This is a genomic window from Mycobacterium barrassiae (genome assembly GCF_025822765.1).
GTDB lineage: Bacteria > Actinomycetota > Actinomycetes > Mycobacteriales > Mycobacteriaceae > Mycobacterium > Mycobacterium barrassiae.
Window position 1 is genome coordinate 57,672 of sequence record NZ_JACKUK010000009.1, and the last position, 115,343, is coordinate 173,014.

Sequence of the window (115,343 nt, forward strand, 5' to 3'; positions counted from 1 at the left end):
GGTCCAGCTGCCGATCATGATGCCGCCGACGTGATGGTCGGCCACCACGGCGCGGGCATCGTCGGCGCCGGTCACTCCGACCATCAGAAGCTGGGCCAGCTTGTCGCGGGTGGACATGGTGTTGACGACGGCCTCGGCGTCGCTGCACGACGGCGGAACGGGCGCAGGCGACGGCGGCGCGGGCGACGCCTCGTTCGAGGGCGGCGTCGCCGGCCCGGACAGCCGCGGCTTCACGACCCACACCACGGCGACAGCCAACAGCGCCACGGCGAGCACCACAAACGCGATGGGCATCCAGCGAGACGCTCGCATCCTGCTCAGGACATTCGAGGAACGTGGCATGGGCACGAAGTTACCCGGCGCGTCAGCTTCGATGCCCACGCGTGATCGCAATATGCGAATATCTGCCCATGACCTCCCCGGAAGACCCCGAGGACCGGATCAGGCAGCTCGAGCAGTCGGCCGCCTCCTACGGGGCTGTGGAGCTGGGCGCCGAGCATGCCCGTGAAGGCGTCAACCCGTCGTCTCAGCTCCCGCCGCCGGCCTACAACACGCCGGTGCCGCCGCCACCGCCCGCGTACGGGCCACCCCCACCGCCCTACGGAGGCCCGCCCTCATACGGCGACCTGTACCAGCCGCCGTTCGGCACGCAGTACACCCCGATTCCGAAAAGGGGTGCGCCCGTCGGGTTGATCATCGGCCTGCTGGCGGTCGTCTTCATCGCGATCTTCGGTGGGATCGCGGCGTTCGTGTGGAACATGTCGTCGACGATCGAGGGCGTGGCAGGCGGCGGCGGTTCGGTCGACCGGCCGAACACACCGGCCTATCGCCCGCCGACGATCACGCTGCCCAGCATTCCGGCGATTCCGAGCTTCCCCACGGCGGAGAAGACCCCGACGCGGGGCGGACAGTTCAGCGTTGCGGGCGTCGGCGAGGTCAAGACGATTCCGTGCAACGACGCCGAGATCAGCGTCAGCGGCGTCGACAACACCATCACGCTGACCGGACACTGCCTGAGCGTCACCGTGTCCGGCGTCAACAACAACGTCACCATCGACAGCGTCGACACCATCGGGGCATCCGGATTCGACAACAACGTCACCTATCACTCCGGCGATCCCAAGATCGACGCCAGCGGATCGAACACGGTCTCGCGCGGCTGACTTATCCACAGGCTCGACGCTTCCGGCGGCTGCCCTGGTGGCGCCGCCGTAGGATGCAGTGATGGCCACGTTGGAGGATCTCGAGGCGCGCGTTGCGGCCCTTGAGGCCTCGCAGGCCGACTACCGAGCAGTGCTGTCGGCGGTCAATGCGCTGGGAGCCAATCAGCGGGAGCATTCCCTGCGTTTTGCGTCGGTCGAGACGCGTCTGGGCGCGGTCGAGTCCGGGCTTGCCGACCTCCGACAGGAGATGCGCGCCGGCTTTCGTTCGGTTGACGAACACCTCGCCGAACTCAAGGATCTGGTGATCCGCCGCATCAACGGCACCTAGACATCTCGCGGACATCTCACGGGGAACTGCCCAGCCAAGCACTACTCGATCTGCCAGCCTCCGCGCGACTTTGTCGCTCGAGCTGTGGCCCCCCGTAGTAGTTGAGCGACTTTGTCGCTACGAGGCTGGCACAAAGCCATGTCACCCCGCGCGGCTATGGTCGGGTCATAGGAGAGGAACGACGTGAGTGAACAGACCTCCACGCCCAGATTGACCGGCCAGTTCGCCAAGGCGCTCGTCTACGCCGAGCTCAAGCATCACAACCAGGTCCGCAAGGGCGGTGACATCCCGTATCTCGGCCATCTGCTCTGCGTGGCGGGGTTGGTGATCAACGACGGTGGCTCCGAGGCCCAGGCCATCGCGGCGCTGCTGCATGACACCGTCGAGGACGCCGGCGGGCCGCCGACGCTCGAGGAGATCCGGCGCAACTTCGGCGACGACGTCGCACGCATCGTCGACGAGTGCAGCGACACCGACGTGGTGCCGAAACCGCCGTGGCGCGAACGCAAAACCGCGTACATCCGCCACCTGCAGCAGGTGGGGACGGACACCCTGCTGATCTCGGTGGCCGACAAGCTCGACAACGCCAGGTCGATGCTGCGGGACTACCACGAACACGGCCCCCAGCTGTGGGAGCGCTTCACCGTCAAGGACCCGCGCGACCACCTCTGGTACTACGGCGAACTGCTGGCCGCCTACCGAAGCCGCGGGCTGGACAGCTGGATGGTCGACGAGCTCGGCCGCGTCGTCGACGAGCTCAAGCGACTGGTCGAGGGTGACGACCGCGTCATCCTGGTCTGACGGCGGCACGGCGCCGCTTATGGTGGACGCTGATGGCACTGCACCTGCACCGTGCTGAACGCACTGATCTGCTGGCCGACGGCCTCGGTGCCCTGCTATCGGACCCCCTGCCCGATCCCTTCGCCGAGGAAGTCGTCATCGTGCCCGCCAAGGGCGTCGAGCGATGGCTCAGTCAGCGGCTGTCGCATGTGCTCGGCCGAGGACAGGGCGACGACGGGGTATGCGCCGGGATCTCGTTTCGCAGCCCGCGCTCGCTGATCGCCGAGATCAGCGGCACCGACCGCGACGACCCCTGGTCGCCCGACGCGATGGTGTGGCCGCTGCTCGCCGTCATCGACGACAGCTGCGACGAAGCCTGGTGCACCACGCTGGCCACCCACCTCGGCCACTTCGAATCGGGCGACGAGCGCGAACTGAGGCAGGGCAGGCGCTACGCCGTCGCCCGACGGCTCGCCGGGCTCTTCGCGTCCTACGCCCGCCAGCGGCCGCAGCTGCTCGTCGACTGGGAAAGCGGCACCGACGGCGGCATCGACGCCGACCTGCGGTGGCAGCCGCCGCTCTGGCGGGCGTTGCTGGACCGCGTCGACGCCGATCCGCCCCACATCCGGCACGCGAAAACCATTGCCACGCTGAAGGAGTCCCCGACCGATCTGCCCGAGCGCATTTCTTTGTTCGGTCACACGCGGCTGCCGTCGACCGAAATCGAACTGCTCGACGCCCTGGCCACCCATCACGACCTGCACCTGTGGCTGCCGCATCCCAGCGACGACCTGTGGGCGTCGCTCGCCGGCAACCACGGACCGATCCCCCGCCGCGACGACACCTCGCATCGGCAGGTCCACCACCCGCTGCTCGCGACGCTGGGCCGCGATCTGCGCGAGCTGCAGCGCGCCCTGCCCGCCGATGCGCGCACCGACGAATACCTCGGCAGCGGTGCACATCCCGAGACGCTGCTCGGCTGGTTGCAGTCCGACATCACCGCCAACGCCGTGCGCCCGCAGGGCCGCACCCTCAGCGCCGACGACCGTTCCGTGCAGGTACACAGCTGCCACGGTCCCGCGCGGCAGATCGACGTCCTGCGTGAGGTGCTGCTGGGCCTGCTCGCCGACGACCCCACCCTCGAACCGCGCGACATCCTCGTCATGTGCCCGGACATCGAGACCTATGCCCCGCTGATCGTCGCGGGATTCGGCCTCGGCGACGTCGTCGACGGCGCACATCCGGCGCATCAGCTGCGCGTGAAACTCGCTGATCGTGCACTGACGCAGACGAATCCGCTGCTCGGGGTGGCGTCGCAGCTGCTCACGCTGGCCGGCGGACGCGCCACCGCCAGCGAGGTGCTCAACCTCGCCGAGGCGGGTCCCGTGCGTGCATGCTTCAACTTCAGCGACGACGACCTCGACGCGATCGCCGACTGGGTCCGCGAAGCCAACATCCGGTGGGGCTTCGACCGCGCCCACCGCCACCCGTACGGCGTCGACTTCCTGCAGAACACCTGGCGCTTCGGCCTCGACCGTGTGTTGGCGGGGGTGGCGATGTCCGACGATTCGCATGCGTGGCTGGATACCACGCTTCCGCTCGACGACGTCGGCAGCAACCGCATCGAGCTTGCGGGCCGGCTCGCCGAATACGTCGAACGGCTGCAGACGTGCGTCGAATCGCTCTCCGGCGCACGGCCATTGTCCGAATGGCTCTCCGCGCTGTCCGCCGGGATCGCTCAGTTGACCGCGGTGCCCGACGCCGACCTCTGGCAGTCCAGCCAGGTCGAGCGCGAGTTCAACGACGTCCTCGCCACGGCCGGTCCGCACGCCGACACCCTGATGCGGCTGCCCGACATCAAGGCGCTGCTCGACCGCCATCTCGCCGGTAGGCCGACCCGGGCGAACTTCCGCACTGGCACCCTGACCGTGTGCACGATGGTGCCGATGCGGTCGGTGCCACACCGGGTGGTCTGCCTGGTCGGCCTCGACGACGGGGTGTTCCCGCGGCTCGGGGTGGTCGACGGCGACGACGCGCTGGCCCGCGATCCGATGACCGGTGAGCGCGACATCCGTTCGGAGGACCGGCAATTGCTGCTCGACGCCATCGGCGCGGCGACCGAGAAGCTCGTCATCACCTACACCGGCGCCAACGAGTATTCGGGGCAGCGCAAACCGCCCGCGGTGCCGCTCGTCGAACTGCTCGACACGCTGGACATCACCACGTCGGAGAAGGTTCGCGATCGCGTGCTCGTCGAACATCCGTTGCAGCCCTTCGATGTTCGCAACGTGACACCCGGTGCGCTCGGCATGCCGCCGGGGAAGTCGTTCACGTTCGACCCGACCGCGCTCACCGCGGCCCGAGTCGCCACCGGCCATCGCGAGGAACGCCCGCGCCTCATCGGTCAACCGCTGCCGCCACCGCCACCCGACGACATCGCCCTCGACGACCTGATCGGCTTCTTCAAGGACCCGGTCAAAGGGTTCTTTCGTGCGCTGGACTACACACTGCCATGGGATGTCGAAGCCGTTGAGGACGCGATGCCCGTCGAGATCGACGCCCTGCAGGAGTGGAAGGTCGGCGACCGGATGCTCGACGACATGCTGCGCGGCATGTCGCCCGAGAACGCGCGGGCGGCCGAATGGCGGCGCGGCTCACTGCCGCCCGGCAAGCTGGGCTGGCGAACGGCGACGGACATCTGCGTCAAGGCCGACGCGCTGGCGTCCGCCGCCAAGCGACACCGAACCCAGGAACCGGACGCCTACGACGTCGACATCGACGTGGGCGGTCGACGTGTGACCGGCACCGTGCCGCGGCTGTACGGCGACCGGCTGGTCGCTGTCACGTACTCGAAACTGGACGGACGGCACCTGCTGGAATCGTGGATTCGCCTGGTGGCGTTGACCGCCCAGTATCCGGGCCGGGAGTGGACGGCGGTGTGTATCGGACGCCCCAAGCGGGACGGCCCGCCGAGGGAGCGGCTGCTCGGTCCGCCGGACGGGGCGCTCGAGGTCCTTCGCGATCTCGTCGCGATGTACGACGAGGGGCGCCGCCAGCCGATTCCGTTGCCGCTCAAGACGTCCTACGCATGGGCGGAGACCGAGCACCACCGCGGCGTTCCGATGCGCGAGGCGGGGTGGAGGTGGAAGACGGGTAAGTACCCCGGTGAGGACCAAGAGAAGGCCCACGTCCTCGTATGGGGTCACGGCTATCCGCTTGAGGACCTGGTCGCCGCCGGTCTGCCGGACTACGCGACACGGCTGTGGTCGCCGATACTCTCGGCCGAGAGGGACCCCGACTGATGGAGATGGCCCCCTTCGACCTGCTGGGTCCGTTGCCGGCACCGCGGTCCACGACCGTGCTCGAGGCGAGTGCGGGGACGGGTAAGACGTTTGCGCTCGCGGGCCTGGTGACGCGCTACGTCGCCGAGGGCGTGGCGACGCTCGATGAGATGCTGCTCATCACGTTCGGGCGAGCCGCAAGCCAGGAACTGCGGGAGCGGGTGCGCAGCCAGATCCTCGAGGCGCTGCTGGCGTTCGACGACCCGTCGACCGTCGGCGACAACCAGATCCTCAAGCACCTGCTCGACGGCGATCCCGACGAGCTGGCCGAACGCAAGCTGCGGCTGCGTGACGCGCTGGCCGGCTTCGACGCCGCGACAATCGCCACTACCCATCAGTTCTGCCAGCTGGTGCTGAAATCGCTTGGGGTGGCTGGCGATACCGATGCGGGCGTGCAGCTGGTGGACAGCCTCGACGATGTGGTCGCCGAGATCGTCGATGACCTGTACCTCGCGCACTTCGGCCAGCAGAAAGACGACCCGGCGCTGACCCGCGAGCAGGCGCTCGAGCTCGCACGGGAGGTGGTCGCCAACCCGCACACCGAGTTGCGGCCGCTGGACCCGCTGCCGGGCTTCGAGCCCGCGGTACGCGTCGACTTCGCGAAAGCCGTTTGCGCAGAGCTGGAGAAGCGCAAACGCAAGCTCGGCATCCTGCACTACGACGACCTGCTCTCGCGGCTTGCGAATGCGTTGGAGCCCGCGGATTCCCCGGCGCGGGCCCGCATGCAGCGGCGCTGGTCGATCGTCATGGTCGACGAGTTCCAGGACACGGACCCGGTGCAGTGGCAGGTGATCGACCGCGCGTTCTCCGGCCACTCCACGGTGATCCTGATCGGTGACCCGAAGCAGGCGATCTACGCGTTCCGAGGCGGCGACATCGTCACGTACTTGCATGCCGCCGAGAGTGCGGGCGAACGCCGGACCCTCGGCACCAACTGGCGCAGCGACGGTCCACTCGTCGACAGCCTTCAGGCGGTGATGCGCGACGCGCAGCTCGGCGACCCCAGGATCGTGGTGCGGGAGGTCGCGGCCAACCACAAGGAGCACCGACTCAAGGGGGCTCCGCACAACGACCCGTTCCGGCTGCGCGTCGTGTCCCGAGAGACGTTGCGCACCAGGCCCGATCGCACCATCAATATGGACCGGCTGCGGCCCCATATCAGCGCGGACCTGGCCTCCGACATCGCCGCGCTGCTGTCGAGCGGCGCGACGTTCTGCGACCAGCCGCTGCGGCCGGGTGACATCGCGGTCATCGTCGAAACCCACCGCGACGGGCGGGTGTGCTTCGACGCGCTGGCCGCGGCGGGCATCCCCGCCGTGTACACCGGCGACTCCGACGTGTTCTCGTCGCAGGCGGCCGACGACTGGCTGTGCCTGCTGGAAGCCTTCGACCAACCCCACCGCTCCGGACTGGTGCGCGCGGCGGCGACCACCATGTTTTTCGGTGAGACCGCGGAAACCCTTGCCGCCGAAGGCGAGACGTTGACCGATCGGATCGCCGACATCCTGCGCGAGTGGGCCGACCATGCGCGTGACCGCGGCGTCGCCGCCGTCTTCGAGGCCGCGCAGCTGCGGGGCATGGGCACCCGGGTGCTGTCGTGGGTCGACGGCGAGCGCCACATGACCGATCTGGCGCACCTGACGCAGGTGCTGCACGACACCGCACACCACGAGCACTTCAGCCTGCCCACCCTGCGCGACTGGCTTCGCACACAGCGCGAGGAGCGCAGCGGCGCCGTGGAGCGAAATCGCCGCCTGGACAGCGACGCCGCGGCCGTGCAGGTCATGACGGTGTGGGTGAGCAAGGGCCTGCAGTACCCGGTCGTGTACCTGCCGTTCGCGTTCAACCGCAACATCCAGACCCGCGACGTGGTGCTGTTCCACGACGGCGACACCCGCTGCCTGCACATCGGCGGCGAGCAGAGCCCGGATTACTCGGCGGTCCAGCAGTCGGGCCGTCAGGAGGCGGCCAGCGACGATGTCCGGCTGACCTACGTCGCGCTGACCCGGGCACAGTCCCAGGTGGTCGCCTGGTGGGCGCCCTCATGGGACGAACCCAACGGCGGACTGTCGCGACTGCTGCGCGGCCGCCAACCCGGCGACCCGGTGGTGCCCGACCGCTGCGACCCGCCGAAGATCGACGACGCCGACGCACTGACCGCGCTGCGAGCGTGGGAGACCGTCGGCGGGCCGGTCCTCGAGGAGTCCGTCCTCACCCCGCCCGTCGAGGTCGAATTGCCGCCCACACCAGAGGATCTCGATGTGCGGCACTTCCATCGGCGGATCGACACGTCGTGGCGGCGGACGTCGTACTCCGGGCTGATCCGCGCGGCGGAATCGGTGGGGGTCACCAGCGAGCCGGAGGTGATCGAGCTCGACGACGAGGTCGGCGAGGTGCCGGTCCACGAGGCTTCTGATGTCGGGTCCGACGTGCCCTCGCCGATGGCCGATCTGCCGACCGGCGCGAAGTTCGGCACGCTGGTGCACGCTGTGCTCGAGACCGCCGATCCGTTGGTCGACGATCTCGCGGGCGAGCTGGAGTCGAAGATCCGCGAGCACTCGGTGTGGTGGCCCGTCGACGCCGCGCCCGAGGACCTGGCGGCGGCGATGGTGCCGATGCACGACACCCCGCTCGGCCCGTTGGCGCCCGGCATGACGCTGCGGCAGATCGGTCTGCGAGACCGGCTGCAGGAGATGGAGTTCGAGTTCCCGTTGGCGGGTGGCGACGTGCGGGCCGGTGCCCCGTCGATCACGCTGGCCGACGTCGGCCGGGTGCTGGCGGAGCACCTGCCCTCCGACGATCCCCTGGTCTCGTACGCCGATCGCTTGTCGAGTGGCGCCCTGGGTGCGCAGTCGCTGAAGGGGTACCTGACGGGGTCGTTGGATGTGGTGCTGCGGGTGGACGGTCGATACCTCGTCGTCGACTACAAGACGAACTGGCTCGGTGAGCCGGGGCGGGATTTGACGGCTGCGGACTACGCGCAGCCGAGGTTGGCCGAGGCGATGCTGCATTCGGACTATCCGCTGCAGGCGCTGCTGTATTGCGTTGTGCTGCATCGGTTCCTGCGGTGGCGGCAGCCCGGCTATTCGCCGGAGGCGCATCTCGGCGGGGTGCTGTATCTGTTCATGCGCGGTATGTGTGGTGCTCAGACGCCGGTGGTCGACGGGCATCCGGCAGGAGTGTTCAGTTGGCGTCCACCGGCAGCGCTGATCGTGGCGATGTCGGACCTGCTGGATGCGGGGGTGGCGGCGGCGTGACCCTTCTCGAGGAGTTCGCGGACCTGTTCGAGCCGGCCGATGTGCACGTCGCGCGGCGACTCACCGCTTTGGCGCAGGAGACCGACGAGACCGTCCAATTGGCGATCGCGATCGTGGTGCGGGCGCTGCGCGGCGGCTCGGTGTGCGTGGACCTGCGCTCGATCGCCGATCAGCTCGAAATGCCTGACCTGCCATGGCCGCAGCCCGATGCGTGGCTGGCGGCGGTGCGGGCGAGCCCGCTCGTCACGGGCACGCCGGTGCTGCGGCTGTACGGCGATCTGCTGTACATGGACCGCTACTGGCTCGAAGAGCAGCAGGTGTGCGAGGACGTGCTGACGCTGCTGTCGTCGTCGCTGCCCGGCACGGTGCCGAGTCTGGAGCGGCTGTTCCCCAAGGGCTGGGAGGAGCAGCGGGCGGCGGCGGAAGTCGCTCTGACACAGTCGCTTACGGTGCTGACCGGCGGGCCGGGCACCGGTAAGACGACGACGGTCGCGCGGCTGTTGGCGCTGCTGGCCGAGCAGGCGTCGCTGTCGGGGCGACCGCCGCTGCGTATCGCGTTGGCGGCGCCGACGGGTAAGGCGGCGGCGCGGCTGCTGGAGGCGGTCCAGTTGGAGGTCGACAAGCTCGACGCCGTCGATCGCGATCGGCTGCCGGAGCTGAAGGCGTCGACGCTGCATCGGCTGTTGCGGTCGCGGCCGGACAACTCGTCGCGGTTCAGGCATCACCGGGAGAACCGGCTGCCGCACGACGTCATCGTGGTCGACGAGACGTCGATGGTGTCGCTGACGCTGATGGCGCGACTGCTCGAAGCGCTGCGGCCCGACAGCCGGCTGCTGCTCGTCGGCGATCCGGACCAGCTGGCGTCGGTCGAGGCGGGGGCGGTGCTGGCGGACATGGTCGACGGCCTCGGCGCGGCGCGGATCGCCGAGCTGAAGACGTCACACCGGTTCGGCGTGTCGATCGGCAAACTGGCGTCGGCGATCCGGGTTGGCGACACCGACGAGGTCGTCGCCTTGCTGCGGGCGGGCGGGGAGCACATCGAGTGGCTCGAGACCGACGATCCGGCCGAGCCGTTACGCAAAGTGACTCTCCCCCATGCGTTGCGGCTGCGTGAGGCGGCGATCCTCGGCGACGCGAAGGCCGCGCTGTCGACGCTGGACGAGCATCGGCTGCTGTGCGCACACCGCCGCGGGCCGTACGGGGTGCGGTTCTGGAACCACCAGGTCGAGCGATGGCTGACCGACGCGACCGGCGAGCCGCTGTGGACGCAGTGGTACGCGGGCAGGCCGATCCTGGTGACAGCGAACGACTACGGGCTGGGCCTCTACAACGGCGACACGGGGGTGACGGTGCTGCGCGAGAACGGCCTGCGCGCGGTGGTGGCCGCCGGCGCCGAGCCGCTGGAGTTCGCGACCGGGCGGCTCTCCGAGGTCGACACCATGCATGCGATGACGATCCACAAGTCGCAGGGCAGCCAGGCCGACGAGGTGACCGTTTTGCTGCCACTCGAGGACTCGCGATTGTTGACCCGCGAGCTCTTCTACACCGCGGTGACGCGCGCCAAGGAGCGGATCCGCGTCATCGGGACCGAGGTGTCGGTGCGGGCGGCGGTACAGCGGCGGGCGGTCCGAGCGTCGGGCCTGGCGCAACGACTGCGCGCCTAGTTTTTCTGCGATTTCGGCGTGTTTAGTCTCGCTGAGCGTGACCCAGCACGCCGAAATCGCAGGAAGTCGCACGGGCTCCACCCGCTGTTGCACAACGCAGGTACCGTGGGGCCGTGGCCGAGATCGCCCGCACCCGCACCATCGCGGCTGCCCCACAGGAAGTCTGGAATGTGCTCGCGGACTTCGGCGCCCTCAGCACGTGGGTCGACCGCGCCGACCACTCGAGCATCCTCGTGCACGGCCCCGACGGCGGCCCCATCGGCACCAGCCGACGGGTACAGATGGGCCGCAACACGCTGGTCGAGACCATCGTCGAGTTCGACCCGCCGCACGCCCTCGCCTACGAGATCGATGGGTTACCGAAGCAACTGGGTCGCGTCACCAACCGCTGGACCCTGCGACCACAGGGCGACGAGACGGCGGTCACATTGACCAGCACCGTCGAAATCGGTTCCGGCCCACTGCGACAGCTCGCCGAACGCGGAGTATGCCGCGTGATGGCCCATGAGTCCGACGGCATGCTCGCCGGACTCGCCAAGCGATTGGAGAACTCCCGTGTCTGAGCGCCCCGACATCGTCATCATCATGACCGACGAGGAACGCGCGATCCCTCCCTATGAGTCGCCCGACGTGCTCGCCTGGCGCGGCCGCACGCTGACCGGCCGCAAATGGTTCGACGAACATGGGGTCAGCTTCGGCCGCCACTACACCGGCTCGCTGGCCTGCGTGCCAAGCCGCCCAACGATTTTCACCGGGCAGTACCCCGATCTGCACGGCGTCACGCAGACCGACGGCATCGGCAAGGTGTACAACGACTCCCGCATGCGGTGGCTGCGCCAGGGCGAGGTGCCCACTCTCGGCAACTGGTTCAGCGCCGCCGGATACGACACCCACTACGACGGCAAATGGCACATCTCGCACGCTGACCTCACCGACCCCGCGACCGGCGCCCCGCTGGCGACCAACGACGACGACGGCATCATCGACCATGACGCGGTGCAGCGCTATCTCGACGCTGATCCGCTTGCCCCCTTCGGCTTTTCGGGCTGGGTGGGCCCCGAGCCGCATGGCGCGCTGCTCGCCAACGCCGGCATCCGTCGCGACCCGCTGATCGCCGACCGTGTTGTCGCCTGGCTCAACGACCGCTACGCGCGGCGTCGCGCAGGCGACCAGGAGGCATTGAAACCGTTCCTATTGGTCGCCAGCTTCGTCAACCCGCACGACATTGTGCTCTTCCCCGCGTGGGTACGCCGGAGCCCGGTAAAGCCGTCGCACCTCGACCCGCCTCACGTCCCCGCCGCGCCCACCGCCGACGAGGACCTGTCGACCAAGCCGGCCGCGCAGATCGCGTTCCGCGAGGCGTACTACTCCGGCTACGGCGTCGCACCCGCGGTCGACCGCTCGTACAACGGCAGCGCCCAGCGCTACCGCGACCTCTATTACCGGCTGCACGCCGAGGTCGACTCGCCGATCGACCAGGTACGCCGCGCGGTCACCGAGGGCGGCTCGGACAACGCGGTGCTGGTGCGGACCTCCGATCACGGCGATCTGCTCGGCGCGCACGGCGGCCTGCACCAGAAGTGGTTCAACCTGTACGACGAGGCCACCCGGGTGCCGTTCGTCGTCGCGCGGATCGGTGCGGACGCCACACCGGCGCGCACCGTGACGGCGCCGACGTCGCACGTAGATCTGGTGCCGACGCTGCTTGGCGCCGCCGGCATTGACGTCGCAGAGGCGGCGGCGACGCTGCGGGAGTCGTTCTCCGAGGTGCACGACCTGCCCGGCCGAAACCTGATGCCGGTGGTCGACGGGGCGCCCGCCGACGAGACACGCGCGGTGTACCTGCTGACGCGCGACAACGTCCTCGAGGGCGACACCGGCGCGTCGGGTCTGGCGCGCCGATTGAAGCTGACGACGAATCCGCCTGCGCCGCTGCGCATTCAGGTGCCCGCACACGTCGCCTCCAACTTCGAGGGACTGGTCATGCGGGTCGATGAGGCCGATGGCGGCGAGGGCCACCTGTGGAAGCTGGTGCGCACGTTCGACGACCCGGCGACGTGGACGGAACCCGGGGTGCGGCACCTCGCGGCCAACGGGCTGGGCGGCGAGGCCTACCGCACGTCGCCGCTGGACGATCAGTGGGAGCTCTACGACCTGACCAGCGACCCGACCGAAGCCGTCAACCGGTGGACGGACCCGGCGCTCGACGACCTGCGCAGGCACCTGAGGATGCAGCTGAAACAGGTGCGCACCGACGCCGTCCCCGAGCGGAACAATCCGTGGCCATACGTGTCCCGTCGGCCGGCGACGGGGCCGTCGTTCGCGGCGCAACTGGTCGCCCGGGTGCGGAAACGCGCGCTGCGCAAATAAGTCGACAACCATCGGCGCGCTCCGCAACGCGGCGACGGTTGGCTCGGTACAGTGCGATACGCACGACCTGTCGCTTCGACCGGAGCGATTCCCAAAGCACCTGGCGCATCTGAATCTCTCGCACCGGGTCATCACACGCCGCCCAGGCACAAGGGATTGTCGTGAGTCGATTTACCGAGACCATGTACGGCAACGCTCAGTCGAGTCGGATGGGCATGGTCACCGGGGAGCCCGATGCGCCCGTCCGCCATACCTGGGCGCAGGTGCACGACCGGGCGCGTCGTGTGGCAGGCGGTCTCGCTGCAGCCGGCATCGGACCGGGTGACGCCGTCGCCGTCCTCGCAGGCGCACCAGTCGAGATAGCGCCGACAGCGCAAGGCATTTGGATGCGCGGCGCCAGCGCGACCATGGTGCACCAGCCCACACCCCGCACCGATCTGGTGCGCTGGGCCGAGGAGACCACCACCGTGATCGAGATGATTTCGGCGCGAGCCGTCGTCATCTCCGATCCGTTCATGGCCGCGGCACCGGTGCTGGCCGAACGCGGTATGACGGTGCTGACGATCGAGTCGCTGTTGGCGACCGCGCCCGTCGAGCCGCTCGACACCTTCGATCACGACGTCGCGCTAATGCAGCTGACCTCGGGGTCGACCGGCTCGCCCAAGGCAGTCCAGATCACGCACGCGAACATCGTCGCCAACGCCGAAGCCATGGTCGTCGGCTGCCATTTCCACGTCGACACCGACGTGATCGTGAGCTGGCTGCCCTGTTTCCACGACATGGGCATGACGGGCTACCTGACCGTGCCGATGTATATCGGAGCCGAACTGGTCAAGGTCACGCCGATGGACTTTCTGCGCGATACGTTGTTGTGGCCCAGGCTGATTGACAAGTACAAGGGCACGATGACGGCCGCACCGAACTTCGCCTACAACCTGTTGGCCAAACGGCTGCGCAGGCAGGCCAAGCCCGGAGACTTCGACCTGTCGACGCTGCGCTGGGCGTTGTCGGGCGCCGAGCAGGTCGATCCTCTCGACGTCGAGGACCTCTGCGATGCCGGCGCGCCGTTCGGATTGAAGCCCGAAGCGATCATCCCGGCGTACGGGATGGCCGAGACGACGGTGGCCGTGTCGTTCTCCGAGTGCGGCGGAGGCATGGTGGTCGACGAGGTCGACGCCGATCTGCTGTCGATCCTGCACCGTACCGGCAACCCGGGGGCATACCCGGCGACTGGTGTCACTGGGCAAGCCCCTCGACGGGCTGGAGGTCCGCATCCTCGACGAGGACGGCAGCGAGATGTCGGCGCGCGGCGTCGGCGTCATCGAAGTCCGCGGCGAGCCGGTGACCCGCGGCTACACCACGGTGGCCGGGTTCATCCCCGCGCAGGACGAACGCGGCTGGTACGACACCGGCGACCTCGGCTATCTCACCGAGACCGGCGACGTCGTCGTGTGTGGCCGGCTCAAAGACGTGATCATCATGGCCGGGCGCAACATCTACCCCACCGACATCGAACGCGCTGCCGGCCGGGTCGACGGGGTGCGGCCGGGCTGCGCCGTCGCGGTGCGCCTCGACGCGGGACTGTCGCGCGAGACGTTCGCCGTCGCCGTCGAGTGCAAGGACTACGCGGACCCCACAGAGGTGCGCCGCGTCGAACGACAGGTTGCCCATGAGGTGTTTGCCGAGGTCGACGTGCGGCCGCGCAATGTCGTGGTGCTCGAGCCCGGGATGATCCCCAAGACCCCGTCGGGCAAGCTACGGCGGGCGTATGCGCTTTCGCTCGTGAACTGACCCATGTTTAGGCACTGCGAATAGCAGGGCACTCCCCCGTGTGGTGTAGAACACAGCCGCCAGTGGACGGAGCCGCCATGACCACGGAAAGCTCGGTCAAACCGACCGACGTCGACAAGGCACTTCTCGGAAGCGCGACGTATCGAAGCCTCGGCGAGCAGAAGCTCTCCCCGCAGGAGGAACGGTTCGAGAAAGGTCGACGCACGATCGGCCTGTTCCTCGCTCCCCTGCTGACCATCGCCTTCCTGGTTCTTCCCCTCGACATCCCACGCGAGCAGCAGGTGCTCGGCGCGGTGTTGCTCGGTGTCATCGCACTGTGGATCAGCGAGGCGATCCCGATTCCCGTCGGCGGTCTGCTCGGGGTCGCCGTCGCCGTCTTCCTTGGCGTGGCTCCGGTCGACGACGTTCTCGGGCCGTTCGGCTCGTCGACGATCTTCACGTTCATCGGGGCGTTCATCCTCGCGCAGGCGATGCTCAAACACGGCCTCGCGCGGCGATCCGCGTTCCGCATCCTGTCGCTTCCCGGGGTCGGCCACTCGACCACCGGCGTGATCCTCGCGTTCGGCGCGATCACCTGCATGCTGTCGGCATTCGTGTCCAACACGGCGACCGTGGCGATGCTGCTGCCGACGGCGATCGGCATCCTCGGCGTCGTCGCCAAGCTGCTGCAGAAGCGGGGTGACGTCGAACCCGACTTCGATCCGCAGCGGCTGCGGGTGGGCTCGACGATCATGTTGATGCTGGCTTACGGCGCCAGCGTCGGTGGTCTGCTGACGCCAGTTGGCAGCCCGCCCAACCTGATTGGCCGCGGACTGATCGAGGAGGCCACCGGCGAGCGCATCAGCTTCGGCCAGTGGATGGTGATGGCGGTCCCCATCTGCCTGGTGATGTTCGCGCTGCTGGCGCTCATCCTGCTGCGGCTGAACAAGCCGGAGATCAAGCGCATCGACGGTGTCGCCCAATACGTCGCGGATGAGCGGGAGAAGTTGGGCTCACTGTCGCGCGCCGAGAAGAACACGCTCATCGCCTTCGGCATCACCGTGACGCTGTGGATTCTGCCCGGCATCGTCGCGCTGATCACCGGCACCGAGTCCAGCGCATACGAATTCGTCAGCGATCGCCTCGACGAGGGTGTGGTCGCGGTGTTCGGCGCGGCGCTGCTGTTCCTCCTGCCGACCGAGTGGAAAGACCGAGAGTTCACCCTGCGCTGGAGCGACGCCGCCGAAATCGACTGGGGCACCATCATTCTCTTCGGTACCGGCATCATCTTCGGGTCGCTGATCTCGTCGACCGGTTTGGCCGAGACCATTGGCACGTCCATCAACGACGCGCTGGGCCTGTCGAGCATCGTGCCGATCACGATCTTCGCGGTGATCCTGGCGATCATCGTGTCGGAGACGACGAGTAACACCGCATCGGCCGCGGTGGTGGTACCGATCGTCATCCCGGTAGCGATGGCCGCGGGTGTCAACCCGTTCGTACCCGCGCTGGCGGCGACGTTCGCGGCGTCGTTCGGGTTCATGCTGCCGGTGTCGACGCCGCAGAACGCGATCGTCTACGGATCGGGCGTCGTGAAGATCACGACGATGATCCGATCGGGCATCACCTTCGACATCGCGGGCGCGATCCTGATCATCATCATGTTGCCGTTGATGGTGGGTCTGCTTGGATTGGGCGGATGACGTCTATCGCGGTGATCCCGGGCGACGGGATAGGACCTGAGGTCATCACATCGGCACGTGCGGTGCTTGACGCCGTCGCTGCCAAGCACGGAATCGAGTTGTCCTACACCGACTTCGACTGGTCGTGCGAGCGGTACACCCGCGACGGGTCGATGATGCCCGCCGACGGTATCGAACAGCTGCGGGGCTTCGACGCGATCCTGCTGGGCGCAGTCGGCTGGCCCGGCGTGCCCGACCACGTCTCGCTGTGGGGACTGCTGATCCCGATCCGGCGCGCGTTCCGTCAGTACGTCAACCTGCGCCCGATCAAGGTGTTCGACGGCGTCGAGAGCCCGCTGCGGGCGCCGGGCACCGTCGACTTCGTGGTGGTGCGGGAGAACGTCGAGGGCGAGTACAGCGAGATCGGCGGGCGGCTCAACCGCGGCTTCCCCGACGAGATGGCCGTCCAGGAATCGGTTTTCACCCGCGTCGGCGTCAGCCGCATCGCGGACTATGCGTTCGAGTTGGCCCGGTCGCGACGCGGATACGTCACGTCGGCGACGAAGTCGAACGGCATCGTACACACGCTGCCGTTCTGGGATGAGGTGGTCGCGGAGCGGGCGACCCACTTCCCCGACGTGCGGATGGACAGCGAGCACATCGACGCGCTGGCCGCCAAGTTCGTACTCCAGCCGCAGCGCTTCGACGTGGTGGTGGGGTCAAACCTGTTCGGCGACATCCTTTCTGACCTCGCCGCGGCGGTCGCGGGGTCGATCGGGATCGCGCCGTCAGGCAACCTGGACCCGACGAAGGAATACCCGTCGATGTTCGAGCCGGTACACGGTTCGGCGCCCGACATCGCGGGCCGCGGTATCGCCAATCCGATCGGTGCGGTGTGGTCGGCGGCGATGATGCTCGAACACCTGGGCCATCCAGCTGCTGCGCGTGAGGTACTGGCGGCGATGGAAGCGACGCTGGCCAAACCCGAAACGCGCACCGGCGATCTCGGCGGGACCGCCTCGACGGCCGAGGTGACGGACGCGCTCGTCGCGCAACTCCGCTAAACCCCTGCGATTTGTGTGCGTTCGAGAGCGCTCACCGCTCCTGAACGCACACAAATCACCAGAGAACGGCGATCGCGGCGGCCGCGAAGGACAGCACGCCCACAGTGACGAACAGTGGACGGGCGACGGCCTCACCTGTCTTCTTCTGTCGGGCGCTGCCCATGCCGAGCAGCCCACCGATCACGATGAGGATGACGAGCTTGACGCCGATCTTCGGGTAGTTCAGCTCGATCCCCGCCGGCCACGGCGCGGCGAGCGCCAATCCGGTGAGCAATGAGAGCAGCACGCCGTAGTCCATGATGCGGGTGAAGCGGAACCGTTTGGCGGCCGCTTCGGCGGCCCACGCCCCGAACGTGACGGCGAATCCGACGATGTGCAGCAGTACAACTACGTGACGTAGTAGTTCCATGGGTCGAGGGTACGACAGAAAACGTCTGGGCAACCAGAGGCTGCCCCGACGTTGGCAAGATCCATCGCCAAGTTGTCACTGGATCAGCGGCGCACGCCGCTGTGAATTTGCTGGGAGCCCGTCGGGTTCAGGGCACCCAGGCGAGGATGTCGCGGATCCCGTCGTTGTAGACGACGCTGTTCGGATCGACACCCACGACGTCGAAGTAGAGCTTGCCGCTCGACGTACCGTTCGGCGGCACCGCGTTGCCCTGAATCGCCGTCGGGATGAACACGTTGGTGATCGCCTGGTACCCCTGGCCGTCCTCCGCGCGGGCATGGAAGCGCGGAAGCACCGGATTGGCCCAGTTTCCAAACGCATTCACCGTCAGCGTCGCTTCCCATAGCCGTCCGGCGACCGGGTAGGGAATCGCATCGGTGCTCGGCTGGAGATCGGTGGCCGTGTAGCCGATCAGCGGGCCGCCGGATGCGACGTCATTGATCGTCTGCTCCACGCCGAACTGTTGAATGCTGTCGGTGGCCGTCGCGATCCCAGCCGTCCCGAGCGCGAGGCCGGCGGCGACCGCGGTGGCGCCGGCCAGTTTTGCTAGTCCCTTGATGCTCAATGTAGTTCCCTCCCACGGCGAATTCGAATATTCAACAGTTACCGCATCAGCCCTGGTCAGAAAGCGAAATGCTAAAAATCGCCACGAGTCCTTGCCCGCAATGCGCATAGGGTTGCCCTGTGTATGTCGACGCGATGACCACGCCGCAGCCGTTGCAGTCGATCGGGGACCTCGCCCGTCGCACACAAGAGGCGGGGTTCGCCGGACTGCTGTTCACCGAGACCGGCCGCACCGCCTATCTCAACGTCGCCGTGGCGTCGCAAGCCGCACCGGGTCTCGACCTGTCGACCGGTGTCGCCGTGGCGTTTCCGCGCAGCCCGTTCGTGACGGCGGCGTCGGCGTGGGAACTGCAGGAGGCGACGGGCGGCAGGTTCCGGCTCGGCCTCGGCACACAGGTGCGCACGCATGTGGTGCGGCGTTACAGCGCAGACTTCGAGCATCCCGGTCCACGGCTGCGCGACTACGTGCTCGCCGTCAAAGCGTGCTTCGCGGCGTTCCGCACCGGGAAGCTCGATCACCACGGCGAGTTCTACAACCTCGACTTCATCAGTCCGCAGTGGAGCGCGGGACCGATCGACGCGCCGGACCCCAAGGTCGACATCGCGGCGGTGAACCCATGGATGCTGCGCATGGCGGGCGAAGTGGCCGACGGAGTGCATGTGCATCCGCTCGGCGAGCCGGGCTACATCTCGCGGCATGTGGTCCCGAAAGTGGCTGAGGGGGCGGCGAAATCGGGCCGCTCGGCGTCGGACATCGCGGTGATCGTGCCGGTGATGACGATCGTCGGCGACACTGACGAGGAACGCGATCGCGAACGCGAGCTCGTCCGGGCCAGCATGAGCTTCTACGGCAGCACACCCAACTACGCGTTCATCTGGGACGAGGCCGGGTTCGAGGGGACGACGGCGCGTATCCGCGAGAAGCAGAAGGCCGGCGACTTCAAGGGCATGGCGGCGCAGATCAGCGACGAGCACATCGCGACGTTCGCGACCGAGTCGACGTGGGACGGCCTGGCCGACGCGCTGGTCGCGAAGTACGACGGCATCGCGTCGCGCGTCGTGCTGTACAACGCGCTGGCCGATCCCGAGCGCATCGAGCGCTACGGCGCGGTGGCGCGCAGCATTTCGACTGCTTGAGCGCGCGGCAACAAGCTCGATAACAAGGTGGTCACTGCCCCGCGCGGGAGCACGGATCGCCGCAACGGCGCTGCTAATTTCGCGGCGTGGCTGGAGATCGGGGACGTCGCGCTCAAGTGTTGATGGCCGTCGTGGGGCTGGTGGCCGCCGCATTGACGATGGTTTCGGCGCCGCAGGCATCGGCATATTCGCGCGAGGGCTTGCCCGTCGAGATGCTCAGCGTGCCGTCACCGTCGATGGGCCGCGACATCAAGGTGCAGTTCCAGGGCGGCGGACCGCATGCGGTGTATCTGCTCGACGGTCTTCGCGCGCAGGACGACTTCAACGGCTGGGACATCAACACCGCGGCGTTCGAGTGGTTCTACGAGTCCGGGGTGTCGGTGGTGATGCCCGTCGGCGGGCAGTCGAGCTTCTACAGCGACTGGTACGCCCCGGCGAAAGGCTTCAACGGGACGTTGACCTACAAGTGGGAGACGTTCCTGACCAACGAGCTGCCGACCTGGTTGATGGCGAACCGGCAGCAGGATCCGCGCGGCAATGCCGTTGTAGGACTGTCGATGTCGGGTGGCGCGGCGTTGACGTTGGCCGCGTGGCATCCGCAGCAGTTCTTCTTCGCCGCGTCGCTGTCGGGTTACCTGAACCCGTCGAAGGGGATGTGGCCGACGCTGATCGGGTTCGCGATGATGGACGCCGGCGGCTACCGGGCGGTCGACATGTGGGGCCCGCCGAACAACCCGGCGTGGCAGCGCAACGACCCGATGCTCAACATCAATCGGCTGGTGGCCAATCGCACGGCGCTGTGGATCTACTGCGGCAACGGCGTGTTGAGCGACCTCGATACGGGCGACGGCGGATTCGGGCAGCAGTTCAGCGCCGGGTACCTCGAGAACATCACGCTGGCCACCAACAAGGAGTTCCAGGAGAAGTACCTGGCCGCGGGCGGACGCAACGCGGTGTTCCACTTCCCGCCGAACGGCACGCACAGCTGGGGGTACTGGGGCGCCCAGCTGCAGCAGATGAAGCCGGACATCCTGCGCATCCTCACGCCTCCGCCGCCTCCGCCCGCGCCGGCTCCCCCGCCCCCTGGAGCGCCGCCGGCTGCCCCGGCAGCACCGCCCGCAGCACCTCAGGTCGCCGCGCCGCGGGTTGCACCAGCGGCACCTCGGGTCGCTGTGCCTGCGGCACCCCGCGCTGCGGTGCCAGCGGCGCCGGCGCCCGTGGCGCCCGGGCTGAACCTGGTCCCGACGGGATAGTTACTACCGTTCGCAATTACTAGCCGGGCTTTGCGTCAAGCCGCTGGTAGTCGGCTATTCAGGCCGCGCACAGCCGCATCATGAAAAGTTGCCGAATTCCGGACGCGGCCCATTGACACCCGTGATAATTAGGCGTATGTCTAATACTGTTAGGCGCATGTCTAATAACTGAATTCATCTCGCGTCCGTCCGGGCACGAGCGAAAGTGCACTCGGCCGCCGCGCCTTCGGCCCTGCGCGAGGACAGCAGAGGTGTCTCATGGTCGATGTCGATTACTGCGTAGTGGGTGCCGGATTCGCCGGGCTCACGGCGGCATTGCGGTTGAAGCAGGCGGGCCACTCGGTGGCACTGCTGGAGGCGCGGGACCGGGTCGGGGGCCGCACGTGGACCGAGACCCGCGACGACGGGGTGTGGATCGACCGCGGCGGCGCCTGGATCGGGCCGGGCCAGGACGCGATCTACGCGCTGATGAAAGAGTTCGGCATCCCGAGTTACAAGCAGCCCACCGAAGGCGACGCGATGATGTTCATCGACGGCAAGAAGTACCGCTACAAGGGCACGATTCCGTTCTCGATGAGCCCGTGGGCGGTGGCCAACATCGGGACGGTGTTCCTCGAGTTGACACAGATGTGCAAGCAGATCGACCCGGAGGCGCCGTGGGATGCGCCGAAGGCGAAGAAGTGGGATCAGACCACCTGGGCGGGATGGCTGGACCGCAACACCCTGTCAAAGCCGGCGCGTGAGTTGCTCGAGGCCTCCGTCGCCGGACTGTATACCTCTGCGGCATCAGAGATTTCGCTGCTGTTTGTGCTGTATCAGATGGCCGCGGCGGGCGGGCCGAGTTTTGTGCTCGGGGTGAAGGACGCCGCCGAAGATGAGCGAGTGGTCGGCGGGATGGGCGCGATTCACCGGGCGATCTCCGACGAACTCGGCGATGCGATCCATCTGTCGCAGCCGGTGCGCAGCATCGCGCAGGATGGCGACGGCGTGGAAGTGCGATCCGATGACATGGTGGTGCGGGCCCGGCGGGCGATCGTGGCGGTGCCGGTTTCCATTGCGAGCCAGATCAATTTCGAACCGATGCTGCCGATGGATCGGTCGTTCCTGCACCAGCGGATGCCGTCGGGGGCGGTGTACAAGATCGCGTTGGTCTACGACGAGCCGTGGTGGCGTGCGGAGGGGTTGTCGGGCCAGTCGTTTGCGCCGGGGTCGATGGCCAATCTGACGATCGACGCCAGCACCGATAATCCATCGCCTGCCGTGCTGTGTGTCATCACCGAAGGGCCAGAGGCGCGAAAGATGACCACCCTCAGTGAGGAGGACCGCAAGCAAGGCGTGATCGATGCGGTGGCCGAGAGGTTTGGCGACAAGGCGCGGGCGCTGACGGACTACGTCGAGCAGAACTGGACCATCGAGCGGTATTCGGGCGGCGGGATGATCGCCCACACGCCGCCGGGTGTACTCACCGAGTTCGGACCGGCATTGCGGGAGCCGTGTGGCCGGATCCACTGGGCAGGAACAGAAAGCTCGGCGGTCATGTACGGCTTCATCGACGGCGCGGTCCGCTCGGGTGAGCGCGCCGCCGCCGAGGTGATGGAGCGCGAGGCGATGACGGTCGCCTGACCCGGACCGGCTACGTCAACCGAGTGCGGACGCAATACCCGTGTGCTCGAAATCGTCTCCCTTCCACAGCAACGGTTCGCGTGTGTCGAGTGCCAGCGCGTAGGAGAGACAATCGCCGGCGTTCAGGCCGGCGGGGTGGCCGCTGCCTTTGCCGAAGTCGACGTAGGCCTGACGAGCCAGACGAGCGTGGTGCTCGGTCACTGGGTCGATCACGAACTCGGCCTCTGCAAGTAGCTCGTCGAGGCTGCGGCTGACGACGGGATCCCGGTGGCTGTCAAGAACAATCGAGCAGCGAGGTCGTCCTTCTCCAGCTTGGCGAGCCGCTCACGCACCGCCGTCGCCACCCCTTGGTCTTGGGATTCGCCGGTGATCGCAGCGATCCGCTTGACCGCCTCATCTTTGATGTTGAGTGCCGGTGAGGCGCTGTGGACGGACCGCGGTCTACGTTGGGGCGATGGCCGCCGACCATCTGCCTGCCGAACGCGAGATCGTCCTCACCGACGAGTTCCGTCACGCGTTGGCGCTGCTGGGCGACGGCAAGCACATGTTCCTCACCGGTAAGGCCGGCACCGGTAAGTCGACGTTGATCCGCACCTTCATGGCGAACACCGACCGCAACGTGGTGGTCGTCGCGCCGACGGGCATCGCCGCCCTCAACGTCAACGGCTACACCATTCACCGACTGTTCGGCTTCCGCACCACAACCACCGTCGACGACGTCAACGGTGGCGACTACCGGCCCGGCCGCTTCACCAAGACTCTGTCTTCGCTGCAAACGTTGATCATCGACGAGGCGTCCATGGTCCGCGCCGACATGTTCGACATGATCGCCGGTGCGCTGGAGCGGTTCGGTCCCGCGCCCGGCTCGCCGTTCGGAGGCGTGCAGATCGTGTTGGTCGGCGACCTCTACCAGCTGCCACCGGTGATCCGCGACGGCGAAGCAGCTTACTTCTCAACGGTCTACCCGACTCCGTACTTCTTCTCCGCCCGCAAGTTCAGCCGGGACGACTTTCCCACCGTGTCCCTGACAACGGTGTTCCGACAGCTCGGCGATGACCGGATGACGGCCATCCTCAACGAGATTCGTGAAGGCGTGCTGCTCGGCCACGCTCAGGAGCAACTCAATGCCCGCGCGAATCGGGACTTTGTGCCTCCGGACGACGAATTCTGGTTGACGCTGGCGCCGACCAATCGACTGGTGACAGCGCGCAACCGCCAGCAGCTGGAACGGCTCCCAGGCGACGAGCTGTTGCACAGGGCAAGGGAATCGGGCGACTTGTCCCTCTTCGACAAGCCGATCGAGGACGAACTCCGGTTCAAGGTCGGCGCCCAGGTGATGATGCTCAACAACGATCAGGGTGACCGGTGGGTCAACGGCTCGATCGGACGCGTCATCGGCGTGGATTACGACCGCTACGGCGCGGTCGTCGAAGTCGAATTCGCCGACGGGTCATGTGCCGACGTCGCCCCCTTTACGTGGGAGGCCACTCGACCGGTGGTCGAGGGTGGTTCGTTGCGGCACGAAGTGATCGGGACATTCACACAGCTGCCGTTCAAGCTGGCGTGGGCGATCACGATCCACAAGAGCCAGGGTCAGACACTGGACCGGCTGGTCGTGGACCTCTCCGGCGGCATGTTCTCGACGGGTCAGCTCTACGTGGCGCTGAGCCGGTGCACCTCGCTGGCAGGTCTGGTATTGAAACGCCCTGTCCTGCCGAAGGATCTGAAGACGGACCGGCGCATCGCACGCTTTCTGCGCGACTCGGCCGGGGACGCCGGGTCGCGCCGATATTGCGCGATCGGCATGCTGACTGTCGGCGACGAGGGCCGGATGTCGCGCCCCCGGCCGGTCGAGTTGGCGGTCGCGTTCGATGACGGCACCGGACTGTCGACCTTGATCAACCCGCAGCGCGACCTCGCGGACGCACGGAATACATACGGGATCAGTGTGTCTGACGTACTTCTGGCGCCGACGCTGCGCGAAGCGTGGGCAGTGATCGCACCGATGCTCGCCGGCTGCACACCGGTGGGCGTCGGAGTCGACGAATCGCTGGGGCTGATCGACTTCGAGCTCAAGCGACTGGGATACGTGACGGCGATGCCGCTCGGCGTCGAGCTCGGACGGGTGCCGGTGACGGGCCGTACGGCCTTGGAACGGGCACAGTCAGCCCTGAGGGCGCACACCTCGGTCGACGCCCAGGGTGGCTCGTCGGCGTTCGAGGAACCTGAACCGGCGGAAGCGGTTTCAGGCCTCCTGGTCAGCCGCGATCACTCCGTGAAAACACCGTCGGCCCATCACCTGCCGGCGCTGTCGGCGTTGCTTCGCATCAGCCGTGACGTCGGAGGGGTGCTACTGGGTGGGCTGTCCGCCAACGAGCTCGATGGACGTGACGAGACGACGTGGGATGCTGCGGCTCGACAGTCGGTCGCAGACCAACTCCGGGCGGCGGCGACGCGAACCCTGTTACCCGATGAGGTGGTGGCACGGCTGCACGACGCTTCGGTTCTGCTCGGGGTCGACGTGGCGACCGGGGTGGCAACGGTGGCGCGTCACGACATCGCCACGACGTTGGTGCCGGGTGCTCGGATTTGCTTCACAGGAACGGCTTTAGACGCGGCCGGACAAATCGTTGAACGTGACGAGATGGAGCGGTTGGCCGCATCAGCCGGTCTCACACCGGTGCGGTCAGTGACGAAGACACGCTGCGAGGTGTTGGTCACCGCAGAAGCAGGCACGCAGTCGGGGAAGGCCCGAAAGGCGCAGGAATACGGCAAAGCGGTGTTCACCGCCGAAGAGTTCTTCACCTGGCTGGCGGGCAGGTAACCTATCCTGTTTCGATTGTTTCAATTGAGGCGTAGGCTTGAAGCATGACCGCTGCTGTCGTCCCCCTTGCCAATCAGGTGGCCGCCCGTGCGCAGAAGGACTCGCGATTCGCTCGGGTGCTCGATGCGCTGCTCACGGCGCCGACGGCTCCGCAGGGCACCCTCGAGAAAACGGCGGCACGCAGGCTGAGCGACCAGCGCCGCGCCGCCCTGGTCGAGGACTTCGTCGCCGGGGCGATGCGGACGTCGGAGGTACAGAAGCTGTTGAAGCTGCGCACGCCGCAGGCGGTACATCGGCTGCGCAGCCGCGGCAAATTGATCGGCACTGCGGTCGGCAACCAGACATGGTTTCCTGCTTGGCAATTCGATGGTGGTCGACTGCGCGAAGACCTGCCGCGGATACTCGAGCTGCTGGGGCGTTTCACCGCCGACCCGCTCGCGGCGGACCGGATCATGCGGCTCAAACATGAGGAACTCGGCAACACGTCGATCGCCGAGGCCCTGCGCAAACCCAAGACCGCCGAGAGCGCGTGGCGGATGCTGAACTCGCTCGGTGCCTGAGCTCCCCGCGGGCTACCTCGGCCCGTTCCCCGAAGACAGGCCCGTCGGCCTGCGGCGGCGGTCGATACCGGCCGGCACCGAGATGTGGCGGGCAGACGCGACGCCACCCTCGAAATGGGACTGGGCCGGATTTCCCGAACCGCGCTATCGCTTCGACCCGGCGTCGGGCGCGTTCCGTACCCGCTACGCCGGAGCGACGCTCGTCGGCGCGTTGCGAGAGCGGTACCGGTCGACGGGCCTCGTCATCCCCGCTGATCATCGAACGCATCATCTGGTGCGGCTGGTGGCGTCGTGCAATCTGCGGGTGCTCGACCTGCGTACCGAGAAGAACCTCGACGTGCTGCAGATCGACGATCAGATCAGCACCGGGCAGCACCCGGATATCTGGGCGACCTGTCATCGGCTGGCGGACGCCGTGAGGCGCTGGTGGGCCGATGTCGACGCGATCGTCTACCGGTCCCGCACGACGCCGGAGTCGTCGCTGAACTATGCGTTCTTCGGGGTCGACGGATTCACCGTCGAGAGTTGGCGTCTCGGTAGGCGCAGCGATGTACTGACGGAACTCGTCCTGCACCAAGGTTTTACGGTCAACTGGGATCTCGGCTAGTCACTCGGGGAGCAACTTGGTGCTGCCTGCGACTGGAAGCGTCGTACTAACCTTCTTCGCGAGGCAATTTTCGCGGTCGAAGCCTTGCTCGACGCACCACCCGAGCACGTCGTAGAAGTCGTAGGACCAGAGGCCGACGACGGTTACCCAAAAGTTGCCGCTGTCGAAGGTCGACCAGTCCCCCGACCACAACAGCTTGACGTCCGGATACATGTTCCTCAGCCGTTGGTGCTCGGCCAAGATCGCTTGGTTGTCCCAGGTGATGCCTTTCGCCACCAAACCCACCTTCTTGGAACTGATTTGCGGTATCCACTTGTCGGCAAGCACAGCAGCGACATACGGTCGATCATCTCGCGCCATCGCTTGCAACCGCGCCAGGCTCTGCTGCTCCAAGTTAGGAGTGGGCGTCACGGTGACGGTGCGCGTCGGCGACGATGGCCGTGCAACAGTTGTTTTCGGATCAGGATCCGTCGCACCCACTACGAACTCGATGCCGGACCGAGCCTCCTCTTCCGTGTAGCCCATCTGCCGTTGGCCAACCTGTACCCGGTAGAACTGCGAACCCGCGGGCACTTCACTCACCTTGAACGTCATCAAGCAACCGTCGTCGCTGGTTTTGCTCCCTTGGATCGATCCCTTCGCGAGCAATTTCCCAGCCTCGTCTTCGACGAGTATCGGCGTGTTAGGCCCAATGTCACCGAAATCCCCTGCCCCAGCGCACTTATAGTCTGCGGGTAGCCCCTTTGTCTTCAACGGGTCGCCAGCAAGCACGACCTGCCCAGTGATCGTGAACGGTTCGGTGGGGCGAGTTTCGTCGCCAGGTTGCAGCGCGAAGTAGCCGACTACAGCGATGGCCACCAACACGGCCGTAGCAGCCAGCGCAATACCCACCCGCTTGTGCCTGGCGTTGGCCGGCTTCGCTAATGGTTCAGTCATCAAAGGCATCTGGACCGGTGATGGGTAACCTGCTGGCACCGCAGGAGCCACCATCGTCTCGACGACGTTCGGGCTCAGTACCGTGGCAGCTTCGGGTTCTGCCCCCTGTTCGAGTGCACGGGCGAACTCCATGCACGTCGCATACCGATCGTTCGGATTCTTGGACAAGGCGCGCGTGAGCGCCTCATCAAACCGGCGCAGGTCCGGGCGGGTAACGCCGATCCTCGGCGGCTCCGAGTTGAGATGCTTGCCGATAACCACCGCAGGATTTGAGTGCTGGAATAGGTGCTCGCCCGTCAGCAAGTGATACGCAGTCGCCGCCAACGAGTATTGATCGGCTCTACCGTCGAGGTCGAGCCCCATCAGCTGCTCTGGCGACGCGTACGCGGCCGTGCCGACAGTCATGTTGGTAGCAGTTAAGGCCCCGCTGCCTGTGTCAGAGAGATCACGTGCAACGCCGAAGTCGGCCAACAACACTCGCCGATCAGCCTGGTTGAGGTCGGCGACCAACAAGTTGGCAGGTTTGATGTCGCGGTGCAGCAGATTCATGCCGTGTGCATAGTCGAGTGCTGACGCAGCCGCCCTGACGATGTCGAGCACCATTTCCGGCGGCATCCCGTCTGGATACTCCTCCAGCAGACGGCCAGCGTCGATGCCGTCCACGAAGTCCATCGAGATCCACAGCCGGCCCCTGTACTTACCGCGGTCGTGGATACCGACAATGTGCGGATGCCAGAGCTTTGATGCAAGGTCGGCTTCCCGATTGAACCGCTCCATGTAATCGGGGTCCGACGAGATATCCGACCGCAATACCTTGATCGCGTCGTGCCTGGGTAAGCGAGGGTGCCGGGCGAGGTAGACCTCGCCCATTCCTCCAGCCCCAAGCTGCCGCTCTATCGTGTAGCCAGCAAACTTCGAACCGTTCGCTAACATGTCGAGATGGTACCCAGAAAGGGTTCAGCAATAACCCCTGTTCGCGAGAGGGCCCATCGACTCCATCGAACGATGCAGCGTTCGTCTAGGCCAAATCTGTCACCTTGCAGGCGTGACGGTCACTCGTCCGAGTAGTCGAAACTCAGCCACCGCTGCGGCCGCATCCGGATGACGATCGACGTCTGCCCCAGGTTTTCATCGGTGAACTGGTTGCCCGCCTCCTCGCCGAGGTAGCGGATCGCGACCTGGCGCACCTCGGCGTCCGTCGCGGGGCTGATGTCGGTGACGTCGCCCTCCGCGGTCACGTACCGATACGGCGGCGTCTCGTCCTGCGCGGTGATCGAGAACCGGCCGGCATCGCGAATCAGCCGATGCTTGAGGGTCCCCGACTCCGTCCACAACAGCACCTCGCCTCCCGGCTCGTAGCCGTACCAGATGGGGACGCTGAACGGGGCGCGGTCCGGTCGCTCGACCGCGATCACGCCGACGTGGACGTCGGACAGGAACTTTTCGCGCTCTTCGGTGGTCATCTTGCCCATGCAGGGCGCAACCGTGCCCCGACGGATCGCATTCCCCGCGTCAGTGCAGCGAGACAAGGTCGTGCACGGAGTCATGCGGCAGGTCGCCATCGACCACCGCTGTCACCTCCATGTTCTTCAGCGTGATCGCGCCCTTGTGATTGTCGAGAAATGCGGTATCGGCGGCGTCGCGTCCGGTCGCGATCCGCACCATGGACTGCCGCGGCGCCAGACACGTCGCATCCACCACACGCCACACCCCGTCGACGTACGCCTCGGCGACCGCGTGGAAGTCCATCGGCTCACACCCCGGCGCGTAGACCGCGACCAGACGCGCGGGCACGTTCACCGCGCGCAGCAGCGCGACCACCAGGTGTGCGTAGTCGCGGCACACGCCCTCACCGGCGAGCACAGTGTCCGCCGCCCCGTCGATCGGATCGCTCGATCCCGGCACGTAACTCAGCCGGGTGCCCACCCACGACGACACCTTCTCCAGCAGCGTCTCCGACTCGACGTACTGCTCGAATTCCGTTGCGGCGAAACCGAAGAACTTGTCAGCCTCGGCATAGCGGCTCGGGCGCAGATACGTGATCAAATCGATGTCGCGCACCGGCGCAGGCTCGGCCTGCCCTAGAACCGTCGCCGCATAGGACGCAGTGACAGTGCCCTCGGGCGCCGCGAAGCGATGAATCCGTGTGCCGTGCTCGCCGATGATCTCGTCCGGGGTGATGCGCTTGCCGTTGCAGGTGAACGTGAGCGACTCCGTCACCTGCGCGCCCGGGTGATCGGCGACGGCGATCTGAAACTCGAGCGTGGTCGGCGACGTGACCTCCACCTCGAGCTCCGCGCCGACGTCTCGCTTCAGCCCTGTGGTCGGCATGTCATCCACCGTCTTCGATCGTCGCCAAAGAGCCATCGCACACCGCTTCCGTAGATAGTCAGAATGATCACCGACGGCAGTCTGCTGAACCGTGCACGCGTATCGGAGTCAACCCTAGCGGTGTCAATGAGATTCGGCAGGTCGGCGCGATCACCCGACACCGCGACCGGTCTGCTGCTGCAACTCGTCGATGATCTCCGACGCCTGCGCCTTGGTCAGGTCGTCCGGCACCTCTCGGCCGGCCTCCTGCGCAAGGGTGTTGAGGTAACTGCGCTGTGGTCCGGTCATCGGCTCGTCGCCGGTCACCCAGTCGTCACGGTCCTTCTCGGCATTCTCGGCAGGTGCGTTGCTCATGCCGCCGGGATAACCGTCGCACGCACGTTCGAAACATTGGTTGCTACACGAAGCTGGCGGACTCCTTCTCGACGCGCCGCCACGCCGCCATAAGCACCGCGGTGACGACGCCGATCATCAGCCACATCAACGCCTGGTTCAGCGTCGTGTAGACCCGGAAGTCAGCCAGCACCTCTGCGGGGAAGCCGTCGAGCAGCAGTCCGTCGGGCCCGGCGATCGGCGCGGGGACCTCGTAGAAGCTCGGCAGCACGGTCGCCACGCCCAGCATCACCGCGGCATAACCGCCGGCCGCAAACGCCGACGCCCGCCAGGCACCCCACTGCCGTGCCAACGCCAGCCCGGCCGCCACCGCGATGCAGGCCGCCACAACGGAGAGCGCCGTCATCGTCAGGAACGTCGAACTGCGCACCCCCGTAGTCTCATCCAGTCCGACCGTCGGTGGGTTCGCCGGATACTTCAGCGAAGGCACGAAGGCGATCGCCACAAACATGCCCGCCGACAGCAGTAGCGCCAGTCCGGTGGGATCGGGCGCAAACCCCCGTCGTTCCAACGCCGTTCGCATCACGGTGTGGGCCACCGCGAACAGCACACCCATCACGATGCCGAACACAACGATGCCGACCGCGGCGCCGACGTTCTCTTGCACCGCCCGGGCGAACAACTCATGCCCATGCCCGTGCTCGCCGGTCAACTCCGACTCAACAAGTTCGCGCTGCCCCTCGTAGTCCACGGCGATGCCGATCAACGGCTCGATCATCACTCGACTGAACGCGAACGCCGCCAGGCTGGCGACCGCTCCGGGCACCAGATAGCGGACGGCGGAGGGTATTTCCCCACTTAGTGGCATGGGAACCCCAGCAGGTGACGGGCGTCGTGCAGGAACTCGTGGACGTGGGTGTCGTTGCCGAACACCGACACCGCGCCCTGGTCGTAGCCGACGAAGTAGTAGGCGATCAGCGCGAGCATCGTGATCGCGGTCAGCCGGGCCGCGATCGCGAGTGCTGGTGCGGCGGTTCGAACGTTGATGCGCGGGGCCGCAGCGGCTTTGGCGTTGCTCATGGGACTCCTCAGTGGTCGTGGTCGTGTGCGACAGGCAGAGCGTGGTCGTTGGCGTCGGTCAGCACAGGCGCCGTCAACAGTTCGTGGCGGTCGACGAGCTTCTCCAGCGTCGCGACCCAGTGGTCGTAGTACTCCCAGTCTCCGCGTTCGGATTCGGGCGTGTTCTCCCACTCGCCGATCGTCTCAATGAGCGTCTGCTGGAACTCACTCCACTGGTAGTGCCGGAACTCCGACAGCGCGAGCGCCAACCCGAACGCCCGACGCTGCCATTCGTGGTCGAACTGCGGCGCCGCCTGGTCGGTGGTGCAGGTTGCATGCAGCTTCATGACGCCTGCCCCGCCAGCGCCACCCCGATCATCGACTCGGTGGTCACCAGATCCATCAGCATCTCGTCGGTGAAATCCTCAGTCCCTGCGGGTCGTTCGGGGATGACGAACCACCGCGAGTGGCCGCTGGAGTCCCACACCTTGATCTCGGTGTCGGCGGGCAGCTCCAGGCCGACCTCGGCGAGCACCTTGCGCGGTTCGCGGGCGGCCCGGGCACGGAACGTCGGATCCTTGTACCAATACGGCGGCAGGCCCAGCACCGGCCACGGGAAGCAGGAGCACAGCGTGCAGATCACCAGGTTGTGCACCCCAGGCGTGTTGGCGACAGCCTGCAGGTGCTCACCCTCGGCGCCGGCCATCCCTTCGGGGAAGTCCAGTTCGGCGATGGCGGCGGGCGTGTCGACGACGATCTTCTCCGCGAATTCCGGGTCGGTCCAGGCCCTTACGACGATCTTCTTCCCGTTCAGCGGGGTCATCTCGGTCTCGAAGTAGGCGAGCACCTTGTCCACGGTCTGCGGGGTGATGACGCCCTTCTCGATCAGCAGCGACTCCAGCGCAGCGGCCTTCTTGGCGCTGGCTTCCTCGCGGTCGGGCGGGTAGGCGAACTGTGCTGTCATTCCTTCTCCTCATTGGGTTCCAGGTAGGCCTCGAAAAGCTCGGCGTACAGGCTCAGCGGTCCGTCTTCGGCACGGGGGCCCCAGATCTCGGCGGGGTCGAACGCGACGATGTAGATCGGCATCGGGTCGCCGATGCCGTCGCCGGTGCGGCAGAAGTAGGCGTAGTCACCTTCGAAGACGCGTTCCACCGTGCCGGTGCGCCCACGCAGGTATCCGGGCAAGCGGCTGTGCGCGTCGGCCGGGACGTTGGTGATGCGCACCGTCGCGCCGACGGCGAACTTCGGGTGAGCGACGTCGCGACGGGGGCTGTCACCCAGTTTCAGGTAGGAGATCACCTGGTCGTCGACCGCCGGCTCGCCGGAACCCTCAGGCGCCGACGGTGTTTCGGCGATGCGCTCGGCAAGCTCCTCCTCCGTCACGTAGCCCTTGTCGATGAAGAACTGGGTGATGCCGCCCAGCCACTTCTCGTAGTAGCGGAACTTGAAGTAGTCGAAGGGGTTCATCGCCTCGGCGCCGGTGCGCAGGTCGGCCCACGTCCACTCGTCCTTGAAGGTGGTCGGCACCTCGTCGATGGGATAAGCCGGCAGCGCCGAGCCGAGGTGGTTCGACAGCCCCATCATCGCGACGTGGATGCCGAAGATGCGCTTCTCCCACTCTTCGACGAAGACACGCTTTTCGAACGTGAACTCGGGCAGACCTTCCAGGCCGCCGAGATAGTGCTGGAGTTTCATCAGGCGGGGCTTCCTTCTGTTGACGGGGCGGTTTCGGGCTTCTTCGTCATGACGTTGGCGAGGTACTCCGAGAGCAATCCGAAGGACGCCCCGAGGACGCACGCAACGGCGGCGACCAGGCCCGGGTGGGAGACGGTCGTGACGGTGATGGTGTTGCCGGTGCCCGCGACCGTCGACACGGTCGAGGCGAAGCCGACGACGACGGCCGGGGTGGTAGCCAGCAGCGGTACCCAGGACGCCTGCACCATCACAGCGCTGCCGACACCGACGGCGATGGCGGTGACCAGCAGGCTGCCTCCCATCAGGTGAGCGGCGTAGAGGCTGGCCGACGCGATCACGACGCCGACCAGGTTCGACGACAGCGATCGCACCCATCCGGTGACGCCGCCGCCGACGAAGAAGAACGATGCCCACGTGAGGAACACCACCCAGATGGGTACCGTGATGACTTCGGCGGTGAGCGCGACCGCCAGTCCACCGAGGACGCCTATGCTCAGCGTCAGAGCTGTTCGTGAATCCATGAAATGAGGTTCAGGGCAGTAGGTTTCGCCGAAGTTACACTCAAATTTCTCTGCCCCGCAGGACCGGACACGAATCGCGCAAATCCGGACCTTGGCTCGCCCGCAACGTGGACGTAACAGTCGCGAGCTATCTTGACTCCACTTCAGACGGGGGCACGAAAGGACAGCAGCTGATGTCCGACGGGAGCCGACCCCAACGGCAGCGCAGGACCATCGTGTTCGCGCTCTACGACAAGGTCACGCTGCAGGACGTCGCCGCGCCGCTGGAGATCTTCGCCCGCGCCAACGACTTCGGCGCGCGATACGAGGTGATCCTCGCGTCGGTGGAGGGAAAGCCGGTCAACACAACATCATTCGTCACCCTCAACGTCGACACCTCGCTCGATGAGGTGCCCGACCGGATCGACACATTGATCGTGCCGGGCGGAGTGCCCGCCGATTTCACCTTCACTCCCGGCGAGCACGACATCCCCGAGGAGCAGACGCCCGACGTCGTCGCCTCGGCGTTGGAGATGGTGCGCGAACTGGCGCCGCGGGCACGACGGGTGGCGTCGGTGTGCACGGGCGCGTTCGTGCTCGCCAAGCTGGGACTGCTCGACGGGCGCCGGGCCACCACGCACTGGGCGCACTGCCAGGAGTTGGCGCGGGCCTACCCCGAGATCTCGGTGGACCCGGACTCGTTGTTCGTGCAGGACGGACCGTTCATCACCGGGGCGGGGATCAGCGCCGGGATCGACCTGGGTCTGGCTCTGGTGGAGAGCGACTATGGGCCGGACGTGGCACGGCGGGTCGCGCGGTGGATGGTGGTGTTCCTGCAGCGGCCGGGCGGGCAGGCCCAGTTCAGTGTGTGGACCGAGGCGGCATCGCCGGTGTCGACGGGGCTGCGAGAGATCCTGGACGCCGTCGTCGCCGAACCCGCTGCGGACCATTCGCTCGCGGCGATGGCCGATCGCGCGGCTGTCAGCGAGCGGCATCTGGTGCGGATGTTCCACGACCAGGTCGGGACGACGCCCGCCCGGTTCGTCGAACGGGCGCGCGTCGAGGCCGCCAAGGTGCTGCTGGCGACGGGCGATCACAGTCAGGAAGCGGTGGCGCGACGGGCGGGGTTCGGATCAGCGGACACGATGCGGCGCACGTTCCGCCGCGCGCTGGGCGTCTCCCCTAGCTCGTATCGCAGGCGGTTCCGGACGACGGGCGTGGGAGCGCCGGCGTAGTTCGAGCGAGCATGTCGGACCGCCGATCTAGCGTCGGCCGTGATGAGGTCGAATGCGATGTTGGCGGTGGGTGCGTGCTCGTGCTCGGCCTGTGGACGCGCCGGGGTGGTGCTTCTCGATTGTCGGACCGAGGCGTTGTGTCTGGAGTGCGCGGGTCTCGGTCATCTCGAGTTCTTGCCGCCCGGCGATCCTGCGTTCACGCGGAGGGCGAGAATCGCCAGTCGTCAGTCGGTGGTTGTCATGGGCTGGGTCCGGCGCTTCAGAGGCCCTGAGCGGCTGGGCATTCTGGTGAACCGGCCGCGATCGAACGCGCGGCCAAGGACTATCTCTCCGTAGGCGATCAACGCCCGAAAACGTCTCGGCGGGTCGAGGACCGGAAATTCAGGCTGAGATTCGTCGATGCGATCCGTGAGCAGTTTCCGGGATGCTCCGCTGACCGGGCTGACGCGATCGCGCTGCACGAGGCGGTGCGGACAAGCGGCGAGCTTGGGCAGCGCTACACGCAGCGGTCGTCGGATCCGGAAGCGGTGCGCCTCGCCGTGGCCGCGTCCGTCCGTCATCTCAATACCGAGTACGACGCTCTGCTGGCAGCCGGTGCCGATCGCGAGTCGGCTCACGCCCGAGTACGGGATCGCATCGAGGACATCATGAATGCATGGCGCGACGGTGTCGCACTGCTCGACGATTGACCCGCCATCGCTATCCGCTTTCTGCAGCGAAAGTACGAGTAACCCTCTGTATTTCGTGGATAACGATGGCTGCACCGGGCGCACAGCTGGGAAACTAAGCCCAGGAGCAGGCGCGCCGATTCAGCCCTGCACCGTCGGCCAGAAGAGGTCGAACAACCGCGCCTCCCACCCCGCCGCGACACGCCCCGTACGGGCCCGCTCGGCGATGTGCGCCCCGACGATCGCGTCGATGAGCGTCGCGCCGTCGACGTCGGCGCGGAACGACCCATCCGCTTTCGCCGCGTCGATCACCGACTCCAGATCGGCCCGCTGACGACCGAGGATGCGGCGGAAGATCTTGCTGAACTCGGGGTCGTCGTCGGTCAGCATGGCCGCCAGGCCGCCGAAGCCGATGCCCACTTCGATGGTCTTGACGGCTTCCTGGATGAGCCACCGCAGCCGATCGGGCGCCTTGGCGTCGGCGGCGAGGGGCTCGGGAGTGGCCACGCGCGACAGCGCCGCGGACAGCATGTCGCGGCGATCGCTGTGGCGGCGATAGATCGTGGTTTTCGCGATGCCCGAGCGCGCCGCCGCCGCCTCGACCGTCACCGACCTGGGGCCCTTTGTCCGTAGCAGCGCCAACGTGGCATCGGCGATGCCTTCATCGACGTCCGGACGCTGCGCCATCGTTCCTCCTCCGTCGCCGGGGAATACCGACGGCGGAAAAAAACGCTACACTAGACGTATCGCTACGATACGCGTAGCGTTTTGATAGTTGATGGATGGAGCTGATCGACGTGTTGAAGGCAGTGCGCAACGTATCCACGACGTACGTGGCGTATGTGTGTCTATTGCTGACGTTCGTCGCGCTTGGGACGTTCGTCTACGCATTGGCCGCCGAAAGCGCGGTGGCGGGAATCGTCGGCGCCGCCCTGATCGTGTTGATGACCGCAGCGGTCGTGGGCTTCCGCATCGGAGCCCGCACGCGAGCGGCGTCCAACGACAGCGGCATCGACATCCCCGGTGAGAACATCTGGGCGCGGCCGCTACGACGTGAGCAGATCAGCAGGTACATGCAGAACTACCGCGCGGTGCGCGACAACCATGAGCAAATCCTTCAGGCGGTCGCTGTACCAGCGCCAGCGAATCTGGAGGATCGACGGGCCGCCTGATGATGCGTCAGGCGACGGCGGCGCCGAGCTCGGCGTAGACCGCGGCCTCGAAGCCAAGGATTGTCTCGACCATCTTGCCATCGAAGAACGGCAACAGCTGCGTCCCGATCACGGCGCCGACCCCCGCTTTGCGGTCGATCCAGAAGAAGGTGTTGAACAGACCCGACCAGTCGCCCGAGCCGGCGCTGCGCATGCCCGGCAGATCGATCGAGTAGACGTGGAACCCGAGGCCCCAGCCTTGGGGCACGGGAAGTAGCTCGACCGGATTCGCCAACTCGGAATCCGTCGGTTCCATCTTCGGCGGCAGCGGCACGCCGTTGAGGTGGTCCTGCAGCGCGAGGTCGACGGTCGCCTCGTTGAGGATGCGGGTGCCGTCGAGCTCGCCGCCGTTGACCCACGCGCGCACGAAACGCCCGTAGTCGGCGATCGTCCCGTAGGACCCGTGGCCGGCCGCGTCCCACTCCTGGACGGCGTCCAGGTCGACGGTGGTCGGCGCCAGGCTGCCATCCGGTTGCCGGGAGAGGACCGGGAGCGATCGCGCACGCTGCTCGTCGGTCGGGGTGAACGTCGAGTCCGTCATGTCGAGCGGGCCCCAGACGTGCTCGGCGAGGTAGGCGCCCAGCGTCTGGCCGCTGACGGCCTCGACGACCTGGCCGAGCCAGTCTGTGCTCATGCCGTACTCCCAGGCCGTGCCGGGATCGTGGACCAGCGGCGCGCTGATGCTCTGCTTGCGGCCCGTAAGTACATGCGGCCACCCGTGTTCGGTGCAGTACGTGTACAGCTTTTCGTTGAGGAAGTGGTAGCCGCAGCCGGCCGTGTGGTTCATCAGCTGGCGGACGGTCGCCTGGGTCTTGGGGGCACGCAGGACAGGCTTGCCACCGTCGAAGCCGTCGAGCACCTGGAGCTCGCCGAACTCGGGGACCAGAGACGCCACCGGCGCGTCGAGGTCGATGCGGCCCTGCTCGACGAGCTGCAGCGCCGCGGTGGTCGCGACGGCCTTGGTCATCGACGCGTTGCGGAACATGGAGTCGGGCCGGGCATCCCCGGCTGCGCCCTCGTAAAGGACGCCGTCGCGGCTGACGATCGTGGCGGCGATGCCGTGCAAGGACCCGTCGGCGGTCACGCCGTTCAGTAGGTCGTCGATTCGCTCAAATCCCATGTCACACTCCTCTGCTCACCGGGATCATCGCATGTGTCGTGGTCACGCCGACGCGCTTCGGACGCGACGCCTCACCTGAGCGCGGATGGGTTCCGCGGCGACCATCGTGAAGGGCAGCGCCACCGGGAAATCGTCGCCAAGGGAGCGGATCTCGATGCGGCGGACGATGGTGGCCAGCGCGAGGGTGGCCTCGAGCATCGCGAAGTGATCGCCGATGCAGGTGCGCGGGCCCGCGCTGAACGGAATGTATTGCCAGCGGTCGAGTTTGACGGCATTTTGCGGAGCGAACCGATCCGGGTCGAACCGCACGGGGTCGTCCCACAACTCGGGGTCGCGGTGAATGGCGTACACCCCCACTGTGCACACCGTGCCGGCCTTCACCAGATATCCGTCGACCTCGATGTCGCGAGTGATCAACCGGGGAATCGAGGGAGCCGGCGGGCACAGGCGCAGCGCCTCGTGCAACACCTGGACCGTGTAGGGCAGGCGGGGAACGTCGTCGGGGGTGAGTTCGCCGTCGCCGGTGGCGTCCGTCTCGGCGCGCACCCTGGCCTGCATGTCGGGGTTGCGGCCGAGCGCCCACAGCGCATAGGTCAGGGTCGTCGCGGTGGTGTCGTGCCCAGCCGACATAAACACGACGAGTTCGTCGCGGATCTCGTTGTCGGTCAGGGGGCGGCCGGTGGCCTGGTCGGTGGCGGCGAGCATCGCCCGCACCAGGGGTGCGTCGCGGTCGGGGTCGTCGCGGCAGGCCTGCAATACCTCGATGGCGAGGCTGTGCACGGTGGCGGCCGCGGCGCGCGCTCGCCGCCGCGCAGGGGTGGGCAGCCAGCGGGGCGGTCTGAAGGGACTGGTCACCCGCGAGGTGACATAGCTCAGGGCGGTCCTTAACGGTTCGGCGATGGCCTCGGCGCGCTCGTCGAGATCAATCCCGAGCACCGAACGGCCCAGTGCCCGCATGGTGAGCCTGCGGCTTTCTGCGTCGAGGTCGACGACGGCTTCGTCGGCCCAGCCGGCGGCGACGCCATCGGCGGCCTGAGCCATGTCACCCCCGAAGGCGCGAACGTTCTGCTTGGTGAAGACGGGCTGCAAAGTACGCCGGCGGGGCAGCCACGCCTCGTGCGTGAACGTGAAAAGGCTCGGGCCGAACAGGTAGCGCACCTCGTCGTGGGCGGATGTCCGCTCGGCGGCGCTGCCGGTCTCACCGAGAATGTCGCGGGCCGCCTGAGGTGACGCCGTGACCACCGCCTCCGGGAACAACCATTTCGGGCCGGTCTTCAGGCGGGTCACATAGCCGCCGGCGTCGCGCAGCGTCTCCTGACCAGTGTGAAATGTCTTGACAGCGTTGACCTGCTGACGCAACGACAGCGGATTCCTCGGCACGAGCGGCAGCCCGGCGAGGTCGGCGGACGGAGTTGTGCGGACCACGGCGTCTCCTCTGTCAGACGTCAGCATCCGCCATGGGGCCAGCGATTGTCAGTGACTTTCGGTAATTCGCAACTAGCGAGGCAACAAGCGACGGCGCTCGGTGATTCGAGCACGTGCGTCCGATGGCAAACAGTGGCCGAGGTTGAGCGGCGGATCAAGGTGTGCGAGCACCTCCTTCTCGACATCACCGAGCGCATCACGGTCGTCGAACGGCGCGATGCTGACCATCAAATGATCTGCGATCCAAGCGGATACACGAATGTTGCTCCGACGGTCCAGTCGCCCCTTACCCGCTGGCACAAGGGCAAGCCGGTCGAGCAACAGGGTCGAGATGGTGAGACGGAACGTCGACGACCGTGCGTTTCCGCGGATGTGCTGTCCACCAACTCTCTTGGCGAGGGTGGAGGACGATCCAGCTCCAGAGCGCTTCCTCGTGGCTCCCGTCTGGCCGGCGTAAAGCAAGCTCGACAGAGGCGCCCCGATCTCCTCGCCGAGCACCGCGCACGCTTCGTCGTCTCCCCACCAGGCGTACATGCCCGGCCTCGCCGTCGCCTCACGATGCTGAGGGAACTCCGCCGGAGGAATGGCATGACTTCGGTCGGTCAGCTGACGAACGACCTCTTGCGCCGCAGGCGACAAACTCGTCACATCCACCCTCCTACCAGAAAAGAAGTTGACCGCGCACCAATGCCCTGGGACTCTGTCCTGTTTGCCTTTACCCGACGACCTCAAACGCGATGACTCTGACCCACGACGAACTGACCGATGCCACCGCCGGATCCACCGGCGGCGATGATGCGCGCACCCGACCCATCACGGACGTCACCGCGTGGCTCGACGGCCTCGAGCCAGGTGTCCGTCCCGCGCTGCGTGCGCTCGGCGAGTTATTGGCGGGGGTCGTCGAGCGCGACACTGCGGAAAGCGCAGACAAGTTCACCGCCCGCTGCCTGAGCGTGCCGGATGTTGGACACCTCATCGATGAGGGACGGCAGCTGAATCCGGTGTCTCGGTTGACCATGCCGCTGGCGTTGGCGGAATGGATCGATGCCCACGCTGACGTCTGCGAGATCGGTCCCGGCGAGTACACGTCCCCGCCGAAGTGGACGCAGACCGAGATCGGCGACCGGCAGTACCGTCATCCCCTTTGTCTGCGTGCGTATTTCCCCGCCGGGACGCTGCTCGGCGACACCGGATGCGTCATCCACATCGAGGCTCGCGAAACCGTGATGTACACGGCCGAGGTGAGTGCGTACGTCACGCCCGACCATCAGGCCTCCGCCCGGGCGGTGCTCGACCGACTCGTCGAGCGCGCCAACGAGTTGAACCCCTATCGGGGCCGCGCGGTGCGGGCAAGCCTCGCACACGGACTGAAGTTCACCGTCATCGATCTGCCGTCGGCCGCAACTCGCGGGAACATCATCGTTCCCGACGAAGTGTGGGGCGAGATCGATCTCGGCATCGTCGCTGTGCGCGATCGCCACCACGTCCTCAACGCGCACGGTCTCGGCGCGCGGCGAGGTGTCCTGCTGTGCGGTCCTCCGGGCACGGGCAAGTCGGCGGTGAGTTCGGTGATCGCTCGCGAGGTCCTCGGGGAATTCACCGTCATCTACGTCGAGGCCAAGGCCGGAGCCGAATTGCTCACTGCCGTCGTGGAGGAGGCGCAGCGCCTCGGCGGTCCGGTACTCATCGTGCTGGAGGACGTCGACCTCTGGTGCGGGCAGCGCGAAGCCGGCGGTTCCGGCTTGTCGGAGCTGTTGTACGCGATGGACATCAAGGCCGACGCCCGCATCCTGACACTGGCGTCCACCAACGACGCAGAGGCCTTGGACAAGGCGGCGATCCGAACGGGGCGGTTCGACTCCATCGTCGAGGTCGGCTATCCCAATCACGTTGACGCAGCGCGGATTCTCGCGGCGCTGATCCGCGATATCGACGGCGGTCAGGGCGTCGACACGGCGGCTGTCGCGGCTGCGCTGCCCGAGCGGACCGGTGGCAGCGACATCCGTGAGATCGTTCGCCGTGCCGTGCTGGCGAGCGACGACGGAACCATCAGCACGGCAACGCTGCTGGCGGAGGTGGGCAGCGGACGGTACAAGGCCGAGGTCCCCGCAGGGATGTATCTCTGACGACTATGCGCCTCGGATCAGAACGAGGCCGCGTTCTCCTGATGGAAGTGCCGCCACAGCCGGGCCCCGCCGGACAGCGCGACCAGCACCCCCACCCCGCCGATCACGATGCCGGTGAACAGCGAGATGAACATCGGGTCGATCGACTCGCCTATCGTGCCGGCTCCGAACGAGCCGCCCACCAGGAAGCCCAGCAGCGGCGCCAGCACGGCGACCGCCGTTCCCAGCAGCGCCCGCCACATCCCCGGCGGGGTGGGCTCCAGGACGACCGGGCGGCCGGCGCCCAGGCCGTCGAGATCCTCATCGCCGGTTGCGGTGGCGGCCGGATCGGGTGCTGCGCTAGTCATCGGATCTCACCCTCCTGATGTGTGGGACGGCGTCGCCACCACCGCCCGCGTCGTCTGACGAGTTGACGCGTCCGCCCTCGAGGAACGGGCGCACGATGTCCATCGGGATCGGGAACACGACGGTCGAGTTCTGGTCGGCGCCGAGTTCGAGCAGGGTCTGCAGATAGCGCAGCTGCAGCGACGCCGGGCTCTCGCTGAGTGTCATTGCCGCATCCCGTAATTCCGCTGACGCCTGCAACTCGCCGTGCGCGCTGATCACCTTGGCGCGTCGCTCCCGCTCCGCCTCGGCCTCGCGGGCCATCGCCCGTTGCATCATCTCGGGAATCTCGACGTCCTTGATCTCGACGACCTCGACCTTGATCCCCCACGGTTCGGTCTGGCTCGCGATGGACGCGGCCAGGTCCTCGTTGAGATCGGCGCGGTGGGCCAGCAGCGTGTCGAGGTCGGCGCGTCCTACGACCGAACGCAGGGTGGTCTGGGCGATCTGGGAGGTGGCCACCGCGAAGTTCTCCACCGCCATCACGGATTTGGTGGGGTCGGTCACCCGGAACAGCACGACGGCGTTGACGCGTGCGGTGACGTTGTCGCGGGTGATGACCTCCTGTGGCGGGATGGTCAGCGTCACGGTGCGCAGGTCGACCCGTACGAGCTTGTCGATGCCGGGCAGCACGACGACGACTCCCGGTCCCAGCGGCCCGCGCAACCGGCCCAGCCGGAAAGCCACCCCGCGTTCGTACTCCTTGACGATGCGCAGCGACGCGATCACCACAGCGGCGAGCAGCGCGGTCAGAACAACGACGGCCACAGTCCATGGACCCATCAGCGTGCCTCCCGCCGGTCGGATGCATACGAGCTACGGCGGCGGATCTCAGCCTCGGCCAACCGCTTTCGCTCCTCGATATTGTCGTCGAGCGACTGGAACACCACTCCGGGCGGCACGGCCGGGGTGCGGCGCAGGTGCGACCACAACGGCAGCGACACCACAGCGACCGCGACTGCACACCCCAGCAGAAGCAGCGTCTCGGTCACGGTGTCGGCAGCCAGCGCCATGGCCAGCGGCCAGATGACCGCGATGGCGCTGACGGCGCAGGCGATCCCGCGGTGGAAACGCGCCGCCTCCGACGCGGGCCAGCTGTCGATTGCGCGGCTGACTTCGCGTCCATCGTGGGAGGTGGTACAGGTGTGCTTGACCGGGCAGGCGTTGCACACCGTCGGGCTGCCCCGGTAGCGCATGACCCGGTTGTCGGGATCAAATGACTTGGGCCACAACCACTGATCCTGCGGACACAGCCATGCGTCGTGGTCCTCGTGGTAGACGAACCCGCCGGTCCGGTGCTGTTCCACCTTGGCTGCGGCGCGCCGGGCGAACCTGTCGATGCCGTACGCGATCATGACGAGCACGGCGGAGTAGCCGATCGTCAGCCAGGTCTCGATCATGGGCTGTCCCCGGCGTCGCGGTCGTCGGGCAGACGGCGGTCCGAGGCGTAGCGCGACGTCCCGCCGCCCGTCGCCGCCAGGCCCGTGCGGTCCTCTTCGGCCTCGGCGTGTTCCTCGACGAACAGTGTTTCAGCGGGCAGCGTGTGCGTCGTCGCCTTGATGCCGTATCGCACACCGAGCCAAGCGATCCAGAGGAACGGCAGCACCCCGCCGAGGATGAACAGGAAGTCACCGGGCATGCGCAGCCACTCGAGCACGACGTTGCCGCGCTGGGTGATGTAGCCGAGCGTGCGCGCTTCGTAGTAGCCGTCGTTGACGGAGTGCCACAACTGCAGGACGCCGAGCGGCAGCAGGGTGGCGAACACCATCCACGCCAGGCCGATGTTGAGCGACCAGAAGGACAGCTTGGCCAGTTTGTCCGGCCATCTCTTCGCCGGGATGATGTAACGCAGCGCGAACAGCGCCAGACCGACGGCGAGCATCCCGTAGACGCCCATCATCGCGCCGTGTGCGTGGTTGGCGGTCAGCGCCGTGCCGATCTGGTAGTAGGACACGATCGGCAGGTTGATCAGGAAGCCGAAGATGCCCGCGCCCACGAAGTTCCAGAAGCCCACGGCGACAAGGAACATCACCGCCCAGCGGTGCGGGAACGGCGCGCTGCTGCGCGACTGCTGCCGCGAGCCCAGTTGCAGGAACGTCCACGCCTCGACGGTGAGGAAGGTCAACGGGATGACCTCCATCGCGGAGAAGAACGCGCCGAGGGCCATGTGTTCCACGGGTGTGCCGGAGAAATACAGGTGGTGCATCGTGCCGATCACGCCGCCCACCGAGTAGAGGATGATGTCGAGGAAGATGAGCTGGATGGCGATCCGGCGGCGCACCACACCGAGCATCACGAAGATGTAGGCGACCATCACCGTCGTGAACAGCTCGAGGAAGTCCTCCACCCACAGGTGCACCACCCAGAAGCGCCAGAACTCGGCGACGGTCAGATGGGTCTGGGTGCCGGCAAGCATGCCGACGGCGTAGAACGCGGGGATGGCCAGGCCGGCGTAGAAGAACAGCCACGGCATGTTCAGCTTGCTCTCGGTCTTCAACCGTGACCGGATCGCCCGGTAGATGATCGCCATCCACAGGAACAGCCCGATGACGAGCAGGATCTGCCAGAACCTCGGCAGGTCGAGGTATTCCCACTGCTGGTCGAAGAAGATGGAGCCCTTGGCCCAGTCGACACCGAAGGTGCTCAGCGCCGTGCCCGTCAGGGTGCCGGCGACGACGATGAACAACGCGCCGAGCAGGCCGTAGGTCAGCCACGATTGTCGACGGGGTTCGCGGCCGGAGATGATCGGCGCGAGGAAGATGCCGGCGGCCAGGAAGGACGCCGCGGTCCAGAGCAGCGACAGCTGCACGTGCCAGGTCCGCGCCAGGTTGAACGGTAGGACCTGGGCGAGGTCGAAGCCGAAGAAGTTGCTCAGCTCGGCGCGGTAGTGCTCGATGGCGCCGCCCAGCACCGCCTGAGCAAGGAAGAGTACGGCGACGACGAGGAAGAACCACGCGGTGGCCTTCTGCGACGGTGTGATCTCGACCTCGCCCGGTTGGCGGAAGGCCAGCGACGGCGTTTCGGTTGCGTGCCAACCGATCTTGCGGCTCCACCGACCGTAGAGGGCGAACAACGCGCCGAGCCCGGCCAGCAGGGCGATCAGCGACATCGCCGACCAGACCAGGATGTCGGCGGTCGGGGTGTTGTTCACGCGCTGTTCGGGTGGCCAGTTGTTGGTGTAGGAGTAGGAGTGGCCCGCGCGCTCGGCTGCCGCGGCCCAGGCCGTCCAGCTGAAAAACGCGGTGAGGTCGGTGATTTCCTGCGGATCGGTGATGAGTTGCGGGATCAGCCCGTACTTGGTCGAGTCGGTGCCGAAGACGCCGGCGTAGTAGTCGCGGATCCTGTTGAACGCGGCCACCTGCTCGGCGGTGAACTGCAACGTGGCGGTTTCCTCGTCGAAGCGGTTGGTCCGCATCATCTCGACGAGGTCGGCCGTCGGGTCCGGCGATCCGGAGTCGCGCAGCTGCTGGCCGACGTCGTCGGCGGACAGGCGCAGGTACTCCGCGGTGTAGTCCGGGCCGAGGTAACCGCCATGGCCCATCACCGAGCCGTACTGCTGCAGACCTCGGCGCAGAAAGATCTGCTGGCCCGCGGTGACCTGCTGCTCGGTGAACAGTGTCTGGCCGTCCGGGCCGACCACCCGCTGCGGAAGCGGCATCGAATCCGCGTAGGTTCTGGCAGCCAGGATCCCCATGATCAGGAAGCCGAAGACCATGACCAGGGCAACACCCTGGACCCACCCTTTCGAGATCGCCAGCTCAGCACGCGTCGGAGCCGGCAAAAAGGACTGTTCAGTCATTGCACCCCCCAGTCGAACTGAAACTACGTTCGGAGCGTCTTGATCAACGTAACGAACCTCAGGGCGGAAGTGGTGGAGGTTCTGAAAGTTCACCCCGGCGTACCGCGCTAAATGAAAGCTCGCCAAAGTCTGGGTGACCCGTCTGGTACAGGCCCGGGGCGTAGGGCGAACGCCGGGGTGATCGGTCTGTCGACGTATGCGACCAACATCCTCACACTGCTGGTCGTCGCGACCGGGACCGACTACATGGTCTTCGTGCTCGGCGTAGGACCTACGGGACAAGATCGCCAACTTCGACGACTTCTTCCGGCCGCTGCGCAACTATTTCTATTGGGACCCAAACTGTTACACCATTCCTCCACGGCGTTGCACAGCCGGCGGTGCGGCGCCGCGTTGCGACGGATGGTGGACGACGGTTGGTTCGGCGGCCACGAGGACACCATCGGTATGGAGGTGGAGTTCGATCTGGTCGACCCGTTGGGCCGACGATCCGGTGGAGTTGTTCGACGAGACCGTTCGGGACTTTCCTCCGCTGTTTCCGACAATGGAGGCCGAGGATCCCGACACCGCCCTCGAGGCGGGTTATATTCCGGGTCTGCGCGAAACGGCACCGTGTGGCGCTGGAACCGTCCGGTCTACGACGTGCAGGCCGGGCGCCCGCAGCTGCGCATCGAGAACCGGGTACTGCCCAGCGGGCCGACGCCCGTCGACATGATCGCCAACGCGGCCTACTACTACGGGCTGGTCCGCGCGCTTGCCGACACCGACCCCGCGCCTTGGGAGCAGGTGCCGTTCGCGGTGGCCGAGCGCGACCTGCACCGCGCGGCGCGTGACGGGCTGGAAGCTCAATTATCTTGGCGCGGAGTCGATCACCCGAGCGACCGGCTTACCCTCGAGGTGCTGCTGCCGGCCGCCGCAGCCGGGCTGGACGCCTGGGGTGTGGATCCCGACGACCGCGACCGCTACCTCGGTGTCATCGAAGCCCGGGTCCCGAGCGGCCGCACCGGCGCGGCCTGGCAGATCGACGTGGTGCGCCATCTGCAGGAGCGCGGGCGCGAGCGCGTCGCGGCGCTGCATGAGATGACCCGGCAGTATGTCGAGCACGCCCACACAGGCGCCCCGGTACACGAATGGCCTGTGTCATGACCGGCAGCAGCACCTTTTCGTATGGTGACCGGATGAAGAAGGCGCGAATCGTCCACATCGCCCGGCAGGTCGGGGCCCTGGCTGTCGCGGCGGTGACCGCCGCTTCGACACTCAACGGCTACCGACCGCTGGCACGTAAGGGCTACCCGTCGATCTTTTCGTTCGGCTTCGGTCTGGTGGTGAGCGAGTTCCCGCTGCAGACGCTCGCCAGCCAGCTGGGCGGGCTGGCGTTGACCGCGCGTCGGCTGAGGCGTCCGGTGGCCATCGTCGCCTGGGTGGTGGCCGGCATCTCGGCGATTGGTCTGCTGAACTTCAACCGCGCGGGTCATCAGGCCGGTGCCCCGCTACGTGAAGCGTTGGACAGCGGCCTGGGCACCGATCGACGCACAGACTCGACCGGCCTGTGGCGCCGACCCGCCGGCGCCGGTACCGCCAAGAGCCCGGGCGCTCTGCGGATGATGCGGATCTACCGCGACTACACCCACGACGCCGACATCAGCTACGGCGACTACGGCAGCGCCAATCATCTCGATATCTGGCGGCGTCCCGATCTCGACCCGGCCGGGAAAGCGCCGGTACTCTTCCAGATCCCCGGCGGCGCCTGGATCACAGGCAACAAGCGCGGCCAGGCGCACCCGTTGATGAGCCACCTCGCCGAGCTCGGCTGGGTCTGCGTGGCGGTCAATTACCGGCACAGCCCGCGCAATACGTGGCCCGACCACATCGTCGACGTCAAGCGCGCGCTGGCGTGGGTCAAGACGCACATCGCTGAATACGGCGGCGACCCCGACTTCATCGCGATCACCGGCGGGTCGGCCGGCGGGCATCTGTCGTCGCTGGCCGCGCTGACGCCCAACGATCCGCGGTTCCAGCCGGGCTTCGAGGACGTCAACACCCGGGTGCAGGCCGCGGTCCCGTTCTACGGCGTCTACGACTTCACCCGCTTCGAGGACGCAATGCATCCGTCGATGCCGGAACTGCTCGAGCAGATGGTGATCAAGCAACCGCAGCAGACGAACGTGCAGACGTATGCCGACGCGTCGCCGGTGAACTATGCACGCGCCGACGCTCCGCCGTTCTTCGTCCTGCACGGAACCAACGACTCACTGGTACCCGTCGAACAGGCCAGGGCGTTCGTGGCGAAGCTACGCGACGTCAGCACCCAGCCGGTCGTGTACGCCGAATTGCCGTTCGCCCAACACGCTTTCGACATGTTCGGCTCGGCGCGTGCCACGCACGCTGCAGTCGCGGTGGAACAGTTCCTCGCCGAGATCTATTCGGCGCGAACGTAGCCGTCGCTCCCGGCGTCCGCTTACAGCACCTTGGACAGAAACTCCTGCAGCCGAGGATGTTTGGGGTGGTCGAAGAGTTCCGCTGGCGGGGCATCCTCGACGATCTTGCCGCCGTCCATGAACAGCACGCGTGAGGCAACTTCCCGCGCGAAGCCCATTTCGTGGGTGACGACGACCATCGTCATACCGCCCGCCGCGAGTGCACGCAGGACTTCGAGCACGTCGCCGACCATCTCGGGGTCCAGCGCGCTGGTGGCCTCGTCAAACAACATGATCGACGGGTTCATCGCCAACGCTCGGGCGATCGCGACGCGCTGCTTCTGACCGCCCGACAACGTCGAAGGCTTCACGTGCGCCTTCTCTTTGAGCCCCACCTGATCCAGGAGTTCGAGCGCCTTCTTCTCCGCGGCCGCCTTGTCCATCTTCTTCGTCAGCAGCGGCGCCATGGTGACGTTGTCGATCACCGTCATGTGCGGGAAGAGGTTGAAGTGTTGGAACACCATGCCAATGTGCTGGCGGACCTTGTCGAGGTCGACCTTCTTGTCGGTCAGGTCGTATTCGTCGACAACGACCTTGCCGTCGGTGATGTCCTCCAGTTTGTTCAGGCAACGCAGGAACGTCGACTTGCCCGATCCCGAAGGGCCGATGACGCAGACCACCTCGCCCTTGCTGATCGTCGTGTCGATGCCGGTGAGAACTTCCAAGTCGCCGAAGGACTTCTTGAGTCCCTCGATGCGGATCTTCACGGTGCCTTCGGGTTCGGCGGCCGCGGCCTCCGGGACGAGTTGCGTCATTTGTTGATCCTTTTCTCGAGTCGATCCGAGAGTTTGGTCAGCGCCATGATGACGATGAAGTAGATGATGCCGATGATCAGCCACATCTGGAACGACTGGAAGTTGCGGGCGATGATGATCCGGCCCGTCTGGGTCAGTTCGGCGATGCCAATGACCGACAGGATCGAGGTGTCCTTCAAGGTGATGACGAACTGGTTGATATAGGACGGGATCATCGTTCGGACCGCTTGCGGCAGAATGACTTTGCGCATCGTCGGCAGATATCCGACGCCGAGGCTGCGGGACGCCTCCATCTGACCTTTGTCGACGGACAGGATCCCACCGCGCACGATCTCGGTCATATACGCACCCGCGTTCAGCGAAAGCGTGATGATGCCCGCGGTGAACGCCGACATCTCGAAGCCCAGCGCGGCAGGGATGCCGAAGTAGATGAAGAACGCCTGCACGAGAAGCGGTGTGCCGCGGAAGATGTCGACGAAGGTGGTGCCGATCGCGCGCAGCCAGATCGCCCGGGACACCCGCATCAGCCCGAAGATCACGCCGAGCACCAACGCGCACGCGATCGAGATGATCGTCAGGATGACGGTCATCTTCAGGCCTTCCATCAGCAACGGGAAGGTGCTCTTCAGCAGGCCGAAGAACGAGTTGTCGGTGGTTGCGGCGTCCTCGCCAAGGTAGGTGTCGAGCACTTCCTGGTAGCGGCCCGACTCCTTGAGGTTCTTCAGGCCGGCGTTGAACTTGGACAGGAGTTCGGCGTTGCGGCCCTTGTTGACGGCGAACCCGTAGCTGGCCCCCTTCTCCTTCGGCGTCACAGTTTTCAGGCCGTTGCCCTGGGTGATGCCGTAGGCGAGGACGGGGTAGTCGTCGAAGACGGCGACGGAGTTTCCGGTTTTCACCTCGTCATACATTGATGACGAGTCGGCGAAGTAGACCGTCTCGAAGCCGTACTTGTCCTTGATCGACTCGGCGAACGCGGCGCCTTCGGTGCCGTTCTTCACGGCCACCCGTTCGCCCGCAAGGTCTTCGTAGCCCTTGATGTCGTCGTTGGTCGCCAACACCGCCATCTGGACGCCGGACTCGAAATACGGGTCGGAGAAGTCGAACACCTTCTTGCGTTCGTCGGTGATCGACATGCCCGCGATGACGCCGTCAACCTGGTTGGCTTGCACCGCTTGCAGTGCCGCGTCGAAGCCCAACGGTTTGATGTCGACTTCGAAGCCCTGGTCCTTGGCGATCTCGCGGATGAGGTCCATGTCGATGCCGACGAAATTGCCCTGCTCGTCCTGGAATTCGAACGGGGCGAACGTCGTATCGGTGGCGATGACGTAGGTCTCGTCGTCTTGCGCGTGCGCGTTTGACGGGTTCAGCAGCCCGATGCCGAGCAATGTAATGAGGATCGCCGCAAACAGGACCGCCCATCGATGCGGGCCCCCTCTGTCTCTCACACACTCGACTCGCATCGTTGACCTCCCAGCGTCGGCTGTTCCCGACGCTAATGTTCCGTCGCTTTTCGCGCTGCGGATCCGGAGGGATTGTTTCCGACGCAAGCGAAAGTGAGGCATGCTCGACGCATGAAGAAACGGCACCTCGCGATCGCGGTTGCGGTGGTCTTAGCCGCGACGGCGTGCGACAGCTCCTCCGAGCCGGCAGCAACCTCCGAGGCGACGACGACGACAGCAGCCGCGACCTCGGCTGCGGCCACCACGACGTCGGACGCGCCGACGACCACGGCGGCCGCATCGTCCGCGTGCACCAGGCTCGAGGGAACGGTTGGCGAGGCGGGCCTCTGCACGGTCCACACCGAGACGCCCAACTACACGATCGACATGAGCTTCCCGGTCGACTATCCCGACCAAGAGGCGGTGGGTCAGGTCCTGAGCAGTCGACGCGACGAGTTCATCGCGCTGGTCGAGGAGCCGCCGGTGCGCGACGTACCCAAGGCGCTCGACATCAAGTCGCAGACGTTCCGGTCGGGCACCCCGACCTCGGGCACCGAGAGCCTGGTGTTCGAGATCTACAGCAGCTTCGGCGGCGCCCACCCGGTGACGAGCTACGAAGCCCTCAGTTTCGATCTCGGCAAGAAGGCGCCGATCACGTTGGACACGTTGTTCAAGCCGGGGTCCGACTTCGTCGCCGCGCTCGATCCCCTGGTGCAGGCCGAGCTGACGAAGCAGTTGCCGGGCGCGTCCGTCGGTGACAACCCAGTGGGTGCCGACATGTACCGGAACTTCGCCCTCACCGATGACGCGGTGATCTTCTTCATCAGCCAGGGCCAATGGACGATCTCGGCGGCCGGAGCGCAGAAGGTGTCGATACCGCGCTCCGAACTCGAATCCATCCTGGCCTGACCTGGGTCGATTACTGCCAAAAGACTCAATCCGCCTCGCAGCACGACGACAATGGCGGGTCGGAGGTCTCGCCATGTACCCCAATCAGGTGACTGCTGGTTTCGCCATTGTGGGCGTCGTGGTGTTGGCCTGCGTCAGCTCGGCGGGGATGGACGTGATTGCCGGTGCGTCGCCACCTGTCGTGATCGGTGAGCAGGATTCCCCGACGATCACCGTCGAGCCCGCGCCCTCCGCACCATCATCGGACTTCTCCTCCGGCGACACGGGAGCGTCGTCGTCCACGGATTTGGGTTCAGGCACACCGAGCGTCGACTCAACTGTCGGTGGCCCGGTCGCCGACTTGCCCGCTGGTGCGCCGCCGATCGATCCTGAGGCGGCACCCGTCCAGGGAGGCGGACCGCCCATTCCTGACACCCTTCCGCCTGGCGAGGGTCCGCCTGGACCACCCGGTGGTCCGGCGTCGACCGCCCCGCCGGGGACCCCGCCCGATCCGGAGGCCGGTGATGGCGGTAAACCACCTGATTGCCACCGGTTCTGGTGCCCGCACCCGCCCGTGCCACCCGTGCCGCCCGACCCGCCGGGATGGCCGTGGCCTGATCCGTTCTGGCCGAGCACATCCGATACGTGGGAGCCCGGTACGACGGTGGCCTTGCCGTCGCCGTGCGTACTCCCGCCACCCCCGAATGCACCGTCGTCACAACCGATTCAGTACGGCGGCCAGACGGTTGCGCCTGTCTTCGACGGGGGTTTGCAACAGTGGGGATTCTGGTATCTCGGCAATTGGGTGCCGATGTTCGGACCCGATTGTCCGAAGCCGGCACCATGACCTAACCGACCTGGTCAAGCCGCGACCGCCGCGCTCGATTACGGATTTGTGGTCAGCAGCCAATACCATCGCGGTCGCGATGACTGACAATGCCCTGGCCGCTGCGCCGACGACCGAACCGTCTCCACCCGGCCGGATAGCCGCGGAGGCGGGCCGGCGACGGACGTTCGCCGTGATCAGCCATCCCGACGCGGGCAAGTCGACGCTGACCGAGGCGCTGGCGCTGCATGCCCGCGCGATCACCGAGGCCGGCGCGGTCCACGGCAAGGCTGGCCGGCGGTCGACGGTGTCGGACTGGATGGAGATGGAGAAGGCCAGAGGCATCTCGATCACGTCGACGGCGTTGCAGTTCCCCTACCGCGACTGCGTCATCAACCTGCTCGACACCCCGGGCCACGCCGACTTTTCCGAGGACACCTACCGGGTTCTGACGGCGGTGGACTGCGCGGTGATGCTGATCGACGCGGCGAAAGGTCTTGAGCCGCAAACACTGAAGCTGTTCCAGGTGTGTAAGCACCGCGGGATCCCGATCATCACGGTGATCAACAAGTGGGACCGGCCCGGGCGTCATGCCCTGGAGCTGATGGACGAGATCCAGTCGCGGATCGGGTTGCGGCCCACTCCACTGACGTGGCCGGTGGGCATCGCCGGGGACTTCAAGGGAGTCTTAGATCGCCGTTCCGGTTGGTTTATTCGGTTTACCCGCACGGCGGGTGGGGCGACGGCGGCGCCGGAGGAGCACATCGCGGCTTCTGATGCTTCCGAGGCTGCGGGTGTTGACTGGGAGACCGCGGTCGAGGAGTCGGAGCTGCTGTCGGCGGACGGGTCCGATTACGAGCGTTCGACGTTCTTGAGTGGCGAAACGACGCCGACGCTGTTCACGTCGGCGGCGTTGAACTTCGGAGTGAATCAGCTGCTCGACGTTTTGGTCGACCTGGCGCCGTCGCCGAGCGGGGCGGCGGATGTCGACGGGGCATTGCGCGCGGTCGAATCGCCTTTCAGCGCTTTCGTTTTCAAGGTGCAGGCTGGAATGGATTCCGCGCACCGCGACCGGATTGCGTATGCGCGGGTGGTGTCGGGCACGTTCGAGCGCGGGGATGTCCTGACCCATGCGGCGACGGGTAAGCCGTTCGTGACGAAGTACGCGCAGTCGGTTTTCGGGCAGCAGCGGGCGACGTTGGACACGGCGTGGCCGGGTGACGTGCTCGGGTTGGCGAACGCGGCGGCGTTGCGGCCGGGTGACACGTTGTATATGGATGTGCCGGTGCAGTATCCGCCGATTCCGAGCTTCTCCCCCGAGCATTTCGCGGTGGCGCGCGGTATGGATCCGAGCAAGCACAAGCAGTTCCGGCGTGGGATCGAGCAGCTAGAGCAGGAAGGCGTGGTGCAGGTGCTGCGCTCGGACCGGCGCGGGGAGCAGGCGCCGGTGCTGGCCGCGGTGGGACCGATGCAGTTCGAGGTGGCCACGCATAGGATGGCGACCGAAATCGGGGCGCCAATCTCGTTGGAGCCGTTGCCGTATCAGGTCGCGCGCGTCGTCGACCCCGCCGACGTCGAGTTCATGAACAAGCAGGTGTCCTCGGAGGTGCTGACGCGCACCGACGGCGTGCTGCTGGTGCTGTTCTCCACGCCGTGGAGACTGGAGGGCTTCCAACGCGACAACCCCGACATCAAGCTGGGGTCGCTGGTGGCTGCAGAGGGTTAGACAGCAGCTCAAGCAATTTCGGAGCTACATGATGGGGCGCAACGTATCTGACACTCTGCGGCGGTCGGTAATCCCGACGTGCAAACGCCGCAGCGCTCTGGTCGCCCGCCTGTGCGCGACACCGAAACGACAACGCCCCGACCGTCTGTCGCGGGGCTGTGGGCGTCAGACGCGAATTATCGCGAGACCCGCGACGCCCGCGAGGGCATCGAAGTCATCGTCCTGCGTGACGACAGGCAGTTGCCTGGAAGCTGCGATGGCAGCAATCCACAGGTCATTGACGCGGACCCGTCGACCCGCCTCGGCGAGGTGGACACGAAGGAGCGCACACAGTTGAGCCGTGTCTTCGTCGATCGGCAGCACGGCCATATCGGCGACGGCGTCCAACGTGCGGAGCCGGCGCGCCCGGATCTCGGAGGTCCGAGCCGCGAGCACGCCTGCGTTCAGTTCGGCGAGGGTCACCACCGTCGTCGCTACTTCTTCTGGAATCAGCGAGGTCTCGAGTTGGCGTCCGCTCTCGTCCGCGATGAAGACCGAGGTGTCGAGGATGCCGGCTGCGGGCGGGTCCGCCGTCACAAATCGTCGAGTTCGTCGGTGGTTTCTCCGACAAGCTGCGTGAGGTCGTCACGCAAACCGGGGTCCGCCTGGCTGGTCTGAAGGCGCTGGATCACTTCCGCCTTCGATACCCATCGCCGCCGCTTCGGCTGTATGGCGGTGATCGTCGCGACGGCTCGCCCGTTGACCGTGACCGTCACCTCCTCGCCGGCTTGCACCCGACGAAGCACGCCTGCCGTGTCGTTTCGAAGTTCGCGCGATGCCACCGTCGCCATGCTACGACTGTAGCACTTCTGTAGCACTTCAGGCATCTGCATACGTGATCACCCAACTGCTTCGCGGTCGTAGAGGCCGTCAAGCAATGACGACACGTTCTTCGACTGCCATCCCCGGTCGTCAGGGGTGCGGTGACCCGACGAATTCAGCACGCGCGCGGCCGCCGCGCGAGTCACGCCGCAGCTCTCCACCAGCCAGCGCACAAAGTCTACGACGGCTCGGCGACGGTCGGCCCACGGCAATCCGGGTGAGGGAAGCTTTGGCGGCCAATCATTGTCGTGTGGGGCTGCCGACGTGGCGTTCGCCGCCTGCTCGACAACTTTTTCGAGGCTTTCCACCCCGGCAGCGGCCAGTGCCGCACGGTCGAGCGCGTCGACGGCCTGTACCTCACACCGCAGCGCGTGGTCGATTTCGTTAATGCCGCCGGTGTCCGGGACCGGCCACAGGTCGTGACCCACCAACAAGTCAAGACCGTGCCGTTGCAGCACCAGGGCGAGCCTGCGGTAGTGCTGCTCGCGACCCAGATCCGATAGCGCATTGGGCATCCATACTGGCCGTCGAACGGAGACCGCGCGGGCCACCGCTGCGACAACCGCTTCAACCTCGGTCAGGTCGTCGTAAGAGGCGGGCGCGCCCGAGTCGAACGCGAACATTGCGACGATGCTTGCGGAGCGCATCGCCGCGCGCGCCGTCAATTGTTCACAGCTGCGGATGGTTTGGTCGTTTCCGAGCACGACGACCTCAGGCACGGTCGGGTTGTGAGGTCGAACCATGGCGAGCTCCTTGCGCACGAGATACCGGAGCGGGTGCAAGCTACGGCATCGGTGAAGTTGATTCGACGGTATCGAGAGCTACTGACAACTCTGTTCGACGGCGCTCTGGTTGCCCGCCATTGCGCGACAGCGGAGCGACAACGGCTGGCGCGCAGTCCTGGTGCCGGTCAGCGGCTCTGTGATCGCCGTTTTGTGTCGGATGTGCGTCCGATCATGGCGCACATGGGGGATGACTGGTTTGCGAATCTGACGGGCTTCCGTGAGGACGGCTACGACTCGACGCGGAAGCGGCTCTTCGTCGATGGTGATGAGTTGATCTCGACCGTCAATGACAGCCGTTTCGGCGTTGGCAAGCTCGAAGTGCCGACGTTGGACAACTGCGCAACCGAGTGCAGATGCCGACCAACAAGCGCAGCACGGTGCAGTGTGTTGTCGGCGAACCGCGAACGATGCACGCCGATCCGGGTCACGGCCAAGTGCACCCGTCGTCACAAGCGATCGCGGAGCGATTCAGTGGCTGAAAGCACGCGGTGGCGGCACGATGCAGTACTCCACGCGTGGTGGGTGGAGCCGGGACTCCCTCTGGCGGGGGAATATCCGAGCTCGCCGGAACCCGGAAGCGCGGTGCAGAAGATAGGACTTCTTGTCGATGCGGGAATCGACTCGATCGTCGATCTGACTACGCCCGCAGACAGACTCGATTCGTACCTAGCGCCTCTGCAGGCGGCCAGCAGGAGAGCAGGTCGCGAGATCGCGCACCACAGCTGTCTCCCCATGCCCGGGCTCCATGGTGGGTGTCGTCCACCGCATCGACGAGACGCTCGGCCCCGGCCCTTGAGGCATTGAAAGCCAAGAAATGTGCGCGAGGAGTGGTCTCTAGATACCACTCGTCAAAATCACGTGAGCCCATCGTCGGAGTATCCGCATCCGAGTCACCGATGCACACCGGCGACAGGATGATTGCCGCCGGCCTGAGAAGACAACGCGCCGTCCCGTGCCACTCACCGCATCGACTCCGATGTATCAACCGACACGGCACGGATAACGTCCAACCACGTCACGACGACCGGCGCCCCGCTTGGGGTCCCACGCGTCAGGAGCCTGACATTGATCGACGCGGACCACGCGGGCAGTTCTTCGACGAACTCGACGTCTGCCACAAAATAGATATCACCGCGCGGATTGGGGTAACCAGTCGCCATCAAGTCGGCCGCAGTCGATGGGCGCCAACGTAGTACCTTCCCAGCGCCGGCCACCTGTAAGAGATTGTTCCGGCGCTCGTACAGCAGAAGTAGCTTCGCACCGAGCTCTCGCCCTCCGATCTCAACGGCGCCAGTTCGATCGCCAGCACGAATGTTGTACTGCCTCAAGCGTTCTATCCATTCACGATGAGCGGGATCTCGGACAAATCCGAGAAGCACATCCGTGTCCGCGGGAGGTTCGTCCAGGAAGTCCGTGATCAGTAATGAACTGGGCGTGGGCTCACCAGGTCGATGCACGGTCGCGGTCCAGAAACGATGCCGTTCATCGCGCGTGACCTGATTGGCGACATGTGTTAGCACATCGTTCAGGAATTGGTCTAGGGCCCGCGAAGACGATGGCAGGCCATCACTGCTCGGCCTCAGCGGAAAGGCGCCCAATCCAGGCAATAGCTCTTTGAAGCCGGGATGTCGTCGAATGTTCATGATTTCTGATCCCGGGTACAACACGTACGCTCCGGCCGTCCGCGAGATCGCGTCTCGATAGGCGTGCATCTTGAGCAAGTCGTCCCGCTTCGCATTGCCAGACGTGATCGACCCGTCGTAGGGCTCGTCCGATTCAGGTGCTGATTTCATCTGTGCGACGAGATTTTCGACACGGTATTTCGCATCGAAGTGCAGCCAAACTTCCAGCTCCTGAGCGGAGACCTGCGAGGGCGTGCTGCCTTCCGGTTGTATGCGCACCGAGCAGTCGGGGCGCATCGCCCGGCTCCACGATCCCCGTCGATCATCATTTGCCGCAAAGGTTCGATTGAAGAACACTTCGATGCTCAGTGGCCGTCCTGCTCGTCGAATCGACCACGACAATTTCGACTTCTCGCCTGACTGCATTGTTATGCAGGTGCCGTCGCTTGCGACAGCGAAGGCACGCGCCGTTCGGTCCTCCCCGCACACGCGCCCTAGCGAATCCACGACCGCAAGGAAGCACCAAAACTCGTAGAGTGTTGCGATGTTGCGTTGCGAGGCCGCGAAAACATCGGTCATGTCCACGCGATTAAACCTCAGGGTGGGGGCCGATTCAGTCATCGCAAACGTCCGAAATAGTTCGCGATATCCGGCGCGTTTGAGCAACACCTGATCCGAAGTTGGCATTCTCCGTAGTGCACTTACCTCTTGGAAGATGGGGTGCGCCAGGTATTCGTCCAGTTGAGCCCCGACGTCAGCAGCGATTTGCAGACCGCGACGCTGCGGCCCGGGTTCGATCTTCACGGAGGACGAGCTCAGCCTGTCGAACAGCTCTAACGCGACGACTCGCCATCGCTGCAATGCGAATTTGACGAATTGGTTCGCCGAGTTGTCGAGGCTGGCTTCGGCACGATCACGGATGAGCGCAGCAGGAAGCGATTTAAGCGCGGCAGGACCACCTGCCCACGGCACCCGCCGACCGGGCACGCACACTGCTCGGCGGAAGGCGGACCCCGCGGGGAAAGGCGATCCAATCGGACGAACCTCTGTCTCAGAAACCCATGTGCGGTATGGCTGCGAGGTCACATGCGCAATCGCGGCCTCGAAGGCCGGATCCTGCAGGTACGCAGCAACCATCGCGAAGCGAAGGTATAGCAGTTCGGAGGGCATCTCACTTGGCGCAAGATCAATCAAGCTTGGCGCGAACCCCTGCAGCACTGCCTCGGCAGCGAACGCCGAGATGTCAGTGAGCATTTGGCGGTACTCGGTCTCGTGCTCAAGTTTGACGGCGAGTACCTCTACCTCGGTCGTCGCACTTTGGCGCGTGGTACGGTCAACGACCTGAATCCGGAGACGTCCAACGGATTGACCAGGCCGTAACCGCCCCCGCTTGCAACTCGCATCATCTGGATCGAACAACTCGCGCGGCTCAACATCCACATCCGTTGCACCGGTGAATATTTCGTAATGGTAGATCCACGCTTCGCGCAGCGCGGCATCACTCGTAGCGTAAAACGTGCTGTCCTGCCGACCGGGAAGATTAGCGATCAACAACTGACCGACATCCTGGCCTTCGTCATCTCGAAGCGGCAACCGCATGGGTCCCTGGGGCATGGCTATTCAGCGAAACTGACGAATTGATTCGCACGCACGGACTCGATCATGCGGACAATCTTGTGATGTGTAACGGGCAGCCGCGGCACCGTACCGGGTCCCTCGGCTAGCGCCTTCAGCTCGTTGAGCACCGGCTCAATCCTCCGCCGCGAGCCGTGAATCTTCGGCAGAACTTTCTGCATCATGGCGAGGTCGAGCGCGGTATGACCATCGGTGTCACCCGTCGCTGCGAAGAAGGAACAAAACCGGACGATCTCGTAGAGCGTTCGGTGTCCGAACTCTTGATTTGCCCGCGCCAAAATCGCATGCGCATCTCGAAGCGTCGATACGATTTCATCGCGGGCCGGGTGAGGATGTTCTCCTTGCCAGTCATCGCGCTCCGCAAGCGATGCGAAGGCGCGCACTCGCCGGTCCTCCCCCGCGCGCACAGCGCTTGGCCGCTGGAGCTCCGCGTCGAGTTCGTCCGCAGTCACCCGAAATTCGAAGGTGAAGGCCCTGTCGAGAACTTTTGGCGAGAACATATAGGTCGTCTCATCCACATTTACTGTGCCGACCACGAAAAGGTTTCGCGGCAACGGGAGCCTTTGCGCCTCTACGTCACGCAGAACCCACTGGCGAGCATGTTCTTCGAAGACTAGATCCGGCAAGACCGGACGTCGTGATTCAACCCCGGAAAGAAAGTCCGAGAAGTACCGCTCGACGTGCGCCAAGTTCATTTCGTCCAGGATCAGCAAGTAGGGGTGCCCTGGATCGTTCGCCGCGCGAAGAACAAACTCGAACGCTTCCGGGACATACCACACCGGCGCCCCGGAAGCCGATCTACGGAGCGCATCCTCGTACCCGAAAATCGATTCCGGCCCTGTCCAGTCAGGCCGCACGGGCACGACGACGTGGCGATGACGCCCATGTTCATCGGTGCCGAACCACTCGCCGAGTCTCATCGCGAGCTGAGTCTTACCCGAGCCCGCCAGCCCCGTCAGGATCGCGAACGGTTTTGCAAGAAGACTGCTCAAGAACGATCGAACGAGGTTGGAGCCCTCTGGAAAGCGGAGTCCTGAGGCATTCACCGCGTCGGCAAAGTCACGATAAAGTTCAGCCGGCGTTGGAACCTCCGACGATGTTGGACCTGAACTTGCAGCGGATGGGACGGAAGGAAGGTGCGCCGCGAGCTCGGGAAAGCGCTGAGCCAGTTCTCTCACGAACGCGTCCTGGAGGCGAACAAGATAGACCTGCTGGACGGATCCGGTGACTGTGAACGGCGAACCCTGTTTGATCCGCGCGCCCTCGTCGATGGCACCAAGTGCAACCGGTTCGTTCAGCTCCTCATATTGCGTCTCGACTAGCCGTCCCGCTTCCTCCCAGGCTTGGTCGCCGAGCGGATTCGGCGCCGGCTTCGCTGCTGCACTTACATGGCTCGCGGCTCGCAACGAGCCATTGCTGTAATGCAGAACAACGTCACCCTCGCGAACCGCATCCATAGTGTCCCAGTGGTATTGAGGACGGCCCGCCTTACTGCGCATCGGTGCCCAAAGGAAACCGCCATCGCGCTCCTTCGTGTATGTGGCGCCTTGGTTGACCCACCAGACCGAGACCTGCGGCTCAAGGAAAGTGGCTCCTTCGTCCGTTAGGTCACCGTTCCTATCGATGAGCCCGCTCGCGATGAGGAGTTCTCGGTAGCGGGCACCCTGCGATTCGAAGGTCCGGTCTGCTTGCCACTGATCGGTGTTTGCATGTTCAGCCAGCGCGCGCCCCAGCTCGTAACTAGAGAACCCGGTGGGCAGATCACGCGCAACCTCAAGAGCCATCCGGACGTCCTCCGCCAGCGGAGCCGTGCCCGTTAATAGCCGGTCACGAAGCACTCTCGCCTGCATTTCATTGACCACCCACGGATTTGAACAGTCGATATTCTGCGCGTAGGTGTGTCCCGTTTCAGTGAGCTCCCACCGCCCGTCGTTCTCCATCGCGAGACCGAGCAACGCCGCGAACCGAAGAAAATCACTTGCCCGCCGCTCCGGATTCTTGTGGAGACCGTCAGACTTGAAGTGTTGCTCCGGGTCGTCTCCGAGCAGTTGCTCCACCGTGGCCGGGCCAAGTTCACGAAGGCGGGCAAGCAGCAGGTTGCCGTAGCTGAACTTGAGGGTCGGGATCGACTGCACGCTGTCAGGCTAGTTCGGTACGCCGGCGGCTCGCAGCGAACCAGACTGCATCGCGTCAAGCCACGCCGCGCCTACCCATCGACACATGAACCCGTAAGCCTCAGAATTCACACCAGCCTCAGGCCAACGCGACACACCACAATCCCTCAACCGCAATGCGATTCCACTGACGTCGCCAAACGCCGGCCTCACGAAATTCCCCACCGACACGACCCGTCGCCACACCGGACATGTCGTCCCCGTGCCCTATGTTGAGGCCTCCGGACGAACTCAACTAGATAGAGGAACGGGTGGACGACAACGCGGCAGCCGCTGACCTGCTCGAGCTCAACCGCGACCTGCAGGGCTCCCGCGCCATCCGCCTGCTCGCCGCCACCAACCTCAGCCTCTACGCGACCCTCATGGAGCGCCACCTCTCCGACGGTGCCGTCCCCGAGACCGAACTCGTCATCCACCTCGAACGCGACCTCGCCGACCTCGACGACCCCCAGTCCGGCCTCGCCCTCATCAAATCCTGGGCCGCCCAGGGCTGGCTGCACCGCATCGTCGACGAACGCCACGGCACCAACGTCTGCTATCTCACCCAGGACGCCCGCCGGGCACTCGATTTCCTACGAGGTATGCGCCGCCAGGACACCATCGCCACCGGCGGCTCCATCACCGGCATCGCCGCCCGCCTCAAGCAAGTCGCCCTACGCGTCGACCACGACCCCGCCCGCATCCGCAAGCACATCGAAGCCGAAATCGCCGTCCTCCACGAGGAACTCGACCAACTCGACGCCGGCCAACGCCCCCAACCCGACGTCACCGACTGCTACGACGAAGCCCGCGCCATCGCCCTGCAAATGGAACGTCTCATCACCGACATCGGCCAATACGGCACCATGATCGAGCAGGCCACCGCGGCGCTGGACGAGCCCATCGACTCCAACACCGAGTACCGCGACCGCCAGCGCCAGATGTACTCCGACTACCAGGCCGCCTGGGACTCCCAGGGCCGCGACTCCCACCGCGCCTTCCTGCGCATGATCAACGACCCCGACCAGCGCGCCGAGTTCGAAGCCGACGTCGCCGCCGTCGCCGAAGCCCTGCCCGACCTCGACCCCGCCCTGCGCAAGGTCATGGCCGGCTTCTTCGAACTCGTCGGCCACCAGATCGATGAAGTCGAACGCATCCAGCAGCGCTGCGCCCAACGCGTCAAGCGTTTCACCGCCTTCGGCACCATGGAGCAGAGCCGGGGCATCGCCCGCCAACTCAACGAGGCCATCGGCGCTGCCCGCGCCCTGCTCAAATCCTCCTTCACCGACTCCCGCCTCGACATCGACGTCCCGCTGGCCCGCCATGCCATCAGTTCCGTTGGCGCACTGAGCTTCAAGATCGGCGACCTGTCCAACCCCAAACCCGCCAAACCCGCCGACGGCGAGGTCGACCTGTCCAGCTTCGCCGCCCTCACCACCCAGGTCGACGCCCCCGCCATGTCCGACATGCTCAACCGCGCCCTGCGCGACGGCCCCGTCGACCTCCCCGACGCCGTCGCCATGCTCGACACCGCCTACCTCGGCCACGTCATCGTGCTGTGGTCCTGGGCCCTCACCCAGCCCGACCCCAAGCCCAAAGACTCGGTCACCGTCCGCTTCAAATCCCTCGACGGCCGCGACCGCCAAATCGCCGTCCCCCGCCTGACTTTCACCGAGCCCGTCACCACCGGAGTCGCCTCCTAACCAGGAGTGCTCAGTCCACCCGGTGGGCTCTGCGGAAGCGCTCGAGGTAGGCAGGCCAGTCCCAGGTGGACAGGAACTCGGTGGTCGCCGAATTCCCGTTCTCGTACAGCGCTTCGGTGTCCTCGCGGGTGATGTCGAAGTCGAGCACACCGACATCGGTCGAATCCACCTGAATGGCACGCACCTTCACCCAGGGCAGGCTGAGGTGAGCCTGGTCGTGCCCGACCAGCATGGTGGTGATCAGGCTTTCCAACAATGACGGTGCACCCCAGCGCAGTCGGCCCAGCCCGGGAATCAGTTGTTCGACGTTGGGCGCCGGCAGGTAGGGAACCACCGTCACACCGAACGTGGGCCAGCGGGGCTCCTTGCCGTCGGGGCGGTCGAAGGAGTCGATCGGGAAGTTCGACAGCACACCGCCGTCGACCAAGGTGCACGGTTGTCCCGCAGCGTTATTCAGCGTCACCGGAGGATACAGAAACGGAATCGCCATCGAGGCCCGCACCGCGTCGGCGACAGATTGCTCGTCCGGATCCCGCCCATAGACCCGGCGGTAGTCCCACGGCAGCCGCACCAGTTGGCCGGTCGTCAGGTCGGCCACCGTGACCACCAGGCGGTACCGGCGCTCCGGCAGCAGGTGATCGTCGTCGATGGCCAAATCGCCAAAGGTGCTGACGCCCAGGTTTTTCAGCTCACCGCGTACCCACTCGTGTGCGAAATCACCGCGGTAGATACCGGTCTCGCGCAACAGCCCCCATGCCGTACCCAACAGCGGGATCCGCTCGATCGGCCCGCTGTCGGCGAACTTCCGGTACGGCACACTCAACGCGAGCTCCCGCAACTGCTCGCTGCTCAGTGGATCGCGCTGCGACGCGGCGGCCACCACCGCTCCCACCAGCGACCCCGCCGACGTGCCGGACACCCGCTCGACCTCATACCCCGCGTCCACGAGCGCGCCGACAGCTCCCACCAACCCGATGCCCTTCACCCCGCCGCCGGACAACACCAGATCCGCACGTCGAGGGCCCGAAGGGCGCATCGCAGCCATGGGCCCAGCCTGGCACGGGATGCTGAGAATCTCGTTGCCGCCGCGAAACGCAACGCGCACCAACCTGGGACGGACAAGCCGAGCGCCTGCTGGCCATCGTGATCAGCGCTGGGGCAGACTCGGGCCTGTGGCGGAGTTGATCATCGCGCGCAACCCGGATGAGGATTCCCGGCTGCCTTATCTGCTGCGGCTTCCACAGCCCGGCGGCGACCTGCTGTTTCGGACGTCGGGGACGTGGCCGCGGGTCAAGGCGCTGTACTGCCACCCGGTGAGTCTCGACGAGTGGCCCGCCGATGCGGCGATCGTCGAACGCGCCGAACTGCGGTCGTGTCAGCGCCGCGGTGGGGCCATCGATGTGATTCTGCAGCGGGCCAGAGAGAACCGCTCCCAACTGGTGTTCACCACCGCACGGGGTCGCGACGTTGTCTTCTGGCAGGCACCGCGCACCCGCAAGCAGGCGCGTCCGAACGTGCGTACCCCGACCGCACGCGCCCAGGGCATCGACGTGCTGCACATCCTGGTCGATTCACATGAGCGGTACGCCTACCAATTCCGGACCCAACAGGCCAGCACCGCTCAGCGGGCGCTGCCGTGCGGCGACTACGGTCTCGAGGTCGACGGGCAGTTGGTCGCCAGCGTGGAACGCAAATCCTTGGCCGATCTAGTGTCCAGCCTGACCAACGGCAAGCTGCGCTATCAGGTCGCCGACCTGGCCGCGTTGCCGCGCGCAGCCGTAGTTGTGGAGGACCGTTACTCAGGCGTGTTCAAGCTCGACTATGTGCGTCCCGCCGTGGTCGCCGACGGGCTGGCGGAACTGCAGATCCGCTGGCCCAACGTGGCGATCGTGTTCTGCGAGACCCGTCAGCTCGCCGAGGAATGGACCTACCGGTTCCTTGCCGCCGCGCATACCTGGGCGAGCACTGAAAGTGCTGCCCTGCAACGCATTTCGCTGGCAAAAGTCGACATCGCTCAGGCGGCCGCCGCGCCCGGACCGAGCACCGCGGAGGTCCGCGCCTGGGCGCGCACCGCCGGGCTCCCGGTACCCGACCGCGGCAAGCTTCGACCCGATATCTGGCGGGCGTGGCACGACGCCAACAACCCGCGCTGACCGCACCAAAGACACGTCAAAGACCACCCGTCGAGCGCGGTAGGCTCACGATCGTGGAGCCCGACGGCCTTGAATCCCGCGTCGAAGCGCTGGAAACACATGTGCGCGATCTTGACGGGCGGGTCCGGGCCAGCGAACACGGCGCCGCCGCAGCCCGAGTCCTTGCCGGAGCGGCCGATCGCGACGTCACACAATTCCATGGCGAGCTTCGCGACTTCCGCCAAGCAACAGTGGCGAGCTTCAACGCCATGCGCGACGACATGACAGATTTGCGCACCGAGATGCGCGCCGGTTTCACGCGCGTCGACCAACACCTGGATCTCGTCGACCGACACCTCGATCAAGTTGACAACGGCTTCACGGAGGTTCGTGGCAAGCTCGACGCCGCTGCTGCAGGCCAACAACAAATCGTGGACATTCTCCAGAGACTCATCGACGATCAGCAACGAGACCACTGAGAGCCATCACCCGCGGCGGCAGCGCAACCCCCTCGTTTTGTGCGCCGGAAGCAGCTCAAGGGGACGTGCGCGCCGAACAACATCCGCCTCATATTTCACAGCAGTACCGCCCACCGCAATGCTTTGCGTGCGCACCTATTCCGCCGACGTCGGCAAATGGTGGACCGTCGAACTTTCATCCCGACACGGCCCCTTCCGGGGCCAGACATGTCGGGCCGGTGACCTAAGTTGAGGCGTCCGACCAACTGCAGAGCGAGGAACGCACGTGACCACCGTTGAAGACGCCGACTTCACCGCGTTTTCCGAACTCCCCCAGGTTGACCAACAGACCGCCCGCCCACCCGGCGTCCGCCGGCCCCGCTTCGACGGCGACGTCTCCGAACTCCCCGACCGCGCCTGCTGGGCCCTGCAGCACCTGCTCACCCGCCGCTACCTCAGCGCTGAAGCCGACGCCGACGTCTACAGCTGGGTCGTCGAGTACCGCAAAGAACTCGCCGTCCGACTCTCCGAACTCGATCTGATCCTGCGCATCGTCGACGGCACCGACATCGCCTTCATCGAACAGGCCCGCTACGAATCCGCCAGGGGCATCAAGCTTTTACGCCGCGAACCGCTCGGCACCTACGACTCCATCCTTGCCCTGCACCTGGCCCAGATGATGCGCGCCGCCGGCGGGCAGACCGTCCTCATCAGCCGCGAGGAGATGCACAACCTGTTCTCCGGCGTCCTCAACGACACCGACCGCGACGCCGTCACCTTCGCCGCCCGCATCGACGGCGCCATCGCGCGGCTCACCGGCCTGGAGATCCTGCGCAAGAGCCGCGACGACGAGGACAGCTACACCATCTCCCCCGTCATCACCGCCATCATGACTGCCTCGGTCATCACCGAACTGCAGCAGCAGTTCGAACAGCTCCTCAACGGCGGCGCTCCCGCAGAAGACGAGACCGACCTTGACGACTGAACAGTTCCACCTGTCCCGCCTGCAGGTCATCAACTGGGGCGTCTTCGACGGCTACCACTCCATCCCGTTCAGCGCGGGCGGCGCCCTGATCGCCGGCGCCTCCGGCAGCGGTAAATCCTCACTGCTGGACGCGATTTCGCTCGGTTTCCTGCCGTTCAACCGCCGCAACTTCAACGCCTCCGGCGACAACACGGCCGCCGGCTCCAGCGCCGGCCGCCGCACCGTCGACAAGTACGTCCGCGGCGCCTGGGGCCAACGCAGCGACGGCGGCACCAGCCGCGTCATGTACCTGCGCGGCGAGGGCACCGCCTGGTCGGCCGTCGCCGTCACCTACACCAGCGACACCGGCCGCACCGTCACCGGCCTGGTGCTCAAGTGGCTGACCGGCGAATCCCGCAACGACTCGTCCAGCCGCTTCGTCCTCGGCGACGGCGACCTCGACATCGAGGACGTCTGCAACCGCTGGGCCGCCGGCCGCTTCGACACGAAAGTCTTCACCGACGACTGGCGCTTCACGACCAAGGTCGAATCGCAGTATCTCGCGCAGCTGTACGCCACCATCGGCATCCGCGCCTCCGACGCCGCACAGCAGCTGCTCGGCAAGGCCAAGTCGCTGAAAAGCGTTGGCGGACTGGAACAGTTCGTCCGCGAGTTCATGCTCGACGAACCCGACAGCCTCGCCCGGCTGCCCGAGGCGCTCAAGCAGATCGACCCGCTCGTCGAGGCCCGCGAACTGCTGGCCGTGGCCCAGAAGAAACGCAAGATCCTCGGCGACATCGAGGCCATCCAGCAGCGCTACACTTCCGAGTCCTCCGACCTCGGCATCATCGACCTCGTCGACGCGCCGATGGTGCGCGCGTTCACCGACCACGTCCGCCTCGCCCAGTGCCCGACGCAGATCGAGACGCTCGACAGCACCATCGCGCAGCTGGAGAACGAGTACGAGGACGTCACCCGCAGCCTGAATCTCGCCAAGGCCGAAGCGGATTCGCTCAACGCTCAGATCAGCGGATCCAGCGCCAACATCGCTCCGCTGCAGTCGCAGGTGACCGCCGCCGAGACCGAAGCCGAACAGGTCGAGCGCCGCCGCGCCGCCTACGACGACATGCTCGCCGCCCAGGACATCGACTCCCCCCACACCGCCGACGAGTTCTGGAACCTGCGCGAGGAACTGCTCGCCGAGGCCACCGAACTGCTCGCCAAGGTGGAGCGCAACCGCGAGGCGTCCACCGACGCCGAGTACGCGCAGAAGGCCGCCCGCATCGCCCGCGACGACGCCGCCAAGGAACTCAAGCGCGTCGAGCACGTCGGCTCCGCGCTGCCGGAGTTCGCCATCGCGATGCGCGACCACATCAGCGCGGCCATCAAGGTCGCCCCCTCCGAGCTGCCCTACATCGCCGAGCTGCTCGACCTCAAACCCGACCAGACCCGCTGGCGCACCGCCGTCGAAAAGGTCTTGAGAGGCGCGGGCCTGCGGCTGCTGGTACCCGACCAGCACTGGGAGAAGGTGCTGCGGTTCGTCAACGACACCGACATGCGCGGCCGGCTGCAGCTGCATCACGTGCGGACCAAGATGCTCGGCGCCGACCCCGTCGACCCTGAGCCGAACACGTTGGCGGGCAAGCTGTTCGCCGTCGACCCCAGGCACCCGTGTGCGGCCGAGGCTGTCGACGTCATCACCCACGCCGGCGACCACGTCTGCGTCGACACCCCCGACGTGTTCGCCCGCTACCGCCGCGCCGTCACCGACACCGGCCTGTACAAGGACTCCGACCGGCTTGCGATCAAGGACGACCGGCGGGCGGTCAAGCAGTCCGAGTACCTGTACCAGGGCGACGTCAGCGCCAAGATCAACGCGCTGACACTGGAGCTGGCCGCGGCCGAGGAGACCTACCAGAAGGCCCGCCGCGTCGCCGACGACATCGCCGCCCAGCGCCAGCAGTGGCGCGACCGCGCCGCGGCGTGCAAGGCGATCTGCGAGCAGTTCCCGCAGTGGAGTCAGATCGACACCGAGACCGCCGACGGCCACGCCGAGCGGCTGCGCGAACAGTACGAGCTGCTGCTCGCCGACAACCCCGACCTCGACGCGCTGAATGCCCGCGCCGACGAATGCTGGTCGCAGATCCAGAAATTCATGACCCGCCGCGGCGCCATCCAGACGCGCCGCGACACCCTCGACGAGCGTCGCACCCGACTGCTGGACCTGCAGGAGCGGCTGTCGCCGGCGTTCGTGTCCGAGCCGCTGACCGAACTGCTGCACCGCTACTCCGCCGCGCTGCCGATGTCGTTGGAGCTGCTCGACCCCGAGCCGTACCGCGATGCGCTGTTCACCGCGATCAAGAAGGAGCGTGAGCAGCTGCGGGAGAGCCGGCGCCGCTCCTACGACGAGCTGGCGCGCATCCTCAACACGTTCGACACGTCGTTCCCCGACGCGATCCCCAACGACAGCGAGGACTTCGACGAGCGGGTGCACGACTACGTCGCGCTGTGCAAGCACATCGACGAGCGTGAGCTGCCCGAAGCCTACGAGCGGATGATGCGGCTGGTCACCGAGCAGGCGCCCGACGCGATCCTCACGCTGCACCGCGTCGCCGAGCAGGAGGCGCGGCGCATCGCCGAGCAGATCGACCGGGTCAACAACGGCCTGGGCGCGGTGGAGTTCAACCGCGGCACCCGGCTGACGCTGCGCGCGACGCCGCGGAACCTGGCGGCGGTCGACGAGCTGACCGAGATCGTGCGGTCGATCTCGCGGCGCATCGCCGAGGTGGGGCTGGGCGACAAGCAGGCGATTCTCGACCAGTACGCCGACATCCTGCGGCTGCGCAACCGGCTGGCGTCCACCGCGCCGGAGGACAAGGCGTGGACGCGCGACGCGCTCGATGTGCGCAACCGGTTCATGTTCGACTGCGCGGAGTGGGACGTCGCCACCGACGAGCTGATCCGCACGCACAGCAATGCCGGCGACAACTCCGGCGGCGAGCAGGAGAAGCTGATGGCGTTCTGCCTCGCCGGTGCGCTGAGCTTCAACCTGGCCAGTCCCGACAGCGACGACAACACCCCGGTGTTCGCGCAGCTGATGCTCGACGAGGCGTTCTCCAAGTCCGACCCGCAGTTCGCGCAGCAGGCGCTGTCGGCGTTCCGCAAGTTCGGCTTCCAGTTGGTGATCGTGGCGACGGTGCAGAACGCGACGACCATCCAGCCCTACATCGACAGCGTGGTGATGGTGTCGAAGACGGAGGCGACGGGTCGCAATGCCCGCCCGGTGGCGACGGTGGCGACGCGGACCATCTCGGAGTTCACCTCGCTGCGGCAGGAGATGCGCAAGAGCGCGAAGGTGCCGGTCAGTGTGTGAGAGCAGCAACGACTACGAAATCCGTCGAGCCTGAGCCCCGGTTATTGACGACGGCGTAGCAACGCCGTTAGTGCGGCTGACCAAAATTGAAGCAGGAAGCCATATCTGGCAGTTCCCTGAGAAGTGCAGACTCGCTGCGGTTTTCGTACTAGTGTCAACCATGGTTGAGCTTCCAGCCCGCCGGCAGCGCCTGATGGCGCCGCGTACTGGGGTCTCACCTCGGGGACGCTGCCCGGCGATATCTGCGAAAGACGCCTTGGGGAGTGGTGCTATGACTGCGGTGGGGACCGTAGAGCTTGGTCGGCCGGATGCTGTGTCAGTGGATGAGCACCTGCGATGTGGCCGAGCGACATTTTCGGTGCGACGGCTGTCGTCGTCGCGGCTCGCCATCGCGGTGATCGGCGAACTCGACGCCCGCAACGGCCGCGCGCTCGGCCGCTTCGTTGAGCAGCACACCGGCATCTCGCGCCAACTCATTCTCGATCTGCGCGCCGTCGAGTTCGCCGGGACGCAGGCCTTCACCGCGCTCTACTACATCAGCGTGCACTGCGCCCGCAGTGACGTCGACTGGATCATCATCGGCAGCCACCCGGTGCGACGTCTGCTGTCGATCTGCGACTCCGACGGCGAACTGCCGCTCGTCGACGACCTCCCGTCGGGCCTGGACCTGCTGACCCGCTCGGCGCGCTGCCACCAGCACGTGCGGCCCACGGGCTAGCGTCCGCCCCACCCTCTCCTGCTCTGGCGTGGCTGCTTGCTGCGTGCCCAGCTAACCCCGGTCACACGCTTTCATCATTTTGTATGACGCGAGGTATGGCCGTACCTCTCGGTCCGTTGACTTCACCATCGTGAGGTCATACATTTTGAGCAACCTGTCGCATCAGCCCGAAACAGGTGGCCTATGACCGTCGACGTGCTTGCTCCCAGTGTTTTCGACGCCGGACTCCCGGCGCTGAGCTATGACGTCGAAGAAACTCCCGCCGACGTGTTCCCCCGGATTCAAGACGCCCAGGCGCAGGCGCCGATCGCCATCGGACCGTTCGGGCCCGAGATCATCTCCCACGAACTCGTCCGCGCCATCCTGCGCGACCCGCGCTTCACCATCCCGCCCGGACTGAACCTGATGATGCACGGCATCACGTCGGGTCCGCTGTGGGACAAGATCGTCACCAGCCTCCTCGGCGTCGAGGGCGAACCCCACCGCCGGCTGCGCAGCCTGGTGTCGAAGGCGTTCACGCCGCGGGCCAGCGCACGACTGCACGACACCATCGTCGACGTGCTCAACGAACTCGTCGACCGCGCGGCCGTCGACGGACGCTGCGACATCGTCACCGACATCGCCCGGCCCTACCCCGTGCCGATCATCTGTGCCCTGCTCGGCGCGCCGCGCGAGGACTGGGAGCAGTTCTCGCTGTGGGCCGACGACATCTTCACCGCGTTCACCCTCGATCTCGAGGCGGGCATCGACGAGGCGCTCGTCATGACGGCCTGGAGCGCACTCGATGACTACGTCGACGAGATGGTCGCGCGCCGGCGCCACACCCCCACCGACGATCTGTTGTCCGACCTGATCCGCGCCGAGGACGACGGTGACCGCCTCAGCGCCGCCGAACTGCGCATGCTCGCCGGCGGTCTCCTGCTCGCGGGCACCGATACCACCCGCAACCAGGTCGGCGCGTCGATCGACATCCTCCTCGACTACCCCGACCAGTGGGCGCTGCTGGCCGAGCACCCCGAGCTGGCGGCCACCGCCGTCGAGGAGACCATGCGCCACTCCCCGATCGCCTGCGGCACGCTTCGCTCGGTCACCGAGGACACGGAGTTCGCGGGCTATCTGTTCCCGGCCGGAACGGCGGTTCTCGTCAATACCTTTGCCGCCAACCGGGATACGGCCATCTACGACGACCCCTACCGCTTCGACATCACCCGCACCGAGGCCCCCGCGGTGCTGAGCTTCGGCGGCGGCATCCACTACTGCCTCGGCGCGAACCTGGCCCGACTCGAACTCGCCGAAGCCCTGCGAATCGTGACCCGCCGCATCGTCAACCCGAAGCGCACCGGGCCCGCGCCGTGGAAGCCGATGATGGGCCTGAGCGGACCGCTCACACTGCCAATCGAGTTCTCCCATGCGTAGCCGCGGCTGGTCTGGCAACGCTCCGGCGAGCGACGAAGAGGCGATCGACCGGATCCTCGACGTGGCCGACGCCATCATCGCCGAGCGCGGGTCGGCCGTTCGCATCGCCGATGTCGCCCGCACGCTCGGCGTCACCCGGCAGACGGTCTACCGCTACTTCCCCAGCTCCGAGGAGCTGTTGCTCGCCAGCGGAATGCGCACCGCGGACGGGTTTCTCGACCGGCTCGCCGAGCGCACCAGCGGACTGACCGAACCCGCCGAGGCGCTCGTCGAAGGCATCGCGTTCGCCGTCGAAACCCTCTCCGACGACCCGCAATTCGCCAACCTGTTGCGCAACGGATCCAAGAGCGGCTCGACGGTCTCGTTGACCTCCGACACCGCCCGGGCGTTCAGCCGTTCGATGCTGCACCGCTGCGACGTCGACTGGGAGAGACACGGTTTCGACGAGGACGCGCTCGACGAGCTGGCCGAGTTAGGTTTGCGGACGTTCCACTCGTTGCTCGTCGACCCCGGCGAGCCCGCCCGCGACGGTTTCGCGTTGCGCCGCTTCATCTCTCGGTGGTTGGGACCGGCGATCGTCTATCCGCGGCTGACGCAGGCGTTGGAGGCGCTGCAGCCCGTCGGTGTGCGGCCGCCGCGCAGCCGACCCACTGCCGCGTCCTGAATCACTTTCCCGCGGCGGGCGCGGCGCACACCCGATGGTCCTGCGTGGCCTCCCCGCCGCCGGTGTCACCGGCAGCCAGATCCACCAGTCCGGCCAGGACGATGAAGCCGGGCTGGCCGTCGCTCAGCGTCGCGCCCACCACCACCAACGTCCTGCGGCCCATGTCTGCGCGCGCCCCCGGTATGCCGTCGGCCAGCAGCTGGAACGGGTTGACGGCGCCGAGGTCTTCGCCGGCGACCGCGATCGCGCTGTAGGGGCCGCCGACGAGCGACACCGGAAGCGGCGCCCACGTCGGACCGATATCGGCGGCGTGTGCTGTCAGCGCGTCGTGTACGTCGGCGCGCAGGCAATCCATGTGGATGTGCAGCTGATTCTGCGATCGCGCGAACTCGGAGTTGATCGCGAGGCTCAACCAGTCGCGAGGCACGGTGCGCCCGACCCGGTCTTCCACGAATGAACGGGCCTGCCATGCCGCGGCGAAGTAGTTGGTGGCATCCGGTGCGAGCAGCTCGGGGCTTTCGATACCGCTGATCCGCACGGTGGGGATCAGTAGGTACTGCGCCGCGCCGTCGATGTCCTTCAGTAGCGCGTATCCGCGGTCGTCATTCACCAGCGTGCACGGGTCGGGATCGCCGGTTATCCGTTGGTGCGGTACGCACTGATCGTTGACGATCCGCCAGAGCACGTCCGGGTCTGCAGCCGCCTGACCTCCGCTCGCGGCGAAGAAGATCGCCCCTGCGAGAACCACCGCGCGTGTCCAGGCCATCAGCTAGAAGTTCAGGTCCTTATAGATCTCTTTGAGGACGATCGGCAGCATCGCGTTCGCGGTCGTCCTACCATCCGGCGACAGCGTCAGATTCGTCCAGATCACCAGCGTCACATCGGCATCCGGATCGTGGCCGATGAACGAGTTGAACCCCGGCAACTCGCCGCCGTGGTAGTACATCTGGGCGGTCGGGCTGTATCGCTGATATGAGATCCCGTATCCGTACTCCTGACCACCGGGTGCGTTCGGATCCTCGACCTGCAAGCTGTCCACCCACTGCTTCTGATAGTCGGCGTTGAACACCTCGCCCGACACGAGCGTCTTGATCCACGTCGCCAGATCGCTGGCCGTCGAGATCGCCCCGCCCGCCGCGCTGGCGTACGACGGGTTCTGCTTGGTGTAGTCAACGGGTTTGAGTCTCCCCAAACGCATTTCGGCTTGCATCTCATCCGGATACGCCACGTCGGCGAGCGCGAACCTGGAGTCGCCGTACATGTAACCGTGCGAGGAGGGCGACGGGATCTTCGTGTCGTCAATCGCGGGCAGCGAGGTCTGTGTGAGACCGAAGGGTCCGAAAAGACGGTCCTGGAACTGGTCCGCCAGCGGCCGTCCACCGACCTTCTCGGCGACCAGACCCAGTAGTGCGTAATTGGTGTTGTTGTAGTCGTATTCGGCGCCCGGCGCGAACTCCCGCCGATGGCCGAACGCGATGGCCAACGCCTCTTGCGGCGTCCACGCCTTGGCAGGGTCAGTGTCGAGGATCTTCGCCAGCTCGGGCGCCGCCGTGTAGTTGTAGAGACCGCTGCGCATGGTCAACAGATCGGCGATGGTGATGTTCGCACCGTCGGGGACGTCCGGCACGTACTGAGATACCGGATCGCTGAACTTCAGCTTGCCCTCCTGCGCGAGCAGCACGATCAGCGCGGCCGTGAACGTCTTGGTGTTCGAGGCGATCCGGAAATGCGTGTCGGCGTTGGGCGGTGTTGACGCACCGAGTTCCGTCGTGCCGACACCCACGTCGAAGGTTCCCTGCGGCGTCCGCAGGACGACTACGGCGCCGGGAACGAGGAGGTCCTTGGCGGCCTGTTCGACCACCTCCCGCAAGGCCGCCGGGTCGATGGTCTTGAGCGCCGACCCCGCCGTTGCTGACTCCGGCGACGACGCGCACCCGGCGAGACCGAGCGCGACGCCCATCGCCAGCGACGCGACCAGGGCCGTTGGTTTCATGGCCCGCCAACCATAGGTCTTGTATCGGCGCCCGGGGCGGTATTGCGTTTTGCCAGCGTCGTAGCGACATTGTCGGGGACGTTGGGTCCGGCGGTAGTAGTTGAGCGACTCTGTCGCTAGGAGGCTGGCACAACGACATACCCGGCGGCGACGGGGTCCCGCCGTCAGCGAACGGGACGAGTCAACAACCCCACCCACGCGTGCCATCGCCCCCGCGGCGGCGTCCACACGTCCCGCTGCGACGCCGGCCACGCGTACGCGGGCGCGCCGTCATCGATCAATTCGAGCAGCCGCGGCTCGCCCAGCACCCGCGCCGACACCGCATACAGCGCGTCCACCCGCGTGGCAATCACGCCGAAGTCCACCATCCGAAAGAGTCTGTTCTCACTCGCGATGACATCCTCGATCGTCACCTCTTCGATCGGATAGCTCACGGGCAGCACATCTTTCATCGACAGCAGCGCCTGCGGCCCCCGCATCCGCGGATGACCCACCAGCTTCGCGGCGAACGCCATCCGCCCCAACGCCAACCCCGCGTCGGCCACTAACGCATGCGCGTACAACACCCGCACCAGCACCACATTCATGAAGAACCGCTCGGCCCGCGCCTCCCCCGCCGCGAGGTCCGCGTGCGCGAGGTACCCCGCGACGACGCTCGCGTTGTGCGCCAGGTACCACGAACGCGCCGACGGTGCGCGGAAGAAGCCGACCCAGTGCTGCACGGCCGGCCGCGACGCGCCCTCGTCCTCCACTAATAGCTTCGCCTCGAGCGCGTCACGCAGCAGATCCTCGTTGACCGCCCGCCACCACGGACTCCCCGGCACCGACGCGTCCAGCGCGTTGAGCACACCCCGTGCCTGCTGCCACCGCATGAACGCGACCACCGCCCGCCGGTACGGGCGGTAGGGCCGACGCACCTCGCGCAGCGCATACGTCTGCGCGGCCAGGCGGATCCGCGCCGCGGGATCGTCGCGCACCTGCGCCACCAGCCACTCGGCTTCCTGCGCGGCGGTCATCAGATCCATGGACACTCCCGACAATGTTGACGCTGATAACATCACGCGATGTTAGCGTTGTCAACATGGCCGGGCCCGCGAACATTCCCGATACCGAGGCTGCAAAAAGTCGCGGCTATCACCACGGCGACCTCAAACGGGCGCTGACGACGGCCGCACTGCAGTTGGTGCAGGAAAAAGGCCCCAACGGCTTCACGCTGCGCGAGGTCGCCCGACGCGCGGGCGTCAGCACCGCGGCGCCCTACCGCCACTTCGCCGACAAGGCGCAGTTGCTCGCCGCCGCGGCCGCCCAGGGCTTCGTCCAACTCCACGAGGCACTGGACGCGGTCACCGCCACCGACCTCTCCGAACAGGTTCTCGCGATGGGGCGTGCGTATGTCCGCTGGGCGATCGCCCATCCGGACTACTACCAGGTGATGTTCGGCCCCGAACTCGACAACACCGACAGCCCCGAGGTGCGCGAAGCCGGCGAGCGTGGCTTCACCGATCTGCTCGACGCGATCGTCCGATGCCAAGCCGCGGGGCTGCTGCCCGCCGGCGATCCGAAAGACCTCGCCGGGCCGATTTGGTCACTGCTGCACGGTGTTTCGACGCTGACGATCGGCCGCCACCTCAGCAACGTCGGCATCCGCGAGGACGCCGAGGCGCTGACCGAGCGGGCCTTGCGACAAATGTTGATCTGAATTCTTATGAGCGACAGCGATTTCTTAGACGTTACTCAGAGTTGTTCTGCCGCAAGCGGAATCCGCCCTCGATCCAAATTCAATACGTGGTGAGCAAGATCAATGCGTGCTAGCTTCGCCTCATGCGGCCACATGCAAAACTTCTCGTCGCCGCCGGCGGTCTGGCGTTGTCATTGACCGCTGGCGCCGGCATGGCGTCTGCGCAGGATCTCAGCGCAATTATCAACACCACCTGCACCTACCCCCAGGTGCTCGGAGCGCTCAACGCTCAGGACCCTGCCGCTGCGGCCGAGCTGACCAGCTCCCCATTGGCCGTCGGCGTTGTGCAGGACTTCCTCGCCTCGCCGGTTCCTCAGCGCGAGGTCACGGCCCAGCGGCTTTCGGCGATGCCGGCCGCCCAGCAGTATCTCGACACGATGCTGTTGGTCGCGGGCTCCTGCAACGCGTACTAAACCTGTAGCGAGACAACGCGATCAAGCGGGACCGGTCAGGTTTCCGTCACGGATGTCCCTGCGGCAATCGATCCGGCTCCGCCCCGTCTCGCTGACGCAGACCCGCACCTGCTCCTCGATGCCCGGCGGGTACACCTCGTCGTTGGGTCCGGGCAGGACCGTCGGGTTCGGCACGGGTCCGGAATAGATCGACCACAGGTGAGCGCCGGTGCTCGGCAGGTTCGAGCAGTACGCCTGCTGCCCCGTCGTCGCGATGCCGGCGGAACCGAGCGGATCGCAGTCCGCGCCGATCCGCACCACCGGGATGGCCGGCGCAGTGGCCGGCGGCGGCACCGGTGCTGGCTGTGCGGCGGTCGGCCTATGCTGCACCGCCGCCTCCTCCCGATCCGCGAAGATCAGACCCGCCGCGATCGCCACGCCTACCAGCACCGCGGCGGCGCCTCCGACCAGCAGTGCAGTGCGCAGCCGGTGTCCACCGCCCGGTGACACGTGCTTGGCCTGCCGCCCCGACGCCGGCGCCGCGACCGTCGCATCGGTGGCGCCCAGCTCCTGCGCGGCGGCGGACAGGCCGGCGGCCATCGCCTCGGCGAAGTCGGTGCACGTCTCGAAGCGGTCGGCGGGCGCCTTGGCCAGTGCGCGCTCGAACGCGGATCCCATCCCCGACAGCTCGGGGATGCGCTCGCCGATCGAGGGCGGGCTCGCCGTCAGGTGGTTGCTGATCACCACCGCGGGGTTGTCGTGCTGGAACAACTGCTGCCCGGTGAGGAGATGAAAGGCGGTGGCGGCCAGTGCGTACTGGTCGGCGCGGCCGTCGAGCGCCTGCCCCATCAGCTGTTCGGGCGCGGCGTAGGCCACCGTGCCGACGGTCATGTCGGTGGCCGTCAGGCCGGACGAGTCCCTCACCCAGCGGGCGATCCCGAAGTCCGCGAGCAGTACACGGCTGAACTTCGAACTAGTTTGGGCCAGAAGGATATTCGACGGTTTGACGTCGCGGTGCAGCAGGCCCTGCTGATGCGCGTAGTCCAGCGCGTCGGCCACACCCGACACGATCCGCACGACGTCCTCTGGCGGCAGACCGCCGCCGTGATCCGCGAGCATCCGTGCGGCGTCGGTGCCCTCGACGAAGTCCATCGTGATCCACAGCTGGCCGTCGAACTCGCCGCGATCGTGCACGCCGACGATGTGCGGATGCCACAGCCGCGCAACCACGTCGGCCTCGCGGTTGAAGCGTTCGCGGTACTCGTGGTCGACCGTCAGCTCCCGCGGCAGGATCTTCAGCGCGTCGTACCGCGGCAACCGGGGGTGCTGGACCAGGTAGACCTCACCCATCCCGCCGGCCCCCAGCTTGCGCACGATGGTGTACCCGGCGAAGACGTCACCCTCGGCTAGCGGCATGGCCTCACGCCCCACCTATCGCCGTTTTGCGCCATGTCGAAACTCTCGCACGCAGCGGACCGCCCATTGCTGTGGGGCTGACGAACGGCGCGTCGGGACACTACTGAACAGGCGTGACGACCTGTCCGGACTCGAGGAAGCTGTCCAGGTTGCGCAGCGTGAGCTCCTCCATCGCCGCGCGGGTCTCGACGGTGCCGCTGCCGACGTGCGGCAACAGGACGACGTTGTCCATCGACAGCAGCGGCTCCGGAACGTTCGGCTCGTGCGCGAACACGTCCAGGCCCGCCCCGGCCAGCCGACCGTCGACCAGCGCCGCCACCAACTCCTCCTCGTCGACGACGCTGCCGCGGGCGATGTTGATCAGATAACCGTCGGCCCCAAGCGCGTCGAGCACCTCGCGGTTCACCAGCTTCTCGGTGCTCGCCCCGCCCGACGCCGCGATGACCAGAACGTCGACACCGGCCGCCAACTCGACCGGCGAGCACACATACGTATACGGCGACCCGTCGACCTGATGCCGGTTGTGATACGAGATCGTGCAGCCGAAAGCGCTGAGCCGCTTGGCGATTGCACCACCGATGCGGCCCATCCCGATGATCCCCACGCGGGTGTTGCTCACCTGGCGCGTCAACGGGTAGATCCCGTCGACCGGCCACCGGCGCGCCCGCACATAGCGATCCGACGCCGGGAATTGCCGCAGCGTGTCGATCATCAGGCCGACCGCGGTGTCCGCCACGCAGTCGGTCAGCACGTCAGGGGTGTTGCTCACCACGATCCCCCGCGCGGCCGCCGCGTCGACGTCGGTCGTGTCGTAGCCGACGCCGAAGTTCACCACCGCACCGAGGTTCGGCAGCGCCGCCATCAACTCCGCGTTCACGCCGACGCCTCCCGATGTCACCGCCACGCGGATCTCGTCGCCGTGCGACGCCAGGAACTCCGCGGGATCACTGGGCAGTAGGTACGCCCCGTAGTCGTCGCGCAGCTTCTGCGTCAACGACGGCATCAGCCGCCCGACCTGCAACACTCCTTGACCCATAGTGCTGCACGGTACGGACTCGCTACCGGCCGCGCACGAGACCTTTACTCCGCGGTCGCCGATGCCGGGACGTGCCGCGCCACCGTGTCGTCGAGGGTTTCGCGCAGCGCACGGATCTCGGTGATCAACCGTTCGAGGTCCTCGCGCTCGATGTGTAGGACCTCGGCCCTGCCGGTCGTCGTCACCGTCGCGTTGCGCAGTTTGCCGCGGCGCAGGGCGGATTCGCCGATGATCTCGCCCGCCCCGACGAGGGCGATCCGCTCATTACCGACGTACACGCCCGCCTCCCCGCTGAGCAGGATGTAACAGGCGTCCGACGGGGTCTGCTCACGAATCAGCGGCCACGGCCCCGACGTCGACGTGCGGTGTGCCGCCTCGACGAGCTTCTTCAAGTCGGCGTCCGAGAACTTCGCGAACGTCGGGAACTCCCGTAATCGGCGGGCGCTTTCCTCTTGCTCCTGCCGGAGCGCCTCTGCACTTTCGCGCTCGTACCTGCGGTTGTCCATGGTGGGTCCCCCGATCCGCGATCTTGACCCTGACGTCGATGAGCCTATCCACCGCACTTCAAGAATGTGTCAAGAATTCCGTAAGCACCGGGCGCGATCGTAGTTCGCATGATCGATCGCCTCCGCGCCCTCGCCGTCACGGCCACCGGAGCGGTCTTCCTCGTTTCAGGACTCGGCCTGGCCGCTGTCGGTCTCGCCGGTATGGGCTGACGCGTCGATCAGTCGGCGCGGTCGAGCCGTCCCGCGGTGGCCTGGCCGCGGGACGGCCCGTCTGCGCCGACTATCGCTCGCTCCTGTCGCCGAGAGTGAACTGAGTGCACGCTCGGCAGGAACAGAGTGCGCCCCTATGGTCGAGATTGAACTGAGGGTCGTTGCCGTCGCCACAACCCTCAGTTCAATCTCGGTCATAGGACTCCGATAAGAGATGTCCTACCGCTCGTCCGAGCCGTACTCGAGCGCGGGCTCCGCCGAATCCACGCCACCCCTGCTGAGAATCGTCAACATGTCGGGTTGCACCTCGTAGCGGGCTCCGTCGGCGGGGTTGACGGCCGTGAACCCGCGCCCGGACGGCGTCGCGTTCGACAGCTGCAGATTGGCACCGTCGCGCAGCCGCTCACCCCGGTAGTAATAGGTGCCCGGCGCCGACTCGCACACCACCGCAATCGAGTTCGTGGTCCGGATCGCCGCCGCGGGCGTACTGCCCGGATCGCAGCGCGCGGTATGGCCGACGAATCCCTGCGCATCGGTCCCGGAAACCCCCGCGATGGGTTCGGATCGCGATGTCGTCGTCGTGGTGGTGGGCGTGCTTGTAGTTGTAGAAGGTGAGTCCGACGTCGTCGTCTCCGGCGACGATGACGGGGTCAGCGAGGTCGTCGGCACCGCCAGCCTGGTCTGCGGCGTCGACCCACCACCGGGGTCGCCGAACACCAGCACCGCGGCGAGCACCACCGCCGCGGTGAACATCACCACCGTCGCGGCGACCAGCGCCACTTGCGCCGGGCCGAACCGCGACTTCTTGACGGGCGGGGCGGGCGGAACCGGCGGGGGCAGGTACCCCGTCCGCGCCGGATTCGGATCGGCGGCGGAGAACTGCCTGGTGTGGCTCGGCGGAACCGGCACCGGCGGAGGCGTCGAGTCCGACAGCGCCGCCGCCGCGGCCTTGGCCAGTTCACCGGCCGTCGTATACCTCTCGGCGGGCTGCTTGGCCATGCCCTTGGCGATGACGTCGTCGAACCCGCGGTTGATGCCCCGACGCATGATGCTCGGCCGCGGCGGCGGGGAGAACATGTGCGCGCCCATCATCTGCCGCACGTCGCCGGCCTCGAACGGCGAACGGCCGGTGAGGCACTCGTAGAGCAGGCATGTCAACGAGTACACGTCGGCGGCCGGTCCCCCACGCGCGCCGCTGAACCGCTCGGCGGCCATGTAGGCGCATGAGCCGATGACCAGTCCAGTACTCGTCACGCTCGCCTCGCCGCCACCGTGCGCGATGCCGAAGTCGACGAGGTAGGCGAAATCCTCCCGCGTGAGCAGCACGTTCTCCGGCTTGATGTCGCGGTGCACGAGCCCGTTGGCATGCGCCGCGTCCAGCGCGGCCGCGACCTGACTGATGATCGACACCGCACGCGTCGGCGGGAGCGGTCCCTTGGCGAGCAGCTCGTCCTTCAGGCTCGCACCCTCGACCAGCCGCATGTCGATATAGAGGACGCCGTCGATGTCGCCGAAGTCGTGCACCGGGATGACGTGCGGCTCCTGCAAGCGCGCGGCGACGCGGGACTCACGCCGGAAGCGCTGCTGAAAGCTCTGGTCGGCGGCTACCTCGGTGCGAAGCAGCTTGATCGCCACCATGCGCTCCCTGACGGTGTCGTAGGCGCGGTACACCTCGCCCATTCCGCCGACACCGATCAGCGACTGGAGCTCATACGGCCCGAATTGCGTACCCACGCGAGTCCCGCCGTTCGGGGAGCCCATATGAATCCTTCCGTCCTCTCGATAAGTGCGTCCAACCGAGTTCCCGCGACAACCTGATCCTTAACCGCTCCCCGCAGCGGTAATATGTGGCGCACCGATGCGACCACCGAAAGCAAAGCAGCACAACCGATTTGCTCAGTCGCGAGTGTACAAAGGACCGCGGGACTTTGCGAACGGCGCTTTTCGGGGTGGCCGGCCGGCGGCGAGCCCGTTGACCTGCGACGCCACGGACTGGTCGCACGTCACAAATTCATATGCATAACGTTCGCCGTGACGGGGAACACCCTCTTGTCCGGCGTCATGTCGGTATCCGAACAATGCGCGACAGGAACCACGGTGGCTGATTCACGTACCAAGACCCCTACCACTGCGCAATCGAAATGGTTGTCTGAGTCGGCGGGGAAGATCCACGGCTCCGACAAGGACGAGGTGCAGTTCCACTACGACATCTCCAACGACTTCTTCAAGCTGTGGCAGGACCCGACCCAGACCTACAGCTGTGCGTACTTCGAGCGTGACGACATGTCGCTCGAGGAAGCGCAGATGGCCAAGGTCGACCTGTCGCTGGGCAAGTTGGGCCTCCAACCGGGGATGACGCTGCTGGATATCGGGTGCGGCTGGGGCTCGACGATCATGCGGGCGGTCGAGAAGTACGACGTCAACGTCATCGGGCTGACGCTCTCGGAGAACCAGAAGCGGCACATCGAGGAGCACTGGTTCGCCAACTCGACGAGCACCCGCAAGATGGAGGTCCGGCTGCAGCCGTGGGAGGAGTTCGACGAGCCTGTCGATCGCATCGTCTCCATCGGCGCGTTCGAGCACTTCGGCTTCGGCAAGTACCCCGACTACTTCAAGAAGACGTACAACCTCATGCCCGACGACGGCGTGATGCTGCTACACACGATCATCATTCCGAGCGACGAAGAGGTGAAAGCCAAGAAGCTGCCGCTGCTCATGTCGACAGTGCGCTTCATCAAGTTCATCCTCGACGAGATCTATCCCGGCGGTCGCCTACCGCTCGCAGCGCAAGTCGTCGAGCAGGCCAGCAAGGCCGGCTTCACCGTCACCCGCGAACAACATCTGCAGCCGCACTACGTCCGCACCCTCGACACGTGGGCGGCAAACCTGGAGTCGAACAAGGACGAGGCGATCGCGATCACGTCCGTCGAGGTCTACGAGCGCTTTCATAAATACCTCACTGGATGCGCCGACCTGTTCCGCAACGGATACACCGACGTGTGCCAATTCACTTGCGAGAAGCAATAATTCATTTAGTAGGGTTAAGCGGTAATGACTGACATGAAGTCCCACCCGATTGACATGCAGCCTCATTTCGAGGAAGTCCAGGCCCACTACGACCTGTCAGACGACTTCTTCGGACTCTTCCAGGACCCATCGCGGACCTACAGCTGCGCCTACTTCGAACGCGAGGACATGACCCTCGCCGAAGCACAGCTCGCCAAAATCGATCTCGCACTGGGCAAACTCGGACTCGAGCCGGGCATGACCCTGCTCGACGTCGGGTGCGGCTGGGGTTCGGTGATGAAACGCGCGGTAGAGAAATTTGACGTCAACGTCATCGGTCTCACGCTTAGCAACAACCAGACCCGTTACTGCAAACAGCTTTTCGAGACTCTCGACACCGAACGCACCACGCGCGTCGAGCTGCACGGGTGGGAACAGTTCGACGAGCCCGTCGACCGCATCGTCAGCATCGAGGCATTCGAGGCCTTCCCCAAGGAGCGCTACGGCGCGTTCTTCGAGACGTGCTACCGGCTCCTGCCCGACGGTGGCCGCCTGGTGCTGCAGACGATCATGGGTCATCCGCTCAAGCGCTGGCCCGACCTCGGCATCCCGATCGTCATGTCCGATCTGAAGTTCATGCGGTTCATCGCCAAGGAGATCTTCCCGGGCGGGTCGATCCCGTGCGACGAGGACATCATCGGGCTCTCGGGCGAGGCCGGCTTCGCGGTGCAGCATTTCGAAACGCTGAACCCGCACTATGTGCGAACGCTGGAGACCTGGGCCAAGAACCTCGAGGCTGCGCACGACGAAGCCGTCGCCGCCACGTCCGAAGAGGTCTATCAGCGCTACATGAAGTACCTGGTGGGGTGCGCCGACTTCTTCCAGCGCGGCATCAGCGAGCTGGGCCAGTTCACGCTGACCAAGGGCTGATCCGCGTCAGGGCGCGCCGAACACCAGCGCGACGTTGTTGCCGCCCAGGCCGAATGAATCGGACACCGCGTACCGATAGTCGCCGTGGCGCGGCCGGTCGGCCACCACGTCGAGATCGATCTCGGGATCGAGCGTCTTCAGATTCAGCGTCGGCGGAATGACGCCGTCGCGCAGCGCCTGCACCGTCAGCACCGCCTCCACCGCACCCGCAGCGCCCAACGAATGACCCAGCGCCGCCTTCGGCGCGTATACCGCCGCCTGGTGGTCGCCGAGTGCGCGGCGGATCGCGCGGGCCTCGGCGAGGTCACCGTGCTTGGTGCCGGTGGCGTGCGCGTTGATGTGGTCGATGTCCGACGGCGTCACCCCGGCGAGCTCGATCGCCCGGCTGATGGCGTCGCCCGCCCGCTCACCGCTGGGGTCCGGATCCACCACGTCGAAGCCGTCGGACGTGATGGCCGCACCCATCAGCCGAGCCAGGATCGGGGCGCCGCGCGCCTTGGCGTGCTCTTCGGTCTCGATGAGCATCAGCGCGCCGGCCTCACCGAGGACCATGCCGTCGCGGTCGGCGTCGAACGGGCGGCACGCGGCCGCGGGGTCGTCGTTGTTGGATGCCAGCCAGCCGAGATTGGTGAACGACGCGACCGGCACCGCCTCGATGTAGTTCTCGACGCCGCCGCAGATCGCCATGTCGGCTTCGCCGAGGATGATGCCCTGCCAGGCCTCCGCGATGGCGGCCGCACCCGACGCGTCCGCCAGCACCGGCGATGTGATGCCCGCCTTGGCCTGGAAGTCCAGGCCCACCGAGGCGGCGGGCGCATTGGGCATGTGCATCTGCACGGCGAGCGGATTGGCCGCGCGCACGCCACGTTTCTTGAAGTCGTCGTACAACACGATCATCGCCTCGGTGCTGGCCAGCGCGAGCCCGATCGAGACGAGGAGGCGACGGGTGTCGACTTCCGGGGATCCGGCGGCTTCCCACAGGCGGCGGCCGAGTACCCGCGACATCTTCTGCATGTACGACAACCGGCGCAGCTCGACGCGGTTGAGGTGCTGGTCGAAATCCTCGCGGAGTTGTCCGCCGATCCGGATCGGCAGGTTGTATTCGTCGACGAACGGCGTATCCAGTCTGCGAATGCCGCTCTGCCCCTCCAGCAATTGCTGCCAGGTGTCCTCGGCATTGGTGGCCAGGGCATTGCTGGATGCCAGCGCGGTAACGACGACATCAGGAAGGCCGCCGCCGGTCGTTCTACTGGCCATGTGTCACCAAAGTCCTTTACTCAGCTAGCGGACCTGGTCGTTATTTCCCAATCTACGACGGAATATGCACCGGTGCAGCAACTTTATCAACTGGCTTGGCGCCGGGGGCCCGACGGATAGCGACCTTCAGGCGCTCGACGAGCACGGGTGAACGATGAAGACGACGGCGATCCGATTTGCTAGACCAGCACGGTAACCACGTCGAAACCTGGCGCGGTCAAGCGGCTACTGCAGATCGAGTTGCTGAAACTGCAAAACTGGGCGAGCGCACCGAATTCGTCAGGCAGGCACAGATGTTCGCGTGCGCTAGACGACTGAGCCGTTGGCGCGCAGGCGTCCTGACCAAGTGGCACTTTCGGTCTTTGCGACGGTCATGACGCCGCGGGCGATGTCCCAGAGCTTGCTGTCGCGGTCCTCGAGAGACGCCGACAGGCCCGCCGCGCAGCGCATCACCGTCGCACCGAGGTTCTGCGACGTCATATAGGGCACCACGAGCAGCTTCGCGCAGGCGGTGCGGCCCTCAACCATCATCAGGCGGGGACGTCGCGGACCGGGTCGGTCGATCACGCGGGCGCCGGTGACGATCGACTCGAGATCGACGGGCCCCTCGGTCGGCGACCAGTTGATCCCGATGTCGACGATCTCGCCGAGCGGGGCGTGCAGGACGCCGATGAGTTCGGGCAGCTCCGAGGCGACCGAGGCGGAGTGCGGCCACCACGCTCCGTCGATGTCGGCGCCCAACTGTCGGGCGAGCAGAAGCCGTACGGGGCGGGCCACACGCCGCGTCCCCGACAGGCCGTTCACGACGACGGCTTAGAAGAAGGTGACTTCTTTTGTTCCTGATCCGAGAAGGTGGGGTTCTCTGTGCGCTCCGTCGAAGGCCCGCGCTTCGCGGCGACCTGCGGCTCGTAGGGATGCGAAAACAGGTCCGACGATTCCATAGGACACGTCCTTAAAACGTACGGGTACAGCCCATACATACGAATTGGGCGAACGGAAATCCGTCCGCAAGCTGATCGCGGGAGCAACGTTGGAAGAATGCTGGGCGAAACGGCCTACACCCAATTTACCCGATCAGCGGCAAGCGCAGTGACGCGAGTCGATTTTCGACCCTAGAACGCGCAATGGGCTGGCGGGAAACTTCCCACCAGCCCACGCGACGAAGATCTGGTTAAACCGCGGTCACACCGACTGCCTGCGGACCCTTGGCCCCCTGCTCGACGGTGAATTCAACTCGCTGGTTCTCCTCGAGCGACTTGTAGCCGCTGCCCTGGATTGCGCTGAAGTGAACGAATACGTCCTCTGCGCCGCCATCGGGAGCGATGAAGCCGAAGCCCTTATCGCTGTTGAACCATTTCACAGTTCCCTGCGTCATACTTTTCTACTTCTCTCATTGTGATTCGGATGTCGGAAAACACCCAGGTAGACAGTAACACGGCGGGCCGATAAAACGTATTCGCTTGTGCCGGAATGTTTTTCATGCGGCCTTGAGGGCGGCAATGCGCGCTCTGTCGATTTGCCTTGAGTAGCAACGCTTCTGCAACGACCGACTTCGCGAACGCCCGCCGGTGGTTGCGACACGGTCACGGAAGCGCATCCATCCGGGTATCGGTAGTCACAAAAACCTCACCAGTCACTATCGTCACATGGGCCAGTTCAAGACGTCTTCTGCGACGTCGTGCCCCTGAAAGGTGTGACATGTCGCCCCGACTTCTCATCGCATCGGTATCGGTTGCCTCGGCGACCGCACTGACCGTAGCGATGGGTGTCCTGCCGTCCGCGTTCGCCGCGCCGTGCACGGGTGCCGCCGCGGCCATCCAGCCGCCCGCAGGGCCGGGCGCCGGCGAGACTCCGGATCTGCCGGGCGACGGTCGGCCGCGAGGACAGCGACCGACCGGCACCAATGACGGCGCACCACTGCCGAGTCTGGGGCAGATCCCGGGCCTGTCCCGCACCGGACAGATCGACCAGCGAGCCGCGGTCGTGCCCGACCCGGCGCGACCGGTTCCCGATGCCAACCCCGTCGCACCACCGGCACCACCGGCGCCGTCACCGCCGGGCACGTCGCTCGTCGGCTGGGTGACCGGACCGGAGAGCCCGAACGACACGGTCAAGCGGTTCGCCATCACCGGCACCGATCTCGGCATCATGTGGGACAACGGCGCCGGCGAGGTGTTGATGGCCTTCGGCGACACCTACGGGTATTGCGGTGTGCACGGCCAACAGTGGCGCTACAACGTGTTGATGCGCAGCCGCGACGGCGCGTTGAACAATACGGTCGCCGCGACGAGCTCACCCCTTTGGGCCCAAGGACTTTCGAAGCAGATCATCAACAGCATCAGGTTCGCGCCGACGGAGAAGGGCATCATCCCGACGGCGGGCATCTCGGTCGGCGGCAAGCAGTACATCAACTTCATGTCGATCAAGAGCTGGGACAGTGACGGCCGGTGGACGACGAACTTCTCGGCGATCGCGGTCTCGCCCGACAACGGTGAGCGCTGGGGCGTGTACCCCGACTCGGTGCGCCCGGCCGCGCCGGGCAACGTGCAGCGGGCGCGCTATGTGCCGGGTAACGAGAACTTCCAGCAGGGGGCGTTCCTGAAACCGGGGCCTGGAGACCCCTACATCTATTCCTTCGGCACCCCTTCGGGGCGTGGGGGTGCCGCATACGTATCGCGGGTGCTGCCGGCCGGCATCCCCGACCCGCGCAGGTACGAGTACTGGAATTCGGACTCGAACTCCTGGGTGCCGGGCGATCCATCGGCGGCGACGCCGGTGATCCCTGGGCCCGTGAGTGAGATGTCGGCGCAGTTCAACACCTATCTCAAGCAGTACCTGGTGCTCTACGGCAACGGCGCCAACGACATGGTGATGCGAACAGCACCCGCGCCGCAGGGCCCGTGGAGTCCGGAACGGCTGGTCGTGCCGTCGATGCAGTTCCCCGGCGGTATCTATGCGCCGTTCCTGCACCCGTGGTCGACGGGTAAAGAGCTGTACTACAACGTGTCGCTGTGGTCGGCGTACAACGTGATGCTGATGAAAACCGTGCTGCCGTAGGGCAGTACGCAGCTATGCCCGGTGTCGGGGAGGCGCCGGGCATAGTTTGTTTCGACCCCTATGGGCGAGATTCACACCATGGTTGTTCGGACATGGTTGCTCGGACCTGCCACAACCGTGGTGTGAATCTCGCGCATAGGAGTGAGTGAGTACATATCGTGCAGTCATGGACGTAGTTCCGCTCGGCGGGCATCTGTCCCGGCGGCGACTGTTGCAGCTGGGAACGGCCGGACTGGCCGTGGCCTGCCTGAAGCCACCCGCGGCAGCGGCGGCGCCGGCGGTGAACCCTGCCTCGCGGGTGGTGCTGTGCCGCGACGCGTGGGGCGCGCAACCTCCCCGCCCCGGCGGACAGCCCAATCCCCTCAACCGCATGACGCTGCATCACACCGAGGTGATCCTGGGCGACAACTCCAACGCACCGACCCGACTCCGCCAGCATCAGCATTACCACCAGGACACGCAGGGCTGGATCGACATCGCCTATCACTACAGCGTGGACCGCAACGGGAACATCTACCAGCTGCGCAGCCCGCATCTCGTCGGCGATACCGCGACCACCTACGACCCGGCGGGTCACTTCCTGGTGCTCTGCGAAGGCGACTTCGACAAGGAAGCGGTGTCGGAGGACCAGCTCAACGGCGCGGCTCTGGTATTCGCCTGGGCTGCAGACCAATTCGGTATACCCACCGACACGCTCGCGGGCCATCGCGATTTTGCTCCCGAAACCACATGCCCCGGCGCCAGCCTCTACGAGCACGTCGCGTCCGGCGACCTCCAGAACCGCGTGGACAGCCTGCTGGCCGCCGGCCCGGTGAATCTCCCGACGATCTGCGGCCCCGAGGCGGACGCGATCGTCAGCGAGATCGAAGCGGGGCTGCGCTAGCCATCGCCGAACGTGCGTCTACGGCGATATTTCGCAACGATTTTCGCAGTAGGCGCACGCTCGGCGAGGAGGGCAGGCCGCGCTTACCGCGGCCCGTCGACCTCAAACGTCCCGGCGTCGTCTCTGAAGACCACCTGGACTCTGCGTTTGGCGCCGTTGATGGTCACGTCGCACGTGAAGCCTTCGCCCTTCTCGACTTTCGGATTCTTGCCGTCATTGCACCTGACCGCTGAAACCTCGTTCGCACCATACCCGTTGATTGGATCGCTGAGGACCTGCTTGACACCGGCTTCAGCCTGGGCGACGTCGAGAACCGTCCCGCTGCCCAAGCTTCCCGAGAACCACAGCCCGCCAAGCAGAGCCAGGCCGCCGAGCACGACGATCGCGACGATCGCACCGGCGATCATCGGCCCGCGCGCCGGTTTCGGAGGTGGCGGCGAAGCGGGCGGTTGCTGCCGATACGGCTGCTGCTGGGCAGGGGGTTGCTGCCAACCAGGTTGCTGCGGCGGGTAGGCCGGCCGCTGCGGCGGATACGCAGGCGGCTGCTGCGGATACGGCTGCTGCGGCGGATAACCCTGCGGCGGGTAAGGCTGACGCGGCTGCTGCGGCGGCGGATACGCGGGCCTGCCCTGCGGCGGCGCACCTCCGGGTCGCACCCACCACGGATCGCCCTGGCCCTGTCCCTGTCCCGGCGGCCGCGTCATGAGAACCGCTCGAAGCACTCGTCGACCCCGCTGGAAAGCCCGAGCCGATACGCGAGAATCCGCGTGAACCCCGCAGGCGCCGCGACCCCGTTGACGTCGCTGGCGACCATGCCGTTGGTCAACAGCCCCGCCACCGCTTCGTCGGTGTCGCCCGGCGACAAAACGAAGTCGGCGCCGTCCTCGTCGGTCATCCTCCCCTGTGCCACACCGGTCAAACACGCTGTGCGCAAAGCCGATACAGGCGTGTCGATCCGGACGCCGCGTTCCTTCTGCAGCGCCAACGTGTAGCGCGACGTCACCATCGACAACGCGGTGTTATCGCCTTGCACCAGAACTTCGTCCTCGTCCTCGTTCTTGGTCGCGCCAGCCGCCTGCAGCGCAGGCATGTCGACAAAGATTTTGTTGGAATCGGGACAGTAGGCGGTGGGTTCGGTAATCGTCGCGCCGGTGCAGTCGGCGCGGTCGGTGGTCAGTGTCGGAGGAGAGACGGGCTCGAACGTCATCTTCAGAACGTCCATCAACTTCGACAGCGTGTCGTCGTTGATCGGACTGTCCAGCGTTTGGGTTTCGTATCCAAACGTCACATGCTCGGGCAGATCGCCCTGCCGCCTGATGATCTCGTCCATGTCAATGGCCGCACACTGGTCCGCGCCGCCGGTGAAGCCCAACTGAAAGGCACTGACCCGGTCGAGCGCCGAACCGTGCGGATCCTCCGCAGGCCCGCCCTCGAGCCGGTCGCGGATGTAGATCACGCCGGCGAGCACATGGTTGAGACCGTCGCCGGTGCTCAACGTGAATCGCGGCGAATCTCCCGCCGCCACCCAGTGCAGGTAGACACCGGCGAAGCAGTCGGCCTGCTGTTCCCTGACCAGACCTGGTGTGTCGAGGTCGGCCAGGCCGGCCATCCATTGCAGCGCGTGCCCGTACTCGTGCGCGATCACGCCGACGACACCCATGTCACCGAAGTACTGCTGCGCGACCGGAAGAAAGACGCCGCGATCCCAGATCATCGTGTTCAGGTTGTAGCAAAACGCCGCGTTGGGGGCCTGATACATATCCGACCCGCACAACGGCGGAGTCGACGGGTCGTCCGAATCGTAGGAGATCAACGTGGCCACCGGGACGAACTCACCAGGCAGATACTTTTCGTAGTTCTTCGCCCAGAATTCCTGAATGTCGTTGACCGACAACAGCGCGAGCTTGTCCATCGGCCCGTTGTCGGTCATCTCGACGGTGCCCTCGGGTGCAGGCGCATTCGGCCGCGGACCGCTCGGTCCCTCGGTCACCGGCAGACCGCCGACCCGTTCGGGGTTGAAAAGCATCGACGTCGCCCGGCCGTTGACCACCGTCGGCGTGCATCCCGCCACCAGCAACGCCACGCAGGCCACCACGAGCCCCAACCGGGCTGCGCCCCTGCGGCCGGTCACCACGTCGTTCACTCGCAATTACCCCTCACAGGTGCCACATTGTCTCCCTAGTTGTCTCCCTACTTTGCCTCGTTCGCCCCATTTCAGCAGGGCGAATAGCCGAACAACCCATCGGGGCGGCTACCACATGCCCATAACCCCTCGCACCGCTCCTGCGGGCTGGCGGATACTCGACTGAAGGAGGGAGAACAACGTGGCGTCAGGGAGCTCACGTGTCGGCCAGATGTTCGGCCATTACCGGCTAACCGGCCTCATCGGCCGGGGCGGTATGGGAGAGGTGTACCGAGCGGATGACACGAGAAAAGGCCGGACGGTCGCGCTGAAGATCCTCGCGGAACAGTACTGGCAGGACGAGAAGTTCAGGACCCGATTTCAGCGCGAGTCGCGCGCGGCCGCCGTTCTCCAAGAACCACATGTGATTCCGATCCACGACTGGGGTGAGATCGACGGCCATCCCTACATCGACATGCGGCTTGTCGAGGGTCGGACACTGCAGGAAGTGCTCGCCGACGGGCCTCTTGCGCCCTCCCGCGCTGTGCAGATCATCATCGGGGTCGCCGCGGCGCTGGATGCAGCACACGAGGCACGTCTGATCCATCGAGACGTCAAGCCGCAGAACATCATCATCACGCCGTCGGACTTCCCGTATCTCGTGGACTTCGGCATCGCAGAAGCCAAGGGCGACAGCGGATTGACGGCGACGGGTATGCATATCGGCACGTTCGCCTACATGGCCCCCGAACGGTTCCGCAACCAGGACGCCACGCCAGCGGTCGACGTATACGCGCTCGCGTGTGTCCTCTACGAATGCCTCACCGGCGTCGCGCCATTCCAGTCGGGCAGCCTCGAGGTGGTCATGACGGCGCACCTGTTCTCACCGCCGCCGCAGCCCAGCCTCGCGAACCGCAATCTGTCGCCAGCATTCGACGAGGTCATCGCCCGCGGTATGGCCAAGGAGCCTGACGACCGCTACGGCAGCTGCGGGGCGCTGGGCCGAGCGGCGCAACGCGCACTGCAGGCCGACACCGTGATCGAACGGGCCCCGCGGCCCGCGACTCCGCCGCCACCCGCTCCCAACTACCCGTTCAGCGGCCCGACCGTCGTGCGGCCGGCCGATGTCGCTCCGCCCTACCCTCAGCCCTCGTATAACCCGCCGCCTCCTGCACCCGCTTCTGCACCGCGCAAGTGGTTGATACCGGCCGTCATCGCTGTGGTCGCGGTGCTGGTCCTGGGCGGTGTCGGAATCGTCATCGGACTGCTCTCCAACGACGATACCCCGCCGGTCGCCACCGCGCCCGACACCCCCGATCCGCGGCCCACCTACCGCGACACCAAGAGCCCGACCTCCGACCCGAAACCCACGCAGAATCCGCTGTCGGTGGGCTCACCACCACCGCCACCGCTGGTCGGTGACGACACCAGCGCGAACCCGCAGAGCTGCACCGGCGACTACTCGCTACCCGGCCGCAATGACGTCGGCACACACGCCCGCAGGGGCTCAGCCGACACCTCCTGCCTCTTCACCGAAAGCGTGTTGAACTCGTACTGGCAGACCTACGGCGACGCCAGCCGTGAGCTTCGCCAGGTGTCGGCTCCCGGTGCCGTCGACTGCCGCTCGCTGGGCGATGGAATCCCCTGTGACGGGCCGAATTTCGTGATGGATTGCCAAGCACGCCCAGGCAACGCCTACATCACATGCACCGGCGGCAGGGACGCCGTCGTCTACCTCTACTAGCAGTGGCCGGCCGGCAGCAGCGCGGTGTGCTCCTGCAGCCACGTCGCGACGCGCGTCAACGCCTGCGAGCCGTCCTCCAGTGAACCCGACCTCGGCTCTACCGCGACGGCAACCACCGCGAAGCCGTCGTTGACCGGGACGACTCCGAATTGCCGAACCAGGTAGTTGCCTTCCGGCGACGGGCCCCAGCCGCCTTTGAATTTCGCGCCTTCGATCGTGCCGAGCCCCCAACTCTGATCCGGCGCGATCTGCCCCATCAGATCCATGATCGGCTGGTTGCGGGGGTCGCACGTCGCCGCGGACAGAAACGTCGCCTGATCGCCGAGCGACCAGATCGTCTGGCCGAAGGCGGTGAATTCCGGTCTGACCTTTCGTGATTCGACGACGGTCGGGTCGCCGGTTTCCGCCAACACCGCCTGGACCTTCTGCGCTGCCATGGCGGGGTCACCGAGACTCGCCCAGATCGCTTCGGCCGCATCGTTATCCGACTGCGTGATGGCGGCACGCATCGCGTCGGTCACCACGGGCGGATCGCTCGCACGCAGCCCGGCGATCGCCAGCGGCACCTTGATCGTCGACCACGCGGGTCCCGTCGTCCATGCACCTGCTGTCACCGGTGCCGGCCCGGCGCCCACCGGCCGGACGACGATGCCCACCTCCGCGTTGAGTTCGGCGGCCAGCGAGGCGAACTCGGCGGCGAAGGGCCCGCTGTCGACAGGTGCGGCCTGCGTAGGCGTCGCGGGCGCTGGAGGCGCGGTCGTCGGTTGCACGGGCGCACTGCTTTCCGACGACGTCGGCGCCGAGCCGAGATTGCTCCCGATGACGAAGCCGCCGCCCACGATGCCGATCGCCAACCCGACGAGCACAAGCAACAGAAGAAGACGATTCCTCTTCGGGCGGGTGTCCCTCGAACCCGGGACCGGTCGGCTGTCGGTCGTGGTGGCCATCTCCCCCAGTATCACCGCCAACGGGACCGAGTCCGCGCAGCAGTGCCCTACGTTGTTGATAACAATGCCATCACTTGGTGGCCCCGTTGATGGTCGGCGTCAGGATCATGCCCTTCTCGACGCCCCACATCGTCGCGATGGTTCGGTACTCACCCGTCTGCATCAGGTGTTCGAGCGCCTTCAACAGCGATTCCGCCAGGCCTGACCCCTTGGCCACCGGCCACCCGTAGGGCGCGGAGTCGAACACCTCACCCGCCGGCTCCAGTGCGCCGCCGGACGTCTTGATCGCGAACAGCGTCACCGGCGAATCCGACGACATCGCATCGACTTCCCCGTTGATCAGCGCGGCGGTGAGATCGTCCTGGCTGACGAACACCCGCTTGTTGATCGGCGGCTGTCCCGACGCTTCACATGCCCCGCTCTTGGCCGGAATCTCCTCCGCCTCCTGCAGCGACGGGTACGCGACGCCGACCGTCAATCCGCATGCGTTGTTCGGGTCCACCTCGATGCCGGGCCGTTGCGCCCACAGCGTGCCCGCCTCGAAGTAGGTGACGAAGTCGACGGCTTCTTCGCGTTCCTTGGTGTCGGTGAACGACGACATCCCGACGTTGAAGTCGCCGCCGCGCACCGAGGGAATGATCGCCTCGAATGCCGTCTCGCGGTAATCCGGCACCAACCCCAGGGCGCGGGTGACGGCGTTCATCAGATCGACGTCGAAGCCGACGATCGCCCCGCTGGCATCTTTGAATTCGTTTGGGGCATAAGGCACATTCACGCCGATGATGAGCCGGCCCGTCGACCGGATGTCTTCGGGCACCGTCGCCGCGATCGATTCGACCGCGCCGGGCGCCGGATGCGGCGTCGCCGTCGACGTATTCTCGGACATCCTCTGCGGCTCGGCACGCTCGATCCCGCCCCGCCACTGCCAGACGCCGATGCCGCCGGCCACCACCAGCACTGCGATGGCAACGGCGACCGCGACCATGCGCCCGGACACCCGCCGATTGGTCGGGGCCGCGCGTCGCGCCGAATGCCGCCCGCTGCCGGCCATCCGCACCGGCGCGTTCAGCGCGCGCCGTGCGGCAGCGGCCAGTTCACCGGCGGTCTGATACCGCTTCGACGGCTTCTTGGCCATGCCCTTCGCGATGACCTCGTCGAACGCCGCCAGTTTTGGGTCGACCGCCGACGGCTGCGGAATCGGCTGGGTCATGTGCCCGGCGATCTGCTGTTCGAGGCTCTGCGCCGGATAGGGCCGCGCGCCGGTGAGGCATTCGTACAGCACGCAGGTCAACGCGTAGATGTCCGACGTCGGGTCCACCGGCTTGCCCTCGAACCGCTCGGGAGCCATGTAGGCCATCGTCCCCAGCGTGCTGCCCGCCGTCGTCAGCCCGACTTCGCCTGCGGTGCGGGCCAGGCCGAAGTCGATCAGATAGACGAAGTCGCGGTTGGTGATCAGGATGTTCGACGGTTTCACGTCGCGATGGATCAGCCCGGCGGCGTGCGCCGCGTCCAGCGCCGTCGCCACCTGCTCGGCGACTTTCACCGAAAACTCGGCGCTCAGAGGCTTTTTCGTCTCGTTGAGGATGGTCCCGAGATTGCGTCCCTCGATCAGCCGCATATCCAGGTAGAGCCGGCCGTCGATCTCACCAAAACTGTGGATCGGCACCACGTGTGGGTCGTTGAGTCCGGCGGCGGCCTGCGATTCGCGCCGGAACCGCGCCTGGAACGTCTCGTCGGCCGCCATGTTCGGCGGCAGCACCTTCACGGCGACGATCCGGTCGGTTTTGGTGTCGTAGGCCCGGTATACCTCGCCCATTCCCCCTCGGCCGATCAGCTGCTGCAGCTGATAGTGCCCGAATGGCGTCGCATCCACCGTTCAACTCCTCGGCAGCGGGCCCCCGCGTCGCTGTGTCGATCGAACCTACATCACGTTTGCCAGAAAGTCGTAACAGTTGTCACGCTCTCGTCACATCCGAGGTGAACAAATCGCCCGTCGCAAACGTATATATACACATAACTCACCCTGCCGACGACACAGCGCTGTGGGAAGGTCTCGGCGGTGTAGGTGGAGGTCGGGAACTTGCTGCAACGAATCGCGTATACGGCCATCTCGGCACCGCGACGCATCCTTGCGATCGCGGTGCTGGTGGCGGTTGCCGCAGGCATCTTCGGCATCCCGGTCGCCGAAAGCCTGTCGTCCAGCGGATTCCAGGATCCGACCGCCGAATCCTCCAGGGCCACCGAGCTGCTGACCCAGAAGTTCGGCCAGGGCGACGTGCAGATGCTGGTGACAGTCACCGGCTCATCTCAGGCGCTCGACGGACCCACCCGTGCGGTGGGCCTGGACGTCGTGGACGAGCTGAAACGGTCGCCGCACGTCACGGATGTGACGTCCGCATGGACCGCGCCGCCCGGCGCATCGGCCGAACTGGTGAGCAAGGACGGTAAGTCCGCCCTGATCGTCGCCGGTATCAGGGGCAATGAGAACGACACGCAGACCTACGCCAAGGCGCTCGCCAACGACGTCACCGGAACCCGCGACGGCGTCACCGTGCGGGCGGGTGGGTTCGCGATGGTGAACGTCCAGCTGACCGAGCAGTCGCAGCGCGATCTGCTGTTGATGGAGTCGCTGGCGATCCCGTTCAGCTTCCTGGTGCTCGTCTGGGTGTTCGGCGGGCTGCTGGCCGCGGCACTGCCGGTCGGCGTCGGCATTCTCGCGATCCTTGGCTCGTTGTCGGTGCTGCGGTTGATCACGTTCAGCACCGACGTGTCGATCTTCGCGCTGAACCTGACCACGGCGATGGGCCTGGCGCTGGCGATCGACTACACGCTGCTCATCATCAGCCGCTTCCGCGACGAGCTGGCCGACGGCGCCGACCGGAACACCGCGCTGGTGCGCACCATGACCACCGCCGGGCGCACGGTGCTGTTCTCGGCGACGACGGTCGCGTTGTCGATGGCCGTGATGGTCCTGTTCCCAATGCATTTCCTCAAGTCGTTCGCCTACGCGGGGGTGGCGACGGTAGCGTTCGCCGCGGCGGCCGCCGTCGTCGTGACGCCCGCCGCGATCGTGCTGCTGGGCGACCGGCTGGATGCGCTGGATGTGCGACGGCTGGCTCGGCGGGTGTTCAATCGGCCCGAACCGGTGCACCGCCCCGTCGAGCAGCAGTTCTGGTATCGCTCAACGAAATTCGTGATGGCGCGGGCCATCCCCATCGGGCTCGCCGTCATCGCACTGCTGCTGTTGCTCGGCGCGCCGTTCCTCGGTGTGCGGTGGGGCTTCCCCGACGACCGCGTGCTGCCCAATTCGCTCTCGGCACATCAGGTCGGCGACCAGCTGCGAAACGACTTCGTCAACAACTCCGAAACCGAGGTCACCGTCGTCGTGCCCGACGCGCAGGGGTTGCCGCCGGCGGATCTGGAGGGCTACGCCGCGGCGCTGTCACAGGTGCCTGACGTCACGCAGGTGTCCGCGCCGGGCGGTACTTATGTCCACGGCGCCAAGGTCGGTCCACCCGCGGCGGCCACCGGTGTCGCCGACGGCAGCGCCTTCCTCACCGTCGGCAGCAGCGCGCCGCTGTTCTCCGACACCTCGGAGGCCCAACTCGATCGATTGCACGAGATCCCCGGACCCGCGGGCCGCGCCGTCGAGATGACCGGCACCGCCCAGATCAACCACGACAGCGTCGACGCCATCACCGAGCGACTACCGCTGGTGCTTGGGTTGATCGCGATCATCACGTTCGCGCTGCTGTTCCTATTGACTGGAAGCGTGGTCCTGCCGCTGAAAGCGGTGGTGTGCAACGTGTTATCGCTGACGGCCGCGTTCGGTGCGATGGTGTGGATCTTCCAGGACGGGCACCTGGGCGCGTTGGGGACGACGTCGACGGGCACGCTCGTCGCGAACATGCCTGTGCTGCTGTTCTGTATCGCATTCGGGTTGTCGATGGACTACGAGGTGTTCCTGATCTCGCGGATCCGGGAGTACTGGCTGGCATCAGGCCGGACCGACGCCGACAACAGCGAAAGCGTCGCCCTCGGCCTGGCACGCACCGGGCGGGTGGTCACCGCGGCCGCTTTGATCATGTCGATCTCGTTCGCCGCGCTGATCGCGGCGCAGGTGCAGGTGATGCGACTGTTCGGACTGGGCTTGACGGTGGCCGTGCTGGTCGACGCCACCCTGGTGCGAATGGTGTTGGTACCGGCCTTCATGCAGGTGCTGGGCCGATGGAACTGGTGGGCGCCCAAACCGCTGGTCCGGCTGCATGAACACATCGGGCTCACCGAAGGTGAGCCGCAGAAACGCCGAGTGGAAGGGCGAGTCAGTTGAATAGTTCAGTCACAGGGGGCGTTTACGGGACATGGGTCTCGTGAGCGTCATCGCGGGTGTGCACGGCGAACTGCCGCCACACCGCTACAGCCAACGCGAGATCACCGACGCGCTCATCGAACTCGGGGGCTGGGACCAGTACGCCGATGTGCTGCACAGCCTGCACAAGAGCGCGAAGGTCGACAGTCGTCACTTCGTGCTGCCGATCGAGGATTACGTCAGCCTCACCGATTTCGGCGATCTCAACGACACCTTCATCGAGCATGCGGTCAACCTGGGATGCGCGGCGGTGATGGGTGCGCTCGAGGAAGCGGGCCTGACACCCGGGGACGTCGACCTCATCGTGTCGACGACGGTCACCGGTATCGCCGTGCCGTCGCTGGACGCCCGCATCGCCGGACGGCTGGGCATGCGGCCCGACGTGCGACGGGTTCCGATCTTCGGATTGGGTTGCGTCGCAGGGGCGGCGGGCGTGGCCCGACTGCACGACTACCTGCGCGGCGCACCCGACGATGTCGCGGTGCTGGTGTCGGTGGAGCTGTGCTCCTTGACTCAGCGCGCCGATCCGTCGATGGCCACGCTGGTCGGCAGTGCCCTGTTCGGCGACGGCGCCGCGGCCGTGGTGGCCGTCGGCGACCGGCGTGCCGAGCAGATCCGTGCGTCCGGACCGGACATCGTCGATACGCGTAGTCACCTCTACCCCGACTCGCTGCGCACGATGGGCTGGGACGTCGGCGCCAATGGGATGAAGCTGGTGCTCTCGGTGGACCTGCCTGCGGTCATCGAGCGCTATGTCGGCGACGACGTCACCAACTTCCTTGGGGCGCACGGACTCAGCGTCGACGATGTCGGGGCGTGGGTGAGCCATCCCGGCGGCCCGAAGATCATCGAGTCGATCACCGAGGCGCTCGACCTGCCCGAGGATGCGTTGGAGCTGACGTGGCGGTCGCTGGCCGCGGTCGGCAACCTGTCGTCGGCGTCGGTGCTGCACGTGCTGCGCGACACCATCGCCAAGCAGCCGCCGAAGGGCAGCCCCGGCGTGCTGATGGCGATGGGGCCCGGGTTCTGCTCCGAGCTCGTGCTACTGCGCTGGCACTGACGTGAAGCGGTGGTACGTCCTGCTGATCGGTGCGGTCGCGGCCGAACGGGTGGCGGAACTGGTGGTGTCGCAACGCAATCTGGCGTGGAGCCGGGACCAGGGTGGTCGCGAGTACGGGGCCCGCCACTACCCGGCGATGGTCGTGTTGCACACGGGGCTGCTGGCGGGATGCCTCGCCGAGGCCGCGCTGCTGCGTCGCCGGTTCATCGGTCGGCTGGGCTGGCCGATGCTGGCGGTGGTGGTGCTCGCGCAGGGGTTGCGGTGGTGGTGCATCGCCACGCTGGGCCGGCAGTGGAACACTCGCGTGGTCGTCGTCCCAGGTGCTGAACGGGTGACATCGGGACCATATCGCGTTGTGCCACATCCGAACTACGTCGCCGTGGTGGCGGAGGGCGCAGCGTTGCCCTTGGTGCACTCGGGGTGGCTCACGACGATGGTGTTCTCGGTGCTCAATGCTCTTCTGTTGCGGCGACGGATCAGGGTCGAGAACGCCGCGCTGGAAAGCCTGACGTGATCGACCTTCTCGTCGCGGGCGGCGGCCCGGCGGGGCTGGCCACGGCGCTGCATGCAGCGCGCGCGGGGCTGTCGGTCGTCGTGGTCGAGCGGCGCAGCGGAGCCATCGACAAGGCGTGCGGCGAAGGGTTGATGCCGCACACGGTCCGCCAGCTGCAGCGGCTCGGGGTGTCACCGCACGGCAGACCGTTCGTCGGCATCCGATACCTGGACGGAACCCGCGCGGTCAGCGCTACATTCCGGTCTGACCAGGGCCGCGGTGTGCGCCGAACCTGCTTGCACACCGCACTTCTGGACGCCGCCACCGCCGCCGGTGTCGAAGTGGTGCAGGGCGACGTCGGTGCGGTGACACAGGATGAGACGTCGGTGTCAGCAAGCGGGATGCGGGCGCGGTATCTGGCCGCGGCCGACGGCCTGCATTCGCCGATCCGGCGGTCTCTGGGCCTGGAGCTCGCGGCGAAAGGCCCGCGGCGATGGGGCATCCGGCGGCATGTCCAAATCACGCCGTGGACGGATCACGTGGAGGTGCACTGGAGTTCGGGCGCCGAGGCGTATGTGACGCCGGTCGCCGATGACTGTGTGGGTATCGCCATCTTGTCATCGAAAAGGGGCTCATTCGATGATCACCTGCGCGAGTTCCCGGCGCTGTCAGATCAGGTGAGCGGGCACGCCCACGGACACGACATGGCCGCGGGCCCGTTGCGACAGAAGGTGCGCAGCCGCGTCGCGGGCAGGGTCCTGCTCGTCGGCGACGCGGCGGGCTATGTCGACGCGTTGACCGGTGAAGGGCTGGGCATCGCCTTCGGCGCGGCGGAGCTGTTGGTGCAGAGCGTCATCGCGGACCGCCCGGATGACTACGAGCGGCAGTGGCAGCGGATGTCACGGCGATACCGGCTGCTGACGGCCGCAGTGCTGCGGGCAAGCGAGTCTGCGACACTGCGCTCGCGCATCGTGCGCGCGGCGGCTGCGCTGCCGAAGGTGTTCGCCGGCGTCGTGAACCAGCTCGCCGAGTAAGACTCGCGAATCTGAATCTCTGCAGCGAAATCACGAGTAACGGCCTGCATAGGTTCAGACTCGGCGAGGGCGCGAGGTGAACCGAGGGCCCCGCGTCAGCGGCTGGCCGACGGCACCTCGGGGGCGACCGCCGGGCCAACCTGCTTGACGGCGCGGACGGTGATGCGAGCGCCACGCGCCGGCGTCATGATGACGTGCTTGAGCCGAACCTTCTCCCCCGGCGCGTCGGTGGTGCTCAGCTCCACGCGGCGCAGGATCTCGCGCAGCACGATGCGCATCTCCACCATCGCGAAACCCGCACCGAGACAACGCCGATTGCCGCCACCGAAGGGGAACCACGTCGTCGGGCTCAGCGTCGCGCCCACCATCCGGTCGGGATCGAACTTGTCGGGATCCGGGTAGACCTCCGGATCGGCGTGCACCGACGTGATGCTGGGGACCACCATCACCCCGGCCGGCAGCCGGTATCCCGCCACCTCGACGGGCTCCTTGAGGATGCGGCCCACATCGGGCACCACTGGTCGGATGCGCAGCGTTTCCTTGGCGATCGCGTCGAGGTGTTCGTCATCGCCGGCTTCGGCGGCGGCCACCGCCTTCGCCAACAGCTGCGGGTGGCGGGTCAACCGCTCCAATGCCCACGCCAACCCGGTGGCCGTGGTGTCGTGGCCGGCGACCAGCAGGGTGATCAGCTGATCGCGCAACTCCTTGTCACTCATCCCGCCCGCCTGGATCAGCATCGCAAGGGCGTCGGTGCGCTCGGCGAGGTTCGGATCGGCGCGGCGCTCGGCGATCTCGGCGTACAGCAGTCGATCCGCCTTCTCCATCGTGCGCGCAAACCGCCGCCACGGCCGACGTCCGAGCAGGCTCGGCTTCGCGATCGCCAACGACTCCCACGGGCCAACGCGCAGCAGGCGCGGCATCACCTCGCGCAGCGCCGCCAGTCGGGCCGGGTCGCTGGCGCCGATCACCGTCCGCAGAATCACCTCGAGCGTGATCTCCGACGTTTTCGGGGCGACCGCGAAGGGCCGTCCCACCGGCCAGCCCGCGATGTTCTCGGCGGCGATCTCCGCCATCAGGTCGGCCTGGCGCGCGACGGCGTCACGATGGAACGGCGCCATCATCATCCGTCGGCGGTCGCGATGGACGTCGTCGTCGATGACCAGCACGGAGCTGTCACCGAGCAACCCGCCCAGCATCGAATTGGCTTCGCCCGCATGGAAGATCCGCGGGTCACCGGCGAACACCGTCTTGATGGCGTCCGGGTCGGCCAGATAGACCATCGTGCCCATCATCGTGTTCCGCAGCGTGAACATCTTGCCGTAACGACGCCGGCAGGCCGCCACGAACGGCGCCCACCACCCCAACATCACGACGAGCTGTATTGCGCTGGGCACCTTTGGCCCGGGAGGCAGGCCATCGCGCGCTGTTGGACTCATGCCTAATACGGTACGTGCCGGGACCAGCGTGGGCAATAAGTTGGGCGCTTTCGATTGGGCGTGAGCAGCCCGGGAGGACACAGGCGGCGGACACAAGCGGCTAAGGTGTCGGCGAGTCGCACACCTGCGCGCCATATCCGAAAGATCCTTGATACATGCGAGTTGACGGACGGGACATCACCGTCTCGGGCAGCTTGCTGCAACCGTTGACCCGTCGGACCAACGACATCTTCCGCGTCGTGCTGTCCGCGGTGTTCCTCGCGGTCGTCATCACCAGCTCGGTGATCACCCGCAACGAGTGGGTGGCGTTGGAGCGGTCGGTCTCCGAAATCGTCGCCGTCCTCACGCCGACCCAGGCCAACCTGGTGTATCTCGCGTACGGCGTCGCGATCCTGGCGGCGCCGTTCGTCATCCTGGTCAGCCTCATCGTCGGCAGGCAGTGGAAGCTGCTCGGCGCGTATGCGGCTGCGGCCGCGATCGCCGGGCTGGCGCTGTCGATCACCAACGCGGGCTTCGCCGCCCCGCAGTGGCACTTCGACCTGTCCGACCGGCTCGACACGCTGCCCTCGCAGTTCGTCGACGATCCGCGCTGGATCGCGATGCTCGCCGCGGTGCTCACGGTGTCGGGGCCGTGGCTGCCCGCGCGGTGGCGACGCTGGTGGTGGGCGCTGCTGCTGGCGTTCGTTCCGATTCATCTCGTCATCAGCGCGATCGTCCCCGCACGCTCGTTGGTCGGGCTCGCCGTCGGCTGGTTCGTCGGCGCGCTGGTCGTGCTCGTCGTCGGCACACCCGGCCTCGACGTACCGCTCGAGGGCGCGGTGCGCGCGATGGCCCGCCGCGGCTGCGTGGTCTACGAACTCAAGGTGCTACGACCGTCGGGCGCCGGTCCGCTGATCCTGCAGGCCGCGTGCGAGAACCAGCAGACGACGGCCGTGATGGAGATGTACGGACCGCACCAACGCGGCGGCGGTGTGCTGCTGCAGCTGTGGCGCAAAGTGCGCTTCCGCGACCGGGAGACCGCGCCCCTGCACGCGTCGATGCGCCGCCTCGTCGAGCACCGCGCGCTGATGGCCATCGCGATCGGCCAACTCAAGGTCGCCAACATCGAGACGATCGCCGTCGCCGGGCTCGAGCGCGGCTGGACGCTGTACGCCCACACCCCCGCCCGCGGCACGCCGATCGGCGACTGCACGGCGGCCATTCCCGTCAGCCGGGTCTGGGAATCGCTGCGCGAACTCCACGACTGCCAGATCTCCCACGGAGACCTTCGCGCCAGCGAGATCACCGTCGACGACGCGGTGCTGTTCGGCGGATTCGATACCGCAGAGTACGGCGCCACCGAGGCGCAGCTGCGGTCCGATATCGCGCAGCTGCTGGTGACGACGACGCATCTCTACGACGCGCCATCCGCGGTGCGCGCCGCCATCGACGCCTTCGGCAAGAACACCGTGTTGACCGCATCGCGGCGTCTCACGAATGCGGCTGTGCCGCTGCGCATTCGGCAGTCCGTGGTCGATCCGAAGGCCGTCATCGCCGCCGCGCGTGACGAGGTGAAGCGGCAGACCCGCGTCGACGAGATCCGCACGGAGACCGTCACCCGGTTCACCCGCAGCCAGTTGATCCAACTGGTGCTGCTGATCGCGCTGGTTTACGTCGCGTACCCGTTCATCAGCTCGGTGCCGACGTTCATCACCGAGCTGCGCACCGCGAACTGGTGGTTCGCTCTGCTGGGGCTGGCGGCGTCGAGCTTGACGTATGTCGGTGCGGCAGCGGCGCTGTGGGCCGCCGCCGACGGTGTGGTGAAGCTGTGGGGCCTGATCGTCATGCAGGTGGCCAACAAGTTCGCGGCCACCACGACACCGGCGGGTGTCGGCGGCCTCGCGCTCAGCGCCAGGTACCTGCAAAAGGGCGGCGTCACCCCGATGCGCGCGACGACGGCGGTCGCGCTGCAACAGTCGGTGCAGGTGATCACGCACATCGTGTTGTTGATCTTCTTCAGCACCGCAGCGGGGGTGTCCGCCAACCTTTCTCGCTTCGTGCCGAGCGTCAACGTGCTGTATCTGGTGGGCGGCCTGCTGCTCGGCCTGATCGGCACGTTCCTGCTGGTGCCAAGATTGCGGCGCTGGCTGGCGACGTCGGTGCGACCGCGGCTGGAGGAAGTCGTCGGACACCTCATCGAACTCGGCCGCGAGCCAAGACGCCTCGCTGTGATCGTGCTCGGTTGTGCAGCAACGACTCTCGGGAACGCGTTCGCACTGTGGGCGGCGATCGAGGCGTTCGGCGGCGACACCTCGTTCATCACCGTGACGGTCGTGACGATGGTCGGCGGCACGCTGGCGTCCGCGGCGCCCACCCCGGGCGGCGTCGGCGCCGTGGAGGCGGCGTTGATCGGTGGTCTGGCCGCATTCGGCATGGCGGCGGCGACGGCCGTGCCCGCGGTGCTGCTGTATCGCGTGCTGACGACCTGGCTGCCGGTTTTCGTCGGCTGGCAGGTCATGCGTTGGATGACGAAGAACTCGCGAATTTAGTCCGGCGGGCCATACTGATCGGGTGCGTGAACTCAACGTCTTCGGCGCGGCGTTGGAGCCCTGCGGCACCGACCCGATGACCGGCTTCTACCGCGACGGCTGCTGTTCGACCGGCCCCCAGGATGTCGGCAGGCACACCATCTGCGCCGTGGTGACCGCCGAGTTCCTCGAGCATCAACGTTCCATCGGCAACGACCTGTCGACCCCGATGCCGCAGTACCGCTTCCCCGGCCTGCAACCCGGTGACCGCTGGTGCGTCACCGCGGTGAACTGGCTGCGCGCCTATCACGACGGGTGTGCGGCCCCCGTGGTGCTGGCATCCACCCATGAACGCACGCTCGACATCGTTCCGCTCGAGGCGCTGCAGGAGAACGCCGTCGACGTTCCCGACGACCTCGGAAGTCTTTGAGCGAATACTCTTCAGGTCGCCGCGGATCAGGAATACCGTGGCGCTATGGCAGACCAGACACCTGCAGTCATCGCCGATCATCCGCCGGAGAAGCTTCTCAAAGTGGCCAACCCGATGCTGCGGTTCCTGCTGGGCACCCCGCTGGCGGGGCCGCTGCGCAACCAGCTGATGGTGCTGAAGTTCAAGGGACGCAAATCGGGCCGCCCGTTCTCGATCCCGGTGAGCGCACACCACATCGACGGCACGTTGTACGCGATCGCGAACGCGGGGTGGAAGCACAACTTCACCGGCGGCGCCGACGCCGAGGTCGTGCATGGCGGAAAGACAACGAAGATGCACGGCGAGCTGATCTCCGACCCAGCAGTCGTCGCCGATCTCGCGCATCGCTGCGCCCAGTCCTACGGCGTCAAGAAGGCGCAGACGATGATGGGACTCAAGTTCCGCGACAACCAGATCCCGACACTCGACGAATTCAAAGAGGGCCTCGCCCGCGAGAAGATCGTCGCCGTCAAGTTCACCCCGATCTGATCCCATGCAGCTCGCGGGCAAGACCGTCCTGCTCACCGGTGCCACCGGCGGCCTCGGACGGGCCATCGCCGCCGCGCTCGCGGTCCGTGGCGCCCGGCTGATCCTCAGCTCGCGCAAGCAAGAGGAACTCGACGCGCTCGCGGCGTCGCTATCGGGCGATGGCCATCGCACGATCGTCAGCGACCTCGCCGAAGACGGTGCCTCAGATGCGCTGCTGGCTGAGGCGGGGGACATCGACGTCCTCGTCGCCAACGCCGCCCTGCCGGCATCGGGCACGCTCGACAGCTTCACCCCCGACCAAGTCAACCGGGCATTGCGGGTCAACCTCGAATCGCCGATCCAGATGACCCGCACGTTGATACCCACGTTCACCATGCGACGGTCCGGACACTTCGTCTATGTCTCGTCGCTGGCCGGCAAGGCCGCGAGTCCCGGCGGATCGCTCTATGCCGCAACGAAATTCGGCCTGCGCGGATTTGCCCTGTGTCTGCGCGATGATTTAGGGCCCGCCGGTGTCGGCGTCTCGGTGGTCTGCCCCGGGTTCATCCGCGACGCGGGCATGTTCGCCGAGTCGGGAGCAACGGCGCTGCCGTTCGTCGGCACCTCCGCACCCGAGCAGGTCGGCGACGCGGTGGTCACCGCGATCGAACGAAACCGCGGCGAGGTCACCGTCGCTCCGCTACGCCAGCGCGCGGTGGTGCAGTTCGCCATGAACGCGCCCGCGCTGGCCTCGCGCCTCGCGGGCGATCTGGCCGCCAAGACGACCGCCGAGATCGCTGCCGGACAGCGACACAAACGTTGATGACGCCGTTCAGGTCGTTCGGGCGACCACCTGCGGATACCGTTCTTGGTCATGTCCGCCGACAGTGACGAGCTGAACGCCGCGCGAGAGGCGTATTCCCGGGGTGATTGGCGCGCCGCCTACGAGCATTTCGGCCGCGCGGTCAAAACCGCGGAGCTGAGCACCGAGGACCTCTCGTCGTTCGGCATGGCGGCATGGCGGCTGGGCTACGGCAGCGAATCCATCAGGATGTCCGAAGAGGCCTTCAACCGGCTGGTGGCCGAGAACGACACGAAGAACGCCGCCATGAAGGCCGCCGATGTCGCACTGCAATGGCTCAACGGCGCAGACCAGACGATCACCCGGGTCTGGGTGAACCGCGCGCGCCGCCTGCTCGAAAATTCTCCCGAGGAAGAGGCGTTCGCATACCTGCTTTATGTGGAGTCGCAGCTGTCGGTCATCACGGGCGAGTTCGACGCGGGAGTGCAACGCGCCGAAGAGCTTCAGGAATTCGTGCGTAAGCGCAACTCGCCCGGGCTCACCGCGCTCGGCCTGACGGCGAGCGGCCTGTCGAAACTCCCTTTCGCCCGCACCGGCGAGGCGCTGGCCGAACTGGACGAGGCGATGATGCCGGTACTCGCGGGACAGGTTCCGGTGGACTGGGCCGGCGACATCTACTGCGCCGTGATTCACGAGTGCTACCGCCTCGGCGACCTGGGCCGCATGAAGACGTGGACCAATGCCATGGACAAGTGGCGCGAGAGCCCTGAGGTTGCCGCATCCTGGTACGGCACCACGTGCGAGGTTCACAAATGGCAATTACTCAGCGCCACAACCGATTACCGTGAGCTGGAGCAGCGGCTGGTCAATGCCCTCGACGCCATCGAGGATTTCCACGCGCCGACGTCGGGGGAAGGCCACTACGAACTCGGCGATCTGCGCCGGCGGATGGGTGATATCGACGGCGCCCGTGCGGCTTTCGCGAAGGCCCGCGAGATCGGCTTCGAACCCTTCCCCGGTGAGGCACTCATGAAGTGCCAACTCGGCGACGCCGACACAGCATGGAACGACCTGCGGATGCGGATGGATGCCGAGGAGGACGAGATCACCCGCCTTCGCTTCCTCCCCGCGGCCATCGAGATCGCACTGGCCCGCGGCCGCGTCGACGATGCCGACCAGCTGTGCCGCGAGCTCGAGGAGGGCGCCGAGAAATTCGACTCGCCGGGTTTCCGGGCCTGGGCGCGGCATGCCCGCGGGGCGGTGCTCGTCAAACAGGGGGCACCCGCCGAGGCGTTGCCGATCCTGCAGGACGCGCTGCGTCGGTACCGAAGCAACCAACGCCGCTACGAGATGGCGCAGGTATGCGAGTGGACGGCACTCGCCCGCGAGGCGGCCGGCGACAAATCCGGCGCCGCCGCCGACCGAGCCAATGCCGAATCGATCTACCAACAGCTCGGCGCTCAGCCGTGTCAGGCCTCTGAGGTTGAGCTGCCCGGTGGGTTGACGAAGCGGGAGGTCGAGGTGCTGGCCCTCATCGCGGGCGGCGCGTCCAACCGCGAGGTCGGAAAACAGCTGTTCATCAGCGAAAAGACCGTCGGCAGGCACCTGGCCAACATCTTCGCCAAGCTCGACGTGTCATCCCGCACGGCAGCTGCGGCGTGGGCTCACGAGCACAAGGTGCAGCCCACCGCCTGAAATCCCCGGCGTCGAGACTGCTAACAGATCGCGTTTCGGCGTTGATTCGCGATCTGTGCGCAGTTTCGGTGTGCCCAGCTAGGCGTCTGCATCATTTGACCCATAGGGCATGTAGCAAACACATCTTTCTCCCGATGTTCGGCCCTATATGAGGCCCATAGCTTTGTGATCAGCCGGTTCACCCCGGAACAGACCACCGAAAGCAGGGACATCATGAACACCACCGCAACCAAGAAGATCGCCCTCGCCGCACTCGCCGCCCCGGTCATGACCGCGCTGGCCGTCGGCCTTGCCGCCGCCGCCCACGCCGACACCGACCCCGCCTCCATCGACGGCGCCGCCCCCTCGGCCCCCACCGCAGTCGACACCATCAACGACTTCAAGGACCAGGGCTTCCGCGTCACCATCAACACCAGCGCCGACGTTCCGCTCACCCAATGCTCGGTCATCTCCACCCGCCAGGAGCGCCACCAGCACCACGGCCGCACCAACGACCTGGTCACCGTTTACGTCGACGCCTACTGCCCGCCCGCCGCATAAGTACCTGAGACGACGGAGTCCACGGTCATGACACGCAGATGGTCGGCGCTCGGCGTCCTCGCTCTGGGTGTCCTGCTGATTGGAGTCGACGCCACGGTGCTTGCGGTGGCAGTTCCGTTCATCACCGAAGACCTCGGCGCGACCGCCACCCAGGTGCTGTGGATCGGCGACATCTACTCCTTCGTGCTGGCCGGTCTGCTCGTCACGATGGGCGGTCTCGGCGACCGCATCGGTCACAAGAAGTTGTTGCTCGGTGGTGCAACCGGCTTCGCGATCATGTCGGTGGCGACGGCGTACGCGCCGACCGCCGAGCTGCTCATCGGCGCGCGCGCACTGCTCGCCGTCGCCGGAGCGACCCTGGCTCCGTCGACCCTCGCGCTGATCCGTGCGCTGTTCTCCGACTCGCGGGAACGCAGCGTCGCCGTGGGCATCTGGGCAGCCGTCTTCTCGGCCGGCACCGCACTGGGACCCGTCGTCGGTGGCCTCCTGCTCGAGCACTTCTGGTGGGGCTCGGTCTTCTTGATCAATGTCCCGCTGATCGTCGCGCTGCTGGTCGGCGGCGTCGTGCTGCTACCGGAAATGCGCAACGCCACACCCGGACCGGTGGACCTGCCCAGCGTCGGCCTGTCGCTGGTGGGAACCCTCGGCGTCGTCTACGCCCTCAAGGAAGGCGTCCACAACGGAATTCGCGTCGACATCGTGGTCGCCGGCCTACTCGGGGCCGCGGCGATGACGCTGTTCGTCCGACGCCAACTCCAACTGCCCGACCCACTGATCGACATCCGGCTGTTCTGCAACCGCACCTTCACCGGTGTCGTGACCGCCAACTTCCTTTCAATACTTGGACTTTCGGGCATGGTGTACTTCCTGTCCCAGTACTTCCAACTGGTGAATGGGTACAGCCCCTTGAACGCCGGGCTCGCCGAGCTGCCAGCCGCGGTGGCGGCGATGGTGTTCGGTGTCTTGGCCGGGGTGGCCGTGCGCTTCTGGTCACGACGCGCGGTGCTGGCGACCGGGTTGGCACTCATCGGATTCGCGATGGCGTCATTGACAACCCTCAGCCCGGCGACCGGCTACCCGCGGCTCGGTGTCGCCCTGTTCGTCATCGGTATGGGCCTCGGCCTGGCGTACACGGTGGCCAACGACCTCATCATCGACAGCGTTCCGCCGGAGCGCACGGGTGCGGCGGCGGCGCTCTCGGAGACCGCCTACGAGCTGGGCATGGCATTCGGTATCGCGGTCCTCGGCTCCATTGTCGCCGCCATCTACCGGGGCCTCGCGATCCCCCCGGGCATCCGTGACGACGTTGCGGCGTATGCGAGGGAAACCCTTGGCGCTGCGCATGATTCGGCAACCAAGCTGTCGCCCGAGAATGCTCACGCTCTGCTGACATCCGCCCAAAGCGCCTTCACCGAAGGTCTCGCCGTGGCAGCCGGTGTCGGCTCGATTCTGCTGTTGGCGTCGTCGGCCGCGGTGTGGGTCCTGCTGAAACCACACCGTGGCGAAAACTGTCGGAAAGGTCAAATCATGCGAGTATGCACACCCGCGGAGCTAAAGTCTGGGCACTTCTCAGGGCGACAGGAGGCACTGAAATGACACAGGTTTCGCCCGAGAAACCCGGCGCCGATGAGTTCTGTGAGGACTGCGGCTACGAACCCGAACTCAAACGGACGCTCGGCCAGTTTCAAGTGTTCGCAATCTCGTTCGCGTTCATCTCGGTGGCGGTCGGTGTCTTCGGTACCTACGACGACGTCCTGAGGAATGCAGGACCGGTCGGGATCTGGCTCTGGATCGTCGTGGCCATCGGGCAGACACTCGTGGCGCTCGTGATCGCGCAGTTCGCCGCCCGCATCCCCCTGAGCGGCTCCTCCTACCAATGGGGTTCACGACTGGCCAACCCAAAGGTCGGCTGGTGGTTCGGCTGGGCCAGCTTCTGCATCCTGGCGACGGGCGTGGTGGCCATCAACAACGCGCTGGCCCAAATGGCCCTGATGCCGCTGCTCGGAATGCCCGAGGACGAGGGCACGGCACGCATCATCACCGTGGTCCTGATGATCGTCGAGGCGCTGATCGTCATCGCGTCGACTCGCCTGTTGGCGATGATCAACAGCGGTGCGGTGGGTCTGGAGCTGTCGCTGGTGATCATCTTGACCATCGCGCTTTTCGTGGCTGTCGCGGTTTCCGGTAAGGGTTCAGTCAGCAACCTTGTGTCCCGAGGTATCACCGAGGGCGCCCCGAACTACTTCGCCATCGGCGGCGGTCTGATGCTCGCCACGGTCCTGGGCATGACGACACTTGTCGGTTTTGAGGCCGCGGCCAACCTCGCTGAGGAAGCCAAGGATCCCTACCGCACCGTCCCCCGCGCGGTGGTCGGCTCCGTCATCGCGGCGTCGGTGCTGGGACTCGTCTTCCTGATCTCGCTCACAGTTGCGATCGATGACATGGACCGGATCAGCCGCAGCGATTCACCGGTGGTGTTGATCCTGCGCGATCAGCTGGGCCCGGTGACCGAGAGCATCCTGCTCACCGCGATCGTCTTCGCGTTCTTCGGCGCCGGCTTGGTGACCCTGGCCACCTGCTCGCGGATCGTCTACGCGATGGCGCGTGATTCCCGCTTCCCCGCGCACGGGATGATGCGCCGCGTCAACCCACGCACCCAGACGCCGATTCCCGCGACGATCTTGGTGGTCGTGTTGGGGATCCTGCTGATGATCGCGATGCCGGGCGACGCGCTGCTGGCGCTGATCACCACTGGGACGATTCTCGGGCCTCTTCTCTACGGCGCGACCATCGTTCTCTACCTGTCGGTCCGCAAACGACTGGACCGCGTGGAGGGTGCGTTCGATCTCGGGCGCTTCGAAATGCCTGTCGCGGTGAGCGCTTTGATCTGGTCGGCGATCGCGATATTCGTGATCCTGGCTCCCCCGTCAGCGCGGGTCCCCACCGCGCTCGTGGCCGGGCTGTTCCTCATCGGCGGGCTCTACTTCTTCAAGCTGTGGACGTTCGACCGGGAGATCCTGGAGACCGAGCCTGGCGACACCGAAATGTTCAAGCACTGACCGATGGGCACCACAGTGAATACAAATTTGACGGGTGACGTTGTCCGGCAGGGCGATTCGCGATACGACTCTGCACACCTCGGCTTCAACCACTTGTTCCGCCATCGTCCTGAAGCGATCGTGTACTGCGGCGAGACGCAGGATGTGGTCAATGCGCTTGCGTGGGCACGGCATAACGAGGTTCCGGTCCGGGTCAGGAGCGGTGGGCACTGCCTGGAGGGCTGGTCCTCGGTCGACGACGGACTCGTCATCGACGTCAGCCGAATCAAGTCGGCGGCGATAGACGCGTCGTCGAACACCGCCACGGTCGGCGCCGGGCTCAACCAGTTGGAGGCGGTGACGTCACTCGGCGAGGCCGGATGTGCCGCGCCGACCGGCACCGAGGGCACGGTAGGGCTGGTCGGTGCGACGCTCGGCGGCGGCTTCGGCCTGCTCACCCGTAACTTCGGCATGGCGTCCGACAACCTCCTAGCGGCGGAGATCGTGGTGGCGCCGGCAGGCGGTGGGGCCGAGACGATCGTCGCGGACGAAGAGAACAACGCGGATCTGCTCTGGGCGTTACGTGGCGCCGGGAACGGGAATTTCGGCATCGTCACCTCACTGACGTACCGGACCTATCCGCTGACGCAGACCCTCTACGTCACCGCTACGTGGACGGGGCTCGACGAGCTGCCGGAGGTGTACGACGCGTGGCAACAGTCTGCGCCGTACACCGACAATCGCTTGACGAGCCAACTCGAAATACGCCGCGATGAGTTCGTCTTGATCGCCCTGCTGGCGTCGGGATCCGAGTCCGAAGCGTTGAACCTGCTGTCGCCGATCCTGTCGGTCGGCAAGCCGGAGGTCGTCGTGAAGGACGCGAGCTGGGCGGACACGTATGCGGAGTTCCAGATTCCACCCGCAGACGAGTTGACGAACTGGAAATTCCTGTCGCAGTTCATCTATGAGCCGTATCCGCCCGAAGCGGTGAACATCGTCAAGACGTTCATGGCTCAGGCGCCGACCCCGGAATCCAACTACTTCACCAACGCATTCGGCGGAGCGGTCCAGAACAGCGAACCGGCTGGCGGGTCCGCATTCGTTCATCGCAATGCGCTCTACTATGCCGAGCCCGGCGCCGGCTGGGGTGTCCGCGGTGGGCTTCCCGCGTCGGACGACCCGTTGACCGCGACGTGTGAAGCGTGGGTTGCGGAGTTCGGCGAAGCCCTGCAGCCCTACGTGAATGGGGCATACGTCAACGTGCCCAATACCGGTATGCCGGACTGGGAAGCCGCATACTGGGGGGCCAACGTCGACCGCCTGCGCACCGTCAAAGCCAAGTACGACCCCGACAACGTGTTCAGCTACGAACAGAGCGTGAAGGTTTAACCATGACAACAGAGAACATCGCGGGCCCCCGCAGCGCTGACGACGCGGTGCGCAGTTCCGGTTACGCACCCGAACTGAAGCGCACCCTCGGCCCGTTCCAGACGTTTGCGATCTCGTTCGCGTTCATCTCGGTCCTGGTCGCCATTTTCGCGACCTACGGCGCCGTGCTGCAGAGCTCGGGACCGGTGGGCATCTGGCTGTTCATCCTTGCCGGAATCGGGCAGACCCTTGTAGCACTCGTCGTGGCGCAGTTCGCGGCTCGCATCGCGCTTAGCGGTTCGTCCTACCAGTGGGCCTCACGGCTGGCGAATCCCAAGATCGGTTGGTGGTTCGGTTGGTTGACGTTCTGGTACCTGGCGATCGCAGTGGTCGCGATGACGAACGCACTGGTGAGCCAGGCCCTCATGCCGCTGTTGGGCATGGCGCCGGACGAACACGTCGCGCGTCTGATCACGGTCGCGGTGCTGCTCGTCGAGGCCGTGCTCGTCATCGCATCGACGCGGCTGCTCGGCATGATCTCGTCCACCGCCGTCGCGCTGGAACTCACCATTCTTGTGTTGTTGATAATCGGCGTCATCATCGTCATGGCGGTCACCGGCAGCGGCACGGTCGACAACCTCTTCTCGCGGGGCCTGGCCGAAGCAGACCCCCACTACTTCGCAATCGGCGGCGGATTGATGGCCGGCATGATCATGGGCATAGGAACCCTCGTGGGATTCGACTCCGCCGCGAACCTGGCCGAGGAGGCCAAGGACCCGTTCCGCAGCGTGCCACGCGCGATCGTGTTGTCGGTGGTGGCGTCGGGGGTGCTCGGCCTGCTGTTCGTCATCACGCTCACTGTGGCAATCAAGGACATCCCGTCGGTGACGACCAGCGGGTCACCCGTCGCTGCGATCATCCGCGAACAACTCGGACCGGTGTCGGAGCGAATCCTGCTGTCGGGCATCGCGATCGCGATGTTCGGTGCCGCGATGGTGATCATGGCGTCCGGCGCGCGACTGGCGTTCGCCATGGCCCGCGATGCGCGTTTCCCCGCGCACGCAGTGTTCCGCCGGGTCAATCCGCGCACCCAGACCCCGGTGTTCGCGACGCTTCTGATCCTCGGGATCGGCGTCATCCTCATGGTGGCGCTGCCCGGTGCCGCATTGCTGCAACTGATCATCGGATCGACCCTGCTGCCTGCCCTCATCTACGGCGGCATCGTCGTGCTCTACCTCGCCGTCCGGAAACGCCTCGGACGCAAGGAAGGCGCGTTCAGCCTCGGGCGCTTCGAGTTGCCGGTGGCCGTCGCCGCGGTGATCTGGGTTGCGTTGGCCGTGCTGGCGCTGGTGTCACCATCGGACGCATTGGTTCCTGACCTGATCGTCCTCGGCTTGGTCCTGACGGGCGGGGTCTACTTCGCCAAGATGCTGTACTTCAACCGCGATGTCCTCGAGCACGAGCCGGGCGAGGACTCGGCTACCTCGTTTGCGCCGTAGCCGCGCACTGATCGCTGGAGGCACCGAGACTGCGCACAGATCGCGGATCAGCGCGAAAACGCGATCTGTGCGCAGTCTCGGCGTCGACGGTTCCAAGAATTCGTCAAGAATCCTTCAAGGTCGCCGACGCACCCTTCCACAACTGGAAGGGAACGCACATGCACAAGCTCTTGCATCAAGCAGCGGTCGTCGCAGCAGCCGCCGTAGTGGTGGTCGGATGCTCGTCGTCAACGGAACCGGGCGCGCAGCCCGGCACCTCCTCTGCACCCGCGTCGCCGTCGCCGACTCCGTCGGCGGAGATGGTCGCCCACAACACCGAGGCCCCGATCCAGGCCATCCCGTGGTCCGAGGTCGGCCAGGGCTGGATGCTCGCGATGTGGAACGCCGCCTCGCCCAATAATCCCGGCGATGACTTCTCCCCCGACGAGCCGACGCCCTACAACGCCGAGACGACGCTGTACCTCGTCAACCCCGAAGGGGGTCGTTACGCGATCACGACGTTCGCCGCGCCGGGTGACGACGGTTCGCTGCCGGTACTCGCCGACTGGTCGGGCGACGGCAGCCGCGCACTCTTCTATCGGCACGGCGATGACTTGACCGTGATCGAGGTCAACCTGCACACCGGCGAGCGCACGTCGTTCCCGGTCAAGGGCGGCTACTCCGTCGTCCCGCGCTACACCCAGCCCGAGGGCAAGGCGGTGCTGCTGCTGAAATCGAACGACGTCGACAGCCCGGCCTCACTCACGCGCGTCGACCTTTCCGGCAAGCAGCAACTGACGTATCCGGTCGACAAGCTCGGTAGCGAATTCAACGCCTCGGCCCTCTCCACGCCCGACGGCACTCGGCTGCTGCTCGGCACCGAAAGCGGTCTGGCGTTGATGGGCAACAACGGGACGCCCGGAGACCAGCTATCGATTCCGAATACCAGCGACTGCACCCCGGTGCGCTGGTGGGAGAAGGACGTCGCCCTAACTCGTTGCTACGGAGCAGAATTCAGCTCTTCGAGGCTGTGGCTCGTCCCCATCGACGGCACGGCTCCGCGACCGCTGACCGCGGAGAACGACGGAACCGTCGGTCCGGATCTGGCCGACCTGAACGCCTGGCAGCTGCCGGCAGGCACGTTCGTCCAGGCGGCGGGTGGATGCGGTTACATCTATCTCGCGAAGCTCAACTCGACCGACGGTACGACCACCCCGGTGTCCGTACCGGACGTGGAAGAAGAGCACAGCATCCGGGTGCTCGGTGTTACTGACGGCCGGCTGCAGCTACAAGCGACGCAGGCGTGCGGGAGCGGCGACTCGCTACTCGACTACGACCCGGCGTCGGGAACCTCCACGGTGCTGCTCGGCGGCGACGTGAACGGCGGCGGCGTCGTCGACGCGGTCGCCTACCCGGACACCGAATAGCCCACGGGTTCACCCATTTACTTCACGGTCGAAATCTGCGACCGTGTCAATTTCACAGGTCAGTGCTAAG

At 66.2% G+C, this 115,343-nt stretch carries 100 protein-coding genes and 5 pseudogenes (1 of these 105 only partly in view); 58 read left to right on the forward strand and 47 right to left on the reverse strand.

All coding sequences use genetic code 11. From position 1 onward, the window contains the following. Positions 1 to 294 carry the 5' portion of a glycoside hydrolase family 3 N-terminal domain-containing protein gene (locus tag H7J93_RS01065; protein WP_267304444.1) on the reverse strand. It extends 873 nt beyond the left edge of the window, so the window shows 294 of its 1,167 coding nt (coding positions 1–294); its start codon is at positions 292 to 294; its stop codon lies off the left edge, out of view. 116 nt (positions 295 to 410) lie between these two features. Here H7J93_RS01065 and H7J93_RS01070 point away from each other — a divergent pair, with 116 nt between their 5' ends. From H7J93_RS01070 to H7J93_RS01125, 13 genes and pseudogenes are all read left to right on the forward strand, one after another. Next, complete coding sequence (locus tag H7J93_RS01070) at positions 411 to 1,163, forward strand: DUF3060 domain-containing protein (protein WP_267304445.1); 753 nt, start codon at positions 411 to 413, stop codon at positions 1,161 to 1,163. 61 nt (positions 1,164 to 1,224) lie between these two features. After that, a complete protein-coding gene (locus H7J93_RS01075; protein WP_267304446.1) occupies positions 1,225 to 1,491 on the forward strand; it encodes a hypothetical protein in 267 nt (88 codons plus the stop codon). Positions 1,492 to 1,674: 183 nt separating this feature from the next. Then, positions 1,675 to 2,292: an HD domain-containing protein gene (locus H7J93_RS01080; protein WP_267304447.1), complete on the forward strand. Its 618-nt coding sequence runs from the start codon at positions 1,675 to 1,677 to the stop codon at positions 2,290 to 2,292. A gap of 32 nt (positions 2,293 to 2,324) precedes the next feature. Beyond that, on the forward strand, positions 2,325 to 5,573 hold the full coding sequence (gene recC, locus H7J93_RS01085) for an exodeoxyribonuclease V subunit gamma (RefSeq protein WP_267304448.1): 3,249 nt from the start codon (positions 2,325 to 2,327) through the stop codon (positions 5,571 to 5,573). A 5-nt stretch (positions 5,574 to 5,578) separates the two neighbouring features. Then, a complete protein-coding gene (recB, locus tag H7J93_RS01090) occupies positions 5,579 to 8,869 on the forward strand; it encodes an exodeoxyribonuclease V subunit beta (RefSeq protein ID WP_267304677.1) in 3,291 nt (1,096 codons plus the stop codon). After that, a complete protein-coding gene (recD, locus tag H7J93_RS01095; RefSeq protein ID WP_267304449.1) occupies positions 8,866 to 10,533 on the forward strand; it encodes an exodeoxyribonuclease V subunit alpha in 1,668 nt (555 codons plus the stop codon). The genes recB and recD overlap by 4 nt, the downstream gene beginning before the upstream one ends. Positions 10,534 to 10,646: 113 nt before the next feature. Continuing rightward, positions 10,647 to 11,096 (forward strand): SRPBCC family protein, encoded by a 450-nt coding sequence (locus H7J93_RS01100; protein WP_267304450.1) that lies wholly within the window; start codon positions 10,647 to 10,649, stop codon positions 11,094 to 11,096. Next, positions 11,089 to 12,903, forward strand: coding sequence for a sulfatase-like hydrolase/transferase (locus H7J93_RS01105; protein ID WP_267304451.1), 1,815 nt, complete (start codon positions 11,089 to 11,091; stop codon positions 12,901 to 12,903). The genes H7J93_RS01100 and H7J93_RS01105 overlap by 8 nt, the downstream gene beginning before the upstream one ends. A gap of 215 nt (positions 12,904 to 13,118) precedes the next feature. Continuing rightward, positions 13,119 to 13,907 (forward strand): annotated as a pseudogene (locus H7J93_RS01110) (AMP-binding protein); the annotation flags it as partial. Positions 13,908 to 14,076: 169 nt separating this feature from the next. Further along, positions 14,077 to 14,199: pseudogene (locus tag H7J93_RS29360) on the forward strand (hypothetical protein); the annotation flags it as partial. After that, on the forward strand, positions 14,200 to 14,694 hold the full coding sequence (locus H7J93_RS29235) for a hypothetical protein (protein WP_372507760.1): 495 nt from the start codon (positions 14,200 to 14,202) through the stop codon (positions 14,692 to 14,694). A 77-nt stretch (positions 14,695 to 14,771) separates the two neighbouring features. Continuing rightward, the gene (locus H7J93_RS01120) at positions 14,772 to 16,376 is read left to right on the forward strand and encodes an SLC13 family permease (RefSeq protein ID WP_267304452.1); all 1,605 of its coding nucleotides are present in this window, start codon (positions 14,772 to 14,774) and stop codon (positions 16,374 to 16,376) included. Beyond that, positions 16,373 to 17,419 carry a tartrate dehydrogenase gene (locus H7J93_RS01125; protein WP_267304453.1) on the forward strand — a complete coding sequence of 349 codons (1,047 nt, stop codon included), beginning with the start codon at positions 16,373 to 16,375 and terminating at the stop codon, positions 17,417 to 17,419. The genes H7J93_RS01120 and H7J93_RS01125 overlap by 4 nt, the downstream gene beginning before the upstream one ends. Positions 17,420 to 17,474: 55 nt before the next feature. Here the strand turns inward: H7J93_RS01125 and H7J93_RS01130 are convergent, their stop codons facing one another. Continuing rightward, positions 17,475 to 17,828 (reverse strand): Fe-S protein, encoded by a 354-nt coding sequence (locus tag H7J93_RS01130; protein ID WP_267304454.1) that lies wholly within the window; start codon positions 17,826 to 17,828, stop codon positions 17,475 to 17,477. 127 nt (positions 17,829 to 17,955) lie between these two features. Continuing rightward, positions 17,956 to 18,540 carry a DUF1942 domain-containing protein gene (locus tag H7J93_RS01135; RefSeq protein ID WP_267304455.1) on the reverse strand — a complete coding sequence of 195 codons (585 nt, stop codon included), beginning with the start codon at positions 18,538 to 18,540 and terminating at the stop codon, positions 17,956 to 17,958. A gap of 11 nt (positions 18,541 to 18,551) precedes the next feature. Here H7J93_RS01135 and H7J93_RS01140 point away from each other — a divergent pair, with 11 nt between their 5' ends. The 3 genes from H7J93_RS01140 (at position 18,552) to H7J93_RS01150 (ending at position 22,444) form a co-directional block, all read left to right on the forward strand. Continuing rightward, complete coding sequence (locus H7J93_RS01140) at positions 18,552 to 19,568, forward strand: TIGR03617 family F420-dependent LLM class oxidoreductase (RefSeq protein ID WP_267304456.1); 1,017 nt, start codon at positions 18,552 to 18,554, stop codon at positions 19,566 to 19,568. Positions 19,569 to 19,690: 122 nt separating this feature from the next. After that, positions 19,691 to 20,821 (forward strand): esterase family protein, encoded by a 1,131-nt coding sequence (locus H7J93_RS01145; RefSeq protein ID WP_267304679.1) that lies wholly within the window; start codon positions 19,691 to 19,693, stop codon positions 20,819 to 20,821. 258 nt (positions 20,822 to 21,079) lie between these two features. Continuing rightward, positions 21,080 to 22,444, forward strand: coding sequence for a flavin monoamine oxidase family protein (locus tag H7J93_RS01150; protein WP_267304457.1), 1,365 nt, complete (start codon positions 21,080 to 21,082; stop codon positions 22,442 to 22,444). 15 nt (positions 22,445 to 22,459) lie between these two features. Here H7J93_RS01150 and H7J93_RS01155 read toward each other — a convergent pair. Both H7J93_RS01155 and H7J93_RS01160 read right to left on the reverse strand, forming a co-directional pair. After that, positions 22,460 to 22,735 (reverse strand): annotated as a pseudogene (locus tag H7J93_RS01155) (type II toxin-antitoxin system VapC family toxin); the annotation flags it as partial. Then, positions 22,726 to 22,848 (reverse strand): annotated as a pseudogene (locus tag H7J93_RS01160) (type II toxin-antitoxin system VapB family antitoxin); the annotation flags it as partial. The pseudogenes H7J93_RS01155 and H7J93_RS01160, both read right to left, overlap by 10 nt. Before the next feature lie 50 nt (positions 22,849 to 22,898). On the opposite strand from H7J93_RS01160, the gene H7J93_RS01165 reads away from it, so the two are divergent. From H7J93_RS01165 to H7J93_RS01175, 3 genes are read left to right on the forward strand one after another with little or no spacing between them, the layout of a single operon-like run. Beyond that, positions 22,899 to 25,268, forward strand: coding sequence for an AAA family ATPase (locus H7J93_RS01165; RefSeq protein ID WP_267304458.1), 2,370 nt, complete (start codon positions 22,899 to 22,901; stop codon positions 25,266 to 25,268). Between the two features lie 44 nt (positions 25,269 to 25,312). After that, complete coding sequence (locus H7J93_RS01170) at positions 25,313 to 25,828, forward strand: hypothetical protein (RefSeq protein ID WP_267304459.1); 516 nt, start codon at positions 25,313 to 25,315, stop codon at positions 25,826 to 25,828. After that, a complete protein-coding gene (locus H7J93_RS01175; protein ID WP_267304460.1) occupies positions 25,821 to 26,435 on the forward strand; it encodes an RES family NAD+ phosphorylase in 615 nt (204 codons plus the stop codon). The genes H7J93_RS01170 and H7J93_RS01175 overlap by 8 nt, the downstream gene beginning before the upstream one ends. Here H7J93_RS01175 and H7J93_RS29365 read toward each other — a convergent pair whose 3' ends face one another. The 10 genes from H7J93_RS29365 to H7J93_RS01225 all read right to left on the reverse strand — a co-directional run bounded on the left by H7J93_RS29365 (position 26,436) and on the right by H7J93_RS01225 (position 33,310). After that, entirely contained in the window at positions 26,436 to 28,304 is a 1,869-nt protein-coding gene (locus H7J93_RS29365) for a serine/threonine protein kinase (protein WP_372507751.1), read from the reverse strand. A gap of 119 nt (positions 28,305 to 28,423) precedes the next feature. Next, complete coding sequence (locus tag H7J93_RS01185) at positions 28,424 to 28,843, reverse strand: pyridoxamine 5'-phosphate oxidase family protein (RefSeq protein WP_267304461.1); 420 nt, start codon at positions 28,841 to 28,843, stop codon at positions 28,424 to 28,426. 40 nt (positions 28,844 to 28,883) lie between these two features. Beyond that, on the reverse strand, positions 28,884 to 29,702 hold the full coding sequence (locus H7J93_RS01190) for a transglutaminase-like domain-containing protein (RefSeq protein WP_267304462.1): 819 nt from the start codon (positions 29,700 to 29,702) through the stop codon (positions 28,884 to 28,886). A gap of 150 nt (positions 29,703 to 29,852) precedes the next feature. Then, positions 29,853 to 30,056: a DUF3072 domain-containing protein gene (locus tag H7J93_RS01195; protein WP_083157014.1), complete on the reverse strand. Its 204-nt coding sequence runs from the start codon at positions 30,054 to 30,056 to the stop codon at positions 29,853 to 29,855. Positions 30,057 to 30,099: 43 nt separating this feature from the next. Beyond that, a complete protein-coding gene (locus H7J93_RS01200; RefSeq protein WP_267304463.1) occupies positions 30,100 to 30,903 on the reverse strand; it encodes a CbtA family protein in 804 nt (267 codons plus the stop codon). Continuing rightward, the gene (locus H7J93_RS01205) at positions 30,894 to 31,115 is read right to left on the reverse strand and encodes a CbtB domain-containing protein (RefSeq protein WP_267304464.1); all 222 of its coding nucleotides are present in this window, start codon (positions 31,113 to 31,115) and stop codon (positions 30,894 to 30,896) included. The genes H7J93_RS01200 and H7J93_RS01205 overlap by 10 nt, the downstream gene beginning before the upstream one ends. A gap of 8 nt (positions 31,116 to 31,123) precedes the next feature. Beyond that, entirely contained in the window at positions 31,124 to 31,441 is a 318-nt protein-coding gene (locus H7J93_RS01210; RefSeq protein ID WP_083157017.1) for a nitrile hydratase accessory protein, read from the reverse strand. Continuing rightward, positions 31,438 to 32,058: a nitrile hydratase subunit alpha gene (nthA, locus tag H7J93_RS01215; protein WP_267304465.1), complete on the reverse strand. Its 621-nt coding sequence runs from the start codon at positions 32,056 to 32,058 to the stop codon at positions 31,438 to 31,440. The genes H7J93_RS01210 and nthA overlap by 4 nt, the downstream gene beginning before the upstream one ends. Further along, positions 32,055 to 32,789 (reverse strand): nitrile hydratase subunit beta, encoded by a 735-nt coding sequence (nthB, locus tag H7J93_RS01220; RefSeq protein ID WP_267304466.1) that lies wholly within the window; start codon positions 32,787 to 32,789, stop codon positions 32,055 to 32,057. Before nthB ends, nthA begins: the two co-directional genes overlap by 4 nt. Next, entirely contained in the window at positions 32,789 to 33,310 is a 522-nt protein-coding gene (locus H7J93_RS01225) for a DUF1097 domain-containing protein (protein WP_267304467.1), read from the reverse strand. The genes nthB and H7J93_RS01225 overlap by 1 nt, the downstream gene beginning before the upstream one ends. 173 nt (positions 33,311 to 33,483) lie before the next feature. Between H7J93_RS01225 and H7J93_RS01230 the strand changes: the two genes are divergently transcribed. Continuing rightward, positions 33,484 to 34,524, forward strand: coding sequence for a GlxA family transcriptional regulator (locus tag H7J93_RS01230; protein ID WP_267304468.1), 1,041 nt, complete (start codon positions 33,484 to 33,486; stop codon positions 34,522 to 34,524). Positions 34,525 to 34,748: 224 nt separating this feature from the next. Here H7J93_RS01230 and H7J93_RS29505 read toward each other — a convergent pair whose 3' ends face one another. Next, the gene (locus H7J93_RS29505) at positions 34,749 to 35,297 is read right to left on the reverse strand and encodes a hypothetical protein (protein WP_267304469.1); all 549 of its coding nucleotides are present in this window, start codon (positions 35,295 to 35,297) and stop codon (positions 34,749 to 34,751) included. A gap of 36 nt (positions 35,298 to 35,333) precedes the next feature. Then, a complete protein-coding gene (locus tag H7J93_RS01240; protein ID WP_267304470.1) occupies positions 35,334 to 35,879 on the reverse strand; it encodes a TetR/AcrR family transcriptional regulator in 546 nt (181 codons plus the stop codon). Positions 35,880 to 35,974: 95 nt separating this feature from the next. Here H7J93_RS01240 and H7J93_RS01245 point away from each other — a divergent pair, with 95 nt between their 5' ends. Beyond that, on the forward strand, positions 35,975 to 36,364 hold the full coding sequence (locus H7J93_RS01245) for a hypothetical protein (RefSeq protein WP_267304471.1): 390 nt from the start codon (positions 35,975 to 35,977) through the stop codon (positions 36,362 to 36,364). Between the two features lie 7 nt (positions 36,365 to 36,371). On the opposite strand, the gene H7J93_RS01250 is transcribed toward H7J93_RS01245, so the two are convergent. The 3 genes from H7J93_RS01250 to H7J93_RS01260 are packed head-to-tail and all read right to left on the reverse strand — an operon-like array spanning position 36,372 to position 39,596. Beyond that, positions 36,372 to 37,523, reverse strand: coding sequence for a serine hydrolase domain-containing protein (locus H7J93_RS01250; RefSeq protein ID WP_267304472.1), 1,152 nt, complete (start codon positions 37,521 to 37,523; stop codon positions 36,372 to 36,374). A gap of 42 nt (positions 37,524 to 37,565) precedes the next feature. Beyond that, positions 37,566 to 38,975, reverse strand: a complete 1,410-nt coding sequence (locus H7J93_RS01255; protein WP_372507752.1) for a cytochrome P450 — start codon at positions 38,973 to 38,975, stop codon at positions 37,566 to 37,568. A gap of 45 nt (positions 38,976 to 39,020) precedes the next feature. Continuing rightward, the gene (locus tag H7J93_RS01260; RefSeq protein ID WP_267304474.1) at positions 39,021 to 39,596 is read right to left on the reverse strand and encodes a GIY-YIG nuclease family protein; all 576 of its coding nucleotides are present in this window, start codon (positions 39,594 to 39,596) and stop codon (positions 39,021 to 39,023) included. Between the two features lie 89 nt (positions 39,597 to 39,685). Between H7J93_RS01260 and H7J93_RS01265 the strand changes: the two genes are divergently transcribed. Beyond that, positions 39,686 to 41,074 carry an AAA family ATPase gene (locus tag H7J93_RS01265; RefSeq protein ID WP_267304475.1) on the forward strand — a complete coding sequence of 463 codons (1,389 nt, stop codon included), beginning with the start codon at positions 39,686 to 39,688 and terminating at the stop codon, positions 41,072 to 41,074. Positions 41,075 to 41,091: 17 nt separating this feature from the next. On the opposite strand, the gene H7J93_RS01270 is transcribed toward H7J93_RS01265, so the two are convergent. Genes H7J93_RS01270 through H7J93_RS01285 form a run of 4 tightly spaced genes read right to left on the reverse strand, consistent with a single transcriptional unit; the run spans position 41,092 to position 45,257 of the window. Beyond that, positions 41,092 to 41,421, reverse strand: coding sequence for a hypothetical protein (locus tag H7J93_RS01270; RefSeq protein ID WP_267304476.1), 330 nt, complete (start codon positions 41,419 to 41,421; stop codon positions 41,092 to 41,094). Then, positions 41,414 to 42,241, reverse strand: a complete 828-nt coding sequence (locus H7J93_RS01275; protein WP_267304477.1) for a slipin family protein — start codon at positions 42,239 to 42,241, stop codon at positions 41,414 to 41,416. Before H7J93_RS01275 ends, H7J93_RS01270 begins: the two co-directional genes overlap by 8 nt. After that, complete coding sequence (locus tag H7J93_RS01280; RefSeq protein ID WP_267304478.1) at positions 42,241 to 42,858, reverse strand: hypothetical protein; 618 nt, start codon at positions 42,856 to 42,858, stop codon at positions 42,241 to 42,243. The genes H7J93_RS01275 and H7J93_RS01280 overlap by 1 nt, the downstream gene beginning before the upstream one ends. Beyond that, complete coding sequence (locus H7J93_RS01285; RefSeq protein WP_267304479.1) at positions 42,855 to 45,257, reverse strand: nitric-oxide reductase large subunit; 2,403 nt, start codon at positions 45,255 to 45,257, stop codon at positions 42,855 to 42,857. Before H7J93_RS01285 ends, H7J93_RS01280 begins: the two co-directional genes overlap by 4 nt. Before the next feature lie 268 nt (positions 45,258 to 45,525). On the opposite strand from H7J93_RS01285, the pseudogene H7J93_RS29510 reads away from it, so the two are divergent. The 3 genes and pseudogenes from H7J93_RS29510 to H7J93_RS01295 form a co-directional block, all read left to right on the forward strand. Continuing rightward, positions 45,526 to 45,615, forward strand: a pseudogene (locus H7J93_RS29510) (hypothetical protein); the annotation flags it as partial. Positions 45,616 to 45,659: 44 nt separating this feature from the next. Continuing rightward, a complete protein-coding gene (locus H7J93_RS29535) occupies positions 45,660 to 46,403 on the forward strand; it encodes a glutamate-cysteine ligase family protein (RefSeq protein ID WP_504928430.1) in 744 nt (247 codons plus the stop codon). 32 nt (positions 46,404 to 46,435) lie between these two features. After that, positions 46,436 to 47,695 (forward strand): alpha/beta hydrolase, encoded by a 1,260-nt coding sequence (locus H7J93_RS01295; RefSeq protein ID WP_267304481.1) that lies wholly within the window; start codon positions 46,436 to 46,438, stop codon positions 47,693 to 47,695. Between the two features lie 20 nt (positions 47,696 to 47,715). Here the strand turns inward: H7J93_RS01295 and H7J93_RS01300 are convergent, their stop codons facing one another. Then, on the reverse strand, positions 47,716 to 48,489 hold the full coding sequence (locus H7J93_RS01300; RefSeq protein ID WP_267304482.1) for an amino acid ABC transporter ATP-binding protein: 774 nt from the start codon (positions 48,487 to 48,489) through the stop codon (positions 47,716 to 47,718). Then, positions 48,486 to 49,949, reverse strand: a complete 1,464-nt coding sequence (locus tag H7J93_RS01305) for an amino acid ABC transporter substrate-binding protein/permease (protein ID WP_267304483.1) — start codon at positions 49,947 to 49,949, stop codon at positions 48,486 to 48,488. Before H7J93_RS01305 ends, H7J93_RS01300 begins: the two co-directional genes overlap by 4 nt. Positions 49,950 to 50,060: 111 nt before the next feature. Here H7J93_RS01305 and H7J93_RS01310 point away from each other — a divergent pair, with 111 nt between their 5' ends. From H7J93_RS01310 to H7J93_RS01320, 3 genes are all read left to right on the forward strand, one after another. Next, on the forward strand, positions 50,061 to 50,837 hold the full coding sequence (locus H7J93_RS01310) for an esterase (RefSeq protein WP_267304484.1): 777 nt from the start codon (positions 50,061 to 50,063) through the stop codon (positions 50,835 to 50,837). A 73-nt stretch (positions 50,838 to 50,910) separates the two neighbouring features. Next, on the forward strand, positions 50,911 to 51,663 hold the full coding sequence (locus tag H7J93_RS01315; RefSeq protein WP_267304485.1) for a hypothetical protein: 753 nt from the start codon (positions 50,911 to 50,913) through the stop codon (positions 51,661 to 51,663). A 79-nt stretch (positions 51,664 to 51,742) separates the two neighbouring features. Next, complete coding sequence (locus H7J93_RS01320; protein ID WP_267304486.1) at positions 51,743 to 53,368, forward strand: peptide chain release factor 3; 1,626 nt, start codon at positions 51,743 to 51,745, stop codon at positions 53,366 to 53,368. A gap of 165 nt (positions 53,369 to 53,533) precedes the next feature. Here H7J93_RS01320 and H7J93_RS01325 read toward each other — a convergent pair whose 3' ends face one another. From H7J93_RS01325 to H7J93_RS01345, 5 genes are all read right to left on the reverse strand, one after another. After that, entirely contained in the window at positions 53,534 to 53,944 is a 411-nt protein-coding gene (locus H7J93_RS01325; RefSeq protein WP_267304487.1) for a type II toxin-antitoxin system VapC family toxin, read from the reverse strand. Next, the gene (locus tag H7J93_RS01330) at positions 53,941 to 54,198 is read right to left on the reverse strand and encodes a type II toxin-antitoxin system Phd/YefM family antitoxin (protein ID WP_267304488.1); all 258 of its coding nucleotides are present in this window, start codon (positions 54,196 to 54,198) and stop codon (positions 53,941 to 53,943) included. Before H7J93_RS01330 ends, H7J93_RS01325 begins: the two co-directional genes overlap by 4 nt. A 48-nt stretch (positions 54,199 to 54,246) precedes the next feature. Beyond that, positions 54,247 to 54,972 carry a hypothetical protein gene (locus H7J93_RS01335; protein ID WP_267304489.1) on the reverse strand — a complete coding sequence of 242 codons (726 nt, stop codon included), beginning with the start codon at positions 54,970 to 54,972 and terminating at the stop codon, positions 54,247 to 54,249. A 1,001-nt stretch (positions 54,973 to 55,973) separates the two neighbouring features. Next, a complete protein-coding gene (locus H7J93_RS01340; protein ID WP_267304490.1) occupies positions 55,974 to 58,235 on the reverse strand; it encodes a DUF2357 domain-containing protein in 2,262 nt (753 codons plus the stop codon). 17 nt (positions 58,236 to 58,252) lie between these two features. Then, positions 58,253 to 60,406 (reverse strand): McrB family protein, encoded by a 2,154-nt coding sequence (locus tag H7J93_RS01345; RefSeq protein WP_267304491.1) that lies wholly within the window; start codon positions 60,404 to 60,406, stop codon positions 58,253 to 58,255. Positions 60,407 to 60,696: 290 nt separating this feature from the next. Here H7J93_RS01345 and H7J93_RS01350 point away from each other — a divergent pair, with 290 nt between their 5' ends. Continuing rightward, positions 60,697 to 62,127: a DUF3375 domain-containing protein gene (locus tag H7J93_RS01350; RefSeq protein WP_267304492.1), complete on the forward strand. Its 1,431-nt coding sequence runs from the start codon at positions 60,697 to 60,699 to the stop codon at positions 62,125 to 62,127. A gap of 10 nt (positions 62,128 to 62,137) precedes the next feature. Here the strand turns inward: H7J93_RS01350 and H7J93_RS01355 are convergent, their stop codons facing one another. Continuing rightward, positions 62,138 to 63,172 carry a patatin-like phospholipase family protein gene (locus H7J93_RS01355; protein ID WP_267304493.1) on the reverse strand — a complete coding sequence of 345 codons (1,035 nt, stop codon included), beginning with the start codon at positions 63,170 to 63,172 and terminating at the stop codon, positions 62,138 to 62,140. Positions 63,173 to 63,299: 127 nt separating this feature from the next. On the opposite strand from H7J93_RS01355, the gene H7J93_RS01360 reads away from it, so the two are divergent. The 7 genes from H7J93_RS01360 to H7J93_RS01390 all read left to right on the forward strand — a co-directional run bounded on the left by H7J93_RS01360 (position 63,300) and on the right by H7J93_RS01390 (position 71,852). After that, entirely contained in the window at positions 63,300 to 64,280 is a 981-nt protein-coding gene (locus tag H7J93_RS01360) for an ERCC4 domain-containing protein (RefSeq protein ID WP_267304494.1), read from the forward strand. Positions 64,281 to 64,333: 53 nt separating this feature from the next. Next, positions 64,334 to 64,738, forward strand: a complete 405-nt coding sequence (locus H7J93_RS01365; protein WP_267304495.1) for a hypothetical protein — start codon at positions 64,334 to 64,336, stop codon at positions 64,736 to 64,738. A 265-nt stretch (positions 64,739 to 65,003) separates the two neighbouring features. Beyond that, positions 65,004 to 65,702 (forward strand): DUF4194 domain-containing protein, encoded by a 699-nt coding sequence (locus H7J93_RS01370; RefSeq protein ID WP_267304496.1) that lies wholly within the window; start codon positions 65,004 to 65,006, stop codon positions 65,700 to 65,702. Continuing rightward, positions 65,692 to 69,054: an ATP-binding protein gene (locus H7J93_RS01375; RefSeq protein ID WP_267304497.1), complete on the forward strand. Its 3,363-nt coding sequence runs from the start codon at positions 65,692 to 65,694 to the stop codon at positions 69,052 to 69,054. Before H7J93_RS01370 ends, H7J93_RS01375 begins: the two co-directional genes overlap by 11 nt. Before the next feature lie 319 nt (positions 69,055 to 69,373). Beyond that, entirely contained in the window at positions 69,374 to 69,772 is a 399-nt protein-coding gene (locus H7J93_RS01380; protein WP_372507753.1) for an STAS domain-containing protein, read from the forward strand. A 183-nt stretch (positions 69,773 to 69,955) separates the two neighbouring features. Beyond that, the gene (locus H7J93_RS01385) at positions 69,956 to 71,188 is read left to right on the forward strand and encodes a cytochrome P450 (protein WP_267304499.1); all 1,233 of its coding nucleotides are present in this window, start codon (positions 69,956 to 69,958) and stop codon (positions 71,186 to 71,188) included. Continuing rightward, a complete protein-coding gene (locus H7J93_RS01390) occupies positions 71,181 to 71,852 on the forward strand; it encodes a TetR/AcrR family transcriptional regulator (protein ID WP_267304500.1) in 672 nt (223 codons plus the stop codon). The genes H7J93_RS01385 and H7J93_RS01390 overlap by 8 nt, the downstream gene beginning before the upstream one ends. A 1-nt stretch (position 71,853) precedes the next feature. Here the strand turns inward: H7J93_RS01390 and H7J93_RS01395 are convergent, their stop codons facing one another. The 3 genes from H7J93_RS01395 to H7J93_RS01405 form a co-directional block, all read right to left on the reverse strand. Beyond that, a complete protein-coding gene (locus tag H7J93_RS01395) occupies positions 71,854 to 72,618 on the reverse strand; it encodes a CDP-diacylglycerol diphosphatase (protein WP_267304501.1) in 765 nt (254 codons plus the stop codon). Between the two features lie 3 nt (positions 72,619 to 72,621). Next, positions 72,622 to 73,845, reverse strand: coding sequence for a serine hydrolase domain-containing protein (locus H7J93_RS01400; RefSeq protein ID WP_267304502.1), 1,224 nt, complete (start codon positions 73,843 to 73,845; stop codon positions 72,622 to 72,624). A gap of 164 nt (positions 73,846 to 74,009) precedes the next feature. Then, entirely contained in the window at positions 74,010 to 74,870 is an 861-nt protein-coding gene (locus H7J93_RS01405) for a hypothetical protein (RefSeq protein ID WP_267304503.1), read from the reverse strand. Positions 74,871 to 74,926: 56 nt separating this feature from the next. Here H7J93_RS01405 and H7J93_RS01410 point away from each other — a divergent pair, with 56 nt between their 5' ends. After that, positions 74,927 to 75,544 carry a TetR/AcrR family transcriptional regulator gene (locus tag H7J93_RS01410; RefSeq protein ID WP_267304504.1) on the forward strand — a complete coding sequence of 206 codons (618 nt, stop codon included), beginning with the start codon at positions 74,927 to 74,929 and terminating at the stop codon, positions 75,542 to 75,544. 122 nt (positions 75,545 to 75,666) lie between these two features. Then, entirely contained in the window at positions 75,667 to 75,996 is a 330-nt protein-coding gene (locus H7J93_RS01415) for a hemophore-related protein (RefSeq protein ID WP_267304505.1), read from the forward strand. A 21-nt stretch (positions 75,997 to 76,017) separates the two neighbouring features. Here the strand turns inward: H7J93_RS01415 and H7J93_RS01420 are convergent, their stop codons facing one another. From H7J93_RS01420 to H7J93_RS01435, 4 genes are all read right to left on the reverse strand, one after another. Beyond that, complete coding sequence (locus H7J93_RS01420) at positions 76,018 to 77,391, reverse strand: serine/threonine-protein kinase (RefSeq protein ID WP_267304506.1); 1,374 nt, start codon at positions 77,389 to 77,391, stop codon at positions 76,018 to 76,020. A gap of 100 nt (positions 77,392 to 77,491) precedes the next feature. Next, positions 77,492 to 78,427 carry a 2-hydroxyacid dehydrogenase gene (locus tag H7J93_RS01425; protein ID WP_267304507.1) on the reverse strand — a complete coding sequence of 312 codons (936 nt, stop codon included), beginning with the start codon at positions 78,425 to 78,427 and terminating at the stop codon, positions 77,492 to 77,494. A 44-nt stretch (positions 78,428 to 78,471) separates the two neighbouring features. Further along, positions 78,472 to 78,933 carry a cyclic nucleotide-binding domain-containing protein gene (locus tag H7J93_RS01430; RefSeq protein WP_267304508.1) on the reverse strand — a complete coding sequence of 154 codons (462 nt, stop codon included), beginning with the start codon at positions 78,931 to 78,933 and terminating at the stop codon, positions 78,472 to 78,474. A gap of 429 nt (positions 78,934 to 79,362) precedes the next feature. Beyond that, positions 79,363 to 80,904 carry a serine/threonine-protein kinase gene (locus H7J93_RS01435; protein ID WP_267304509.1) on the reverse strand — a complete coding sequence of 514 codons (1,542 nt, stop codon included), beginning with the start codon at positions 80,902 to 80,904 and terminating at the stop codon, positions 79,363 to 79,365. 336 nt (positions 80,905 to 81,240) lie between these two features. On the opposite strand from H7J93_RS01435, the gene H7J93_RS01440 reads away from it, so the two are divergent. Both H7J93_RS01440 and H7J93_RS01445 read left to right on the forward strand, forming a co-directional pair. Then, complete coding sequence (locus H7J93_RS01440) at positions 81,241 to 82,170, forward strand: cyclopropane mycolic acid synthase family methyltransferase (protein WP_308204900.1); 930 nt, start codon at positions 81,241 to 81,243, stop codon at positions 82,168 to 82,170. A 24-nt stretch (positions 82,171 to 82,194) separates the two neighbouring features. Further along, a complete protein-coding gene (locus H7J93_RS01445; RefSeq protein WP_276021162.1) occupies positions 82,195 to 83,079 on the forward strand; it encodes a cyclopropane mycolic acid synthase family methyltransferase in 885 nt (294 codons plus the stop codon). A 6-nt stretch (positions 83,080 to 83,085) separates the two neighbouring features. Here the strand turns inward: H7J93_RS01445 and H7J93_RS01450 are convergent, their stop codons facing one another. The 3 genes from H7J93_RS01450 to H7J93_RS01460 form a co-directional block, all read right to left on the reverse strand. Then, entirely contained in the window at positions 83,086 to 84,336 is a 1,251-nt protein-coding gene (locus H7J93_RS01450) for a KasA/KasB family beta-ketoacyl-ACP synthase (protein ID WP_267304510.1), read from the reverse strand. Positions 84,337 to 84,642: 306 nt separating this feature from the next. After that, the gene (locus H7J93_RS01455) at positions 84,643 to 85,113 is read right to left on the reverse strand and encodes a DUF5994 family protein (protein ID WP_267304511.1); all 471 of its coding nucleotides are present in this window, start codon (positions 85,111 to 85,113) and stop codon (positions 84,643 to 84,645) included. Between the two features lie 394 nt (positions 85,114 to 85,507). Continuing rightward, positions 85,508 to 85,711 carry a cold-shock protein gene (locus H7J93_RS01460; RefSeq protein WP_267304512.1) on the reverse strand — a complete coding sequence of 68 codons (204 nt, stop codon included), beginning with the start codon at positions 85,709 to 85,711 and terminating at the stop codon, positions 85,508 to 85,510. A gap of 323 nt (positions 85,712 to 86,034) precedes the next feature. Here H7J93_RS01460 and H7J93_RS01465 point away from each other — a divergent pair, with 323 nt between their 5' ends. Next, positions 86,035 to 87,393: a glycoside hydrolase family 183 protein gene (locus H7J93_RS01465; protein WP_267304513.1), complete on the forward strand. Its 1,359-nt coding sequence runs from the start codon at positions 86,035 to 86,037 to the stop codon at positions 87,391 to 87,393. Positions 87,394 to 87,559: 166 nt separating this feature from the next. Continuing rightward, positions 87,560 to 88,276, forward strand: coding sequence for a peptidoglycan recognition protein family protein (locus H7J93_RS01470; protein WP_267304514.1), 717 nt, complete (start codon positions 87,560 to 87,562; stop codon positions 88,274 to 88,276). An 83-nt stretch (positions 88,277 to 88,359) separates the two neighbouring features. Here the strand turns inward: H7J93_RS01470 and H7J93_RS01475 are convergent, their stop codons facing one another. Continuing rightward, positions 88,360 to 88,980: a DUF4333 domain-containing protein gene (locus tag H7J93_RS01475; protein WP_267304515.1), complete on the reverse strand. Its 621-nt coding sequence runs from the start codon at positions 88,978 to 88,980 to the stop codon at positions 88,360 to 88,362. Then, a complete protein-coding gene (locus tag H7J93_RS01480) occupies positions 88,977 to 90,419 on the reverse strand; it encodes a neutral zinc metallopeptidase (protein ID WP_372507754.1) in 1,443 nt (480 codons plus the stop codon). Before H7J93_RS01480 ends, H7J93_RS01475 begins: the two co-directional genes overlap by 4 nt. Positions 90,420 to 90,630: 211 nt before the next feature. On the opposite strand from H7J93_RS01480, the gene H7J93_RS01485 reads away from it, so the two are divergent. Continuing rightward, the gene (locus tag H7J93_RS01485) at positions 90,631 to 92,142 is read left to right on the forward strand and encodes a serine/threonine-protein kinase (RefSeq protein ID WP_267304683.1); all 1,512 of its coding nucleotides are present in this window, start codon (positions 90,631 to 90,633) and stop codon (positions 92,140 to 92,142) included. On the opposite strand, the gene H7J93_RS01490 is transcribed toward H7J93_RS01485, so the two are convergent. Together H7J93_RS01490 and stpK7 are read right to left on the reverse strand one after the other, a co-directional pair. Then, the gene (locus H7J93_RS01490; protein WP_267304516.1) at positions 92,139 to 93,089 is read right to left on the reverse strand and encodes a serine hydrolase; all 951 of its coding nucleotides are present in this window, start codon (positions 93,087 to 93,089) and stop codon (positions 92,139 to 92,141) included. The genes H7J93_RS01485 and H7J93_RS01490 overlap by 4 nt on opposite strands. Positions 93,090 to 93,159: 70 nt before the next feature. Beyond that, positions 93,160 to 94,962, reverse strand: a complete 1,803-nt coding sequence (gene stpK7, locus H7J93_RS01495) for a serine/threonine protein kinase StpK7 (protein WP_267304517.1) — start codon at positions 94,960 to 94,962, stop codon at positions 93,160 to 93,162. Between the two features lie 207 nt (positions 94,963 to 95,169). Between stpK7 and H7J93_RS01500 the strand changes: the two genes are divergently transcribed. The 4 genes from H7J93_RS01500 to H7J93_RS01515 are packed head-to-tail and all read left to right on the forward strand — an operon-like array spanning position 95,170 to position 100,045. Continuing rightward, positions 95,170 to 97,419 (forward strand): MMPL family transporter, encoded by a 2,250-nt coding sequence (locus H7J93_RS01500; RefSeq protein WP_267304518.1) that lies wholly within the window; start codon positions 95,170 to 95,172, stop codon positions 97,417 to 97,419. A gap of 40 nt (positions 97,420 to 97,459) precedes the next feature. Further along, positions 97,460 to 98,518 (forward strand): type III polyketide synthase, encoded by a 1,059-nt coding sequence (locus tag H7J93_RS01505; RefSeq protein ID WP_267304519.1) that lies wholly within the window; start codon positions 97,460 to 97,462, stop codon positions 98,516 to 98,518. 1 nt (position 98,519) lies between these two features. Next, entirely contained in the window at positions 98,520 to 99,032 is a 513-nt protein-coding gene (locus H7J93_RS01510) for an isoprenylcysteine carboxyl methyltransferase family protein (RefSeq protein WP_267304520.1), read from the forward strand. Further along, entirely contained in the window at positions 99,029 to 100,045 is a 1,017-nt protein-coding gene (locus tag H7J93_RS01515) for an NAD(P)/FAD-dependent oxidoreductase (protein ID WP_267304521.1), read from the forward strand. Before H7J93_RS01510 ends, H7J93_RS01515 begins: the two co-directional genes overlap by 4 nt. A 95-nt stretch (positions 100,046 to 100,140) precedes the next feature. Here H7J93_RS01515 and H7J93_RS01520 read toward each other — a convergent pair whose 3' ends face one another. Beyond that, complete coding sequence (locus tag H7J93_RS01520) at positions 100,141 to 101,481, reverse strand: cytochrome P450 (protein WP_267304522.1); 1,341 nt, start codon at positions 101,479 to 101,481, stop codon at positions 100,141 to 100,143. 155 nt (positions 101,482 to 101,636) lie between these two features. Here H7J93_RS01520 and H7J93_RS01525 point away from each other — a divergent pair, with 155 nt between their 5' ends. From H7J93_RS01525 to H7J93_RS01575, 11 genes are all read left to right on the forward strand, one after another. Then, entirely contained in the window at positions 101,637 to 104,009 is a 2,373-nt protein-coding gene (locus H7J93_RS01525; RefSeq protein WP_267304523.1) for a lysylphosphatidylglycerol synthase transmembrane domain-containing protein, read from the forward strand. A 22-nt stretch (positions 104,010 to 104,031) separates the two neighbouring features. Beyond that, on the forward strand, positions 104,032 to 104,418 hold the full coding sequence (locus H7J93_RS01530) for a DUF2237 family protein (protein WP_267304524.1): 387 nt from the start codon (positions 104,032 to 104,034) through the stop codon (positions 104,416 to 104,418). A 45-nt stretch (positions 104,419 to 104,463) separates the two neighbouring features. After that, positions 104,464 to 104,946 carry a PNPOx family protein gene (locus H7J93_RS01535; RefSeq protein ID WP_267304525.1) on the forward strand — a complete coding sequence of 161 codons (483 nt, stop codon included), beginning with the start codon at positions 104,464 to 104,466 and terminating at the stop codon, positions 104,944 to 104,946. Between the two features lie 4 nt (positions 104,947 to 104,950). After that, positions 104,951 to 105,748, forward strand: a complete 798-nt coding sequence (locus tag H7J93_RS01540; protein WP_267304526.1) for an SDR family NAD(P)-dependent oxidoreductase — start codon at positions 104,951 to 104,953, stop codon at positions 105,746 to 105,748. A gap of 51 nt (positions 105,749 to 105,799) precedes the next feature. After that, positions 105,800 to 107,422 (forward strand): LuxR C-terminal-related transcriptional regulator, encoded by a 1,623-nt coding sequence (locus tag H7J93_RS29120; protein ID WP_276021164.1) that lies wholly within the window; start codon positions 105,800 to 105,802, stop codon positions 107,420 to 107,422. Positions 107,423 to 107,635: 213 nt separating this feature from the next. After that, positions 107,636 to 107,962, forward strand: coding sequence for a hypothetical protein (locus H7J93_RS01550; RefSeq protein ID WP_267304527.1), 327 nt, complete (start codon positions 107,636 to 107,638; stop codon positions 107,960 to 107,962). 27 nt (positions 107,963 to 107,989) lie between these two features. Beyond that, complete coding sequence (locus H7J93_RS01555; protein WP_267304528.1) at positions 107,990 to 109,558, forward strand: MFS transporter; 1,569 nt, start codon at positions 107,990 to 107,992, stop codon at positions 109,556 to 109,558. Next, positions 109,555 to 111,021 (forward strand): APC family permease, encoded by a 1,467-nt coding sequence (locus H7J93_RS01560; protein WP_267304529.1) that lies wholly within the window; start codon positions 109,555 to 109,557, stop codon positions 111,019 to 111,021. Before H7J93_RS01555 ends, H7J93_RS01560 begins: the two co-directional genes overlap by 4 nt. A gap of 27 nt (positions 111,022 to 111,048) precedes the next feature. After that, positions 111,049 to 112,389 (forward strand): FAD-binding oxidoreductase, encoded by a 1,341-nt coding sequence (locus H7J93_RS01565; RefSeq protein ID WP_267304530.1) that lies wholly within the window; start codon positions 111,049 to 111,051, stop codon positions 112,387 to 112,389. 2 nt (positions 112,390 to 112,391) lie between these two features. After that, on the forward strand, positions 112,392 to 113,867 hold the full coding sequence (locus H7J93_RS01570) for an APC family permease (protein ID WP_267304531.1): 1,476 nt from the start codon (positions 112,392 to 112,394) through the stop codon (positions 113,865 to 113,867). A 158-nt stretch (positions 113,868 to 114,025) separates the two neighbouring features. After that, on the forward strand, positions 114,026 to 115,273 hold the full coding sequence (locus H7J93_RS01575; protein ID WP_267304532.1) for a hypothetical protein: 1,248 nt from the start codon (positions 114,026 to 114,028) through the stop codon (positions 115,271 to 115,273). Positions 115,274 to 115,343 lie beyond the last annotated feature (70 nt).

Coding starts and splice junctions, on each gene's coding strand:
- H7J93_RS01550 (WP_267304527.1), top strand. CDS start 107,636: ATGAACACCACCGCAACCAAGAAGATCGCCCTCGCCGCACTCGCCGCC.
- H7J93_RS01445 (WP_276021162.1), top strand. CDS start 82,195: ATGACTGACATGAAGTCCCACCCGATTGACATGCAGCCTCATTTCGAG.
- H7J93_RS01385 (WP_267304499.1), top strand. CDS start 69,956: ATGACCGTCGACGTGCTTGCTCCCAGTGTTTTCGACGCCGGACTCCCG.
- H7J93_RS01275 (WP_267304477.1), bottom strand. CDS start 42,241: ATGGGTCCATGGACTGTGGCCGTCGTTGTTCTGACCGCGCTGCTCGCC.
- H7J93_RS01285 (WP_267304479.1), bottom strand. CDS start 45,257: ATGACTGAACAGTCCTTTTTGCCGGCTCCGACGCGTGCTGAGCTGGCG.
- H7J93_RS01190 (WP_267304462.1), bottom strand. CDS start 29,702: ATGCCGACCACAGGGCTGAAGCGAGACGTCGGCGCGGAGCTCGAGGTG.
- H7J93_RS01420 (WP_267304506.1), bottom strand. CDS start 77,391: ATGCCGCTAGCCGAGGGTGACGTCTTCGCCGGGTACACCATCGTGCGC.
- H7J93_RS01265 (WP_267304475.1), top strand. CDS start 39,686: ATGACTCTGACCCACGACGAACTGACCGATGCCACCGCCGGATCCACC.
- H7J93_RS01525 (WP_267304523.1), top strand. CDS start 101,637: ATGCGAGTTGACGGACGGGACATCACCGTCTCGGGCAGCTTGCTGCAA.
- H7J93_RS01435 (WP_267304509.1), bottom strand. CDS start 80,904: ATGGGCTCCCCGAACGGCGGGACTCGCGTGGGTACGCAATTCGGGCCG.
- H7J93_RS01270 (WP_267304476.1), bottom strand. CDS start 41,421: ATGACTAGCGCAGCACCCGATCCGGCCGCCACCGCAACCGGCGATGAG.
- H7J93_RS01355 (WP_267304493.1), bottom strand. CDS start 63,172: ATGGCTGCGATGCGCCCTTCGGGCCCTCGACGTGCGGATCTGGTGTTG.
- H7J93_RS01075 (WP_267304446.1), top strand. CDS start 1,225: ATGGCCACGTTGGAGGATCTCGAGGCGCGCGTTGCGGCCCTTGAGGCC.
- H7J93_RS29120 (WP_276021164.1), top strand. CDS start 105,800: ATGTCCGCCGACAGTGACGAGCTGAACGCCGCGCGAGAGGCGTATTCC.
- nthB (WP_267304466.1), bottom strand. CDS start 32,789: ATGAAACTCCAGCACTATCTCGGCGGCCTGGAAGGTCTGCCCGAGTTC.
- H7J93_RS01245 (WP_267304471.1), top strand. CDS start 35,975: ATGGAGCTGATCGACGTGTTGAAGGCAGTGCGCAACGTATCCACGACG.
- H7J93_RS01490 (WP_267304516.1), bottom strand. CDS start 93,089: ATGGCCACCACGACCGACAGCCGACCGGTCCCGGGTTCGAGGGACACC.
- H7J93_RS29235 (WP_372507760.1), top strand. CDS start 14,200: ATGTCGGCGCGCGGCGTCGGCGTCATCGAAGTCCGCGGCGAGCCGGTG.
- H7J93_RS01575 (WP_267304532.1), top strand. CDS start 114,026: ATGCACAAGCTCTTGCATCAAGCAGCGGTCGTCGCAGCAGCCGCCGTA.
- H7J93_RS01570 (WP_267304531.1), top strand. CDS start 112,392: ATGACAACAGAGAACATCGCGGGCCCCCGCAGCGCTGACGACGCGGTG.
- H7J93_RS01340 (WP_267304490.1), bottom strand. CDS start 58,235: ATGCGGTTGCCGCTTCGAGATGACGAAGGCCAGGATGTCGGTCAGTTG.
- H7J93_RS01250 (WP_267304472.1), bottom strand. CDS start 37,523: ATGGGATTTGAGCGAATCGACGACCTACTGAACGGCGTGACCGCCGAC.
- H7J93_RS01310 (WP_267304484.1), top strand. CDS start 50,061: ATGAAGAAACGGCACCTCGCGATCGCGGTTGCGGTGGTCTTAGCCGCG.
- H7J93_RS01405 (WP_267304503.1), bottom strand. CDS start 74,870: ATGGATCTGATGACCGCCGCGCAGGAAGCCGAGTGGCTGGTGGCGCAG.
- H7J93_RS01390 (WP_267304500.1), top strand. CDS start 71,181: ATGCGTAGCCGCGGCTGGTCTGGCAACGCTCCGGCGAGCGACGAAGAG.
- H7J93_RS01145 (WP_267304679.1), top strand. CDS start 19,691: ATGGCCGTCGTGGGGCTGGTGGCCGCCGCATTGACGATGGTTTCGGCG.
- H7J93_RS01540 (WP_267304526.1), top strand. CDS start 104,951: ATGCAGCTCGCGGGCAAGACCGTCCTGCTCACCGGTGCCACCGGCGGC.
- H7J93_RS29535 (WP_504928430.1), top strand. CDS start 45,660: ATGGTGGACGACGGTTGGTTCGGCGGCCACGAGGACACCATCGGTATG.
- H7J93_RS01320 (WP_267304486.1), top strand. CDS start 51,743: ATGACTGACAATGCCCTGGCCGCTGCGCCGACGACCGAACCGTCTCCA.
- H7J93_RS01425 (WP_267304507.1), bottom strand. CDS start 78,427: ATGGGTCAAGGAGTGTTGCAGGTCGGGCGGCTGATGCCGTCGTTGACG.
- H7J93_RS01470 (WP_267304514.1), top strand. CDS start 87,560: ATGGACGTAGTTCCGCTCGGCGGGCATCTGTCCCGGCGGCGACTGTTG.
- H7J93_RS01200 (WP_267304463.1), bottom strand. CDS start 30,903: ATGCCACTAAGTGGGGAAATACCCTCCGCCGTCCGCTATCTGGTGCCC.
- H7J93_RS01130 (WP_267304454.1), bottom strand. CDS start 17,828: ATGGAACTACTACGTCACGTAGTTGTACTGCTGCACATCGTCGGATTC.
- H7J93_RS01185 (WP_267304461.1), bottom strand. CDS start 28,843: ATGGGCAAGATGACCACCGAAGAGCGCGAAAAGTTCCTGTCCGACGTC.
- H7J93_RS01280 (WP_267304478.1), bottom strand. CDS start 42,858: ATGATCGAGACCTGGCTGACGATCGGCTACTCCGCCGTGCTCGTCATG.
- H7J93_RS01410 (WP_267304504.1), top strand. CDS start 74,927: ATGGCCGGGCCCGCGAACATTCCCGATACCGAGGCTGCAAAAAGTCGC.
- H7J93_RS01395 (WP_267304501.1), bottom strand. CDS start 72,618: ATGGCCTGGACACGCGCGGTGGTTCTCGCAGGGGCGATCTTCTTCGCC.
- H7J93_RS01315 (WP_267304485.1), top strand. CDS start 50,911: ATGTACCCCAATCAGGTGACTGCTGGTTTCGCCATTGTGGGCGTCGTG.
- H7J93_RS01225 (WP_267304467.1), bottom strand. CDS start 33,310: ATGGATTCACGAACAGCTCTGACGCTGAGCATAGGCGTCCTCGGTGGA.
- H7J93_RS01330 (WP_267304488.1), bottom strand. CDS start 54,198: ATGGCGACGGTGGCATCGCGCGAACTTCGAAACGACACGGCAGGCGTG.
- H7J93_RS01300 (WP_267304482.1), bottom strand. CDS start 48,489: ATGACGCAACTCGTCCCGGAGGCCGCGGCCGCCGAACCCGAAGGCACC.
- H7J93_RS01195 (WP_083157014.1), bottom strand. CDS start 30,056: ATGAGCAACGCACCTGCCGAGAATGCCGAGAAGGACCGTGACGACTGG.
- H7J93_RS01135 (WP_267304455.1), bottom strand. CDS start 18,540: ATGCGCATTGCGGGCAAGGACTCGTGGCGATTTTTAGCATTTCGCTTT.
- H7J93_RS01560 (WP_267304529.1), top strand. CDS start 109,555: ATGACACAGGTTTCGCCCGAGAAACCCGGCGCCGATGAGTTCTGTGAG.
- H7J93_RS01165 (WP_267304458.1), top strand. CDS start 22,899: ATGGCCGCCGACCATCTGCCTGCCGAACGCGAGATCGTCCTCACCGAC.
- H7J93_RS01120 (WP_267304452.1), top strand. CDS start 14,772: ATGACCACGGAAAGCTCGGTCAAACCGACCGACGTCGACAAGGCACTT.
- recC (WP_267304448.1), top strand. CDS start 2,325: ATGGCACTGCACCTGCACCGTGCTGAACGCACTGATCTGCTGGCCGAC.
- H7J93_RS01170 (WP_267304459.1), top strand. CDS start 25,313: ATGACCGCTGCTGTCGTCCCCCTTGCCAATCAGGTGGCCGCCCGTGCG.
- H7J93_RS01535 (WP_267304525.1), top strand. CDS start 104,464: ATGGCAGACCAGACACCTGCAGTCATCGCCGATCATCCGCCGGAGAAG.
- H7J93_RS01335 (WP_267304489.1), bottom strand. CDS start 54,972: ATGGTTCGACCTCACAACCCGACCGTGCCTGAGGTCGTCGTGCTCGGA.
- H7J93_RS01555 (WP_267304528.1), top strand. CDS start 107,990: ATGACACGCAGATGGTCGGCGCTCGGCGTCCTCGCTCTGGGTGTCCTG.
- H7J93_RS01450 (WP_267304510.1), bottom strand. CDS start 84,336: ATGGCCAGTAGAACGACCGGCGGCGGCCTTCCTGATGTCGTCGTTACC.
- H7J93_RS01415 (WP_267304505.1), top strand. CDS start 75,667: ATGCGGCCACATGCAAAACTTCTCGTCGCCGCCGGCGGTCTGGCGTTG.
- H7J93_RS01070 (WP_267304445.1), top strand. CDS start 411: ATGACCTCCCCGGAAGACCCCGAGGACCGGATCAGGCAGCTCGAGCAG.
- H7J93_RS01400 (WP_267304502.1), bottom strand. CDS start 73,845: ATGAAACCAACGGCCCTGGTCGCGTCGCTGGCGATGGGCGTCGCGCTC.
- H7J93_RS01430 (WP_267304508.1), bottom strand. CDS start 78,933: ATGGACAACCGCAGGTACGAGCGCGAAAGTGCAGAGGCGCTCCGGCAG.
- H7J93_RS01230 (WP_267304468.1), top strand. CDS start 33,484: ATGTCCGACGGGAGCCGACCCCAACGGCAGCGCAGGACCATCGTGTTC.
- H7J93_RS01255 (WP_372507752.1), bottom strand. CDS start 38,975: ATGCTGACGTCTGACAGAGGAGACGCCGTGGTCCGCACAACTCCGTCC.
- H7J93_RS01305 (WP_267304483.1), bottom strand. CDS start 49,949: ATGCGAGTCGAGTGTGTGAGAGACAGAGGGGGCCCGCATCGATGGGCG.
- H7J93_RS01125 (WP_267304453.1), top strand. CDS start 16,373: ATGACGTCTATCGCGGTGATCCCGGGCGACGGGATAGGACCTGAGGTC.
- H7J93_RS01205 (WP_267304464.1), bottom strand. CDS start 31,115: ATGAGCAACGCCAAAGCCGCTGCGGCCCCGCGCATCAACGTTCGAACC.
- H7J93_RS01460 (WP_267304512.1), bottom strand. CDS start 85,711: ATGACGCAGGGAACTGTGAAATGGTTCAACAGCGATAAGGGCTTCGGC.
- H7J93_RS01150 (WP_267304457.1), top strand. CDS start 21,080: ATGGTCGATGTCGATTACTGCGTAGTGGGTGCCGGATTCGCCGGGCTC.
- recB (WP_267304677.1), top strand. CDS start 5,579: ATGGCCCCCTTCGACCTGCTGGGTCCGTTGCCGGCACCGCGGTCCACG.
- H7J93_RS01520 (WP_267304522.1), bottom strand. CDS start 101,481: ATGAGTCCAACAGCGCGCGATGGCCTGCCTCCCGGGCCAAAGGTGCCC.
- H7J93_RS01240 (WP_267304470.1), bottom strand. CDS start 35,879: ATGGCGCAGCGTCCGGACGTCGATGAAGGCATCGCCGATGCCACGTTG.
- H7J93_RS01475 (WP_267304515.1), bottom strand. CDS start 88,980: ATGACGCGGCCGCCGGGACAGGGACAGGGCCAGGGCGATCCGTGGTGG.
- H7J93_RS01485 (WP_267304683.1), top strand. CDS start 90,631: ATGTTCGGCCATTACCGGCTAACCGGCCTCATCGGCCGGGGCGGTATG.
- H7J93_RS01210 (WP_083157017.1), bottom strand. CDS start 31,441: ATGAAGCTGCATGCAACCTGCACCACCGACCAGGCGGCGCCGCAGTTC.
- nthA (WP_267304465.1), bottom strand. CDS start 32,058: ATGACAGCACAGTTCGCCTACCCGCCCGACCGCGAGGAAGCCAGCGCC.
- H7J93_RS29365 (WP_372507751.1), bottom strand. CDS start 28,304: ATGTTAGCGAACGGTTCGAAGTTTGCTGGCTACACGATAGAGCGGCAG.
- H7J93_RS01295 (WP_267304481.1), top strand. CDS start 46,436: ATGAAGAAGGCGCGAATCGTCCACATCGCCCGGCAGGTCGGGGCCCTG.
- H7J93_RS01465 (WP_267304513.1), top strand. CDS start 86,035: ATGTCGCCCCGACTTCTCATCGCATCGGTATCGGTTGCCTCGGCGACC.